Genomic DNA, 111926 nt, shown 5'->3' with positions numbered 1-111926 from the left:
ACTCCGGCATCGGCCGCGAGATGCACGTCATCGTCGGGCAGGGCCAGCTCTCGGCGATCCTCGAGTCCAAGCCCGAAGAGCGCCGCGCCTTCATCGAAGAGGCCGCCGGCGTCCTCAAGCACCGCAAGCGCAAGGAACAGACCCTGCGCAAGCTGGCCAACATGCAGGGCAACCTCGACCGCCTCGGCGACCTCACCACCGAGCTGCGCCGCCAGCTCAAGCCCCTGGGCAAGCAGGCCGAGATCGCCCGCAAGGCCCAGTCGGTGCAGTCCGAGCTGCGCGACGCCCGCCTGCGCCTGCTCGCCGACGACCTGGTCACCCAGCGGGACACGATCGCGCGCGACGAAGCCGACGAGCGCACCGCCCGCCAGCGCCGCGCCGAGGTCGAGCAGCACCTCGAGATCGTCTCCGCCGAAGAAGCCGAGCTGGAGGCCTCGCTCGCCGAGGACGCGCCGCTGCTGCAGACCGCGCAGGAGACCTGGTACAAGCTGTCCGCGCTGGCCGAGCGCCTCCGCGGCACCGTCCGCCTCGCGGTCGAGCGCCAGCGCCACCTCTCCGCCGACGTCTCGACGTCGACCGGCGGCCGCGACCCCGAAGAGCTCCTCGAAGAGGCCGAGCGCGTCGCCGAGCAGGAAGAAGAGCTCAACGAGGCCGTCATGGAGGCCCGGGAGCTGCTCGCCCAGACCGTGCTGCGCCGCGAGGACCTCGAACAGCGCGTCCAGGCGGCCGAGCGCGCGCACTGGGCCGCCGTCCGCGCCATCGCCGACCGCCGCGAGGGCATGGCCAAGCTGACCGGCCAGGTCGAGGCGCTGCGCAGCAAGAACGGCGCCACCTCCGACGAGATCGACCGCCTCAGCGTCTCCCTGGAAGAGGCCGCCGAGCGCGCCGAGCTCGCCGTCGAAGAACTCGAGATGGCCAAGGCCGAGGGCGGCGTGGAGGAGTCCGACGACGCCGGCCTGATGGATCGCCACGACCGCGCGGTCGAGGCCAACAACGCGGCCAAGGCGCGCGTCGAAGAGCTGGTGAAGGCCGAACGAGCGGCCGAGCGCGAGATCGCGTCGGAGAAGGCGCGCGTCGAGGCGCTGTCCATGGGCCTCAAGCGCAAGGACGGCGCGGGCGCGCTGCTCGGCGCGTCCCACGAGCTGCCGGGCCTGCTCGGCTCGGTCGCCGCGCTGCTCACCGTCGAGCCGGGGTACGAGGTCGCGCTGGCCGCGGCGCTCGGCCCGGTGGCCGACGCGGTCGCCGTCACCGGCGGCGAAGACGCCCTGCGTGCCCTGAAGTACCTGAAGGACACCGACTCCGGCCGCGCCGGCATCCTGCTCGGCGGTCCGGAGTCCACTGTGGACACCTCGTCGTGGCCGTCGCTGCCGGAAGGCGCGCGCTGGGCGCGTGAGGTCGTCACGGCGCCGGCGCAGCTGCGGCCCGCCGTCGAGCAGGCCCTCGACAAGCTGGCCCTGGTCCGCGACCTCGACGCGGCCCGCCATCTCGTGGCGGTGCACCCCGACGTCCGCGCGGTCACCGCCGAAGGCGACGTCTTCGGCGCCCGCTGGGCGATCGGCGGCTCGGGCAAGCGCGAGAGCGTCATCGAAGTCCAGGCCGCCGTCGACGAGGCGGCGGAGCGGTTGCGCACGGCCGAGCGCTCGCTGGAGCGCTACGCCGCCGAGCTGGAAGGCGCCCGCGCCGAGCAGCAGGCGCGGCGCGAAGAGGTGTCGCAGGCCAAGGACGCCCTCGGCGAGGCAAAGGTCCGGCGCGCCCGGTCCTCGGAGCGGCTCAACCGGCTGCAGCAGGCGGCCCGCCAGGCGCAGGCCGAGGTCGAACGCTTCACCGGCCAGCGCGCGAAGGTCGAGCAGAGCCGCGAGCAGGCCCTCGCTCAGCTCGCCGAGCTGGAGGAACGCCTCGCCGCCGTCGCGGAACAGCCCGTCGAGGACGACCCGGACACCGCCGAGCGCGACGCCGCCGTCGAGGAGTTGGCCGTCGTCCGGCAGGAGGAGATGGAAGCGCGGCTCGCGCAGCGCACGGCCGAAGAGCGGGCGCGCAGCATCGCCGGCAAGGCCGAAGGGCTCCGCCGCGCCGCGCACGCCGAGCAGCAGGCCCGGGAACGCGCCGAGCGCGCCGCCGCGGCCCGCAAGCGCGGCGCCGAGATCGCCACCGCGGTCGTCGACGCCGGCGAGCTGGCACTGGAGCGGATCGAGCACTCCGTCCAGCGCGCGGCCACCGAGCGCGACCAGGTCCAGGCCCGCCGCCAGAGCCGCGAGCAGGCGCTGACCGGGGTCCGCGCGAAGGTCCGCGAGCTCACCGGTGAGCTGGAGAAGCTGACCGACGCCGTCCACCGCGACGAGGTCCTGCGCGCCGAGCAGCGGCTGCGGCTGGAGACCCTGGAAGCGAAGATCGCCGAGGACTTCGGCATCGGCCTCACCGACCTGGTGCAGGAGTACGGCCCGGACGTCCCGGTCCCGCCGAGCGCGGGCGAGATGGCCGAGTACGAGGCGGCCAAGGAGCGCGGTGAGGACGTCACCCCGCCGCCGCCGATGCCGTACGACCGCGACACCCAGGCCCGCCGTGCCAAGCGCGCCGAGAAGGACCTTTCCCTGCTGGGCAAGGTGAACCCCCTCGCGCTGGAGGAGTTCGCCGCGCTGGAGGAGCGGTACAAGTTCCTCTCGACGCAGCTGGAAGACCTCAAGGACACCCGCAAGGACCTCGAAGCGGTCATCAAGCAGGTCGACGAGAAGATCCTCGAGGTCTTCGCCGGCGCCTACGCCGACGTCGCCCGCGAGTTCGAGACGGTCTTCGGCGTGCTCTTCCCCGGCGGCGAGGGCCGGATGGTCCTCACCGAGCCGGACGACCTGCTCAGCACCGGCGTCGACGTCGAAGCGCGCCCGCCGGGCAAGAAGGTCAAGCGGCTGTCGCTGCTGTCCGGTGGCGAGAAGTCGCTGGTCGCGGTGGGCATGCTGGTCGCGATCTTCCGCGCCCGGCCGTCACCCTTCTACGTCATGGACGAGGTGGAGGCCGCGTTGGACGACACCAACATGCGCCGGCTGATCGGGCTGCTGGAGCAGCTGCGCGACTCGTCGCAGCTGATCATCATCACCCACCAGAAGCCGACCATGGAGATCGCCGACGCGCTCTACGGCGTGAGCATGCAGGGCGACGGCATCACGAAGGTGATCTCGCAGCGCCTGCGCACGGCCGAGGAAGAGCCGGTTCCGGTCAGCTGACCGGGCTCACATCTCGTCCTCGCGCGGCGCGCGCCGGTCTTCGCCCCGCACGCGCGGCTCGTACGTGCCGAGATCGTTGCCGATGTGGGTGGCGTCGTCGATCCGCGGCCGGCGTCCGCGCGGCGCCAGCATGCCCCGCTTGACACCGCGCTTGCGGTCGGCGCGGTCCATGACCAGCGCGATGACGAGCACCACGAGCAGGACGGCGCCGATCCCGATGAAGAACCCCATGTGAGACCCCCTCTCCCGCTCCCAGGCTACGGGAGCGGGAGAGGGGGCACATCCACTTATTCGGCGACCCAGAACGCGTAGTCCGCCGAGTAGCGCACCGCGGTCTGCGCGCCGTCCGTGCAGGTCCCCGCCGGGGCGACGCCGCCGCGGGTGTTCAGGCGCTGGACGTAGGTCACCTTGCCGAAGATCCCGTCGCCGGTGTTGAGGTTCGCCTTGAGCAGCAGCTCGGGGATCGCGCCCTCGCGCGGGGAGTTGGCCACCGCCGCCGCGCCGACCGTGCTGCCGTCCACCACGGACGTCCACACCGGACCCTTGCTGTGCAGGGCCACCGGCTTGCCGTGCCTGGTCAGCACCGCGGCGGGCTGGATCAGCGTCCACGCGCCGTTCGTGCAGCCGTAGATCTGTACGCCCTCGGCCGGGAAGCTCGCCAGCGCGACGTTGCCCGCCGGGACCTTGATCGCGTCCGGCACCTTCGGGGCCGCCGGGGTGGCCGAGGCCGTCGCCGCGCCGCCCACCAGCAGGGCACCGACCGCGAGCGCCACCGTCATCCGCTTCATGAAGTCCACCTTCGAAGTCCTCCCGCCGCTTCTCGGCGGGCTCCCGCAGATCGACACGGGCGCCCGCCGGAAACGGTTCAGAAGGATCAGGCGGCGGGGACTTCCGCTTCCGCTTCGCCGGCGGCTTCCGCCTCGGCCGCCTTCGGGTCCGGCGTGCGGTGCCGCAGCGCGAGCAGCCCGCCGACGACCAGCGTGATCACCACGCCCAGCAGCGTGTACCAGGGGTAGGCCAGCGCGACCTTGTCCCCGGCGGCCTTGCTGAAGTCGACGCCGATCAGCCCGCCCGTCTTCGCGCTGAACTTCACCCCGAGGATGACGAACGCCATCACCACGACCGTGGCGACGAACGCGATGACCGCGTCGGCCTGCCGCGCCTTCTTGATCAGCAGGCCGAGCAGGAACGACCCGAGCAGCGCGCCGTAGGTGTAGCCGGTGATGGCGAGCCCCAGCTCGATCACCGAGTTCTTCGTGGTGGAGAACAGCGACGCGAACACCGCGAACACCACCGCCCAGATGAGTGTCCACATGCGACCGTGCCGCAGCAGCTTCGAATCCTCGGGCGAGCGCTTGGTGAAGCGCTGGTAGAGGTCGGCCACTGTGGACGTCGAGAGGGCGTTGAGCGCCGAGGCCAGCGCACCCATGGTCGAGGCCAGCACGCCCGCGATGAGCAGGCCCGACACACCGACCGGCAGGTCGTCGATGATGAACCGCGAGAACACGTCGTCCGGGCTCTGCAGGCCCAGCTGCGCGACCGACTTGCGGCCGTTGAACACCCACAGCATCGCGCCGACCAGCAGGAACAGCGCGAACTGGATGGTGACGATGATGCCGCTGCCGATCAGCGCCTTCTGGCCGTCGCGCAGGCTGCGCGTGGCCATCAGCCGCTGCGCGATCAGCTGGTCGGCGCCGTGCGAGGCCATCGACAGGGCAGCGCCGCCGAGCACCGCCGTGACGAACGCGTACGGGCTGGTCAGCAGGTTCTTCGTGAAGTCGACGAGCATGAACTTGCCGTCCGCCGACGCCTGCGAAGCCCAGTCGCCGGGCAGCTTGTTCAGCAGCACGATCGCGGCCACCGCCGCGCCGCCCAGGTAGAGCGAAAGCTGGATGACGTCGACCCAGACGACCGCCTTGATCCCGCCGATGTAGGCGTAGATCAGCGTCAGCGCGGTCAGGATCACCACGATCACCCAGTAGTCGAGGTGGATGTTGTAGTGCCCGAGGATCACCTTGATCGGAATCGCGCCGGCGAACAGGCGCACGCCCTCGGCGAGCAGCCGCGTGATCACGAACGTCACCGACGCCGTGCCCTGCAGGCCCGAACCGAACCGCTTGCCCAGGAACGCGTACGCGCTGACGAGGTTGCCGCGGAAGTACCGCGGCAGCAGCACGAACGCGGCGACCGTCCGGCCGATGATGTAGCCGAACGCCAGCTGCAGGAACAGGAACGCGTTGCCGAAGACGAGGCCCGGCGTGCTGATCACGGTCAGCGTCGAGGTCTCCGTGGCCACCACGGACAGCATCACCGCGCCCCACGGGAGGCTGCGCTCGCCGACGAAGTAGTCGGCCGCCGACCGTTGCTTCCGGCCGACGAGCACGCCTATCAGCGGCATCGCCGCCAGGTAGACCACGATGATCGCGAGGTCAACACCGCGCATGGATTACTCCTACATTCATCCGGCCTTCTCCGCGACTCGCAACCGCGTCACGGTGCCCCCCAGCGGGGCGGGAAGGATCAGGGGCTCGGCGCCCGGGACGAGCGCGCCGAGCAGGCGCGGCCCGCGCGCACCGGTCGCCGACGGGACGCTACCGGGTACACCGCACCACGTGAGCCAGCCCAGCAGCGCCGTCAGGTACGCCTCCTTGCCGCCGCCGGGCAGGCCGAGGTCGTCGCTGGTCTTGAGCACCGCGTCGGGCAGGTTCCGCGCCAGCGCCGTCATCAGCGCCGGGTTCGCGACCCCGCCGCCGGAGGCGACGACCGTCGTGACGCCGTGGCGCAGGCACTCGCCGGCGACGGTCACCGCGGTGAACTCCGTCAGCGTCGCCAGCAGGTCGCCGGGGTCCACCGGCGGCAGCCCGGCGAGGGCGGCGTCGAGGTAGGGCGCGTTGAAGTGCTCCTTGCCGGTGGACTTCGGCGGCGCGGCGGCGAAGTACGGGTCGGCGAGCAGCCGGACGAGCAGGTCGGAGCGCACCGAGCCGCCGAACGCCAGCCGCCCGTCGACGTCGCTGCGCTGCCCGGCGACGCGGTACGCGGCGATGTCGAGCAGGGCGTTGGCGGGCCCGGTGTCGTAGGCGATCGCCGGCTCGGCCCCGGCGACGACGGTGATGTTCGCGATCCCGCCGAGGTTGAGCGCGGCGACCGCGTGGCCGGTGTCCTGGGCCAGGCCGCGCAGCCAGAGCTGGTCGAGCGTGCTCGCCAGGGGAGCGCCGTGGCCGCCCGCCGCGACGTCGCGGACCCGCAGGTCGGCGACCACCGGCAGCCCGGTGCGCTCGGCGATCCAGGCGGGCTGGCCCAGCTGCAGCGTGCCGCGGACGTGGCCGTCCTCGACCCAGTGGAAGACCGTCTGGCCGAGCGACGCGACGAGGTCGGCGCCGCCGCCGGCCAGCTCCTCGACGCCGCGGGCGGCCGCGTCGGCGAACGCCTGCCCCACGCCGGTGTCGAGCCGCGTCAGCTCGCCGGCGGTGCAGGGGTTCGGCGGCAGCGCGGCCAGCAGGGCTTCGCGCAGCGGTTCCGGGTAGGGGAGGTCGAGTTCGCCCAGCGGCGTCAGGACGACGGTGTCGTCCTCGGCGTGCAGATCGGCCGCGGCCACGTCGATGCCGTCGACGGATGTGCCCGAAAGCAGGCCGATGATCCGGAAGCCGTGGGTCCCCATCCGGAGGGGTTTAATGCAGGCCCGCCGTGTGACGCAACCCACGTGGTGAAGTCTTGGCCCAATCGGGATCAACGTCGTTACGAATTGCCTGTGCGGACGGGGTGTCCGGCACCTCGCGGTGCGGATGAAAGGATGGGCGGGTGTCGAGCACCTGGTTCCTGTTCGTAGTCGTCGCCGTCGTCGTGCTGGTCGCCATCCTGGTGACCGGCCTGCTGGTCGCGCGCAAGCGCCGGATCAGCCTGGACGCCAAGCGCGAGGTCGAGGAGAAGCCGAAGGGCGGCTCCTACGCGGCCAGCGGGGGCATCGCGCTCGCGCCGGGCGGTGAAGCTCACCCGGTCGAGGACCGGCCCGAGGTCGACGGCCAGCCCGCGGTCGGCGACGACGCCGCCGTGCCGCGCGATTCGGCGCAGCGCACGGTCCGCGACGTCAAGCTGCCCGAAGCGCCCGCGGAGGCCGCTCCGGCCGCTCCCGCTGTCGAGGAGATCGAGCCGGCGACCGGCCGCATGGAGCGGCTGCGCGGCCGGCTGTCGAAGTCGCGTTCGGTGTTCGGCACGAGCCTGCTGGGCCTGCTCGGCGCGGGCGACCTCGACGAGGACTCCTGGCAGGACGTCGAAGACACGCTGCTGATGGCCGACCTGGGCGCGGCCACGACGACCCAGATCGTCGAGCGCCTGCGCGACGAGTTGTCCCGGCGCGCGATCCGTTCGTCGGCCGAGGCGCGCGAGGTGCTGCACGAGGTCCTGACGGCGCAGCTGTCCACCGACGGCGAACGCGCGGTGCGGGCGCTGCCGCACACCGTCGACGGCAAGAAGCAGCCGGCGGTGGTCCTGGTGGCGGGCGTGAACGGCACGGGCAAGACGACGACCACGGGCAAGCTGGCCCGCGTCCTGGTGGCCCAGGACAAGACGGTGGTGCTGGGCGCGGCGGACACGTTCCGCGCGGCGGCGGCCGACCAGCTCCAGACGTGGGCCGAGCGCGTGGGCGCGGAGGTCGTCCGGGGCAAGGAGGGCGCGGACCCGGCGGCGGTGGCGTTCGACGCGGTCAAGCGCGGCGTGGACACGGGGGTGGACGCGGTCCTGGTCGACACGGCGGGCCGCCTGCACACGAAGACGGGCCTGATGGACGAGCTGGGCAAGGTCAAGCGCGTCGTGGAGAAGCAGGCGAAGGTCGACGAGGTCCTGCTGGTCCTGGACGCGACGACGGGCCAGAACGGGCTGATGCAGGCCCGGGTGTTCGCCGAGGTCATCGACGTGACGGGGATCGTGCTGACGAAACTGGACGGCACGGCCAAGGGCGGCATCGTGTTCCAGGTGCAGAAGGAGCTGGGGGTCCCGGTGAAGCTCGTGGGCCTGGGCGAGGGTCCGGACGACCTGGCGCCGTTCGAGCCGGGCGCGTTCGTGGACGCCCTGCTGGGTTAGGGGATCGGCTTCCCGGTCGACCAGTCGCGGACGGTTTCGCGGAAGCTTTCGAAACGCGCCTTGAAAGCCGGTCGCCGGGGGAGCTGCGTCGGCGATCGGTCTGGCGACGACATCGGCCGCCTTCTGATCGACCCCGGCTCAGAGCCGGAACAAGGGTCTCCCGTCGGGGCGCCGGAGGCCCAGCTGCAGGATCACCGGCGCCGACGGGCGGCCGACCGGGATGAGGCACGGGGACGTCCGGCGGGCCGCCACCGTGAGGCGGGACCAGCCGATGCCCTGCAGGGTGCGGCGGGCCGGGTCGACGACCATCGCCGCCCCGAAGTAGCGGCCGCCCGGGACCGTGATGCGGGCGGTGTGCCCCAGGACCACCGAAAACGCCGCTCCGGTGCGGCTGCCCTCCTCCTGCAGCGTGAGGATCACCGGCGTGCGGACCTTCGCCGCCAGGTGGTGCCGGACGGTGATCTCGACCGTCCCGGCGGGCGTTCGCGGCGGGCGTGGCCACGAGGGCGAGGACGGCAACCCGTCGAGCGCGCGGTCGACGAGCCGGTCGACCAGGTTCGGTGCGGCGAGCCAGGTGAGGTGCGGGTCCATCGGCGGGTCCCTCCGGCGGAAATCCAGGTGACGGGCCACGCGCGCCGGCGCAGAATCCCGGGTATGCCCGGTTGACGCACGGCCGCTCGTGCCCCTCCTCGTGTCAGACGCCCGCGAACCGTCGTCCGCTACACGAGAGAGGAACCATCATGACCGTCATCCCCGGCGATCGGGTAGTCCTGCGCCCCATCGCCGCCGAAGACCGCGCCCGCTTGCGCGAGATCCTCGGTACCCCGGAGGTCGCCCGCTGGTGGGGCGACCCGGACCACGAAACCGAAGGCCTGTACGAGGTCGAAGAGGGCTACACCGTCTACGTGGTCGAACTGGAGGGGACCGTCGTCGGCCTGATCCAGAGCTGCGAGGAACTCGACCCGCAGTACCGCCACGCGGGCATCGACATCTCGGTGCACCCGGACTTCCACGGCCGCGGCGTCGGCACGGACGCGCTCCGGACCCTGGCCCGCCACCTGTTCGAGCAGGGCCACCACCGCTTGACGATCGACCCGGCGGCGGCCAACGAGACGGCGATCCGGGTGTACACGAAGGTGGGCTTCCGCCCGGTGGGCGTGCTGCGCAACTACGAGCGAGCGGCGGACGGCACCTGGCACGACGGGCTGCTGATGGACTTGCTGGAGGGAGAGCTGAAGTGAGGGGGCAGGCCTTGTCCGGCCGCGAGACCGCCGAGTTCCGGCCCGGAGCCGGTGCATCGGTTCCGTGATCGGCCGTCACTCAGCGCTAGACCGTGACCGCCTGGGACAGGCTCGCGCCCAGGGCGTCGGCCACCCGCTGCACCGCCGGGGCGATGTGCGCCACCGCCTCGGCGGTCAGCCGGCCCGACGGCCCGGACACCGAAACGGCCGCCGGCACCGGTGCGCCCGGCACCGCCACCGCGACGCACCGGACTCCCAGCTCCTGCTCGGCTTCGTCCAGCGCGTACCCCTGCGAAGCGATCCGCGAAAGCTCGACCGCCAGCGCGTCCGGGTCCGTGAACGTGTGCTCGGTGTACGCGGGCATGCCCGTCCGCGAAAGCAGCGCCCGCACCTCCGATTCCGGCAGGTGGGCCAGCATCGCCTTGCCGACGCCCGTTCCGTGCGGCAGCAGCCGCCGTCCGACCTCGGTGAACATTCGCATCGAGTGCTTCGAGGGCACCTGGGACACGTACACGACTTCGTCGCGCTCCAGGACCGCGAGGTTCGCCGTCTCGCCGACCTCCTCGACCAGCTCCGCCAGCAGCGGCCGCGCCCACGCGCCGAACTGCATGCTCGCGTTCTCGCCCAACCTGATGAGCCGTGCGCCGAGCGCGTAGCGGCGGTTGGTGTTCTGGCGGACGTACCCGAGGTCGACCAGGGTGCGGATGAGCCGGTGGATCGTCGGCATCGGCAGCCCGGACAAGGTCGCCAGCTCGGACAGGCTGGCTTCGCCGCCGGTGTCGGCGAGGTGTTCCAGCAGCTCGAAGGCGCGCTGCAGGGACTGGACGCCGCCGTCGCGCCCGTTCTTCTCCGCTGCCACCGGTGGCCCTCCTTACGTCGGCGTTGAGGTTCCGCTATGCAGAAACTATAGTCCGGCTGGTAGAAAACCGTAGGGCCGTTATCCAAGATTCCGAACCTTCGAGGTGTTTCCCCATGTCTTCTGAAGTCCAGGTGCTGGGCGAGCCGGTCGAGCGCGGCGACGAGATCCTCACCACGGAGGCGCTCGACTTCCTCGCCGGCCTGCACGACGCCTTCGCCGCCCGCCGCGACGAGCTGCTCCAGGCGCGGAGCAAGCGGCGCGAGGAGGCCCGGACCACCGGCAGGCTCGACTTCCTGCCGGAGACCAAGGAGATCCGCGAGGGCGACTGGCAGGTCGCCGGCGCCCCGCCGGCGCTGCGGGACCGCCGCGTCGAGATCACCGGGCCGACCGAGCGCAAGATGACCATCAACGCGCTCAACTCCGGCGCCAAGGTCTGGCTCGCCGACCTCGAGGACGCCAACACGCCGCACTGGGCCAACGTCGTGTCCGGCCAGGTCAACCTGTACGACGCCGTCCGCGAGACGATCACCCTCGAGCGTGGCGGCAAGAGCTACGCGCTGAAGGACGACGTCGAGCACGCGACGATCGTGGTCCGCCCGCGCGGCTGGCACCTGCCCGAACGCGGCCTGTCCTTCGGCGGCCGCGAGGCCGTCGGCGCGCTCGTCGACTTCGGCCTGCACTTCTTCCACAACGCGGCCGAGCTGCTCAAGCGCGGCAAGGGCCCGTACTACTACCTGCCGAAGATGGAGAGCCACCTCGAAGCGCGGCTCTGGAACGACGTCTTCACCCACGCCGAGAAGACGCTCGGCATCGAACACGGCACCATCCGCGCGACCGTGCTGATCGAGACCATCCCGGCCGCGTTCGAGATGGAGGAGATCCTCTACGAGCTGCGCGAGCACGCCTCCGGCCTCAACGCCGGCCGCTGGGACTACCTGTTCAGCGTCATCAAGTACTTCCGCGACGCGGGCGAGAAGTTCGTGCTGCCGGACCGCAACTCCGTCACGATGACCGCGCCGTTCATGCGCGCCTACACCGAGCTGCTCGTGCGCACCTGCCACAAGCGCGGCGCGTTCGCGATCGGCGGCATGGCCGCGTTCATCCCGAGCAAGGACCCCGAGGTCAACAAGGGCGCCTTCGAGAAGGTGCACGCGGACAAGGCGCGCGAGGCCGGTGACGGCTTCGACGGCTCGTGGGTCGCCCACCCCGGCATGGTCGAGCTGTGCAAGGAGGAGTTCGACAAGGTCCTCGGCGACAAGCCGAACCAGCTCGACCGCACCCGTGACGAGGTCAGTGTCACCGCCGACCAGCTGCTGGACGTCGCTTCGACGCCGGGCGGCGCGACGGCGGCCGGCCTGCGCGCCGCGGTCGACGTCGGCGTCCGCTACATCGCGTCCTGGCTCGGCGGCAACGGCGCGGCGGCGATCCACAACCTGATGGAGGACGCGGCGACGGCGGAGATCTCGCGGTCGCAGGTCTGGCAGTGGGTCAAGAACGGGACCGCCCTGGACACCGGCGACGTCGTGACGGCGGAGCTGGTGCGCGGCGTCCTGGCCGACGTCCGCGGCGAGCTGGCCCGTGAGATCGCCGCGGACCTGCTGGTGCCGGCGATCGAGCTGTTCGAGCAGGTCGCGCTGGCCGACGAGTTCCCGGACTTCCTGACGCTGCCCGCGTACGAGCGGATCAAGTAGTGCGCCTGCCCGAGGACGTCTACGACGCCGCCGACGCGCGGTTGGCCGAGGCCGACGCGCGCGTCGCGGCGTCGTACCCGGGGGAGCGCCCGGGGCGGCAGCCGGTGCACACGGTGTACGTCCCGGCGTCGGTGTACAAGACGCGCCTGGTGGCCGACTGGGGCAAGCAGGCGATGCGCGTGTTCATCGAGCACGGCGACCTCCTCGGCGTCGACGCGGACGTGTACGAGCGCGTCCGCGCGAAGCTGCTGACCGAGCCGATCGAGGACCTGCGGATCGACTTCGAGGACGGCTACGGCCGCGTCCCCGACGACGTCGAGGACGCGGCGGCGCTCGCGGCGGGCCGGACGCTGGCGACGACCGGCGGGACGCCCTTCTCGGGCATCCGGTTCAAGAGTTTCGAAGCGGCGACGCGTCGCCGGGGGATCCGCACGCTGGACCTGTTCCTCACGGGACTCGTGGAGAACGGCTCGCTGCCACCGGGATTCGTCGTCACGCTGCCGAAGGTGACGGCGATCGAGCAGGTCGCGGTGGCCGCGGAAGTGTTGTCGCGGCTGGAATCCGCGTACGGGCTCGCCGAGGGGACGCTGCGGTTCGAGGTCCAGATCGAGACGTCCCAGTCCATTGTGGACCTCGATGGAACGCTGTCGGTGCCGCGGATCGTGCAGGCGGCGGCGGGCCGGTGTTCAGGGCTGCACTACGGGACGTACGACTACAGCGCGGGCCTGGGCATCGCGGCGGCGTACCAGAGCATGGAGCACCCGGCGGCGGACCTGGCCAAGGGCCTGATGCAGGTGTCGGCGGCGGGCACGGGCGTCCGGCTGTCGGACGGCTCGACGAACCGCCTCCCGATCGGCGACGCGCTGCCCTCGGCGTGGGCGGAGCACCTGCGGCTGGTCCGCCGGTCCCTGGAGCGCGGGTTCTACCAGGGCTGGGACCTGCACCCGCACCAGCTGCCCACGCGGTTCGCGGCGACGTACACGTTTTACCGGTCGGGTTTCCCGGCGGCGGCGGAGCGGTTGCGGGCGTACGCGGAGAAGCAGGCGGGGGGAGTGCTCGACGAGCCGGCGACCGCGCAGGCCTTGGCGGTGTACCTGCTGCGCGGACTGGACTGCGGCGCGCTGGACGAGGGCGAGTTGTCCTTCGGGCGGCCGGAGCTGGAGAAGTACGCCCGCCGGGAGAGCTGAGGGAGCACTCCGCCGGAGTGCTCCCTCGCGCTACTCACGAGCCGGCCGGCGGAAGACCACGAAGGTCAGCAGGATGAGCTGACCCGCGATCGCCCCGCCCGCCGCCCACGCCGGCAGCCCCGCCGGAGCCGCCGTCAACGTCAACGCCGGGCCCAGCGCGGCTCCGAGGACGACCCCCACCTCCCGGATGGTGCCGAGCAGCCGACGGGTCTGGCCGGGTGGCACCGCCACCTCGGCGGTCACCGCCGTGGTCTCGATCCGAAGGTGGGCGAACCGGCTGGGGACGTCGTCCCGCGCCGGCTCGGTTCGGTGAGGTGCGGGCACGCCCGCGCGCTCGATTTCGGCACTCATGCTGTGCCCGTTCCTTTCCGGCCTGCTCCGGCGAACCGGACCAGGACCACCTCGGGCCGCGGCCGGTGCCGCGACCGGCCACCGGTTGGCAGCGATCCCCCAACCCACCGCCACCGGTCGCCGACCCGTCCGCATGAAGACGGGTCCGCTGGGTGCCTTCGACTGTAGAGCGCGGCCCGGCCGGGCGCAATACCGATTCACTGCTGAAAAAGTGGGTTTTCGGTGGCAAATCTGCCATGATGAGGTGGTGAGTGAAGACAACCCGGTCGGCCGGGTGAACGTCGCGCTGGTCGCCGAGGCGGTCGACGCGCTGGCGAAACTGCAGGACCGCACCGGCCTGAAGAAGGTCGACCTCGTCAACCGGGCCCTGCAGGTCTACGAGTTCATCGACGCCGAACTCAAGGCGGGCAAGCAAGTCCTGCTCCGCGACGAAGACGGCCGCGACCAGCTGGTGAAGATCTTCCTGTAGGTCACCTTCCCGGCGCCCCGCCCGTCGGGAAGGCATGCACACCGCACTGACCCTGATCACGATCGTCCTCAACGCCGCGATCGGCCTCGCCGACCTGGCCAAGGCCAAGTTCGTCCTCGCCACATCGCAAGCCGTCGACGTCCCGCCGAGCTGGCTCCCCGTGCTGGGCACCCTCAAGCTCGCCGGCGCGGCCGGCCTCGTCCTGGGCCTGGCCGGAATCGAGCCGATCGGGACCGCCGCGGCGATCGGCCTGATCCTCTTCTACCTCGGCGCGATCGTCGCCCACGTCCGGGCCCGCCAGTTCGCCACCACCGTCGCCCCGCTGCTGTTCCTCGGGCTCGCCGTCGCGGCGCTCTAACGCAGCCGCGGCAGGGCGTCGCGCGCGAAGTGGCTCAAGATCCGCAGATCCTCCGCGAACCGCTCGCGGTGCTCCGGCGGCAGCGGCTTGAAGAAGAACTGCTCGATGTTCTCCACGTGCACCCGGCTGGCCCGCACCGTCGTCTCCTCGCCCAGCTCGGTCAGCCGCACCAGCTGGACGCGGCCGTCGTCCGGCGACACCGTGCGCGTCACCAAGCCCAGTGCGGACATCCGGTCGACCAGCCGGGTCGCCCCGCCGGTCGTCAGGACCTGCTCCTGGGCGATCGAGCGCATCGTCAGCCCGTCCCGCCCGGTGCGGCCGACGATCAGCAGCACCTCGTACATCAGGTGCGTGATCCCGCACTCGCGCTCCAGCGCCCGCCCGAGCAGGTACTCGAGCCGGTTCGCCGCGCCCTGCAGCCGCCCGAACGCGAGCACCCGCGGGTCGTACCCGGCCTGCTGTGCCGACGTGATCTCCACTTCACTCCTCCGTGCGCAACGCGAGGTAGACGTCGAGCTGGTCGGTGAACTCCGTCAGGTCCGCCCCCAACAGCTCGCCGGCCCGGCCGATGCGGTAGCGCAACGTGTTGACGTGGACGTGCAGCGCCTTCGCCGCCCGCGTCGGCGAGCCCGAGCACTCCAGGAACACCCGCACCGTGTGCACCAGGTCCGTGTGCTGCTCGGCGTCGTAGTCCAGCAGCGGCCCGAGCACCCGGCGCCGCAACGCCGCGCGCAGCCCCTCCGGCGCCCCGGCCAGCAGCAGCCGGTGCGGGTCGACCTCGCCGGCCTGGACGACCACGACGCGTCCCGTGCGCCCGGCCGCCACCTCCAGCGCGTACCGCGCCGTCGCGGCAGCCTCGGCCCGCGGGGCGGAATCGCCCACCCCGCACAGGATCCGGGACGCCCGCAGCAGTGGCTCCACAGTGGACAGCCCGGCCGAGCCCGGCCACCGCCGGACCGCCGCGTACGAAGTGTCCCCAGTGGACTCGAGCAGCAGGCCGTCGGGCAGCAGCTCCCGCAGGACGTCCCGGCTCTCGTCGCTGCCTTCGGTCCGCAACGCGACCACGTGCGCCTCATCGGGCACCTCGACGTCGGGCGGGACCGACCGCGCCCGCGTGACGCCGACGAGCCCGGCCAGCTCTTCGGCCAGCTCCGCCTGCGCGGTGGTCAGAGGGCCGCCGACGGCGACCAGCCACGGCACGGCGTGCCGCCCCTCGACCGGCACCACCGTCAGCGACCCGGCCTCCTTCGCCGCGTACCGCCGGACGACGTCGGGCGCCGGCACCGGCAGCGGGGACGTCCCCGCGACGACCCGGCCGAGCCCCGACAGCACCCAGCAGGGCAGCCCGAGCTCCGCGGACGCGCGCTCCAGCAGCGTCTCGACCGGGGCGTCCGCGGCGGCCTGCAAACGTTTGCGCGCGCTCTCCGAGGCGGCCGCCAGCGCCAGCACCACCTGCTCGGTGATCACCGAGAACGACAGGTCGGCCGGCACCTCCAGCAGCGGGATCCGGTGCCGCTCGCAGGCCTCGACGACGTCGCCGGGGATGCCGCCGGAGTCGGCGCCGGACGCCGCCAGCGCCGCCGCCCCCGAGCGCGCCAGCGCGGCCACGAACGGCTCGGCGTCACCCGGGCGCCGCCACCACAGCAGGCCGGAAAGCACCAGCTCACCGGCCGAGAGGTACCGTCCGGGGTCGGGCAGCTCCGTGACGTAGATGCGCGTCACCGGCCGGTCGAGCAGCTCGGCCCCGGCTCGCGGCCGCAGCCGCAGACCGGGGAGGCCCAGCAGAGTTTTCACGGTCGTCATCAGGCTTGTAGGAAAGCACAACCGCACCGGGTTTCGCTCCTGTGCGTTTCATGCGCCGTGCCGTTGCCGCCCCGGGGCCGTTCGGCGTCTACTGGTCTATCGCCCTCACGAAGGAGACGGAGTGGACTTCCTGCGTCCCACGACGCTCGCCGAGGCCCTGGCCCTCAAGGCCGAGCGGCCGGACGCCGTGCCGATCGCCGGCGGCACCGACGTCATGGTCGAGCTGAACTTCGACCACCGGCGTCCCGAAGCGCTGCTGGACCTGACGACGGTCCCCGAGCTGGCGGACTGGTCCACATCGGACGGCACCGTCCGGCTCGGCGCCGGCGTCTCGTACACGCGCGTGCTCGCCGAACTGGGTGAATCCGTTCCGGCGCTGGCCATGGCCTCGCGCACGGTCGGGTCGCCGCAGATCCGCAACCGCGGCACGGTCGGCGGCAACCTCGGCGCCGCGTCGCCCGCCGGGGACACCCACCCGGTGCTGCTCGCCCTCGACGCCCGGATCGAGGTGGCCTCCGTCCGGGGGAGCCGACTCCTCCGCGCGGAGGAGTTCTACGTCGGAGTGAAACGCCACGCCCTCGAGCCGGACGAGCTGATCACCGCCGTCCACCTGCCCGCGCACGCGGGGCCGCAGCAGTTCGCCAAGGTCGGGACGCGCAACGCGATGGTCATCGCGGTCTGCTCGTTCGGGCTCGCCCTGCGCGACGGCCGCGTCGGGGCCGCGATCGGCTCCGCCGCGCCGACCCCGCGCCGGGCCCGCGAAGCCGAGGAGTTCCTGGCCGCCGAGCTGCCGTGGGGCTCGTCCGAGGCGTTGCCCGACTCCCTGAAGCGGCGCTTCGGCGAGCTGGTGGCCGAAGCGACCTCGCCGATCGACGACGTCCGGGGCAGCGCCGCGTATCGGAAGCACGCGTTGGGGGTACTAGCGCGGCGTACGTTGACTTGGGCCTGGGACGAACACCGGACGGGAGAGCGCGCATGCGCCTGAATGTCACGATCAACGGCGAGAAACGCGAGGCGGACGACGTCTGGGAGGGCGAAAGCCTGCTCTACGTCCTGCGCGAGCGGCTCGGCCTGCCGGGCTCGAAGAACGCCTGCGAACAGGGCGAATGCGGCTCCTGCACGGTCTACCTCGACGACGTCCCGGTGTGCGCCTGCCTGGTCGCGGCCGGGCAGGCCGAGGGCCGGGTGGTCCGGACGGTCGAGGGACTGGCCGACGGCGACACGCTCGACCCGGTTCAGCAGTCCTTTGTGGACGCGGGCGCGGTGCAGTGCGGCTTCTGCACCCCCGGCCTGGTCGTCGCCGCGCACGACCTGCTGAACCGCGTTCCCGACCCGTCCGACGAGGAGATCCGCGAGGCGCTGGCCGGCAACCTGTGCCGCTGCACCGGCTACGAGAAGATCCTCGACGCGGTGCGTGCCGTCGCCAAGGGAGGTGTCGCGTGAGGACGCTCATCGCGAACGCGGCGATCGCCACGGTCACCGGCGAGGAGTACGCGAGCGGGCACGTCGTCGTCGAGAACGACCGGATCGCCGAAGTCGGCGAAGGCGTCTACACCGGCGAGTTCGACGAACGCGTCGAGGCCGAAGGGTGCCTGATCACGCCGGGCCTGATCAACACCCACCACCACCTCTACCAGTGGGCGACCCGCGGGCTGGCCGCCGACCACACGCTCTTCGAGTGGCTGGTCGCGCTCTACCCGGTCTGGGGCCGCCTCGACGACGAGATCACGCACGCCGCGGGCACGGCCGGGATGGCGCGGCTCGCGCTGACCGGCTGCACGACCGTCGCCGACCACCACTACGTCTTCCCGCGCGACGGCGGCGACCAGGTCGCGGCGCTGGCCGCGGCCCGCCAGCGGATCGGCGTCCGGCTGCACGTCGTGCGCGGGTCGATGGACCGTGGCGAGTCCGACGGCGGCCTGCCGCCGGACAACCTCGTCGAATCGACCGAGGACGCGCTGACCGGCACCGAAGCGGCGATCGACCGCTTCCACGACGACTCGCCCGGCGCCCACCTGCAGATCGCCGCGGGCCCGTGCTCGCCGTTCTCGGTCACCGAGCGGCTGATGTCCGGCGCGGCCGAGCTGGCCCGGCGCAAGGGCGTCCGCCTGCACACGCATCTCGCCGAGACCCTCGACGAGGAGAAGCAGTGCCTCGCCGAGGTCGGCTGCACGCCCGCCGAGTACGCCGACAAGCTCGGCTGGCTCGCCGACGACGTCTGGCTCGCGCACACCATCCACCTCGCCCCGGACGCGATCCGCCGGTTCGGCGCGACCGGCACGGGCTCGGCGCACTGCCCGACGTCCAACGGCCGGATCGGCGCCGGCATCGCCCCGGTCCGCGACCTGCTCGACGCCGGGGTCCCGGTCGGGCTCGGCGCCGACGGGGCCGCGTCCAACGAGTCCGGCGGCCTCGGCGAAGAGCTGCACCAGGCGTTGCTGCAGGCCCGCCAGCGCGGTGGCCCGCGCGGCCTGACCACGCGGGAAGCGCTGTGGATGGGCACGATGGGCGGCGCCCGCTGCCTGGGCCGGGCCGGCGACCTGGGCTCGATCGAACCCGGGAAGCTCGCCGACCTCGCCGTCTGGGACCTGACCGGCCTGAACTACGCCGGGATCACCGATCCGGTCGCGGCGCTGGTGCTGGGCACGACCCCGCCGCTGCGCCGGCTGTTCGTCGGCGGCAAGGCCGTCGTCGAGGACGGCACCCTGCGCGAAGCCGACGAGTCCGAGATCGCCCGCGAGCTGGCGGCCGCGAGCGCCCGGCTGAGGGAGGGCAGATGACCACCACTTCCGTCACCACGCAAACCGCGAACGGCGTCGGTGCGTCCCCCCGCCGGCCCGACGGCACGGTGAAGGTGCGCGGCGAGTTCGCCTACTCCTCGGACCTGTGGCACGAGGACATGGTGTGGGGCGTGACGCTGCGCAGCCCGCACCCGTACGCGCGGATCACCGGCATCGACATCGCCGAAGCCCTGGCGGTGCCCGGCGTTTACGCGGTGCTGACGCACGAGGACGTCCCCGGCGTCAACCGGTACGGCCTGGAGCACGCCGACCAGCCGGTGCTCGCCTCCGACGTCGTGCGGTACCAGGGGGAGCCGGTCGCACTGGTCGCCGCCGACCACCCCGAGACCGCGCGCCGGGCGATGAAGCGGATCGTCGTTTCCTACGAAGAGCTTTCGCCGGTGACGGACTCCGAAGCGGCCGTCGCGGGCGAAGGGCCTTCACTGCACGAGGGCGGCAACGTCGTCCGGCACGTGAAGATCCGCCGCGGTCCTCAGGACGTCTCGGCCGACGTCGTCGTCTCGGGTGTCTACGAGGTCGGCATGCAGGACCAGGCGTTCCTCGGCCCCGAGTCCGGGCTCGCCGTGCCGGACACCGAAGGCGGCGTCGACCTGTACGTCGCGACGCAGTGGCTGCACGTCGACCAGCAGCAGATCGTCGCCGCGCTGGGTCTGCCGGTCGAGAAGGTGCGGTTGACGCTCGGCGGCGTCGGCGGCGCGTTCGGGGGTCGCGAGGACCTGTCGATGCAGGTGCACGCGTGTCTGCTGGCGTTGCACACCGGCAAGCCGGTGAAGATGGTCTACAACCGCGAAGAGTCCTTCTACGGCCACGTCCACCGCCACCCGGCGAAGATGTACTACGAGCACGGCGCCACTCGTGACGGTCGGCTCGTTTACGTGCGTACGCGGTTGTTCTTGGACGGCGGCGCGTACGCGTCCTCGACGGGCGCGGTGGTCGCGAACGCCGCCACGCTCGGCGTCGGACCGTACAAAGTGGACAGTGTCTCGGTGGATTGCTGGGGCACGTACACGAACAACCCACCGTGCGGCGCGATGCGCGGCTTCGGCGCGGTGCAGGCGGCCTTCGGCTACGAGTCGCAGATGGACAAGCTCGCTCTCGAGTGTGGCTTGGACCCGGTGGAGATCCGCGTCCGCAACGCCATGAGCGAAGGCGATCTCATGCCGACCGGCCAGGTCGTCGACGCGGAAGCGCCGGTCGCCGAGCTGCTGTCCCGGGTGCGGGACATGCCGATGCCGCCGGAGCGGCCGTTCGACCTGCGGCACATGCCCGGTGGCGTCTCCAACACGACACACGGCGAAGGCGTCGTCCGCGGCGTCGGGTACGCGGTCGGGATCAAGAACGTCTGCTTCTCCGAGGGCTTCGACGACTACTCGACGGCCCGGGTGCGCCTGCAGCTGGTCGGCGGCGAACCGGCGGCGACCGTGCACACCGCGGCGTGCGAAGTCGGCCAGGGCCTGGTGACGATCATGCAGCAGATCGTCCGGACCGAGCTGGGCGTCGACCAGGTCACGGTCCTGCCGATGGACACCTCGATCGGCAACGGCGGCTCGACGTCGGCGTCGCGCCAGACCTACGTCACCGGCGGCGCGGTCCAGGCCGCCTGCGCGGCGGTGCGGGCGCGGCTGCTGTCCCGGTTCGACCAGCGGGTGCGGGTCGTCGGCGGCAAGCTCGTCGCGGCCGACGGCCAGGTGCTCGCCGACCTGGTGGACGTCCTCGGCGACGACGTCTACGACGAAACCGTGGAGTGGCGGCACCGGCCGACGTCGGCGCTGGACCCGGAGACGGGGCAGGGCACCGCGCACGTGCAGTACGCGTTCGCCGCGCACCGGGCGGTCGTCGACGTCGACACGGAACTGGGCCTGGTCAAGGTGGTCGCGCTGGACTGCGCGCAGGACGTCGGCAAGGCGCTGAACCCGCAAGCCGTGCTGGGCCAGATCCAGGGTGGTTCGGCGCAGGGGCTCGGGCTCGCGGTGATGGAGGAGATCCAGACCTCCGGCGGGAAGATCCGGAACCCCTCCTTCACCGACTACCTGATCCCGACGGTCCTGGACATGCCGCCGATGAGCATCGACGTCCTGGAGCGCCCGGACCCGCACGCGCCGTACGGCCTGCGCGGGGTCGGCGAGCCGCCGACGATCTCGTCGACCCCGGCGATCGTGGCCGCGATCCGGGCCGCGACCGGGCTCGCGCTCACGCGCGTCCCGGTCCGGCCGGAGCACCTGACCGCTACTTGAGCTGCCAGTTCTGGTTGGCGTCGTCGTTGCAGCCCCACAGTTCGAGCTGGACGCCGTTGACGTTGCCGGCGGGCTTGTCGCCGCCGGTGACGTCGACGCAGAGGCCGGTCTGGGTGCCGGTGACCGAGCCGTCGGGGTTGAGCTTGAACTTCTGGTTCGCGCCGCCGTGGCAGGTCCAGGCGATCAGCTTGGTCCCGGCGGTCGTGCCGCCTTCGTTGGCGTCGAGGCAGAGCCCGCTGGCGGACTTCAGTTCGCCGGCGCCGGTGAACGTCCAGGTCTGGTTCGGTCCGCCGTCGCAGTCCCAGATGTCGACCTTGGTGCCGGGCGTGGTGACGTTGCCGTTGATGTCGATGCAGCGCGACGACGACGCGCCCTGCAGCGGCCGGGCGGTGCTGCTGCCGCTCGCGCCGGCTTTGACGCGGTAGACGACGGCGCCGTGCGACGGGACGTCCGCGCTGATCGTGCCGGTGCTGGTGGTCTGCTCCTTCGACCACAGGTTGGTGAGCCGGTAGCTCGACGCGGCGGGCAGCCCGGCCGCGGCGGTCGTCGTCGAGACGGTCTTCGTGGTGCCGTTTTCGTTGAACAGCACGACGGCGACGTCCCCGCCCTGGAGCGGCTTCGCCAGGACGTCCAGGCCGTTGCCGGTGGCGATGCGGGTGGCCTGCTTGCCGAGCGGGTCCTGGTCGATGGCGATGACGTCGGCGTTGAGGTAGGTCGAGAAGGTGGCGACGCTGGCGGAGCGCAGGTCGGCGCCGGCGATCAGCGGCGCGGCCATCGCGGCCCAGAGCGTGAAGTGGGCGCGGTCCTCCTGGAAGTCCATGCCGTCGCCGACTTCGAGCATGTCGGGGTCGTTCCAGGCGCCGGGTTTCGCGGCCGACGCGAGGCCGACGTTCTGGCGGTAGATCGAGTCGATGCTGCCCCAGTTGTTGGTGATGTCGCCGGTGGTGCGCCACAGGTTGCCGACGTCCGGCGCCCACGTCGAGGGGCTGAAGTTGCCCCATTCGCAGATGCTGTAGGCGATCGGGCGGCCGGTGGCCTTGAGCGCGTCGCGCATCGCGGAGTAGCGGCGGACGTAGTCCTGCTGCGTCTCACCGGCGGGGCTGCCGCAGTTGTCGTACTTGAGGTAGTCGACGCCCCAGCTCGCGAACAGGTTCGCGTCGGCCTGCTCGTGGCCGAGGCTGCCGGGGTAGTGCTGGCAGGTCTCGGTACCCGCGCTCTCGTAGATGCCGAACTTCATCCCGCGGGCGTGGATGTAGTCGCCGAGGGCCTTGAGACCGCTGGGGAACTTCGCGGAGTCGGCGACGAGGTTGCCGTTGCCATCGCGCGACTTGGTCATCCAGCAGTCGTCGAGGTTGACGTAGGTGTAGCCGCGGTCGCGCATCCCGGAGCTGACCATGAGGTCGGTGGTCTGCTTGACGAGCGTCTCGTTGATGTTGCACTCGAACGTGTTCCAGGTGTTCCACCCCATCGGGGGTGTGCGGGCGAGGCCGTTTTCGAGGGCCTGGGCGGGCGGGCTGCTGAGTGCGGCGCCCGCCAGGACGGCGGCAAGGACGGCGAAGACTCGGCGCATGGCGGCTCCCAACCGGACGGCGGTGTGAGGCAGGAGGACTAGACCACTGGGCAGCATCCGTGTCGGGTGCTGCGCGGTCAAGCGCCATCTTGAGTATTCGTGTTGGATTCCCGACTAAAGTTGTGCGTTCTCGTCGAGTAGGCGCCGGGCGACGTCCACGGTGGCGGCGCCGGCGACGGCCATGGCCTCGGTGTCCCGCAGCGAGCGGCAGAGCACGAAGGCGCCTTCGAGGTTGTTGACGGCGGTGATGGTCAGGGTGCGGGCGGCTTCCCGGCTGAGCCCGAACTTGCCGAACTTCTCGGTCCCGGCGTCGATCCAGGCGGTGAAGACGTCGGCGGTGGCCTGCCGCAGCGGTTCGTTCGTGGAGGCGACCTCCAACGCGACGGTCGCGATCGGGCAGCCCTCGACGTAGTCGGTGGCTTCGAGGGTGGCGATCCCGGCGGCGAAGAACGCTTCGATCCCGCTGATCAGGTCGGGAGCGGGCGCGATGAAGAGGTCGAAGAGCTGGATGTAGGCGAGCCCGGAGGTCCGGATGACCTCCTGCCCGAGCTGCTCCTTGCCGCCGGGGAAGAAGTGGTAGAGCGACCCGAAGGGAGCGTTCGCTTCCGAGACGATCTGTTTGAGCCCGGTGCCGGTGTAGCCGTTGCGCCGGAAGAGTTCCGCGCCGGCGGCCATGATGCGTTCCTTGGTCCCTGCCACCACGTCACGATACGCCCGGATTGATAGAGCGTTCTATCAATCCGGGCGTGGTGGCTAGTGGATGTCCCAGGCCGGGCCCGGGTCCTCGGCGTCGTCGCGCAGGATCGTCCCCTCGATCAGCCCGTACGGCCGGTCCGCCGCGTAGAACACCTCGTTGTCGTTCTTCAGCCCGAACGGGCTCAGGTCCACCAGGAAGTGGTGCTTGTTCGGCAGCGACAGCCGCACCTCGGCGACCTCGGGTCGCTGTTCGAGCACCGCTTCGCCCATCGCGTACAGCGTCTGCTGCAGCGAAAGGCTGTGCTTCGTCGCGAACGTCTCCAGCATCAGCCGCCGGATCTCGCGGTGGCTCTCCGCCCAGTCGACGTCCTCGCCCTGGTAACGCCAGCGCGCCGTCACGGCGGTCGCCAGGATGCGGTCGTCGGTCTCGGCGAGGGTCGTGTACTGGTCGCGCGGGAAGCCGTGGAACTCCGAACCCGTCGACTTCAGCAGGGTCAGGCCGTCGATGCCGGACACGATCCACGCGCGCCCGTCCCGGACCGTCACGGCCGTCGTGCGCCGTTCGTCGCCCGAGCGGCTGAACGCGTGGTCGTGCGGCTCGCCGCCGACGGCGATCCGGTCCCAGCCGTGCTCGTCGATCTTGATCCGCGCGCCGGTGATGTTCCCCTGCGTGCTGGTGAAGTGCCGCGCCAGGCGCAGGCCGAAGTCCTCGATCTCGCCGACCGGCGCCTCCTTCGCGAAGGCGTACACGGTGTTCTTCTGCGTGTCGGTCGCGAGCACGCCGGCGTTGTCGCCGGTGAGGTGCGTCGCGGCGAGCTCGCCCCGCAGCGACGTCGACACGGTGAGGTCCTTGAGGTGGTGCACGGGGCCGTCGCGGCGCACCGTCACCAGGCGGACCTCCGCCTTGCCGTACTGGTTGGGGCCCAGGGTGATGGCCACGGTTCAGCTCCCTCGGTAGGTCGAATAGGCGAACGGGCTGAGCAGGAGCGGCACGTGGTGGTGCGCGGTGCCGTCGGCGATCCGGAAGGTCAGCGCGACCTCCGGGAAGAACGCGTCCGGGCCCAGGTAGGCGCCGGTGTCGAAGACCAGGCGGTACGCGCCGGGCTCGAGGGTTTCCGGGCCGAGGTCGCGGATGCGGCCGTCGTCGTCGGTGCGCCCGTCGGCGATCGGCTTCCCCTCGGCGGTCTCGAACCGGACGGCGATCCCCTGCGCGGGGCGCCCGGTCGCCGTGTCGAGGACGTGGGTGGTCACGAGGCTCACGCGGTCACCGCTTTCGCGAGTCGGAGTTCGGCGATCTTGATCAGTTCCCGCCCGGCGACGGCCAGTTCGGTCGCGGGGTCGTTGGCCAGCCGCTCGCGCAGGATCTTCAGCAGCTCTTCGCCGCTGCGGCCACTGGCGCAGACGAGGTAGACGTGACCGAACTTGGCTTCGTACTCCGCGTTCGCGGCGGCGAAGGCATCGGCGTTGTCCACACCGGACTGTTCGGAGCGCGCCCAGCCGCTCGCCGGCTTCTCGCCGATCCGCGGGTGCGCGGCCATCGCCTGCCGGATTTCGTCGCTGCTCAGCGGCAGGTCGGCGGCGGCTTTCAGTGCGTCGACATCGGCGTACGGGCGCCCGGCCAGCACGGCATCGACCCACCGGGGCACGGCGAGGCATTCGGTCAGCAGCGAGCGGACGTCGGCGGTGTTGAACTCGGAGAGCAGCACGGCCTGACCGTACGTCGGCGCCGGAGTTCCGTCAACATTTTGTTGAAAGCGCTGGTCAGTCGGCTTCCCGGTTGAGGTAGTTGTAGACGGTGAACCGCGTGACCCCCAGCGCGTCGGCCACCGAGGAGACGGATTTCCGCAGGCCGAAGGCTCCGCGTTCGCGCAGCAGCCGCACCGCGCGCTGCTTGCCCGCGCGGTCGAGCTCGCCCAGCTTGGCGCCCAGTTCGCGTTCGACGTCGGCGATGAGCCGGGCCAGCGCGTCGTTCAGCTCGACGGCGGGTGGGCTCCCGGGGTCGTCGGCCCGGCGCAGCTGCAGCGTGACGCGGGTGGCGCCGCCGTCCAGGGCCGCCTTCGCGATCGACGGAAGGGCTTCGAGCAGCTCCTTCGCCTCGCCACGGGCGAGTGTCCCGAGCGGCCCGAAGTCGGTGTCCAGCCCGGCTTCCGCCGCGGCGTCGCGCGCGGCGACGGCGTGCTCGGGCGGCGAACCCTCGCCGTGGAACGGTTCGCTGGTGAACTCCGCCTCAAGCCGCACGAGGATGACCGTAACGCGCCGCGCCCGTCGTTGACGAGCGGCGCGCGCCGTGGTTACTGTCGTTGTGCGAAACCGCCTTTCCGTACTGTGAAATCGGCGGTGGTCAATCCTCCCGGAGAAGGGTTTTCGGATGGATCTTGTGGTGCGCGCGGCCCGGGCCGTCACGGCCGAGGGCGAGGTGCCGGCGACCGTCGGCGTCGACGGCGGCCGGATTGTCGCGGTCGAACCCGGCGGGGCCGCCCTGTCCGGCGACCGCGAGCTGGACCTCGGCGACGACGTCGTGCTGCTGCCGGGGCTCGTCGACACGCACGTCCACGTCAACGATCCCGGCCGCGCCGAGTGGGAGGGCTTCGAGACGGCGACCCGCGCGGCCGCCGCGGGGGGCGTGACCACGATCGTGGACATGCCGCTCAACAGCCTGCCCCCGACCGTCGACGTGGCCGCGCTGGAGGTCAAGCGCAAGGCGGCGACCGGCCGGGTGCACGTCGACGTCGGCTTCTGGGGCGGCGCGATCCCCGGCAACGTCGGCGACCTGCGCCCCCTGCACGAAGCCGGCGTGTTCGGCTTCAAGTGCTTCCTGCTGCACTCCGGCGTCGACGAGTTCCCGCCGCTCGACTCGGCGGGGCTGGATGAAGCGTTGCGGGAGCTGAGTTCCTTCGACGCGCTGATGATCGTCCACGCGGAAGACGCGCACGAGATCGACGAAGCGCCGGAGCCGCACGGCGGTCGCTATGTCGACTTCCTGCGGTCCCGGCCGCCGGTGGCGGAGAACCTCGCGATTTCGCACGTCATCGAGGCAGCTCGCCGTAACCATGCGCGTGCGCACATCCTGCACCTTTCGTCGGCCGAGGCGCTGCCGTTGGTCGCTTCGGCACGCCGTGACGGCGTCGCGCTGACGGCCGAAACCTGCCCCCACTACCTCAGCTTCATCGCCGAGGAGATCCGTGACGGCGCGACGCAGTTCAAGTGCTGCCCGCCGATCCGGGAAGCGGCCAACCGCGAGAAGCTGTGGCAGGGGCTGGCGGACGGCGTGATCGACACCGTCGTCAGCGACCATTCGCCGTGCACGCCGGAGCTGAAACGCTTCGACAGCGGCGACTTCGGGCTCGCCTGGGGCGGGATTTCCAGCCTGCAGCTGGGATTGCCGGCGATCTGGACCCAGGCGCGGCAGCGCGGGTTCGCGCTCACCGACGTCGTCCGCTGGATGGCCGAGCGGCCGGCGGCGCAGGCCGGGATGCGCCGCAAGGGGCACCTGGCGGTGGGCTACGACGCCGACTTCTGCCTGTTCGCGCCGGACGAGGCGTTCGTCGTCGACGTCGCGAAACTGAAGCACCGCAACCCGGTCAGCGCCTACGACCGGCGTCCGCTGGCCGGCGTCGTGCGCTCGACCTGGTTGCGGGGCACCGAAATCACCGGCGACGAGCCACGCGGTGTGTTGCTGACCCGGGGGAACTGCTGAAATGGAGGCTGCCTTGTCCGACCGTCCTGAGTGGACCGAGCTACCCGACCTCGCGTCACGCCGCTTCGGCGGGACGGTGATGTGGGCGACCGACGAGCTGTTCGCCGAGAAGGAGAACCTGGTCAACCCGTGGAAGCCGGCGCACCGCGCCGAGACGTTCGGCCCGAAGGGCCAGGTCTACGACGGCTGGGAGACCCGCCGCCACCGCGAGCCGGGCGACGACCAGGCGCTGGTCCGGCTCGGCTTGGCGGGCACGGTCACCGGCGTCGTCGTCGACACCGCGTTCTTCAAGGGCAACTACCCGCCGTTCGTCTCGGTCGAGGCGGCGTCGGTGCCGGGCTACCCGTCGGCGGCGGAGCTGCAGACGGCGGACTGGGACGTCCTGGTCGACCACGCCCCGGCGGCCGGCCACACGGAGAACTTCTACGCGGTCAACGGTTCGCGCCGCTACACGCACGTACGGCTGACGCAGCACCCGGACGGCGGAGTGGCGCGGCTGCGCGTCCACGGCACGCCGATCCCCGACCCCGACCTCCTCGACCTGGACGCGCTGGACCTGGCGGCGCTGGAGAACGGCGCCGTGGTCACGGGCTGCAGCAACAAGTTCTACTCATCGCCGAACAACCTGCTCTCGCCCGGACTGGCCGCCCACCAGGCGGAGGGCTGGGAGACGGCCCGCCGCCGCGACGACGGAAACGACTGGGTGACGCTCCGCCTCGCGGGCGCGGGGATCGTCCGGTTCGCCGAGCTGGACACGAGCAACCTCAAGGGCAACGCCCCGGGCTGGGCGTCGGTGAGCGGCCGTGACACCTACGGCGAGTGGGTCGCCCTGCTGCCGAAGACCCGCCTGCAGCCGGACACCCGCCACCGCTTCGCCTTGAAGGACGGGCCGGAGGTGACGGAGGCCCGGTTGGACATCTACCCGGACGGCGGGCTGGCGCGGTTGCGCCTGTTCGGCCGGCTCACCGAGGCGGGCCGGACGAACCTGAAGGCCCGCTACGCCAAGACGCGCTAGCCGTTCGCGCCGGGACGGTTGAGGTAGGCGGAGGCCAGCGAGAGCACGCAGGCGCAGCCGATGATGGCGCTGACCCACCACTGGAGCCCGGCCACGACGCTCCAGACGAAGCCCGCCGCCGCCAGCGCGGCGACAAGGATGTTCCGGAACTGCAGCGGGGTGGGTTTGGCCATGCCACCAGCCTCTCACGGGCGGGTCCGGGGTGGCCGCGCGCCCGGGGGTCGCGTGCCCGGGCTCGCAGCGGGGCGCCGCCGGAGTGGCTGGTTCTCAGACCTCCGCGCGCTGCCCCGGTTCGAGCAGCACCAGCCGCTCGGTCAACCCCGCCGCCTCGAACTCCGCGCGCAGCGCGTCCGGCCCTTCGCTGAAGTGCTGCCAGCCGCGGAAGTGCAGCGGCACCACCTTCGGCGCGCCGAGCACCTTGGCCGCCTCGACCGCGTTCGCGCTGGTCAGCGTCAGGGGCGCGCCATCGAACAACTTCGTCCGCGCCGCGCCGGCGAACAGCACCGCGATGTCCACACGGAACCGCGACGCGATCTCCCGCACCAGTTCGACCGACGCGTTGTCCCCGCTCACGTAGACCGTCGGCAGGTCGCGGCCACTCAGCACGAAGCCGGTGACCTCGCCGGTCGTCGGCTCGGCGCCTTCCGGTCCGTGCAGCGCCGGGACGGCGGTGACTGTCAGCGGCCCGACCTGCGTCTCGTCCCACGGCTTCAAGCCCCTGGCCGTCCCGCCCAGCCGTTCGGCCCCGCTGGGCGTCACGAGGGTCAGCGGCACCGTCGCGAGGTAGGCGCGGCCGCGGTCGTCCAGGTTGTCGGGGTGCTGGTCGTGGGACAGCAGGACCGCGTCCACCACGCCGACCGTGTCTTCGGTCAGCACGGAGTCCTCGGTCTTGACCAGCACGCGGTCGCCGACGGGGTGGTCGCCGGGCGCGTCGAAGGTCGGGTCGGTGAGCAGCCGCACGCCGCCCAGCTCCAGGAGGGCGGTCGGGCCGCCGGACAACGTGATCCCCAGGTTCTCGCTCATACCCGGGCCAACAGCGGGAACGTGCGTTCTCTTCCCTAGGGTGCCGACTGCCTGCGCGAGCTGATCACCCCGGTGTTGAACCCGGCCAGGTGCAGCCCGCCCGCGAAGCGCGCGTGTTCGATCTTCACGCACCGGTTCATCACGACGTCCAGCCCGGCTTCCCGGGCCCGGTCGGCCACCGGCTCGTGCCACAGGCCGAGCTGCAGCCACAGCGTCCGCGCGCCGGCGTCGATCACCTCTTCGGCCACCTGGGGCAGGTCGTCGTGCTTCCGGAAGACGCTGACCAGGTCCGGTTCACCCGGTACGTCCTTGAGCGAGGCGTACACCGGCTTGCCGAACAGCGTGTCCAGCCGCGGGTTGACGAAGTTGACCTCGTAGCGCGTCGACGAGAGCAGGTAGGTCGCGACGAAGTAGCTCGGCCGCGCCGGATTGGCGGACGCGCCCACCAGCGTCACCGACTTCGTCCGGTTGAGGATCGCCCGCCGTTCGACGGCGCCCACCGCGTACGTCATCCGGCCACCGCCTTGCCCAGCGCCTGGTCGAGGTCCCAGAGGAGGTCGTCGACGTCCTCCAGCCCGATCGACAGCCGGATCAGGTCGGGGCCGACGCCCGCGGCCGCGAGCTGGTCCTCCGACAGCTGCGCGTGCGTGGTCGACGCCGGGTGGATCACCAGTGTCCGCGCGTCCCCGACGTTCGCCAGGTGCGACAGCAGCTCCACCGATTCGACGAACTTCTCGCCCGCCGCGCGGCCGCCGTCGATGCCGAACGAGAACACCGCGCCCGGCCCGGCCGGCAGGTACTTCTTCGCCAGGTCGTGGTGCGGGTGGGCGGGCAGCCCGGCGTAGGACACCCACGCCACCCGGGGATCCGCTTCGAGGTACTCGGCGACCGCCTGGGCGTTGGCGACGTGCGCGTCCATCCGCTGTGGGAGCGTCTCGACCCCTTGCAGCAGCAGGAAAGCCGAGTGCGGCGACAGGACCGCGCCGATGTCCCGCAGCTGCTCGGCGCGCAGTCGCGTGCAAAACGCGTACTCGCCGAAGTTCTCCCAGTACCTCAGGCCGCCGTAGCTTTCGACCGTCTCGGTCATCCGCGGGAACTTCCCGTTGCCCCAGTCGAACTTCCCGGACTCGACCACGATCCCGCCGAGCGTCGTCCCGTGCCCGCCGAGGAACTTCGTCGCCGAGTGCAGCACGATGTCGGCGCCGTGCTCGATCGGGCGGCACAGGTACGGCGTCGCGAGCGTCGCGTCCACCACGAGCGGGATGTCGTGGGAGTGCGCGAGGTCCGCCAGTGCCGCGAGGTCGGCGATGCCGCCGCCGGGGTTGCCGATCACCTCGGTGTAGAGCAGCCGGGTCCGGTCGGTGATCGCGGCCGCGTAGTCGTCGATGCCGCCGCTGACGAACGTCGTCCCGACGCCGAACCGCCGCAGCGTGCCGGTGAGCTGGGTGACCGTGCCGCCGTAGAGGCCGCTCGCCGACACGATGTGGTCGCCCGCTTCGGTCAGCGCGCTGAAGGTGAGGAACTCCGCGGCCTGGCCGCTCGCGGTCGCCACGCCGCCGATGGCGCCTTCGAGGCTGGCGATCCGCTCCTCGAACGCCGCCACGGTCGGGTTCCCGATGCGGCTGTAGATGTTGCCGTACTTCTGCAGCGCGAAGAGGTTCGCGGCGTCGGCGGCGTCTTCGAAGACGAAGCTCGTGGTCTGGTAGATCGGCACGGCCCGCGCGCCGGTCGCCGGATCGGGGGTGCCGCCCGCGTGCAGCGCGCGGGTCCGGAAGCCCCAGGTGCGTTCAGTCATCGGTGCTCACGGTACCCACGGGGTCGGGGCGTCGCTATCCGTCCCAACGGGTGGCTCGGCCGGTGCGCCGGATCTACGCTTCGTCCGTGACGGTGCGGTGGAGCCTGACGATCGACTGCGCGAAACCACGAGCGCTGGCAAGGTTCTGGGCGGTGGCCCTCGGCTACATCGAGCGGCCCCCGCCGCCGGGGTTCGCGACCTGGGAAGACTGGTTCTCCCACCAGGGTGTGCCCGAGGCGGAGTGGGACGACGGCGCCTACCTGAGCGATCCGGAAGGCGTGCTGCCGAACCTGAGCTTCCTCAAGGTGCCCGAGGCGAAGACCGCGAAGAACCGCGTGCACCTGGACGTCCAGGCCGGCGGCGGCCGGGACGTCCCGTGGGAGACGCGGTGGGAGCGGGTCGTCGAAGCGGTCGCCCGCCTCACCGCGGCCGGGGCGACCGTGCTGCGCGAAGACGTGCTGGACGGCCGTCCGGACCACGTCGTGATGGCCGATCCGGAAGGCAACGAGTTCTGCGTGCTCTGAGCTCGCCGGCCGGCCGGGCCGGATGAGCCAGATCACCCACGGCGTCTCCCCGTTCCCGTCACATCGCCCGCCGCCGCGGGGTCTACTGCTACGACCGCGGCGGAAGGAACGGGACACAGTGGACACGCTGACCGAACGGTTCGAACGGGAACGGCCGCGGCTGCGCGCGATCGCCTACCGGATGCTCGGCTCGGCGAGCGAGGCCGACGACGCCCTCCAGGAGGCCTGGCTGCGGTTCGACCGCACCGATCTCGGCGAGGTCGAGAACGTCGGCGCGTGGCTGACGACCGTCGTCGCGCGGGTGTGCCTGTCGATGCTGCGGACGCGGCGCAACCACCGCGAGGAGCCCCTCGACGACCGGCCCGAGCAGGGGGAGGACCGCCGGGACCCCGAGCAGGAGGCCGAGCTGGCCGACACGGTCGGACTGGCGCTGCTCGTGGTGCTCGACGCCCTGGCGCCCGCCGAACGGGTCGCGTTCGTGCTGCACGACATGTTCGCCGTGCCGTTCGACGAGATCGCGCCGATGATCGGCAAGACGCCGGCGGCGGCCCGGCAGCTGGCGAGCCGCGCGCGGCGGCGGGTCAAGGGCGGCTCCGCGGTGGACGCGGACCTGCCGCGGCGGCGGAAGGTCGTCGAGGCGTTCCTGGCGGCGTCCCGGGGCGGCGACTTCGAAGCGCTGCTCGCGCTCCTCGCCCCGGACGTCGTGCTGCACGCGGACCGGTTCGTCGGCCCGAGCCCGGCGCCCGTCGTGCTGCGCGGCGTCGAGAACGTGCGCAAGGGCGCCGTGCTGGCCTCCGAACGGGCGCGCACCAGCGAGCTCGCCCTCGTGGACGGCTCGCCGGGCCTGCTCTGGCTGCCCGGTGGACGGCTGTCGGTCGTGCTGGCGTTCCGGGTCGACGGCGACCGGATCACCGGCATCGACGTCATCGCCGACCCGGAGCGGCTGCGCGGGCTCGAGCTGGCCGTTCTCGACTAACCGAGAGCAGCGCGAAGCCGCGCGTCGCGCTCGGCGGGCGTCTGACGCGGGCAGCTCACGCACTTCGGGTTGCCGACCTCGTAGATCAGGCAGCACGAGGCCCGGCGGACGGCGGGCGTCCGGCCGACGCGCACGAACCGGGGCTTCGGCAGGCCCAGGCCGATCGCGGCGACGAGCGGCTCGGCCAGTGCCATCGCGCGCTCGGGATCGGACGTCCACAGCAGCCGGTTGCCGATCGAGTCGGTGGCGATGGCGCCCAGGGCCCGCGTGCGGGCTCCGGTGACGCCGGCGATCGTCGCGATGGCGGTCCCGAGCGCCGCGCCGAACGCGGCACCCAGCTCGGGCAGCCCGCCGGCGAGGGGCCGGGTCGACCGGGCGCCGAGGAACCGGCCGTCGGCGAGGAGGTCGATCTCCACGGCGTCGAGCGAGGGGTCGGCCGGGGCGCCGGCGACCAGGCCGTCGAGCGCGGGAGCCACGAGCACCGACGAGAGCGAGTACCACCAGATCGTGCCGAGCACCTCCGGCGGCGCGCAGCCGTAGAGCTTGGCCGCGCCGCCGATGCGGGCGCGGACCCACTCGGCGTCCGCGAGCAGGGTCGCGGGCGCGGTCCAGTCGGGCTTCACGGCACCCAGCCTTCCAGAACGGCCGTCACAGCCGCCGGTAGGTGGAGACCGTGAAGGACACCGTCACGGCCTGGGGCTCGCTCAGCGCGTCGAGGCGGGAACGCCGGTCACCACGATCGAGGTGGAAGGCCGTCGGGCCCATCTCGACCGCCTGGCGGATCTGCCGGGGGCTCAGCTCCGTCGTCCGGCGGACCTCCGTGCGCCCGGTGCGGGCGAAGTACTCGCCGAGGGTGCCGTCCAGGCGCTCCTGCTTGCGCTCGTCCACCGACAGCACCAGGTCGCCCAGCTCGCGGAGGTGGTCCGGGGCCGGGGCGGCGACCGTCAGCAGGCCGCCGGGCCGCAGGACGCGGTGGAACTCCGGCCCGTTGCGGGGCGCGAAGACGTTCAGCACCGCCGACGCGACCTCGTCGCCCACCGGCCACGGCTCCCACAGGTTCCACACCGCCGCGCCGAGCCGCGGGTGAGCGCGGGCCGCGCGGCGCAACGCCACCGCGGAGACGTCCAACGCGAGACCGAACGCGGCCGGAGCCGCCTCCAGGACGTGCGCCAGGTAGTAGCCGGTGCCGGCGCCCGCGTCGATCACCAGGTCGCCGGCCTCCGCGCACACGCGGGCCAGCTCGTCCGCCAGCGGGCGGTAGGCACCGGAGGCGAGGAAGTCCGCGCGGGCCGCGACCATCGGGGAGGTGTCCGCCGTGCCGGCCGGGATTCGCGCGTGCAACAGGTTCACGTACCCCTGGCGGGCTAGATCGAAAGAGTGGCCCGATGCGCAACGCAGCGTGCGCTCGACACCCTCCAGCGGCGAAGCGCACACCGAACAGCGCAACGCCTCGACGACCCGGGGTGGCAGTGGGTCATTCCCGTGGTCGGCTGGGGTCATGGGGATATTCGACCACGACGTAAAGCAACCGGACACTCCAGCACACCTCCCGGGAAACCTGGCCGTAACAACCGGGCGCGGACAGTTCACGTGGGCGAAACCTCTCGCGCCGCCCCGTGAAACACCGCGCGCCAAAACTGCCATCGCACAGACCCAGGGCACGGGAGGACGATGTGCTGAACGCAGGAGACACCGCATGGGTATTGGCCAGCGCCGCGCTGGTCATGCTCATGACACCGGGATTGGCCTTCTTCTACGGCGGTATGGTCCGCGCGAAGAGCGTCTTGAACATGCTGATGATGAACTTCATCGCGCTGGCCGTGGTGGGGGTGCTGTGGGCGCTGTACGGCTTCTCGATGTCGTTCGGCGACGACGCCTTCGGTGGCCTGCTCGGTAACTTCCACTTCGCCGGCTTGGAGAACACCTTCGGGAAGCTCGCCGGCTTCGCGGTCGCCGCCACCGACTCGGCGCCCGCCGTGGCCTGGCCCGGTACGGACGCCCTGCCGGTGCTCGCGTTCGTCATGTTCCAGCTGATGTTCGCGATCATCACGCCCGCGCTGATCTCCGGCGCCATCGCCGACCGCGCGAAGTTCTGGGGCTGGACGCTGTTCGTCGTCATCTGGGTGACGGTCGTGTACTTCCCGGTCGCGCACTGGGTGTTCTCCTTCAACGGCTTCGTCGGCGAGAACGCGGTCGGCGGCTGGATCGCCAACAACCTCAAGGCACTCGACTTCGCCGGTGGTACCGCGGTCCACATCAACGCCGGTGCCGCGGGTCTCGCGCTGGCGATCGTGCTCGGCAAGCGCAAGGGCTGGCCGAAGGACACCGGCCGGCCGCACAACGTCCCGTTCGTGCTGCTCGGCGCTTCCCTGCTGTGGTTCGGCTGGTACGGCTTCAACGCCGGTTCGGCGCTGGCCGCCAACGACCTCGCCGCCGTCGCGTTCACCAACACCACCGTCGCCACCGCCGCGGCCGTCCTCGGCTGGCTGCTGGTCGAGCAGCTCAAGTTCGGCAAGCCGACCACCCTGGGCGCGGCCTCCGGCGCGGTCGCCGGCCTCGTCGCCATCACCCCGGCGTGTGGTTTCGTGAGCCCGCTCGGCGCCATCGCGATCGGCCTCGTCGCCGGTGTGCTCTGCGCGCTGGCCATCTCGCTCAAGTTCAAGTTCGGCTTCGACGACTCGCTCGACGTCGTGGGCGTCCACCTGGTCGGCGGCATCGTCGGCACGCTGCTGATCGGCTTCTTCGGCACCACCAGCGTCAACTCGCTCGGCGCGGACGGCCTGTTCTACGGCGGCGGGTTCACCCAGCTGGGTCGCCAGGCCGCGGCCGCCGGTGCGGTGCTCGCGTACTCCTTCGTGCTGTCCTTCATCATCGGCTTCGTGATCAAGAAGGCGGGCGGCTTCCGCGTCAGCACCGAGGACGAGGTCAGCGGCATCGACGAGGCCCAGCACGCGGAGAGCGCGTACGACTTCACCGGGACGGGCGGTGGCCTCGGCCACCCGAACACCATCCCGGTCAAGTCCACCCCCGCCGCGAAACTCGAGGAGAGCAAGGCATGAAGCTCATCACGGCGATTGTCAAGCCGTTCACGCTCGACGACGTCCGCTCCGCGCTGGAGCAGCTGGGCGTGCTGGGCATGACGGTCAGCGAGGTCCAGGGCTACGGCCGGCAGAAGGGCCACACCGAGGTCTACCGCGGCGCGGAGTACTCGGTGGACTTCGTGGCCAAGCTGAAGATCGAGGTCGTCACCGACGACACCAACGTGGAGAAGGTCCTCGAGGCCATCACCACGGCCGCGCACACCGGCAAGATCGGGGACGGCAAGGTGTGGGTGACCCCGGTCGAGACGGTGATCCGGGTACGGACCGGCGAGCGCGGCACGGACGCTCTATAAGGCGTCTGGGATGGCCGACGGGGGCGAACTGGTCAAGGCCACCGAGCGTTTGCTCGAGGGCAGGCACGGGAGGCTGGGGGCGTCCGCTCTGCGGGCGGCCCTGGTCGACCTCTACGAGTTCTGGCTGGGCAGGGGAGCCTCGGCGGCCGGCGTCGACACCGCGGAACCGGGTGTCGCGCTGGTCGCCGTGGGCGGGCTCGGCCGCCGGGAGCTGGTGCCGTTCTCCGATCTCGACCTGCTGCTGGTGCACAACGGCAACAGCGGCGTCGGCGAGATCGCGGACGCGCTCTGGTATCCCTTGTGGGACGCGAAAGTCGGGTTGGACCACTCGGTCCGCACACCCGGTGAAGCACTGAAGGTCGCTTCGGAGGACCTGCGGGTGGCCATGGGCCTGCTCGACGCCCGGCACCTCGCCGGCGACGCCGAGCTGGCCGGCCGCCTGGTTTCCGCGGCGCGCGACCAGTGGCGCCGCACCGCGCGCAAGCAGATCCCGGACATGACGGCGTCGGTCCGGCAGCGCTGGGCCCGCAGCGGCGAGATCGCGCAGTCCGCCGAACCCGATCTCAAGCACGGGCGGGGCGGGCTGCGGGACTTCGCCGTCCTGGAAGCACTGGCCGCGGCGCAGCTCACCGCCCGGCCCGGCGAGGAACTCCTGGAAGCCAAGGAACTCCTGCTCGACGTGCGCACCGAGCTGCGGCGGGAGATCCGGCGCGAACGGGACGTCCTGTCGGCGCCGGAAGCCGAGCTGGTCGCCGCCGAGCTCGGCTTCGGCGACCGGTTCACGTTGGCGCGCAAGCTTTCCGGGGCGGGGCGCACGATCGCGTACGCACTCGACGTCGCCCTACGGTCCACTGTGGAGCCGCCGAAGGCGCGGTTCGGGCGACGCCCGTCGCGCACGCCGCTCGCCGAAGGCGTTGTCCTGCACGGGAACGAGGTCTCGCTGGCGCGGGACGCCGTCCCGGCGAAGGACCCCGCGCTGCTGCTGCGGGTCGCCGCCGCGTCCGCGCGCACGGGCAAGCCGATCGCGCTCGGCACGCTCAAGGCGCTCGCGGAGTCGGCGCCCGAGCTGCGGGCGCCGTGGCCACCGGACGCGCTGAACGCGCTGGTCGAACTGCTCGGCGCGGGGGAGGGCCTGGTCGACGCGGTCGAGTCGCTCGACCGGACCGGCCTGTGGGCTCGGCTGTTCCCCGAATGGGGCGCGGTCCGCGACCTCCCGCCGCGGTCGCCGGTGCACCAGTGGACGGTCGACCGGCACCTCGTCCGCACCTGCGTCGAGGCGGCCAAGCTGACCACCACGGTGCCGCGGCCGGACCTGCTGCTGATCGGCGCGCTGCTGCACGACATCGGCAAGGGCCGCGACGCCGACCACTCCGAGCTCGGCGCCAAGATCTCCGCCCAGGTCGCGACCCGGCTCGGGCTTTCGCCAGCCGACGCTGCCACGGTGTCGGCGATGGTCCGCCACCACCTCCTGCTGCCGCACACCGCGACGCGCCGCGACATCAGCGAGCCGGAGACGGTCGCGCGGGTGGTGAAGACCCTCGACGGCGACATCGTCCTGGTCGAGCTGCTGCACGCGCTGACCCAGGCCGACTCGCTGGCCACCGGCCCCGGCGTCTGGACGGACTGGAAGGCACGGCTGCTCGCCGAACTCGTCACCGGCTGCGAAGAAGTGTTGCGCGGCAAGGGGTTCACCGCGCCCGAACCGATGGACGACGAACAACGCGAGCTCGTCAAGCAAGCCGTCGCGTCGGGCAACGGCGAGATCCGGATCAGCGCGCACGGCAAGGTGGTCACGGTGCTGCTGGCGGTGCCGGCCCGCGCGGAGCTGCTGGCCCCGGCGGCCGGCGTGCTGGCGTTGAACTCGATGGAGGTGCACTCGGCGGTCCTGCGCGGGCACGACGGCGGCCGCGCCGGGGTGTTCACGGCATCGCCGAAGTTCGGGTCCCTGCCGGACGCGACGCTGCTGCGGGAGCAGTTCGCCCGCGCGGTCGCCGGCACGCTCCCGCTCACCCAGCGCCTGGCGGCGAAGGAACGCGACTACGGTTCCCCGGCCCCGGTCGCGCCGAAGGTCCTGTGGTTCGACGACGAGACGAGCGGCCCCGACACGGTGGTCCTTGAGCTGCGCGCCGCCGACCGGATCGGCTTGCTGTTCCGCGTCGCGGGGGCGTTGCGCCGCTGCGACGCGGAGGTGCGGTGGGCGAAGGTTTCGACGCTGGGCGGCGCGGTGGTGGACTCGTTCGCGGTGACCCCGAGGAGCGGCCGCATCGAGCCGGGCTGGCGACGCGAGGTGGAGCAGGCGATCCTGGCCGCGGCTTCCTGACCGGCGCGGTCAGCGTTCCCGGCCGGGTGCGCCGAGCCAGCGGTGCAGGGCCTCGTCCAGGCCCGGCCCGCCGTCCCACGCCACGTACCCGTCCGGCCGGACGAGCCGAGGTGCCGCCCCCTCTCGGCCCTCGACCCGTCCGGCCCAGCCCGCCGGCACCGCCGCGCCCACCAGCACGGCGCGGCCGTCGGGGCTCGCCGGGACGTCCCTGGCCCGACCGGTGATGCCCGGATACGTCACCCCGATGCCCGACAGCTCCGCCGCGACCGCGCGCCGCGCCTCGGGGACGGCCAGCAGCTCCGTGACCACCTGCCGGACCGCCGCCGCGTCCGGGTCCGGCACGCCGAGGACCGCCTGGGCCCTCGTGCTGACCAGCACGCGCGCCGCGACCGGGTGGCGCTCGTCGTGGTAGCTGTCGAGCAGCCCCGCCGGCGCCGTGCCGCGGACCGTCGCGGCCAGCTTCCAGCCCAGGTTGACCGCGTCCTGCAGCCCCAGGTTGAGGCCCTGGCCGCCGACCGGGAGGTGGACGTGCGCGGCGTCGCCCGCGAACAGCACCCGGCCGTGGCGGTAGCGCTCCAGCTGCCGGGACGCGTCGCCGAACCGTGACGCCCACAGAACTTCGCCCACGCGGATCTCCGGCCCGTGCGCCGCGGTGAGCGCGCGCTGTACCTCGTCGGGCGTGACCGGGGCGTCGCGGCCGAGCCGTTGCTGCTCCTCGCCGTACACGATCGTGCGGTACCGGCCGCCGGACAGCGGCAGCAGGTAGCCCGACCCCGACGACGGCAGCGTCCAGCCGTCGGCCAGGCCGGCGGGCTTGGCGGCCAGGGTGAGGTCCGCGACGACCAGCGAGCTGCGCGCCTCGCGGCCGGGGAAGGCGGCGCCCAGCAGCGTCCGGACCGTGCTGTGCCCGCCGTCGGCGGCGACGAGCCAGCCGGCCTGGTGCCGTCGGCCGCCCGCGGTGACCGTGACACCCTCGTCGTCCTGCGCCACGGCCGTGACGGCCGCGTCGCGCAGCACCGGCGTGCGCAGCCGCGCCTCGATCGCCGAAGCGACGTGGACCTGTTCGACGCCGAGCTGGTACGGGAAGGACGTCGGCAGGTCCGAGTAATCGATCGGGACGCCGGAGAAGTGCCCGGCGGGCAGTTTCGCCCGCACGTGCGGCTCGATCGCGGCGAGCAGGCCGCGGTCGGCCAGCAGCTCGACCGACCGGGGCTGCAGGCCGAGCGCCTTGGACTGCGTCGTGGGCTCGGCGTCGCGCTCCAGGACCAGGACGTCGACCCCCGCGCGTTCCAGCTCGAACGCCGTCAGCAGGCCGGTCGGGCCCGCGCCCGCGACCAGGACGTCAGGCATCGAGGTTCTCCTTGCGGAGGTACCAGACGTGCCAGGCGATCAGCAGGGCCAGCGCGCCGAACCACGCCACGTTGGTGACCAGCGCGATGAGGTCGATCGGCAGCGTGTAGACGAGCACGATGTGCACCACCGCGCTGCCCAGCAGCACCGCGCCCCACGCGGCCGTGTTGATCCGCAGACCGCGCCGGAACCGGGCGTCGGTGTCCCAGCGGGCCGCCCACGCGTCCGCCCCTTCGGCGCCGCGCTTGACCTCGGCGATCGTGCGCCCGAGCGTGAGCTGCGCGGGGCGGCCGATGAAGACCGTCACCAGCATCCACGCGCCGAACAGGCCACCCAGCGCGGCGGTCCAGCCCTCGCGGATCACCAGCGTGCGCGGGTCGTCGGAGAGCAGGCCCAGCACGACGGACAGCACCAGGACGCTCAGCGTGACCAGGGCGACGAGGTCGACCTTGCGGGTGCGGGCGACGGTCCACAGCACGTACGGCGCGGCCACGAGGACGCCGGCCATCAGCGCCCACCACTGGCTCACCCCCGCGGCACGCAGGCCGTAGAACAGCGCCATCGGCACGACCACTTCGAACACGACGTTCCGGACGTTGGCGCGCACGACCCGGCGCAGGCCGGCGTCGGGTTCGGTCTTCTGCTCGATCATCAGGTGGATCCCCCAGCGGATTCGGGTGCGGTGGCCCGCACGTACAGGTCGGCGAGTTCGCGGCCGATGCGCGTGAGTTCGGCGGGCTCGGGCACGTTCGCCGCCGCGGTGGCGACGACGGCGTCGAGCCCGGCGGTCAGGGCGAGCGCCGTGGTCCGGGCGTCGAACGACCCGAACGCGCCCGCCGCCTGCCCGGTGCGGAAGTGCTCCTCGAACAGGGCGAGCCGCCCGTTGACGCCGGCGCTCTGCGAGCCGGCGTTCTTCACCAGGTCGATCAGCGCGCGGATTTCGTCCGGGTGCTCACCGACGAGCTCGACGTTCGCCTCGACGAAGGCGCGCAGCTGCGCGACGTGCCCGACGGCGGCGTCGATGCGCGGCTGCATGAACGCCCCGGTGACCTCTTCGATCTCGGTGACGCACGCCTTGAGCAGGTCGTCCTTGCCCGCGAAGTGGTAGCTGATCATCCCGGTGCTCGAGAGGCCGGCGTGCTTCGCGATCCGGCTGAACGACGCCTTGAGGTAACCGGCTTCGGCGATCACTTCGATCGCCGCCCGCACGATCTGGGCCCGCCTGCCGGACTCGGTGAACGTTCTTGCTCGCATGAGCAAAATTTAGCTCAGTCGAGCAAATCTGACAAGTCGCCAGGTCAAGGTCGGTTTTCGGAAGGGATCAGGCGGGTGCGGTGCCGTCGACGACCTGGTTGCGGCCCGCGTCCTTGGCCCGGTACAGGGCCTTGTCCGCGGCCTGCAGCAGCCGGTCGACGGCCGTGCCGCCGTCCGGGTAGGTCGCGACGCCGATCGACGCGGACAGGCCGCCGATCGCGCGGATGCGGTTGCCGTCCTCGTACTCGACCCGCAGGGACTCGATGGCCGACCGGATGCGCTCGGCCACCGCGAGCACCGCCGCCGGCCCGATGTCCGGCAGCAGGACGACGAACTCCTCGCCGCCGAAGCGGCCCACCGAGTCGTAGTCGCGGACCGCGCTCTTGATCGTCGCCGCGACCGCGCGCAGCACGGTGTCGCCCGCGAGGTGCCCGTGCTCGTCGTTGATCAGCTTGAAGTAGTCCAGGTCGATCATCAGCACGCCGAACGTGCTGCGCGTGCTGCGCTGGGCGCGGGCGAGTTCGCGGGAAGCGAGCAAGTGCCACCCGGTCGTGTTGAACAGGCCGGTCTTCTCGTCGGTCGTCGCGGCGATCTCCAGCTGCTTGATCAGCACCGCCCGGTGCAGCACCAGCAGCGGCGGCACGATCGCGACGGCGAGCGCGGGCAGCGTGGCCAGCGTCAGCGCCGTGAGCAGGCCCAGGCAGAGCGTCGCGACCTCGAGGAGGTTGTCCCCGAGGCCACCGAAGAACGCCTTGACCGAGCGCTTGGTGATCGTCAGCGCCGGGAGGATCGTGATCGCCGCGACCAGGAAGTACGTCACCGCGGCCAGCGTGATGGCGGTGACGCCGCGCCAGCCCGCCGTCAGCGCCGTGTACATGTCCGGGACGCCGAGGCGGCCCAGGACGAGCTCGGCCGAGTAGCAGGTGATGACGACCAGCGTCGCGTTCAGCGTGGTCCGGAACGGCGGGACGCGCTTGATCCTCGCGAGGCTGCGCGTCGCGAGGTGCGTGTAGAGGACGGCGATCAGCGCCGTGACGAGCGCGGGCGGCAGGAGGAGCACGCCGGCGAACGTCCAGACCGACGTCAGGTTGATGTGCGGGGTGTCGGACACCAGGCGGCGGACGCGCTCGATCTTGCGGCCGAGCTCGGCCTGCAGCACGCCGAGGCTCGCGAGGACGGCGAAGACGACCAGATCCCACCCGTGCACGGGCACGGCGACGGCCGTCCAGACGGTGGCCACGAGCGCCACGGACTCGACGAGGAAGCAGTAGGAGATCAGCGACCCGCGCTGCCGCCAGAGGGTCCAGTGAGCAGGGTTCAGCGCCCCTCGGATCCGGCCCGCTCGGGGTTCGGCCGGACGGGCGCCGTCCATACTCAAGGCGGTGCAACTCCCCTGGGTGATTCGACGATCCGCGTCCACCCCATCACACCGGGCGGCCGCGATCGATGATTGCCACACGATCGGAGCAGCGAAGGGAGGCGGCCGCCATGCGCAACCGCGAGTCCTGACGCCCCGGCCGATGTCCGCGCGACGCCGGAAGGAGGCAGTCATGCGCAATCGCGAGTCCTGAGCCGCCGCCCCTCGTCCCCGTCGCCCGAGAGGAGAGCTGTCGTGCGCAATCGCGAGTCCTGAACCCCGACGTCCTGCCGCTACGCGCGAGAGGAGAGCGCTGTGCGCAATCGCGAGTCCTGAGCCGTCGCCCCCGTCCCGCCGCTCGAGAGGAGAGCTGTCGTGCGCAATCGCGAGTCCTGAACCCCCACGCCCCGTCGCTACGCGCGAGAGGAGAGCCCCGTGCGCAACCGCGAGTCCTGAGCCCTCCGCCCGTCAGTCCGTCCCGCACGAGAGGGGATCGTCACCATGCGCAACCGTGAATCCTGAAGGAACCGCGGGCCCGGGTGGGGCCGCTCAGGCGGTCGCTCCGCCGTCGACCACCAGGTCGTGCCCCACGGTGAAGGCCGCTTCGTCCGAAGCCAGCCACAGCACCGCGGCGGCCACTTCGGCGGTCGCTCCCACCCGGCCCAGCGGGATCGCGCCCTTGAGCCGTTCCGCTCTATCGGCGTCCGTCTCGCCGGGGCGCCGCGACATGTCCGTGTCGGTCGCGCCCGGGCTGACCGCGTTGATGCGGACGCGATCGGCGATGTGGTCGCGCGCCGCCGTGCGGGTCAGCGCGCTCACCGCGGCCTTCGACGCCGCGTAGGCCGCCATGTTCGGCAGCCTGCCGTGCGCGCCGATGTTCGACGCGATGTTGACGATCGCGCCGCCGCCGTGCGCCCGCATGTACGCGACCTCGTGCTTCAGGCACAGCCACGTCCCCGTGACGTTCGTGGCCAGCACCGCGCCGAAGCCGTCCTCGTCGAGGTCCGCGGCCGGGGCCGGCGAACCGAGGATGCCGGCGTTGTTGACCGCGATGTGCAGCCCGCCGTGCCGCGCGACGACCGTGTCGACCATCCGCGCCACGTCCCCCGAGTCGGTGACGTCCACCGTCACCGCGCTCGCGTCGCCGCCGATCTCCTTCACCGCGGCGGCGAGCCGCTGCTCGTCCCGGCCCGCGACGACCACCGTCGCGTCCTCCGCCGCGAACGCCCGCGCGGTGTCCCGCCCGATGCCCGAGCTGCCGCCGGTCACCAGGACGACCTTGCCCGCGAACCGTGCCCCCATCGTGTACCTGCTTTCTGGTCTGATCAGTCTTGAATAAGCCGTAAAGCCTGCGAAATGGCCGCGTCCAGCCGGCTCGCCGCGTCCGCGCTCTTGCCCAGGACGCGCAGTCCCTGGAGCACGGTGAGCAGGAACCGCGCCAGCGTCCCCGGGTCGCTGCCCTCGGGCAGTTCGCCCTGGGAGCGAGCGCGTTCCAGTGCCATGGTGAGCGCGACCTCGAGGGTGTCCCAGCTGCGTTCCACCAGCCGCGCGACCTCGGGGTCGTGGGGGAGCAGCTCGATCGCCGCGTTGACGACGAAGCAGCCCATCCTCGTGTCGTCGCCGAGGATTTCGGCTTGGTAGCCCTCGAAAAGCCGGCGCACCGCGGCCACTCCCGAGCCTGGCCCCGACAGCTCGGCCACGACCCGGGCGTCGGTCCGCTCGGCGTACCGCTTCAGCGCCGTGACGTAGAAGTCGTGCTTCGTGCCGAAGGTGGCGTACAGGCTCGCCTTGGCGACGCCGAGGTGCGTGACGAGATCGCTGACCGACGTCGCCTCGTAGCCCTGACGCCGGAAGAGCGCGAGCGCGGCGTCGCAGGCTTCGTCGACGTCGAACTCCTTGACCCGGGACATGATCGAAACCCTACTCCTTTCGAGAACGTACGGTCAAATAAGCGGCCTGCGGTGTGTCGCCGTAACCGGCAGCGGGTGCGGTGGCACCATGGCTGCTCTGACCGGCCCGAGGGGGTGAGTGATGCACGACGTGACGCTGCCGCCGACGGTCGTCGCCACCCACCTGCGCTCCTGCGCCGAGGAGCTCGCCGCGAGCCTGCGTTGCGGCGGGCCGGGCGCCACGACCGCCGAGCTCACCGACGTCCTCGCCCACCTGATCGCCGGTCAGGAGGCCATCTCCCACGCGCTCGCCGGCCTCGCCGCCCGCGTCGAAGGCGGGGCGAACGCGCTCGCCGCGGCCCCGCCGCCGGACGTCGAGGTCGTCACCGAGGTGCTCCGCGCGGCGGCCATCGCGGCCCGCTGTTCGGCCGAAGCGCTCGACGAGGTCACGCCGTCGTTCGAATGCGTGAGCGAATCCGTCGCGCCTGACACCCGTTTGTAGCTGTCGGCGCGCGCGGGCGGCTGTTTAGCTTGGGAGCTGCGGAGGTGGCTCGCATGCGCGCGATCTGGACGGGCACGATCGGGTTCGGCGGCTACGCCGTTCCGGTGAAGGCGTACAGCGCGACGGAGGACCGTGAGCTTCCGCTGCACCAGGTCCACGAGGCCGACGGCGGCCGCGTCCGGGTGAAGCGGGTGTGCGAGGTCGACGGCGCCGAAGTGCCACCCGAAGAGATGGTCCGCGGGTACGCCGTCCCCGGCGGTGACGTCGTGCTGCTGTCGGACCACGAGCTGGCGTCGCTGCCGATGCCTGGCCGCACGATCGCGATCCGCGGGTTCGCGCCGCTCGCCGACGTCGACCCGATCTGGTTCGCGAAGAGCTACTACCTGGAGCCCGAGCCGGCGGGCACGAAGCCGTACGTGCTGTTCAGCGAGGCTCTGCAGCAGTCCGGGAGGGTCGCGCTGGTCACCGTCGCGCTGCGCCGCCGCGAGACCCTCGGCGCGCTGCGCGTGCGCGACCAGGTGATCGTCCTGGAGACGATGCACCGGCCGGACGAGGTCCGCGCGCCCGACTTCCCGTTCCGCCACGCCGACGTCGACATCCGGCCGGGTGAGCTCCGGCGCGCCGTGAACCTCGTCGAGGAGCTGACCGGCGAGTTCGACCCCGCCCGCTACCCCGACCGTTACCGCGAAGCCTTCGAGGCGTTGGTCCAGGCGAAGATCGACGGCGCGGAGGTCGTCCAGCCGACCGCGGCCGAACAAGCCGAGGGCGTCACGCGGCTGCTGGCGGCCTTGCAGGAGACGGCGTCCGAAGCCGAGGACGCGCGCAACGCGGCCGTGGCGAAGGCGAAAGCTGCCGCGTCGAGAGCCGCGAAGGCGGGTACGACGGCGAAGCGAGCGGCGACGCGCAACCGCACGCAGACGCCTTGAGTATTACTACCCACGGGTAATTGAGGGTTCTCCCACTGCTGGCCGGGTACCCGGCCGCGGCAGACTTCGTCCTGCCAGCGGGTACCGGACCGCAGGCAGGGGGGAGAACCGGACGGCCCCTGGGGAGGTGAGCCGTCCGGGGACCCAGGGTTCCGGGGCGGGCCGACGGAGGAGCGGCCCGTTCCCGGAACCCGCGCCACGCACCGCGGGGAGGCGGTGTGAACGCCGGATCGCCGCCGTGGAGGGATCGAGGGGTCTCCGCGGCGGCTATCCGGCGTCCGCCACCCGCAGCATCAGTTCCGAGGCCAGGCTCAGCAGCTGCCGTTCGGTTGGCGAGAGCGTCGCCTCGATCGCGCCGGCCAGCCAGCGCTCGCGGCGGACGCTGTACTCGCGCAGCACCGCCAGCCCGGCCGGGGTGATGCTGACCAGCGACCGGCGCCCGTCCGCCGGATCCGGGGAGCGCGTCACCAGCCCGCGTTCGGTCACCCAGGCGAGGATCCGCGTCAGCGACTGCGGCTGCAGCCGTTCGGCCTCGGCCAGCTCGGTCGGCGTGTGCGTGCCCGCCCGGTAGAGCCTGCTCAGCACCGCCAGCACCGCCGGGCCCGGACCGCTGGGGTCCCGCTCCGCGCGCATCCGCCAGTTCAGCCGCCCGACGCCCTCGCGGACCCGGCGGGCCAGGTCGGCCAGCTCGGGGTCCGCGCTGACCGGTGCTGCGACGTCGGGTTCGGGCTGCATGGCCCCAGCTTAGGCGGTTCCCCGGACCAGCCGGGCATAACGCCCGTCGCGCGCCAGCAGCTCCTCGTGCGTCCCGCGTTCCACGATCCGGCCTTCGTGCAGCACCACGATCTGGTCGGCGTGCTCCACAGTGGACAGCCGGTGGGCGATCGTCAGCGTCGTGCGGCCCGCGGCGAGCCGGTCGAGCTCGGCCTGCACCGAGCGTTCCGTGCGCGTGTCGAGCGCGCTGGTCGCCTCGTCGAGGATGAGCACCGGCGGGTTGCGCAGCAGGATCCGCGCGATCGCCATCCGCTGCTTCTCGCCGCCCGAAAACCGGTAGCCGCGCTGGCCGACGACGGTGTCGTAGCCCTCGGGCAGCGCGGCCAGGGTGTCGTGGATGTGCGCGGCCTTCGCGGCGGCCTCGATCTCCTCGTCGGTCGCGTCCGGCTTCGCGAAGCGCAGGTTCTCCCGGACGGTGTCGTGGAACAGGTACGTCTCCTGCGACACCATTCCGACGCCGGCCGCGAGCGAGGCCAGGGTGACGTCGCGGACGTCGGTGCCGTCGATCGTCACGGACCCCTCGCTCACCTCGTACAGCCGCGCCACCAGGTAGGCGAGGGTCGTCTTGCCGGAACCGGTCGAGCCGACGAGCGCCGTGGTCGTCCCGGCCGGGACGTCGAGGTCGATGTCCTTCAGCGTCAGCGGGCCGTCTTCGTCGTAGCGGAACGACACCCCGCGCATGGCCACGTCGCCGCGGCGCACCTCCAGGGTGCCCGCGCCGGGCTTGTCGCCGATCTCCACCGGCAGGTCGAGGACCTCGAAGATGCGCCCGAACAGCGCCTTCGACGTCGCCACGTTCTGCCCGATGGTCTGCATCGCGCTGGCCGGCGCGACCAACCGGTTGAGCATGCTGGTGAACGCCACGACCGTGCCGAGCGAGATGGGGGACGCCCCGCCGGCCAGCGCCAGCCCGGCGATCCAGTAGACCAGCGCCGGGATGACGGTCAGGCTCATCGCCCGCGACGCGATCTGCCAGCGTCCGGCCAGCGCCGCCGCGCGTTCGAGCGACGCGATCTCGCGCGACTCGGCGCCGAACCGCTCGCGCATCGCCCGCTCGTTGCCCATCGTCTTGGCGAGCAGCACGCCGGTGACCGAGAGGGACTCCTCGACCATCGTCGTCAGCCGGGCCATCCGCCGCGTGCGGCCGCGGGCCAGCGTCCGCCGCTTCTTGCCGAGCCGCAGCGTGAACAGCAGGAACAGCGGGACGACGATCAGCGAGAGCGCCGCGAGCTGCCAGTCGAGCAGGATCAACGCGACCGTGATGGCGGTCGTCGTGGTCAGGTTCTGCACCATCGACCCGGCGGTCGTGGTGACGACGTTGTCGACGCCGCCGATGTCGTTGAACACCCGCGAGAGCACTTCGCCGCTCTTCGTCCGGGTGAAGAAGCCCAGCGACATCCGCTGCAGGTGGCCGTAGACCGACACGCGCAGCTCGTTCATCACGCGCTGCCCGATCGTGTTGGACAGCCCGGTGGTGGCCACGCCCAGCGACGCGCTGCCGACCGCGCAGGCGATCATCCCGCCCGCCAGGAGGCTCAGCAGCAGCGTGTCGCGGTGCGGGAGGGCGTCGTCGAGGATTTCGCGCAGCAGGAACGGCGACGTCACGCCGAGCCCGGCCTGCACGACGATCAGCGCGAACAGCGCGGCGAGGGAGCCGCGGTGCGCGCGGAACAGGCCGGCGATCCGCCGGAGGGGGACCGGCTCGTCGGTGTCGGCGGCCGGTTCGGCGAGCGACGGCCGGGGTCTGGTCGCAGAGGTCATACGCCTATGTTTACCGAATGGCGGACCGCTTTCCAGTCATTTTCCAGAAGCAGGTGTTGAGGTAGTACACGTGTGCGTACTACGTGCGCGTACCCGTGAGGCCGAGGACCCGGAGCGACTACCCTCGACAGAGCCGGCCGAGTCCGGCGCGCCACCATCGACCCAGCTGGAGCGTGCACACCCGTGTTCGACACCCTCTCCGATCGGCTCACCGCCGCCCTGCAGACGCTCACGCGCAAGGGCAGGCTGTCCGACGCCGACATCGACGCCACCGCGCGCGAGATCCGCATCGCGCTGCTGGAGGCCGACGTCGCCCTCGGCGTGGTCAAGACCTTCATCGCGAGGATCAAGGACCGGGCGAAGGGTGCCGAGGTCTCCCAGGCGCTCAACCCCGCCCAGCAGGTCGTCAAGATCGTCAACGAGGAGCTCGTCGGGATCCTCGGCGGCGAGACGCGCCGGCTGAACCTGGCGAAGAACCCGCCGACCGTGATCATGCTGGCCGGTCTGCAGGGTGCCGGTAAGACGACGCTCGCGGGCAAGCTCGCGCTGTGGCTGAAGAAGCAGGGCCACGCGCCGATGCTGGTCGCCTGCGACCTCCAGCGCCCGAACGCCGTCACGCAGCTGCAGGTCGTCGGCGAGCGCGCGGGCGTCGTCACGTTCGCCCCCGAGCCGGGCAACGGCGTCGGCGACCCGGTCGACGTCGCCCGCCGCGCCATCGCCGAGGCCAAGCACGCGCAGCACGACGTCGTCGTCGTCGACACCGCGGGCCGCCTGGGTGTCGACGAAGAGCTGATGAAGCAGGCCGCCGACATCCGCGACGCGGTCGAGCCGGACGAGGTCCTGTTCGTCGTCGACGCGATGATCGGCCAGGACGCCGTCACCACGGCCCAGGCGTTCCAGGACGGCGTCGGCTTCAGCGGTGTCGTGCTCACCAAGCTCGACGGCGACGCCCGCGGTGGTGCCGCGCTGAGCGTCCGCGAGATCACCGGCCAGCCGATCCTCTTCGCCTCCAACGGCGAGAAGCTCGAGGACTTCGACACCTTCCACCCCGACCGGATGGCGTCGCGGATCCTCGGCATGGGTGACGTGCTCACCCTGATCGAGCAGGCCGAGCAGGCCTTCGACCAGAAACAGGCCGAGAAGGCCGCGGAGAAGCTCTCCAGCGGCCAGCTCACCCTGGAGGACTTCCTCGAGCAGATGCTCGCGGTCCGCAAGATGGGCCCGATCGGCAACCTGCTCGGCATGCTCCCGGGCGCCGGCCAGATGAAGGACCAGCTGGCCCAGGTCGACGACAAGCACCTCGACCGGCTGCAGGCGATCATCCGCGGCATGACCCCGGCCGAGCGGGCGGACCCGAAGCTGATCAACGGGTCGCGCCGGCTGCGCATCGCCAACGGCTCCGGCGTCACCGTCCGCGAGGTCAACGACCTGGTCAACCGGTTCTTCGAGGCCCGCAAGATGATGGCCCAGATGGCCGGCCGGTTCGGCTTCGGCGGCGGGGGCGGCTCGAAGTCCCGCAAGGGCAAGAAGGGCAAGAAGGGCCGCGGCCCGACGCAGCCCAAGGTCCGCGGCGGCTTCCCCGGGGGTATGCCGATGCTGCCCCCGGGCGGGCAGATGCCGGGCGGGATGCCCGACCTTTCGCAGCTGGGCGGCATGAACGACGTCCCGGGCTTCGACCCGTCGAAGTTCAAGCTGCCGAAGAACCCGAAGGACAATTGAGCACGGCGTTGCACGCCGCCGGGGTGGTCCTGCCCGGCGGCGAGTCCCGGGACCTCTGGATCAGCGGCGGCCGGATCTCCTTCGAGCCGGTACCGGACGCGGAGACGCTGGGCCGGGACGTCTTCCTCGTGCCGGGGCTGGTCGACGCGCACTGCCACCCCGGCATCGGCGTCGGCGGGCCGGTCTCGCTCGAAGAGGCGACGGCGCAGGCGATCGTGGACCGGAACGCGGGGACGCTGCTGATCCGCGACTGCGGGCTGCCCATCGACGTCCGGCCGCTGCAGCGGCGCGCCGACCTGCCCACGATCATCCGCGCCGGGCGGCACCTCGCGCTGGCCAAGCGCTACATCCCCGGGCTCGGCATCGAGCTGGAAGACGCGGCGCAGCTGCCGGACGCCGTGGCCGGGCAGGCGCGGGACGGCGACGGCTGGGTCAAGCTCGTCGGCGACTGGATCGACCGCGGCGCGGGCGACCTCGCACCGCTCTGGCCGGACGACGTCCTGGCCGAGGCCGTCAAGGTCGCGCACGACCACGGCGCCCGCGTCACCGCGCACGTCTTCGGCGAAGCCGCGCTGCCCGGCCTGATCGCGGCGGGCATCGACTGCCTCGAACACGGCACCGGCCTGAGCGGCGACCAGCTCGCGGAGCTCGCGCGCAACGACGTCGCGCTGGTCCCGACCCTGATCAACATCGAGAACTTCCCGGGCATCGCGGACAAGGCCGGCAAGTACCCGGTGTACGCCGATCACATGCGGGCGCTGCACGCCGGCGTCGGCGAGATGGTCGCCACGGCGATCGAAGCGGGCGTACGCGTCTTCGCGGGCAGCGACGCCGGCGGCATGGTCGAGCACGGCAGGCTCGTCGACGAGATCGAGGCGCTGCACCGCGCGGGCATGACCCGCGAGGAGGCCCTCGCGAGCGCGTCGTGGGGGGCCCGCGACTGGCTCGGCCACCCCGGCATCGCCGACGGCGCGCCCGCCGACCTGCTCGTCTACCGCAGCGATCCGCGCGACGACCTGGCAGTCCTGCGGCACCCTTCGCACATCGTGCTCGGCGGCGTCGTGTACGCGTGACCCCCGCCGTTTTCCTTGGGGGGTCGGCACTTTAGCGTTGGGTGCGTGACGGACGACGACGGCGCACGGCGCGTGCTGGGTGCGCACTGGTGTTTCGTGGCGTTCATCGCGGGCATCGCCGGCTACTACCTGGTCAACCTGACCATCGCCGCGGCGGTCAACCGCAACGTCGGCGAGTTCGACCCCCTCGAACTGCACGACATCGGCCCGCTGCTGCTCCTGGCGTTCGTGCCCAACCTGCTGCTCGGCCTCGGCCCGGCGGTGGGCTCGTGGCGCTGGGGTGAAGGCCTGCGCGCCGACTTCGGGCTGAAGCCGACCTGGCGCGACGTCCGGATCGGCCTCGCCTGCGGCGCGCTCGCGCTGGTCGTCGGCTACGGGCTCAACCTGGTGCTGATCGCCGTCTACGGCGCCGACGACGTCTCCGACAGCCCGCTCACCGACCTCGCCGACACCTTCGACGGCGACACCGTCTGGCTGGTGCTCGCCGCGGTGATCGTCATCGCCGGCGCGCCGATCACCGAAGAGCTGCTGGTCCGCGGCACGCTGTGGAACGCGCTGGCGTTCCACCGGGTCCCGCCGTGGGTGGTGTTGCTGCTCACATCGGTGGTGTTCGCCCAGCTGCACGGCGAGCCGACGCGCACGATCGCGCTCATCGGCCAGGGCATCGCGATCGGGCTGGCCCGCCACCTGTCCGGCCGGGTGAGCGCCGGGGTGATCGCGCACGCGGCCAACAACCTGCCGCCCGCGGTGCTGCTGTTCGTCGCGCACTGAGGGTGTTGCGAGAATCGTGCACAGTAGTCGGACGGATACTGTGCGATCACTTTGCGGCCGCTAGGCTCGACGCAGGAGCCGAGCGACGCGGAGGGCCAGGCGTGACCACTTCCCAGCCCCGGGATCCGGCTTCCGACGCGCCGCCGGACCCCGAGGAGCCGGCCGCGTTCCTCCCGCCCTCGCGGCCGCACCGCTGGGGCTTCGGGGCCTTCCTGCTCGTCGAGGCCGTGCTGCTGGCGTCGGCGGCGTTCGTGTCGGTGCTGGTCGGCGACACCGGCCCGGGCCCGTTGCCGATCCGCGTCGTGCTGCTCGGCACGATGCTGCCGACGATGATCGCGGCCGGCGTCGCGGTGCTGATCACGTACCTGCGCGGCAACGGCCCCTTCGCCGACCTGCGGCTGGAGTGGCGCTGGGCCGACGTCCGCACCGGGTTCCGCTACGGCTGCATCGGGCTCGTCTTCACCACCCTCGGCGCCTACCTGTGGACGCGGCTCGTAGGCAACGCGAACGCGACGTCGGCGATCAGCGCGCTGGTCGAGGACCGGAAGATGTCGATCTCGGCGGCCGTGGTGATGTTCGTCTACCTCTGGCTGCTCGGCCCGATCTGCGAGGAGATCATCTACCGCGGCCTGCTCTGGGGCGCCGCCGAGCAGTTGCAGTGGCGCAGCGAGCGCTGGGGCCGCGTGGCGGCGTTCCTGCTGTCGACGGCGGTGTTCGCGGCCAGTCACCTCGAGCCGCTGCGGACGACGTTGCTGCTGGTCATCGCGGTGCCGATCGGCCTGGCCCGGCTGGTCACCGGGCGGCTGCCGGCCAGTATCGTCGCCCACCAGGTGAACAACTTCCTCCCGGCGCTGACCATCCTGCTCGGGGCGCTCGGGGTGGCCTCTTTCTAGGTGCGCGGGCGCCGTCTGGCAGAATGGGTCACTGCCTGCTTCCGCCGGACCCTCTCACCGCGCGAAAGCTCCTGACCTTCGGGTGCCCGCGTCCGTGTCCCCACTCGGCTCGCGTGCGCCCAGCCCAGCACCAGAGAGACTCGAGGAGAACCCACACCCGTGGCCGTCAAGATCAAGCTGCAGCGCCTCGGCAAGATCCGTGCGCCGTACTACCGCATCATCGTCGCCGACGCGCGCACCCGCCGGGACGGCAAGGCCATCGAGACGATCGGCAAGTACCACCCGAAGGAAGAGCCGAGCCTGATCGAGGTCGTCTCCGAGCGCGCCCAGTACTGGCTGGGTGTCGGCGCGCAGCCGACCGAGCCGGTCCAGCGCCTGCTGGAGATCACCGGTGACTGGCAGAAGTTCAAGGGCCTGCCGGGCGCCGAGGGCACCCTGAAGGTGGCCGAGCCGAAGCCGTCCAAGCAGGACCTGTTCAACGCGGCGCTGGCCGCGGCCGGCGAGGAGCCCTCCACCGAGGCCACCACGCCGAAGAAGAAGTCGACCCCGAAGAAGGCCGACGCGGAGAAGGCCGAAGCCGAGGGTGAGAAGGCCGAGTGAGCTTTCTGGCTGACTCCCTCGAGCACCTGGTGCGCGGGATCGTCGACAACCCGGACGAGGTCCGGGTCGAGCTGCTGACCACGCGCCGTGGCCGCACGCTCGAGGTGCACGTGCACCCCGACGACCTCGGCAAGGTGATCGGCCGGGGTGGTCGCACGGCGACCGCCCTGCGCACCGTCATGGGTGGCATCGGTGGCCGCGGCGTCCGCGTGGACGTCGTCGACACCGACCGCTGAGCCTTTCGGAAAACGGTCAGGATGGACGTCGTAGTCGGTCGCATCGCCAAGGCGCACGGCATCCGCGGGGAACTCGCGGTGGACGTGCGCACGGACTCGCCGGACGAGCGGTTCAAGGTCGGCGCGGCCGTGACGACGAAGCTGCGTGACGGCAGCAAGAGGGAACTCACCATCGCAGCCGCCCGCGAACACAGCGGGCGGCTGCTGGTGCGTTTCGAGGAGGTCCTCACCCGCGACGTCGCCGAGACGCTGCGGGGGGCGCTTTTGCTCGCCGACACGGACACGCTGCCGCCGACTTCGGACCCCGACGAGTTCTACGACCACGAGCTGGCCGGCCTGCGGGCCGAGCTGACCGACGGCACGGTCGTCGGCAAGGTCGTCGAGGTCGTCCACTCACCCGCGGGCGAGCTGCTGGAGCTGGACGTCGAAGGCCGGTCGGCGCTGGTGCCGTTCGTCCGCGCGATCGTCCCCACGGTGGACGTCGCGGGCGGCCGGGTCGTGCTCGACCCGCCGGAAGGGCTCCTGGACGCCTGACATGCGGATCGACGTCGTCACGATCTTCCCCGAGTACCTCGACCCGCTGCGCGCCGCGCTGCTGGGCCGGGCGATCGACCGCGGCCTCATCGAGGTCGGTGTGCACGACCTGCGCGACTGGACCCACGACGTGCACCGCGCGGTCGACGACGCCCCGTACGGCGGCGGCCCGGGCATGGTCATGAAGCCGCAGATCTGGGGCCCGGCGCTGGACGACGTCTGCACGTCCGAGACCCGGCTCGTCGTGCCGACGCCGGCCGGACGCCCCTTCACCCAGGAGCTGGCGCACGAGTACGCGGCGGAGAAGCACCTGGTGTTCGCCTGCGGCCGGTACGAGGGCATCGACCAGCGGGTCGTCGACGACGCCGCGCGCCGGATGCCGGTCGACGAGGTGTCGATCGGCGACTACGTGCTGGTCGGCGGCGAGGCGGCGGTGCTGGTCGTCGTCGAGGCCGTCGTCCGGCTGCTGCCCGGCGTGCTCGGCAACGCCCGCTCGGCCGCGGAGGACTCCTTCTCCGACGGCCTGCTCGAAGGGCCGAGCTACACCCGCCCGGAGGTGTGGCGGGACCTGGCGGTGCCGGAGGTCCTGCGCTCCGGCAACCACGCGCTGATCGACCGCTGGCGGCGTGACCAGGCCCTGGAACGGACGGCCCGCCGCCGCCCCGATCTCCTGGCCCGGCTGCCGGAAGGTAGTCTCGACAAGCACGATCGCGGGGTCCTCGAGGGCTTGGACCCCGAGCAGGCCGAGGGCCGGTTCTCCCGGTCCGATCCCGGTCTGTAATACTTGACAGGTTGGCGTGAGTGGACCTCCTCGTCCACGAGCCCGCCAGCAGCCCCCTGGGTCGCTCGCAGCGGCACCGTTGCGCGCCCGGGATCTGTACGCAAGCCATACCGAAGACGAGGACGGACCACCGATGAACACCCTGGACGCGCTGGACAAGCAGTCGCTGCGTTCCGACATCCCGGACTTCCGCCCGGGCGACACGCTCAAGGTGAGTGTCCGCGTCATCGAGGGCAACCGCGAGCGCAACCAGGTCTTCCAGGGCGTGGTCATCCGCCGTCAGGGCGGTGGCATCCGGGAGACCTTCACCGTGCGCAAGGTTTCGTTCGGCGTCGGCGTCGAGCGCACCTTCCCGGTGCACTCGCCGAACATCGCCTCGATCGAGGTCTTCAAGCGCGGTGACGTCCGCCGGGCGAAGCTGTACTACCTGCGCGACCTCCGCGGCAAGGCCGCCAAGATCAAGGAGCGCCGCGAGAACCGCGAGACGGCCTCGGCTAACTGAGTCACAACCCGGTTACCGGTAGCCTGACGACGTGGCCGAACCCGTGTCCCAGAACGCTCCTGAGGATGACCCCGACCGCTCCGAAGAGGACAAGCCAAGGCTGTCCCGCTCCGAGGAGCGCGGGGGATCCCGCCGGCGGCGAGCCAAGCCCGCCAAGAAACGGTCGTTCTGGAAGGAACTGCCGATCCTGCTCGTGATCGCCCTGGTGCTCACGATCCTGATCCAGACATTCCTCGCGAAGGTCTTCATGATCCCCTCGGGGTCGATGGAGGCCACACTGCACGGGTGCCCCGGCTGCACCGGTGACCGGATCCTGGTCGACCGGGTCACCTACGACTTCACCGAGCCCTCGCCGGGCGACGTGATCGTGTTCAAGGGCCCGCCGGCGTGGGTCAACAACGAGATCGCGCCGCAGGAGTCGAGCAACATCGTCGTCCAGGGCCTGCGCGGCCTGGGTTCGCTGGTCGGGTTCGCCCCGCCGGACGAGCGCGACTTCGTCAAGCGCGTGATCGCGGTCGGCGGCCAGACCGTCCAGTGCTGCGACACGCAGGGCCGGGTCGTCGTGGACGGCAAGGCGCTCGACGAGCCGTACGTCTACTGGGAAAACGCCGACAACCAGGCGGAGCGCCCCTTCGAGCCGGTCAAGGTCCCGGCCGGGACGGTGTGGGTCATGGGCGACAACCGGAACAACTCCGACGACTCCCGGTTCCAGGGCGGCGGCGGCGTGAACGGCGCGGTCCCCGTGGACAACATCATCGGCAAGGCGCGGATCATCGTCCTGCCGCCGAGCCGGTGGGGCGGGATCACCGACCACAACCCGCAGGCAGCGGCCCAGCCGGTGGCGCTCGGCGCGCCGGCCTGGCAGAGCGGCATCCCGCTCGGGGCCGGGGTCGCGGCGGCGTGGCCGGTGCTCTTCCTGGGGCGCAAGCTCAAATCCGGACTGCGCCGGAAACGCTAGCCACCCCGATCCGTGTCGGCAGACGGGTGATCCAGCCTTGACTCTTCCCGTTCCCCTCACCGCGGCCGAGCCGATCCGGCCGCCGCGGGCCGTGGTGCGCGGCGACCTCTTCTGGGGCCTGCAGGGCGCGCTCGACCGCCGTGGTCTCGGCCCGGTCGCCGGTGTGGACGAAGCAGGCGCCGGGGCGTGCGCGGGGCCGCTGGTGGTCGCGGCCTGCGTGCTCAAGCAGGGGGACGCGAAGCTCACCGAGCTGACGGACTCGAAGCTGATGACGGCGAAGGCGCGCGACCGGGTCTACGACCTGATCCTCAAGCGCGCCGTCGACTACTCGGTGATCGTCATCCCCACGGCCGAGGTCGACCTCTACGGCATCCGGGTGATGAACCTGGAGGGCATGCGACGCGCCGCGGCGGCGCTGCGCGTCTCGCCGGGTTACATCCTCACCGACGGGTTCCGGGTCCCGGGCCTGACGGCGCCGAACGCGGCGGTGATCAAGGGCGACCGTTCGGTGGCGTGCATCGCGGCCGCATCGGTGCTGGCGAAGGTGACGCGCGACCGCATCATGGCGGGCTACCACGACGACCTCCCGCACTACGGTTTCGACGTGCACAAGGGTTACAGCACGTCCGACCACCTGGCGGCGCTGCGCGAGCACGGCCCCAGCGACGTCCACCGGTGGTCGTACACGAACGTCGCGACGGTGGCCGTCAAGCACGGCCTGCGGCCGACGCGGCCGGTCGTGCTGACCTACGCGGCGCTGGAGAAGGCCATGGAATCCGGGACCGCGGCGAGCCTGACCGCGGTCCTCGACGAGGCACTCGAGCCACAACTCAGCCTGCCGCTGCATGCCCCGGGCGCGGGTGTGGGTCACAATGAACGCTCCGCCGGAGCAGAACGAGCCCGAGGAGGGGCGCGGATTTCATGAGCGCAGAGGATCTCGAGAAGTACGAGACCGAGATGGAGCTCTCGCTGTACCGCGAGTACCGCGACATCGTCGGCCAGTTCTCGTACGTGGTGGAGACCGAGCGGCGGTTCTACCTGGCGAACGCGGTCGACGTCCAGGTCCGCGACGGCGGCGGCGAGGTGTACTTCGAGGTCCGCATGTCCGACGCGTGGGTCTGGGACATGTACCGCCCGGCCCGGTTCGTCAAGCACGTCCGGGTCATCACGTTCAAGGACGTCAACGTGGAAGAGCTCGACAAGCCGGACCTGAGGCTGCCCGAGGACGGCCCGTTCTCGGGCTGAGCCCCGCTTCACCGCCCGCGCCGGTTCGTCCAGTCCTGGACGAACCGGCGCGGTCTTTTCCGCCCCTTAGCACAGCGGTCCGACAGATCCGGCCGTCCCGCGGCGATCCTTGGACGAGTTGTCCACATACCCCCGGTTGTCCACAACCCGGCGATTCCGGCCTGGTTTCGCCGCCCCGCCCCCTGGCATCGTCGAACGCACACGCACCGTGATCGCCGGGACCGCCCCGGTGACCGGCGCACCGACGAGGGGGCGACACGATGACGGGCACCGACCAGCTCGCAAAACACCGCCGCGACCTGGGCACGTGGGGCGAAGACCTGGCGGCCCGGCACCTGCAGGAGCGCGGCCTGGTCCTGCTGGGCCGCAACTGGCGCTGCCGCGAGGGCGAGATCGACTTGATCTTGACCGATCGCACCCGAGTCGTGTTCTGCGAGGTCAAGACCCGCACGGGCACCGAGTTCGGCCTGCCGTCGGAGACGGTCACGGAGGAGAAAGCGGGCCGGGTACGCCGAGCGGCGGAACGCTGGCTGCGCGAGTACCGCATCGGCTGGTGCCCGGTCCGCTACGACGTGGTGACGATCCTCGCGGAGCCAGGCCGGAGCCCCCGCGTCCAGCACATCGAGGCGGCGTTCTGATGCCCATCGCGAAGGCCTGGTCCGCCGCCCTGCTGGGGATCGACGGCCGGATCATCGAAATCGAGGCCGACCTGGGCGGCGGGCTCAGCAGGGTCACGCTCGTCGGGCTGCCCGACGCGGGGCTGCGCGAAGCCAAGGACCGCGTCCGGTCGGCGATCCGCAACTCGGGCCAGCCCTGGCCTGACGGCAAGGTCACGCTCGGCCTCTCGCCGGCGAACCTGCCGAAGGTCGGCTCGGCCTACGACCTCGGCATCGCGGCCGCGATCCTCGCGGCGCAGGGCGCAGTGCCCGCCACGCGGCTTCTGGGCACGGTGCTGCTGGGCGAACTCGCCCTGGACGGGCGGATCCGCCCGGTCCGCGGCATCCTGCCCGGCCTGCTGGCGGCGCGTGCCGCGGGGTACGGACGTGCCGTCGTACCGCAGGACTCGCTGGTCGAGGCGGCCCTGGTGGACGGCATCGAGGTCACGGGAGCACCGCGCCTGCGGGACCTGGTGGCCTGGCTGCAGGGCGAGCTGGACCTCCCGGCGCCAAACCCGCCCACTCCGGCGCCGGCGCCGGAGGTCCCCGACCTGGCGGACGTTGTCGGCCAGCCGGAGGCCCGCTGGGCACTGGAGGTGGCGGCGGCGGGCGGTCACCACGTCCTGCTCACCGGGCCGCCCGGCGTCGGGAAGACGATGCTGGCAAAGAGGCTGCCGGGCCTGTTGCCGCCGTTGTCGTCCGACGAGTCGCTGGAGGTGACGGCGGTGCATTCGGTCGACGGCTCGCTGTCGAAGAGCTCGCCGCTCGTCACGGTGCCGCCGTTCGTCGCGCCCCACCATTCGATCTCCATCGCCGCCCTGATCGGCGGCGGCAGCGGGATCGCGATGCCCGGCGCGATCAGCCGCGCCCACCGCGGCGTGCTGTTCCTGGACGAGGTCTGCGAGTTCGGCGGCCAATGCCTCGAGTCCCTGCGAACGGTGCTGGAGGAGGGCGAGGTGCGCATCGCCCGGGTGAAGGGCGCGATCACCTACCCGGCGCGCTTCCAGCTGGTGCTGGCGGCGAATCCGTGCGCGTGCGCACCACCGAAGGACGCAGACTGCGTGTGCTCGCCGACAGCCAAGCGGCGCTACCTGGGCCGGCTGTCCGGCCCGCTGCTGGACCGGGTGGACCTGCGGGTCCGCTTGCGCCCGCTGAGCGCGATCAGCGCACACGACACGGGCCCGGCGGAGTCTTCGGAAACGGTCCGAGCCCGGGTACTGCAGGCCCGCGAGCGAGCGGCGCACCGCTGGAGCGACCACGGCTGGCGGTCGAACTCGGAGGTGCCCGGCCCGGCGTTGCGCCGCAAGTTCACCCTGGCACCCGATGCCACACAGCTACTGGACCGGGCAATGGACCGAGGAGCATTGAGCGGCCGTGGCGCAGACAGATGCCTACGCATCGCATGGACCCTGGCCGACCTGGACGGCGAGCACCGCCCGGGAGCCGACCAGGTCAGCTCGGCTCTCGCCTTCCGCGAGCGGGTGGCGGCATGACCCCGGAGAGAGCGCCTCTGGCTTGCGGGTGGGCAGTTGGCCCTCGGCATGCCGCCGGTCGGTCAGGTTGTGAGTCGGTGACGAGTGTGGCTGTGGGGAGATCGCACCTTGCTTGCCTGCGGGCAGTTCGATCTCGGCTCTTTGCTGGTCGGTTGGGTTGTCTGTGGGTGGCGAGCGTGCCTGCGGGGAAGGCGCACCTGGCTTGGGCGTGGGTGGCTCGGCCTCGGCCTGTCGCCGATCGGTCCGGTCGTGGGCGGGTGGCGGCATGAGCGCCGACGAACTGCGCCAAGCTCGCGCCTACCTCCTGCGGGTTGCGGAACCCCCGGCCGCCGCGTTGGTTGCCTTTGTGGCCGAGCGCGGCCCGGTGGACGCGGCCGCCCGGGTTCGGCGAGGCGATTGCCCACCCGAGGTGCTCAAAGCGAGCGAGGCGCGTCGCGAGTACGACCTCGTTGGCCAGGACTTCTCGCGGGCCGCCGCGGCTGGGGCTCGGCTTGTCGTCCCTGAAGACGACGAGTGGCCCGCCTGGCCGCTGCTCGCCCTTGACCAAGCCGCTCGGCGGGGTGTTTCCGAAGCCGTCCCTCCGCTCGCGCTCTGGGTCACCGGCGATGTTGCTCTCGGTACCGCCGCCGACCGCGCTGTCGCCGTGGTTGGTGCCCGGGCCGCGACCGAGTACGGCGAGCACCACGCCGCCGAGCTTTCCTACGGCCTGGCCGCCCGGGGTGTTCCGGTGTTCTCGGGTGCGGCCTACGGCATCGACGGCGCCGCCCACCGTGGTGCGCTCGCCGCCTCGGGTGTCACCGTTGCGGTGCTCGGCTGCGCCGTCGATGGCGGCTATCCGGCCGGTCACGTCGGGCTGCTGAACCGGATCGTCCGCAACGGCGGCGCTGTCGTCAGCGAATACCCGCCGGGCACCCCGCCCGCCCGGCACCGGTTCCTGGTCCGCAACCGGCTGATCGCGGCCCTCACCGAGGGCACCTTGGTCGTCGAAGCCGGGAAGCGCAGCGGCGCGCGCAACACCGCTAGCACCGCCGGCGCCCTCGGGAAGGTCGTCATGGCCGTGCCCGGGCCCATCTCGTCGGCGATGTCCGTCGGCTGTCACGAGCTGATCCGGGACTCTCGCGCGACGCTCGTCTCGTCCGTCGACGAGATCCTCGAGACCGTCGGCCGCTTCGGCATCGCCGAGGACCCGGCCGCCCGGCCGAGGCGTCCAACCGACCGGCTTGGCCCCGAGGCGTTGCGCGCCTACGAGGCACTTGCCGTACGCGCCGACCGGTCGGACTCCGAAATCGCGGCCGAATCCGGGCTGCCGCTGCGGAAAGTGCGTGCCCTGCTGCCGGCCTTGGAGATCGACGGATTCGCCGTCCGCGGGGACGCCGGCTGGCGACGACGGAAGGAAAGCGCGTGAACGCCACGAAATCCGGGCGAAATCGTCGACGGCGTTCGGCCGGTCCGGTGTGCCCGCGTGGCGATCCTTGACCGGAGGCGGTTGTTCGCGCAGCGTGACATCCATGCCGCCGCCATCACACCCCGGCCGGGGCCGCCGCCGTCCGGACCTGCGTGCGCTCCGGGCCGCGCTGCCCGAGCCGGTCCGGGCCGTCGTCACCGGGTACGAACGGCACCTCGGACTCGAACGCGGCCTGTCCGTGCACACCGTCCGGGCGTACGTCGGCGATGCGGTGTCGCTGCTGGGGTTCGTCGTGGACGGCGGCGACGCGCTCGCCGAGCTGGACCTCGCGCGGCTGCGGGCGTGGCTCGCCGCCCAGCAGACCGGCGGGGCGAGCCGGACGACGCTCGCGCGGCGGGCCGCGTCGGCGCGGACGTTCACCGCCTGGGCGCACCGGACCGGCGTCCTCGCGACCGACCCCGGGGGCCGGCTCGCGGCGCCGCGGGCGCACCGCACCCTGCCCGGGGTGCTGCGCGCCGGGCAGGCGGGGGAGGTCATGCAGGCGTCGGCGGCCGGTGCGGCCGAACGCGATCCCGTCGCACTGCGTGATCGCGCGATCGTCGAGCTGCTCTACGCCACCGGCATCCGCGTGTCCGAGTTGTGCGGGTTGGACGTCGGTGGAGCCGACTTCTCCCGTCGTGTCGTGACGGTGCTCGGCAAGGGCGGGAAGGAGCGCGTGGTGCCGTTCGGTGTGCCGGCGGCAGAAGCGCTCGACGACTGGATCACCGAGGGACGGCCGAAGATCGTCGCGGAAACCGCCGGTGACGGCGTCGAGCCCGCGCTTTTCCTCGGTGTCCGGGGGAAACGCGTCGACCCGCGCGCGGTGCGGCGGGTGGTGCACGACGCCGTCTCGGCGGTGCCCGGAGCGCTCGACATGGGGCCGCACGGCCTGCGGCATTCGGCGGCGACACATCTGCTCGAAGGGGGTGCCGATCTCAGGAGCGTTCAGGAACTGCTCGGTCACGCTACGCTTGCCACGACGCAGCTCTACACTCATGTGACCGTCGACCGGTTGAAAGCGATCCATGACCGAGCGCACCCCAGGGCCTGAGGCGGCCCGGGGAGTCTCGCCGGGGTCGTCACCAGCAGGCCCGGCGGCGCACGCGCATCCGCACGAGCACGGAGACGATACTGAGCCGCATGCCGAGAACGACTGTGCAATGACCGCAGGACCGCACGTGACCGAAGCCGCCGGAGTGACCACTCACGGTGAGGCCGCCGCGCCCGCGGAATCGCGCGCCGGCTACGACGTCGACGCCGGGATCGCGGCGCTGTGGCGGCAGTTCGCCGACAGCCCCGACCAGGCGTCGCGCGATCGGCTCGTGCTGCACTACGCCCCGCTGGTCAAGTACGTCGCGGGCCGGGTCGGCACCGGCCTGCCGACCCACGTCGACGTCGGTGACCTCGTGCAGTCCGGCATCTTCGGCCTCGTCGACGCGATCGAGAAGTTCGACCCCGAGCGCGGCCTGCGCTTCGAGACGTACGCGATGCAGCGCATCCGCGGCGCGATCCTCGACGACCTCCGTTCGCAGGACTGGGTGCCGCGCGCGGTGCGCAGCAAGGCCAAGGAGGCCGAGCGCGCGATGGAGCGGCTCGGCGCCCGCCTGAACCGCACCCCGACCGACGCCGAGCTCGCCGCCGAGCTGGGCATCGGCCTCGACGACCTGCGCGACTTCTACGGCCAGCTGCAGCTGACCAGCGTCGTCGCGCTGGAGGACCTGGTGGCCGCGGGCAAGGACAGCGGCTCGCTGGTCGACACGCTGCCCGACGACGACGCCGTCGACCCGGTCGCGGTGCTCGTCGACCAGGACAACCGGCGCCAGCTCGCGCAGGCCATCGCGCAGCTGACCGAGCGCGACAAGATCGTGGTCAGCCTCTACTACTTCGAGAGCCTGACCCTCGCCGAGATCGGCAAGGTCCTCGGCGTCACCGAGTCGCGGGTCAGCCAGCTGCACACGCGGGCGGTCATGCGGCTGCGCGCCAAGCTGGTCGAGCAGACCGGCTCCTGATCACGGACCACCTCCCCACGGCTTGAGGCGGAACTCGCCGAGCTCGCCGGTCAGGGCGAGGGGATCGACGTACTCGTCGCCGCGCCGCACGCCCCAGTGCAGGCAGGCGGCGATCGCGCAGCCGGGGTGCCCGGCGAGGACCGTCCCGAGCACCTGCCCTCGGTAGACCTGGTCGCCGACGGCCACTTTCGGCTCGACAGGCTCGTAAGTGGTGCGCAGGCCACCGTCGTGGTCGACCGACAGCACGGGCCGCCCGCCGACGAGCCCGGCGAAGACGACGACGCCGGCGTCGGCCGCGAGCACCTCCTGGCCGGGGACGGCGGCCAGGTCGACGCCCCGGTGCCCGGCGCCGTAGGGGGTTTCGGGGGCGTCGAAGTACTTCGTGACCACCGGAACGGGTGAGAGTGGCCAGGAAAGCCGCCCTTGGGGCACGGCCGGCGGGAAGCCCGGCGAGGCCACGGCCGGCGGGAAGCCCGGCGAGGCCCAGGTGACCGTCCAGGTGACCGAGGCCGGCCGGGACGGTTCCGCCACGAGCGCCGTCCACGGGTCGGCCGGTTCGGGAGCTGCTCTCGGTTCGGACGAGAGCCGGCCGGTGAATGCGGTCGGAGTCGAGCCGAGGGCGGTTGCCGGTTCGGTCGCGGCGCTCGGGTCGGCTCGCGCGCGCCCGGCAAGCCCTTGACCGGCGACCGCCGGCGGGGGCTCACCCGTCCGTGGCTGTGGTGCCGGTGGGGGTCTGTACCCGCCAGGCATCCCCAGGCCGGCCGCGGCCGTCGGGCCGGGCTCCCACACCGCCGCGAACGCCGGGCCGGCTGCCCACACCGCGGCCTCCGACAGCGAGGCGACCAGTGCGCCGGCGATCACGAAACCCATCGTGACCAGGGCGGCAACGCCCCACGCCCGACCCGCTGCCCACCGCGAAACCGTGTTGATCGACTCCATGGCTCCAGCCTGCGGCACCGGACACCCGCGTGGGGGTCCGGTCGCGAATCTGTGGACAACTCGGGCCGTTGCGGAGCCGGTGTGGACAACTCGGCCGCCGGTGGGGGAGGGGCTGGTGGCAGGGGGTAGAATCTTTTGCGCGGTCCGCGTGAGCGGGCTGACTTCGCGTGCACGTGCGCGTTCCCTCGATATTTCCTACCGCGGGAGACGCACGGGGTCCGGCGGTCCCTGGGGTTCCACACAACCCCCGGGTCCGGGCTCCGGCACGGGCACCAGGGCGAACGGCCACCCGGCCGCGAGCGACAAAACCGAGCAGCGCGTCCAGCGGGCGCGCGCGACACAGAAGAGGTGTGATTCCGGCAATGGCCGTCGTCACCATGAAGCAGCTGCTCGACAGCGGCGTGCACTTCGGGCACCAGACCCGCCGGTGGAACCCGAAGATGAAGCGCTACATCTTCACCGAGCGCAACGGCATCTACATCATCGACCTGCAGCAGACGCTGACCTACATCGACCGTGCGTACGAGTTCATCAAGGAGACCGTCGCGCACGGCGGCACCATCATGTTCGTCGGCACCAAGAAGCAGGCCCAGGAAGCCATCGCCAACGAGGCCGCGCGCGTGGGCATGCCCTACGTCAACCAGCGCTGGCTCGGCGGCATGCTGACCAACTTCCAGACCGTGCACAAGCGCCTCCTCCGCCTCAAGGAGCTCGAGGCCCAGGAGCAGACCGGTGGCTTCACCGGCCTCACCAAGCGCGAGATCCTGACGCTGACCCGCGAGAAGGAAAAGCTGGAGAAGACCCTCGGCGGTATCCGCGACATGGCCAAGGTGCCGAGCGCGGTGTGGATCGTCGACACGAAGAAGGAGCACATCGCCGTCGGCGAGGCTCGGAAGCTGAACATCCCGGTCGTCGCGATCCTGGACACCAACTGCGACCCGGACGAGGTCGACTACCCGATCCCGGGCAACGACGACGCGATCCGGTCGGCCGCGCTGCTGACCAAGGTCGTCGCGGAAGCCGCGGCCGCCGGCCTGATGGCCCGCTCCAGCCGCAACGGTGCCTCCGCCGACGCGAAGCCGGAGCCGGGCGTCGCCTCCGACGAGCCGCTGGCCGAGTGGGAGAAGGAGCTGCTCGCCGGCTCCGAGACCGCCGCCGCCGACGCGACCGAGGCCGCTGCCGCGACCGAGGCCGCCACCGAGCAGGCGACCGCCTCCTCCTGATGTCCCACCGCCCGTGCGGCCGGCCCGCGAAGGGCCGGCCGCACCGGCGTAGCAACCCACAGATTTCCTGCAAAGGACGGATTTACCAGAATGGCGAACTACACCGCCGCTGACGTGAAGCGCCTGCGCGAGATGACCGGCGCGGGCATGATGGACTGCAAGAAGGCGCTGGAGGAGAACGACGGCGACTTCGAGAAGGCCGTCGAGTTCCTCCGCATCAAGGGCGCCAAGGACGTCGGCAAGCGCGCCGAGCGCGCCACCGCCGAGGGCCTGGTCACCGGCGACGGCGGCGTGCTCATCGAGCTCGACTCCGAGACCGACTTCGTCGCGAAGAACGCCGACTTCCAGGCGCTCGCCGCGAAGATCGTCGAGGTCGCGAAGACCCTCAAGACCTCCGACGTCGAGGCGCTCAAGGGTGCCGAGCTCGACGGCAAGACCGTCAACGAGGTCGTCCAGGAGCTGTCGGCCCGCATCGGCGAGAAGCTCGAGCTGCGCCGCGTCGTGGCCTTCGAGGGCCAGACCGCGACCTACCTGCACCGCCGCGGCTCCGACCTGCCGCCGGCCGTCGGTGTGCTCGTCGAGTTCACCGGTGACGACGCCGAGGCCGCCCGCGGTGCCGCCATGCAGGTCGCCGCGCTGCGCGCGAAGTACCTGACCCGCGAAGAGGTCCCGGCCGAGATCGTCGAGAACGAGCGCCGCATCGCCGAGCAGACCGCCCGCGAGGAAGGCAAGCCGGAGCAGGCCCTGCCGAAGATCATCGAGGGCAAGGTCAACGCGTACTACAAGGACAACGTCCTGCTCGAGCAGCCGTCGGTCAAGGACAACAAGAAGACCGTCAAGGCCCTGCTCGACGCGGCCGGCGTGACGCTGACCAAGTTCGCGCGGTTCGAGGTCGGCCAGGCCTGAGGTCAGGCCAGGGCGTAGGTTTCACACCCACAGTGCCCCGTCTCCGTCCATCGGGGACGGGGCACTGTCGGGTCCAGAGGAATGAACAGCGGTCGAGGGGTCTAGGAGGCGACATAGATGGGTGACCGGGTCGAAGGTGGCTACCGGCGGGTGCTGCTGAAGCTGGGCGGCGAAATGTTCGGCGGTGGTTCGATCGGTGTCGATCCGGATGTCGTCCACTCGGTCGCGCAGCAGATCGCCGACGTCGCCCGCACCGGCGTCCAGGTCGCGGTCGTGATCGGCGGCGGCAACTACTTCCGCGGCGCGGAGCTGTCGCAGCGCGGCATGGACCGCGACCGCGCCGACTACATGGCGATGCTGGGCACCGTGATGAACTGCCTGGCGCTGCAGGACTTCCTGGAGAAGGAAGGCCTGCCCACCCGCGTGCAGACCGCCATCACGATGGGCCAGGTCGCCGAGCCCTACATCCCGCGCCGCGCCGAGCGGCACCTGGAGAAGGGGCGCGTCGTGATCTTCGGCGCCGGGGTCGGCATGCCGTACTTCTCCACCGATACCGCTGCGGCGCAGCGGGCGCTCGAGCTGGGTTGCGAGGCCGTGCTGATGGCCAAGGCCGTCGACGGCGTCTACACCGCGGACCCCAAGAGCGACCCCACCGCCGAGATGTTCCGCGAGATCACCCACCGCGAGGTGCTGGAGCGGGACCTCAAGGTCGCCGACGCGACGGCGTTCAGCCTGTGCATGGACAACAACATGCCGATCATCGTGTTCAACCTGCTCACCGAGGGGAACATCGCCCGCGCGGTGAGTGGTGAAAGAATCGGCACGTTGGTCTGCACCCCCGCCGACGGGGTGCCGGCCTAGACCTGCTGGGATCAGCAAGCGCCACCCATCACAACTACGGGAGTGACCGTGATCGACGAGACCCTCCTCGATGCCGAGGAGAAGATGGAAAAAGCGGTGTCCGTCGCCAAGGACGAGCTGACGTCGGTACGCACCGGCCGCGCTTCCTCGACGATGTTCGCGCGGATCGTCGTCGAGTACTACGGCTCGCCGACCCCGCTGAACCAGCTGGCCAGCGTGAACGTGCCGGAAGCCCGGATGGCGCTCATCAAGCCCTACGACCAGTCGCAGCTCGGCGCGATCGAGAAGGCGATCCGGGAGTCGGACCTCGGCGTGAACCCGAGCAACGACGGCCAGGTTATCCGCATCGTCATCCCGCAGCTCACCGAGGAGCGGCGCAAGGAGATGGTGAAGGTCGCCAAGGGCAAGGGCGAGGACGCCCGGGTGTCGATCCGCAGCATCCGCCGCAAGGCCAAGGACGAGCTGGACCGCATCGCCAAGGACGGCGAGGCCGGCGAGGACGACGTCGCGCGCGCGGAGAAGGAACTGCAGAACCTGACCGACACCTACGTGCACAAGGTCGACGAGCTGGTCAAGCACAAGGAAGCCGAGCTGCTCGAGGTCTGATGGCACAGGTGAGCGAGGAACGCGAGGACCGGGTGGACGCGACCGGAGACGAACCGGCCGGACCGGCGACCTCGGAAAGCGGTGAGGCGAGCCGGTTGTCGGCCGCCGGGACCGCCGGTGCCGAGGTGCCGGCGACCCCGGTTGCCGAGCCCGCGCCGGAGGTCGTCAAGAAGGCCTCCAAGGCCGGCCGGAACCTGCCCGCGGCCATCGGGGTCGGGCTGCTGCTCGGCGCCGCGATCATCGTTTCCCTGCTCACCGTGCGCTTCCTGTTCATCGGGATCATCGCGATCGCGATCGCGGTCGGCACCTTCGAGTTCGCCGGGGTGCTGCGCCGGGTCGCGGACATCAAGGTCGCGGTGATCCCGGTGCTCGTGGGCGGGCAGGCGATGATCTGGCTCGCCTGGCCGTTCGGCCGGGAAGGCGCGCTCACCGCCTTCGTCCTCACCGTGCTCGCCTGCCTGCTGTGGCGCCTGCCCGGCGGCGCGAAGGGCTACCTGCGCGACATCAGCGCGTCGACGTTCGCCGCCGCCTACCTGCCGCTCTTCGGCGCCTTCGCGGCCATGCTCGTGCCGCCGTCCGACGGCGTCGGGCGGGTGCTCACCTTCCTGATCGGCGTCGTCGCTTCCGACACCGGGGGCTACATCGCCGGCGTGCTCGGCGGGAAGCACCCGATGGCTCCCACCATCAGCCCGAAGAAGACTTGGGAAGGCTTCGGCGGCTCGCTGGTCGGCGGGGTCGTGGCCGGCGCCCTCACCCTGAGCCTGCTGCTGGACGGCCACGTCTGGCAGGGCATCATCTTCGGCGTCGCGATCGTGCTCACCGCGACCCTCGGCGACCTCGTCGAGTCGCTGATCAAGCGCGACCTCGGCGTCAAGGACATGGGCACGCTGCTGCCCGGGCACGGCGGGATCATGGACCGCCTCGACTCGCTGCTGCCCTCAGCCGTCGTGTCCTGGCTGCTGCTCTCGGCCTTCGTGCCGCTCGGCTGAGCCGGCGTCCCAGCGCATCGTCGCCCGCAGGCCGAGCACCCGCTCGACGACCAGGGCGACCTCCGGCCGGTCGTCGTCGCGCCGGTGCACCAGGAACCACGGCCAGCGTGCCGCAGCGGTGACCGGGCGGCGCACCAGGCTCGGCGGGAACGGTGCCGTGTGCCGCTTCGGCGACTGCAGCACCGGCACCCGCAGCCGCGTCACGTGGTCGAAGAACGCCTGGCCGGTGATGCCGCCGTCGTCGATCCGGACGACGTGCGCGCCGCTGTCCGCCGCGTAGCCGAGCGCGAACTCGTTCCACGCCTGCCACGACGACTGGTCGGAATCCACCAGCACGGACACCGCGGCCGCCGGCACCGCCTCGGCGCGCGCGAAACGGTGCTCACCCGGCAGGACCGCGGGCAACGTCTCGACGCGCACCAGGTGCGCCGCCAGGTCCAGCTCCGCCGGCCGCCGCTCGTCCACCCAGGCCAGCGCCAGGTCGAGGGTTCCGTCGGCAACGCGGACGACCTGCGTGTGCGACGGCAGCACCCACTCGTCGAGCCGGACGACGTCGCCGAGCAGTCCCGTGAGTTCGCCGGGCAGCCAGCTGACGTGCCCCAGCCGCAGTTTCGTCCGCGCGGTGCCGCGGACGCGCCGGGCGGCCGCGTCGGCCAGCTCCAGGATCTGCCGCGCGTCGCCGACGAGCGCCGCTCCCGCGCGCGTCAGCTCGACGTGCCGCCGGTCGCGGACGAACAGCGCCGCGCCCAGCTCGCGTTCGAGCTTCTTGATCTGCTGCGACAGCGACGGGCTCGCGATGCGCAGTCGCTCAGCGGCTCGCGTGAAGTGCAGTTCCTCCGCCACCGCGAGGAAGTACCGCAGCTGCCGCAGCTCCATGGAAACACCGTAGACCTGCGGTGCGAGGTTCTGCCTAACAGAGGTAGACGATGCTTCGTGGACCACCGAAGCTTCCGCGGGTTTGACTCGGGAGCATGACCACCGAAACCCGTGCTCCGGCGAAACTGGCTCTGTCCGCCGTCTGCCTGGGCTTCCTGATGATCACGCTCGACGCGACCATCGTGAACCTCGCGCTGCCCGCGATCGGCGCCGAGTTCGGCGAGCCGTCGGTCGCCGCGCTGCAGTGGGTCGTCGACGCCTACACCGTCACGCTCGCCGCGTTCCTGCTCACCTGGGGCGCCGCCGGCGACCGGTGGGGTTCGCGACGCGTGTTCGAAGCGGGTGTCGCCGTCTTCGTCGTCGCGTCCGTCGGCTGTGCGCTCGCCGGGGACGCGACCTGGCTCATCGCGGCCCGCGCGGTCCAGGGTGCCGGGGCCGCCGCGCTGCTGCCGTCGTCGCTCGCCTTGATCGTCCACCAGTTCCCGGACGCGCGGGAGCGGGCCCGCGCCCTCGGCGTGTGGGGCGGCATGAGCGGCGTCGGGCTGGCCGCCGGGCCGGTGCTCGGCGGGCTCGCCGTCGGCCTCGCCGACTGGCGGCTCGTCTTCGCCGTCAACGTGCCGGTCGGGATCGTCGCCATCGTCCTGACGCGCCGGGCGGTCGCGGAACCGCCGCGTCAGGACACCCACCTCGACTTGGCCGGACAGCTCTTCGGTACGGCGTCGCTGGCCGCTTTCGTCGCCGGCTTCATCGAAGCCGGGCACGCGGGCTGGCTCGCCCCGGCGACCGTCGCGTTGCTCGCCGGGGGAGTGGTGGCGGGCGCGGTGTTCGTGGCGGTCGAGAAGCGCGTCCGCGAACCCGTGCTGCCGCTCGATACGCTCAAGATCCGGAACTTCGCGGTGGCGTCCGGGATCGGCGGCCTGTTCAACTTCTGCCTCTACGGCACGCTCTTCTGCCTCGCGTTGTCCCTGCAACGCGCCTGGTCGCTCGGCGCGCTCGCCGCCGGGCTCGCGCTGGTGCCGCTGACGATGGCGGTCGGGCTCAACGCGTTCTTCAGCGGACGGCTGACCGGGCGGTTCGGCGCGCGCGTCCCGATGGTCGCGGGTGCGCTCGCCGGGCTCGCCGGTGCGATCGGCTTCGCCCTGCTGCCGGCCGGGCGCGCCCTCGTGCCGTTCGTCGTCGTCTCGGTCGTCTTCGGCTGCTGCTCGCTGGCCATGCCCGCGATGACGTCGCTGGCGATGAACTCCTTGCCGGGCAAGGCCGGGCTGGCCGCCGGCGTGCTCAACGCGTCCCGCCAGACCGGCGGCGCGATCGGGGTCGCGCTCGTCGGCGCGCTGCCGCCCGCCACCGGGATGTGGTTGGTAGCGGGCGGGTACGCGCTGGTCGTGGGCTTGGCGTTCGCCGAACGTCAGTCGTCGTAGGGGTCGTCGACCTCGGCGCGGCCCCAGTCCTCCGAGACGCGCGAGTGGTCGATCACCGCGAAGACGGCGCCTTCCGGGTCGGCGAGGATCGACATCCGGCCGAACGGCGTGTCGTAGGGCTGGATCACGACGGTGCCGCCGTGCATGAGCGACTCGCCCGCGACCGCGTCGACGCCGCGCGCCGGGTCGATGTCGAAGTAGACGAGCCAGTGCGGCGGGGTGTCGAGGCTGTACTCCGAGCCCATGACGTACCGGTAGAGCACGGGCTCGTGCTCGATGAGCCATTCGACGTAGTCCAGGGACTCGCCGTCGCCGATCTGGTGGCTGCCGTAGGTGAAGAGCTTGGTGTAGAAGTGATCCGCCGCGACGCCGTCGTGCGTGTTGAGGTCCGCGCCGCTGAAGGTGTTGGGGATCCCGGTGACGAACTCCCAGTCCGGCGGCACCTCCCAGAACACCACCGGCGCGCCGCACGCGTCGACGGCGTGCAGGATCGTGCCGCGCTGCGGGATCGGCGCCGGGCCGAGCGTGATCCGCCCGCCGAGGTGCTCCACCCACTCGGCCGCGCTCGCGGTGTGCGGCACGGACAGGTGCGGCATCCAGCCCAGCGGCGCGCCCGGCGCGGCGCGGTACAGGCCGCCGACGGGGAGGTTGTTCATCGTCGCGATGGCGTACCGGCCGTCGAACGTCGCGGGATCCCGTTGAGTGGTGTACTCCCAGCCGAAGAGGGCACCGTAGAATCGTTCCGCCACGGCCTGCTCGCGGCAGGCCAGCTCGATCCAGCACGGGATTCCGGCCGGAACCGGGGACGGGGGACTGGACGGGCCGATCGTCATGAAGTGCTCCTCCCGGGACCCACCGAATTCTAGGCGTGAACCGTGTGGTTTCCGCCAAGATTCGGCCGCCGGAAAATCACTACCGGCGCAGGAGGGCCCGAAAGGAGCAGCGGTGCGGTGGTCGTCCCGGCGCGCGGAGGTCGTGCCGAGCCCGAACATCTGGTACTACCCGGCCGACTACGAGCTGGAGAACCGGGCGCAGGACAGCGCCGGCGAGATCTGGCGCGTGCTGCGCGAAGAGGCCGATTGGGCCGGGCGGGACGTACTGGACGTCGGCTGCGGGGACGGGTTCCACTTGCCGCGCTTCGCCCGCGACGCCCGCTCGGTGCTCGGGGTCGAGCCGCACGAGCCGTTGGTGCGAAGCGCGCTGAAGCGCGTGGCGGGACTGTCGAACGTGGACGTCCGGCTGGGCCGGGCCCAGCGGCTGCCGGTCCGCAGCGCGAGCGTCGACGTCGTCCACGCGCGCACGGCGTACTTCTTCGGACCCGGCTGCGAGCCGGGACTCGCGGAGGCCGAGCGGGTGCTGCGGCCGGGCGGGACGATCGTGATCGTCGACCTCGACGTGACCAGCGAGCCCTACGGCGGCTGGATGCGCGCCGACCTGCCGCACTACGACCCGGTGGCGGTGGAGCGGTTCTTCGCCCGCGCCGGGTTCGGCCTACGCCGGGTCGCCACCCAGTGGCGTTTCACGACCGCCGCCGACCTGGAAGCGGTGCTGAAGATCGAGTTCAGCAAGCGGGTCGCCGAACAGGCGATCGCGGAGTCCTTGCAGCGTAACGGGAATCGCGCGCAGGACCTGACGCTGCCGGTGGGTTACCGCGTGCACACGCGGGTCAAGCCCACCGGCCTCGTCCTGCCAGGTCACTCGGCTGCCGTCTCGCCCGAAGCGGACTCCTCGTCGTCTTCGCCGAGGATGCCGTAGAGCGAGCGCCGGGCGTCGTTGAGCACCTCGGCCGCGCGGGCCTGCTGGCTCTCGGTGCCCGCGCGCATGATCTGCACGACGGCGGCGGCCAGGTTCTTGCCCGCCTTGGCGAGCCCGACCTCGACCGGGTCGACGTCCTGGGCGATCTGCTCCCACGGCGGGGTGCTGTCCTGCTCCGCCGCGGCGGTGCGGCCGGCCTCGGTCAGCTCGAACAGCTTCTTGCCGTGCTCGTCCTTGCTGATGACCAGGCCTTCGTCGGCCAGCAGCTGCAGCGTCGGGTAGACCGAGCCGGGGCTCGGCCGCCAGAAGCCGCCGGAGCGCTCGCCGATTTCGCGGATGATCTCGTAGCCGTGCCGGGGCTGCTCGGCGAGCAGCGCCAGGATCGCGGCGCGGACGTCACCGCGGCGGCTGCGCCGTCCGCCGTGACCCCGCCGGCCCGGTCCGTGTCCCCGGCCGCGTCCGCCGCGTGGACCGAAACCCGGCCCGAAGCCCGGGCCGAAGTCGCCGAAGCCACCGAAGGGGGCTCGCCCACGTTCCTGGGCGAAGGGGTGCTCTTGCATGAAGGGGTGTCGTTGCCTACGCATGTCGGTTGTTCCTTTCTCGAACGGTTGCGACACGTTCACGATATATCGGAAACGGTCGGCTGGCAACCTCGTGCCGGTGATGCCGCTCACGGAACTTGAGCCCTCAAGTTCTGGCCCATAGGGTAGGCAAGCCTAAACACCTGTTAGCAGAGGTAACGACCAGTGCGGACCCGATCGCTCCCGCTCACGGCCGGGCTGGTGATCCTCACCGCGGCCGTGGCCGCCGCCGTGCTGCTCAGCATCGCCGTCGGCACCCGCGGCCTGAGCCCGGTCACCGTGCTGGACGCGCTCTTCCACTTCGACCCGGGCAACCCCGACCACCTCGTCGTCCGCGAACTCCGGCTCCCGCGCACGCTCGCCGGGGTGCTCGCCGGCGTCGCGCTGGGCCTGTCCGGCGCCGTCATCCAAGGCGCGACGCGCAACCCCCTGGCCGACCCGGGTCTGCTCGGTGTCAACGCGGGTGCCGCCCTCTTCGTCGTCCTGGGCATCGGCACCTTCGGCATCACCAGCGTCGGCGGGTACGTCTGGTTCGGCTTCGCGGGCGCCGCGGCGGCGGGCGCCGTCGTCTACGGCGTCAGCTCGCTCGGCCGCGCCGGGGCGACGCCGGTGAAGCTCGCCCTCGCCGGGGCCGCGGTGACGGCGGCGCTGGCGTCGGTGACCAGCGCGCTCCTGCTGACCGACCAGACGACTTTCGACCAGTACCGCTTCTGGCAGGTCGGCTCGCTGACCGGCCGCGACGCGGCGACGATCACCCAGGCCGTGCCGTTCGTGGTGGCGGGCGTGGTCCTCGCGCTGGTCTCCGCGCGGCTGCTCAACGCGCTGTCCCTCGGCGAGGACGTCGCCCGCTCGCTCGGCCAGAACGTCCCGGTCGCCCGGCTGGTGTGCGCGCTGGCCGTCGTCGTGCTCTGCGGGGCGGCGACGGCGATCGCGGGGCCGATCGCGTTCGTCGGGCTGACCGTGCCGCACGCGGCACGCCTCATCACCGGCCCGGACCACCGCTGGCTGCTGCCGTACTCCGCGCTCCTGGCCCCGTTGCTCCTGCTCGTCTCCGACGTCGTCGGCCGCGTGGTCGCGCGCCCGGCCGAGGTCCAGGTCGGCATCGTCACGGCACTCATCGGCGCGCCCGTGTTCGTCTTCCTGGTGCGCCGCCGGAAGGTCGTGGCGGTGTGAGCGCCGTCGAGGCGGTCGCCGCCGCACGTCGCCGGGGTGCGGTCCGGGCCCGCTCGGTGACGTTCGTCCTGCTGCTGGCGATCGTCGTCGTCTTCGCGCTTTCCCTGGCGGTGGGCGACTTCCCGGTGCCGCTCGGCGACCTCCCCGGCCTCCTCTTCGGCCAGGGCGCCGGCCGGGCGGCTTACGTCGTCACCGAACTCAGGCTGCCGAGAGCGGTCACCGGCGTCCTCGTCGGGATCGCCTTCGGGACGTCCGGCGCGCTCTTCCAGCGGCTGCTGCGCAATCCGCTCGCCAGCCCGGACGTCATCGGCGTGACGCAGGGCGCGAGCGCGGCGGCGGTCGTCGCGATCGTGCTCTTCGGCGCCGGCGGCGCGGTCGTCTCGGCCGCGGCACTGGCCGGCGCGCTGCTCACCGGCGCGACGATCTACCTGCTCGCCCGCCGCGGCGGCGTGCACGGCTACCGCCTGGTTCTGGTCGGCGTCGGGGTCGGCGCGGTGCTGACGAGCGTCGTGTCGTACCTGATGACCTGGGCCGACGTCACCCTCGCCCAGCAGGCCCTGGTCTGGCTGACGGGCAACCTCAACGGCCGCGGCTGGGACCACGCGGGCCCGCTGGCCGCCGCGCTCGTCGTCCTGCTGCCCGCGGCGCTGCTGCTGGGCCGGGCGCTCACCGGCCTGCAGCTCGGCGACGACACCGCCGCCGGGCTCGGGGTCGACGTCGAACGCCGCCGCGTGGTCCTGCTGCTGGTCGCCGTCGCGCTCACCGCGTTCGCCACCGCGGCCGCGGGGCCGGTCGCGTTCGTCGCCTTCGTGGCCAACCCGATCGCCACCCGGCTCGTCGGCGGCGCCCGCGCGGGTCTCGTGCCCGCCGCGCTCACCGGCGCGCTCGTGGTGCTGCTGGGCGACTTCGCCGCTCAGCACCTGCTCGGCGCGCAGCTGCCGGTCGGCGTCGTGACCGGCGCGGTGGGCGCGCCCTACCTGCTGTGGCTGCTCGCGAGCGCCAACCGCGCCGGGCGGATGTGAGGGGAACGCCGTGACACTGCACACCGAGAACCTCGAGCTGGGCTACGGCCCGCTGCGCGTGGTCAAGGACCTGTCCGTGCGGATCCCGCCCGGCAAGGTCACCATGATCGTCGGGACCAACGCCTGCGGGAAGTCGACGCTGCTGCGCGGCCTCGCGCGGCTGCTGACCCCCACCAAAGGCGCGGTCTACCTCGACGGCACGGGCATCACGACGTTGCGCAGCAAGGACGTCGCCACGAGGCTGGGCCTGCTGCCGCAGTCGCCGACCGCGCCCGAAGGCATCACCGTCGCCGACCTCGTCGGCCGTGGCCGCTATCCCCACCAGGGCATGTTCCGCCGCTGGAGCGCCGAAGACGACGACGCCGTCGCGAAGGCGATGGTCGCCACCGACACCGTCGAGCTGGCCGGCCGGCCGGTCGACGAACTGTCCGGCGGGCAGCGCCAGCGCGTCTGGATCGCCATGGCCCTGGCGCAGCGGACGCCGCTGCTGCTGCTCGACGAGCCCACGACGTTCCTCGACATCGCCCACCAGGTCGAAGTCCTGGACCTGCTGGCCGAGCTGAACGCCGAGGACGGCCGGACGATCGTCATCGTCCTGCACGACCTCAACCTGGCCGCCCGCTACGGCGACCACCTCATCGCGATGAAGGACGGCCGGATCGCCGCCGAGGGCGCGCCCGCCGACATCCTCACCGCGGACCTCGTCGCCGACGTCTTCGGCATGCCCTGCCGGGTCATCGAAGACCCGGTGTCCGCCACGCCCCTCGTCGTCCCGATCGGCAGGCGGCGGGCCAACCCTCCAGGAGAAGGAACCCCCGATGCGTCCTAAGTGGACAAAGCCGGCCGCCGCGCTCGCGGCCGTCACCCTGCTTGCCGCGTGCGGGCAGCCGTCGAAGCCCAGCAGCTCGGGCGTCGGCGACCAGGACGTCGCCACCGGCGGCCGGCTGTTCTCGACTGCGGACAGCGAAACGGCCAAGCTCGGCGCCGACGTCGGTCCCGGCGTCTTCCCGCGCACGGTGACCCACGCGCTCGGCAGGACGAAGCTGGACAAGAAGCCCACGCGGGTCGTCGTGCTGGACAGCGGCGAGCTCGACGACGTCCTCGCGCTCGGCGTCACCCCCGTCGGCATGGCGACGACGGCCGGGCAGAGCGGCGTGCCGTCCTACCTCGCCGACCGCGTCCAGGGCATCCCGGCGGTCGGGGACATCAACAACCTCAACCTCGAAGCGATCGCGGCGCTGACCCCGGACCTGATCGTGGGCAGCAAGCTGCGCGCCAACGACCTCTACCCGCAGCTGTCGAAGATCGCGCCGACGGTGTTCAGCATCCGGCCCGGGTTCCCGTGGAAGGAGAACCTGCTGCTGATCGGCGCCTCGCTCGGCGACGAGACCAAGGCCGTCGGGCTGCTGAACGACTACCAGAAGCGCGCGAACGAGGTGAAGGCTTCGGTGAAGGGCACGCCGAAGATCTCGCTGCTGCGGTTCCTGTCCGGCAACATCCGGCTCTACGGCAACCTGTCCTTCATCGGCGTCATCCTCAAGGACGTCGGTCTCGAGCGGCCGGCGAACCAGAACATCGACGAGCTGGCCGCGCAGATCTCCAAGGAGCGCATCGACGAGGCCGACGCCGACTGGATCTTCTACTCCAGCTACGGCGCCGGCCCGAGCGCGGACGAGAAGGCCGTCACGAGCAGCGGGCTGTGGGCCGGGCTGGGCGCGGTCAAGGCCAAGCACGCGATCCCGGTCGCTGACGAAGTGTGGTTCCTCGGGCTCGGCCCGATCGGGGCGATGAAGGTCCTTGACGACCTGCAGAAGTACTTGGGCTGAGAAGATCGGCGCGTGCCGGAAACCATCGACGAGATCGACGCGCGCCTGCTCCAGGCCCTGGGGGAGGACCCCCGGTCCACGGCGGTCGCGCTGGCCGAGCGGCTGGGCCTGTCCCGCAACACGGTGCAGGCCCGGCTCGTGCGGCTCGAGCAGCGCGGCGCCCTCCGCTCGTTCGAACGCCGCATCGACCCCGCCCGGCTGGGCTACCCGCTGCGGGCCTTCGTCAACGCGATGGTCGACCAGCGGCGCCTCGCCGAGATCGCCGACGCCCTTGCCACGATCCCCGAGGTCACCGAGGTGTGCGGGCTGACCGGGGCGAGCGACCTGATGGTGCAGGTGGTGGCCGTCGACGCCGACGACCTCTACCGCATCGCCGGGCGCATCCTCGCCTCCCCGGGCGTCGAGCGGACGAACATCTCCCTCGTCATGCGGGAACTCGTCCCGTACCGTCTGACGCCCCTGCTGGAGCGCGTGCATTCTGCGCACCCGGAGACCTGAGCCACCCGCTCCCGGTGTGCATTCTGCGCACTCGCGGCCGCATCAGTTGTGCGAAGCGTCCACCAGTGCTGTCCTGGTGTGCGCTTCCTGCACGAAAGGTGTCGACGATGACTCAGGCCCCGGCGACCGCCCCGGCGCTCACCGCGATCGAGCAGCGGGTCCTGTGGCTCGCCACCGCGATCGTGCACCAGGCCAACCGGGTCCGGCCCAACCCGTCCGGGCTGAAGGTCGGTGGGCACCAGGCGTCGTGCGCGTCGCTCGTGTCGATCATGACGTCGCTGTGGTTCCGGCACCTGCGTCCCGAGGACCGCGTCTCGGTGAAGCCGCACGCGTCGCCGGTGCTCCACGCGATCAACTACCTGCTCGGCGAGCTGGACGAGGCCTACCTGCCGACGTTGCGCGAGTTCGGCGGCCTGCAGAGCTACCCGAGCCGTGCCAAGGATCCCGACCCCGTCGACTATTCGACCGGCTCGGTCGGCATCGGCGCGACGGCCCCGATCTGGGGTGCGCTGGCGCGCCGCTACCTGACCACCCGCGGTTCTTCGGCGGGCACCGGACGGCAGTACTCGCTGGTCGGCGACGCCGAACTGGACGAGGGGGCCATCTGGGAGGCCATCCTCGACCCGGCCGTGGCCGAGCTGGGCGAGATCGTCTGGATCGTCGACCTCAACCGCCAATCCCTCGACCGCGTCGTCCCCAACATCGCGGCCGGGCGGCTGCAGGGCATGTTCGACGCCGCCGGCTGGCAGGTGCTGACGCTGAAGTACGGCCGCCTGCTGGAGGAGCTGTTCACCCGGCCCGGCGGCGCCGAGCTGCGCGCCCGCATCGACGGGATGTCCAACCCCGAGTACCAGCGGCTGCTGCGCTGCGACGCCGCCCAGGTGCGCGACCGGCTGCCCGCGGGGAACGCGGCGCTGGCGGCGCTGGTGGCGTCGCTGGACGACGAGACGCTGCTGGCCGCCGTCCGCAACCTGGGCGGTCACGACCTCGGCTCGCTCGACGAGGCCTTCGCGTCCATTTCGGACGACCGGCCGACGGTCATCTTCTGCTACACGGTCAAGGGGCGCGGCCTGCCCACGCAGGGGCACCCGCAGAACCACTCTTCGCTGCTGACCGCTGCGCAGATGGAAGAACTGGCTTCCTCTCTGGGGACGGACCTTGCTTCGCCGTGGGAGGGCTTCGCTGCCGGGTCGCCCGAAGCCGCGTTGTGCGCTGAAGTTGCTTCGCGCCTTCGCCGTCCGGACGTTCCTTCGGCGCCTTCGCTGGAGCTGCCGGCCGACATCGGACGCACGCCGTCCGGGACGGCGACGACGCAGGCGGCGCTGGGCCGCGTGTTGCTCGACCTGACGCGCGAAGCGCCCGAAGCGGCGAAGCGCGTCGTGACGGTCAGCCCCGACGTCAGCTCGACGACCAACCTCGGCGGCTGGGTCAACAAGGTCGGCGTCTGGTCGGCCACCGAGCGCTGCGACTGGTTCGAGGACGACCCCGAGACGATCATGCACTGGCGGGAGAAGCCGACCGGCCAGCACGTCGAGCTGGGCATCGCCGAGACGAACCTGGTCGGCCTGCTGGGGGAGCTGGGCGCGACGTGGAGCCGCTGGGGCGAGCCGCTGCTGCCCATCGGCGTCATGTACGACCCGTTCGTCGAGCGCGCGCTGGAGCCGTGGTCGTTCGGCATCTACGCGGGCGGGCAGTCGATCCTGATCGGCACGCCGTCGGGTGTCACGCTCGCCCCGGAAGGCGGCGCCCACCAGTCGATCACCACGCCGTCGATCGGCATCGAGCAGCCCGGCTGCGTCAGCTACGAACCGGCGTTCGCGATCGACACCGAGTGGACGCTGCTGGCCGCGCTCGGCCGGCTCGGCAAGCCGGGCGGGACGTCGTCGTACTTCCGGCTCTCGACGCGTCCGGTCGACCAGACGCTGGCCGCGGTGCCCACCGACCCGGCGGCGCGCGAACGCCGTCGCCGCCAGGTCGTGGCGGGTGCCTACCTGCTGCGGCGAGCTTCGGAGCCGGCGGTCACGCTCGCGGCGATGGGTGCGCTGGTGCCGGACACGCTGGCGGCGGCCGAGCGGCTGGCCCAGGTGGGCGTCGAGGCGGACGTCGTGTGCGTGACCAGCCCGGGGCTGCTGTTCGAAGCGGTCCAGGCGCGCTCGGGCCGGGGCGACGGCTCGTCGTGGATCCTCGACCAGGTGTTCCCGGCTTCGCGGGCCCGCCCGCTGGTGACGGTCCTCGACGGGCACCCGCACACGCTGGCGTTCCTGGCCGGGGTCAACCGGGTGCCGTCGGTCGCGCTGGGCGTCACGAAGTTCGGGCAGTCGGGGTCGCTGGAGGACGTCTACCGGTACCACGGCATCGACACGGACGCGATCATCCGGGCCGCGCTCGACGCCGTCAGCTGAAGGTCGCGCCGGCGAGCAGGGCGTCCATCTTCTCGTTCCAGCCTTCGAACGCTCCGTACTGGACGACGAGGATCTTGCTCGTCGGCAGCCACCACATCCGGACCTGGTTGTTCTGCGTCTCGTCCTTGCAGGTGACCTCCCAGCGGCCGTACTCGGCCGTCTTCGGGCCGATCGGCTTGAAGCCGGACTCGACGAGGTTGCTGCCGGTCGCCTCCGCGGCCTGCCCGGGCGGCGAGGCGGGGGTGATGCACGTCGGCACGTCCGTGCCCGTGTACCAGCCGAAGGGCCGCTTCGCGCTCGGGAGGTTGATGGGCGCGTTGGGGTCCGCGGTCGCTTCGTGCAGGTCGAGGAGCCGGGCTTCGCAGACGACGGTGCCTTCGGCGACGCAGCCGTCGAGCAGGCCGTCTTCGCTCGCCTGGGTGTACTTCGCGCCCGGGGGCAGCGTGACGTGCATGGTCCCGACGACGACCTGCGGCCCGGCGGCCTTCGTCACCGTCGGCACGGGCTGCGCCTGCCCGCCGGTCGCCGTGCTGCAGGCGGCGGCGCTCAGGACCGCCGCGAGGGCCAGGACGTTGTGCCGGAAGGACACGGGCTCACCTCTTTCGTCCGCGGTTGGACTCCCGGACGGCCTCCCCGGTTTCGCCGGTGACCTGGCGTACATTCGGCCAGGGCGGTTCGGGCGGTGCTGGTGGGCGCGTGGGACACTGGTCAGGTTATGACTGCCCTCCCGCTCGTCTTCGACGCCCCCAAGCGCGGCCTGCCGCCGCGCCACCTCGCCGACCTGTCCGTGGCCGAGCGCGCCGCCGCGGTGGCGGAGCTGGGGGAGAAGCCGTTCCGGGCGAAGCAGCTGTCGAACCACTACTTCTCGCGCCTGACGGTGGACCCGGCGGAGATGACGGACATCCCGGCGGCTTCGCGTTCCAAGCTGGTCTCGGATTTGATGCCGACGCTGCTGACGGAGGTCCGCGCACTGGCGGCCGACAACGGCGCGACCCGCAAGACGCTGTGGCGCGCGCACGACGGCACGCTCCTGGAGAGCGTCCTGATGCGTTACCCGGACCGTGCGACGCTGTGCATTTCGAGCCAGGCCGGGTGTGGCATGGCGTGCCCGTTCTGCGCGACGGGCCAGGGCGGACTCGACCGGAACCTGTCGACGGCGGAGATCGTGGACCAGGTCCGCTCGGCGGCGGCGGTCATGCGCGACGGCACGATGCCGGGTGGGCCCGGCCGGCTGTCGAACATCGTCTTCATGGGGATGGGTGAACCTCTCGCGAACTACAAGCGGGTCGTCGCGGCGGTTCGTCGGATCACCGACCCCGCTCCGGGTGGTTTGGGGATCGGTCAGCGGTCGGTGACGGTGTCGACGGTGGGGCTGGCGCCGGCGATCCGGAAGCTGGCGGACGAGAAGATGCAGGTACGGCTGGCGGTGTCGCTGCACACGCCGGACGACGAGCTGCGGGACACGCTGGTGCCGGTGAACAACCGGTGGTCGGTGGACGAGGTGCTCTCGGCTGCGCGCTACTACGCGGACACGTCGGGGCGGCGGGTGTCGATCGAGTACGCGTTGATCCGGGACATCAACGACCAGCCGTGGCGGGCGGAGCTGCTGGCTCGCCGGTTGCGGCAGCACCTTGGTCAGCTGGTGCACGTCAACGTCATTCCGCTGAACCCGACGCCGGGTTCGAAGTGGGACGCGTCGCCGAAGCCGGTGGAGCGGGAGTTCGTGCGGCTGGTGAATGCGGGCGGAGTAGCGTGCACGGTGCGTGACACGCGCGGCCAGGAGATCGCCGCGGCGTGTGGGCAGCTGGCCGCTGAAGGCTGATTTCGGTTCAGTGATGGAGAAATTGTCGTGATGTATGCCCCCAGCCTGCTCGACCCGGCTGCGGAATCGTTGAAGCTCTCGGATTTCACCGGCGCGACGGAGGTCGCCCGCGAGGCACGCACGTTGCTCGGCGAGCGGTTCAGCTCGGTGACGTTCATGTACGTGCTGATGCGCGCGTACGAGGTGGAGTACACGGCAGCGTGCGACGCGGCCCGCTGGCACGAGTTCCACGGCGGCCCCCGGGCGCTGTCGGACGCCGACCTGGAGAAGCTGCTCGCTCCCTGGCTCGACCGCTGACCTTTCGATCACCGCCGGGGCGTAACCTGCGGCCTTTGGGGCGACGTGAACCACGTGGCGTGAATGGGGGTGCGAGTGTCGCCCTCAATCAGATGCCCGTTTTGACGCCCCCTCAACGACGAGTGCGTGGTGTTGCCACCGTCATGATCGGCAGTAGCGCCCGCAGGAGTGGCGAGTCGTTCGGTCTGCACGCTGGACCCGCAGGGCCCGGGTCGCGCGCAAAGCCGCCATCCCGACGGCGGGATGTTGTTCCTCGCCTACGGGCTGCAGGCGGGTGCGAGCCAGACGCTCTTCGTCACCTAAGCGCCCGCGACCGCGGATGCCGCGCGGCACTTCGGCGCTTCCGTCGCCGCGATCGGCTGTCTCTCGCAGGTCTTCCCGCTCATCTTGGCGCTTCTCACGATCCCGGCTGGTCTCGCCCTCGACCGGGTTCTCCGGCCCGCTCCCGTCGCGGGTGCGTCCGCACTGCCGTCGGGGCGTTCCTCAGGCTGGTCTCCGACGACCTCACCTGGGCCTTCGTCGGACAGGTCGTCGTCGCCGCCGGACCAGTCAACGGGGCTGGACCTCCCGATCGGCGGAGATGTCGGCACCGAGAGCAACGTGATCGCTGCGGTGGGGAGCACACAACAGCTGGTCACCCCACGGCGGGGTGATCTGTCCGGTCCGGCCGTCGATGGCCGGCATCGAGCACAGCTTGGGCTGAGACCAGTGGGCGTGCGTTGTGGCTTTGCGTCAACGCCAGGCGTCAGGTTGCTCGACGACAGCGGATGCGCCGATATTCTGCCGATCCGGCTCTCTGCCGGCCGCGCGTCTCCGCCCCGCCTCGTTCGCCGCATGCTTGACTCCTGCCCAGACCTTCGGGGGTCGACTCAAGCGGGAGGTTGGTGTGAAGCGCTCTGGCGGGGTCTGGTTCGCGGTGGGAGTCATCATGCTGGGCACCATCCTGCTGATCGCCCGGGCCAGGCCGGACATCGATCTGTGGCAGCAAGTCCGGCGGTGGTGGCCGGTCGGGCTCATCCTCCTTGGCGGCGCCGGCTTGGTCAGCCTGCTTCCAGCAGCGAGTGCGAAGCGCGGTCCTCTGGTGCTGATCGTGCTCGGGGCCGGTTCCCTCGTGGTGACATCAGGCGGGTTTCCTGAATGGTTGCGCGGGTACATCTGGCCCCTATCGCTGATCGTCCTCGGCGTCGTCGTCTTGGTGCGTCGGTCGGGTGGGGAGCAGCCGATCTCCCAGCCGACTGCTCGGATGTGGCTCGTCGCACAGAGTCGTACGTTTCCCTGGCCCACCACTGGGCCATCCGTGCTCATCATGCGTGCGGTAGCCAGTGGGTGTGTCATCCGGCTCGATGGTTCCGAAAATCGTCAGGTTCGGCTGGAGATCACGGCAGTGCTGACCGGAGTCGACATCTGGGTGCCCAAAGGCTGGACCGTGCACTCGGGCCCGCCAGGGCCAGGTGGACGGGTGCGGAACTTGGCGACGGAAGCAGGGGCTCCGGAAAGTGCCAACCTTCAAGTAATTGCGTTGTCCGTGCTGTCGGGAATCGAAGTCAAAGAGTCCTGATTCCCCGTCAGGATGGAGTGACGCGTCCTGGTTCGGCCGGGGCGTAAGTCAGGTCGGCTGCCGGGTCTCCACGCCATACTCGGCTCAACGCCTCGTTGATTACCTGTTCTTCGCCGAGGTTAGCCGGCATCTTAAGCTGCATGGCTTGCAGCAGCTTCAAGCGGTATACGTCGATCACGGCCCGTACGGCGACGCAATAGTTTCCAGCGGCTGCGAGGGCGGCGCGGTAGGCCAACCAGGAGCTGAGAACCAGTACTGCAGGCAAGGTGAGCCACCAGCCGTGGGCGAACAGCAAACCGGCGGCGATCAAAGCACTCGTGAGCAACGACAGGGACAGGCGGCTGGCCACGTCGAGTTGTGTCCGGTATCCGTTGACCGTGCCCAGCGCGGACTCGGGCAGCGCGTAATAGAGCCGTGGCCACAGTTCTATCGTGTCAAGCTGGTAGGCCGAGCCGGCCTGCTCTTCGAACGCTCTGAGGCGGTTACCGAGCGCGGTCGGGAGGAGCGGCCAAGCCTGCGGCCAACGGGTCTGTATCTCATCGTCGATCCCTTCTTCCACGAGTTCGGGGTGCATCTTCGCCAGGAACTGCAGGCGCGACCTGCGCCGCTCGTGTAGCCAACGACCGAAACGCGCCAATCGACCCAACGGGCCCGCGGTCGACCAGTATCCTTCGAGCACCCGGATTGAGTTCAGCTCAAATGGTTCGAGCAGCAACGCTCCGATTGCAAGCAACGCAATTGCGCCGACGGCGCCGAACCAGTTCGCCGCCTGAGCCCGCGCCACCAGAACATCGAAGCTGGGTGGCCGTTGCGGTGCACCACCGAGGATGAGTGCGCCAGCAGTCGTGACCACGAGTGCGGCCGGGACGGCATTAACGAGTTTGAATCGCAGGGGCAGCTCGCTGATGCCGGACTCGGATGCCATCATTGATTTCCTCGATGTTTGATGCACCGAAAATCGAGCCAGGTGTGCTCCGCGAGCTTGTACTTCACCATGGGAGTCGGCTCCCTGCAGTGAGTTCTCCCCGGTTGCAGGCATAAAATGGAGATCTTCTCACCTGGCATCGCGAACCTGACCGGGGAGTGGACGCACATCGGACAGGTACTTCCCGCGGGAATCGCAGTCATGAATGCTCCCCACGGGCATCCGCCCGCGCACACGGCCAGCCGCGGATTTCTCCCTGATCTGCCTGGCAATCTGATGCAAACCATCAACAGCCGCGCGAGCACGAGCGTGAACATCGCCACCCCTCGTAGGCAGCCGACAGTGGCCTCCACGCTACGCCGCGGATCCGGGCCGGTCCAGGTACCGAAGCGGCAGGGCGGGACACATCCGCGGTCAACTTCTCGACCAGAGTCGGGGACGATGTGGCTCACTGCTGACAATGGTGATGACGAGAGCCCCGTGAGACCCGGACGTTGCTGGTTCCCGGAGCCCGGCGACGCACCTAGCGAGCCGAGGTGACAGCTCGCCACACGAGGCGGCCCAGTTCTGGGTGGCAGATGTCACTGTGGGCTCCGGCAATGCCACTGCCAGTGGCGACGACCGATCGCGCGTCGACGTTGTGCACCCGCCCGGGTGTGAGTTCGTCGACGTACCGGACGTCGGAGTGAGATAGCTCGTCGACGTCCGGTCCGTGTAGTCCGTGTACCCCGATACCGCCGTACCTCGGCAGCTCCTCGGCGTCGAAGGCCAGTTGCCGCCCCGACCAAGCTCCGAGCGGGTAGAACGTTCCGACCGCGCGGTCGTGTACGGACGTGGTCACGACTATCGGCCCGGTGACCTTGCGATTGTCGATAACCGGCCGGAAGTGGCCCGCGCTGTCCGGTCTCGCCGGAATGCTCGAGCAGTACGACCAGAGCGACATCGCACCTTGGAACAGCGACAGCGACGCCACCGGCCGGGACGCTCCCGCCGCGGCGGCGGACGCGACGATGCAGCCAAAACTATGCCCCATCAAGTGAATCCGGGATCCTGGCGAGCAGCGCTGCAGCTCGCGCACGAACACGGCGGCCCCACTCTCCCCGAACGTCATCGCCCGCTTCTTCATCTTCCAGAACGTCAGCACCTGCAGGGGAGCGAGAATTCCGCCGAGGGACGATCCGCCGAACGAGACCGGATCGTCCTCGAGCCGGCAGCCCTGGTACAGCAGCTCCGCGTCGAAGGGACTCCGGTCCCCCTCGACCGAATTGTCGTCGTCGAACCGATCGATCGCCTCGTAGGCTGCGACCACATCCCGAGGCAGCGTTTCCGGCTCCGGGTCCTCGAGCGCGGAGTTGACGATCGTCCCCACCGCGGCTCGGACCTCGGGCGTGTCCCCGAGCCGACCGGCCATGCGGCTTGCCAGCTCGTCCGGCCCGACCCCCGGCTCGACGGCGAACGACGTCGAGCCGATCTCTTCATCACCCCACGCTTTGCTGGGCCAGTGCAGCCCGATGCACAGCGACCGGAACCCGCCCGGCAGTGCGCGTGCCCGTTCGCGTTCGGCAGTGGACGAAGCCATCGTGGCGATCCACGCGCCGTACTGCGCCCGCGCAGCCGGGACATCCCCGTTCCAGCCGTGGCTGAACACGAATACGTCAGTCGGGCGGTCGGCTGACGCCTGCGCCAGCGCCGCGAGGCTGTCGGTGTTGCACGCGGCGCCGGTCCTGTCGTAGCTGAGCAAGTGGTAGTGCACCTCGTGGCCGGGCACGGACTCCAGGGACATGGGCTGTCTCCGTTCAGCATGCGCGTACGGCGGGATCGCCGAGGAGAACGTAATTCCGGGCATCATTGCTCGCGGTCCACGACCACGCGAGTTCGCGGTCGCCGACTATGCCCCGGTCCTGCAGTCGGTCTAGCGCGATGGTCAGCTCGGCCGCGATCTCCGACCAGCGCAGGTTCACGTCCTCCAGCGCACGGCCGATCCGGTGTCCTTTATGGATTGACAACAGGGTGCTCACCATCGCGGTGATGTGGTTGTCCGCACCGGTCCACAGGAACGAGTAGCCCCATGCGCGGTCGATGTGCCCGACGAACGCCAGCGTCCCACGGGTGAGCAGCCGTTGCGGCAGCCGCGCCGTGAAGGGATCGGCGGGAAAACCGCCGCTGTAGCAAGCGAAGGAAAATACGACGCGCGGTGCGACCGGCCCCGTGATGTCCGCCGCCGACAGGTACTGATCCGGCGTGATCGGGGCCGCCGCCAGCGGCCCCGGCCAGTCTTGGCACACGAGGGCACCCTGGATCTCCCGATCGGCTCCTTTCGGACGGCCGAGCCCGTGTGTCGCGGTGAACAATACCGCGGGGCCCGTGGCCAGCAGCTCGGTCAGGCGTTGCTTGCCGGCCCGGGCTCCGACGTCGGTGGTCACCCTGATGCCGGGTGCGAGCGCGGAAAGCTCCTGTGCCAACGGCTCGATCAGCTTGGTGGCACTTTGCTTCGTCGGCCGGTCCCCGGGGTTGCGGGTGCCGAACAGGTGCATTGGCAGCGATGCAGGCGTTCGCTCCTCGGCCTCCTTCGCCACGCGTGCGTAGGCGGCGTACTCCTCGACGGTGTCGAAGTCGATCCTGCCCACCGCGTACTGCACGTCCAGCAGGTACTGGAAGGCGAACGGGATCGCCGTCGGTGGGCCGACGATGAGCAGGTAGTAGGGCACGCGACGCGGGTCGGCCGGTCCCGGTCCCATCTTGTGGCGCCGTAGGAACGCACTCTTGTCCTCACCCGGCCGCACCACCATTTCCCGGTAGAACTCACCAGCCTGGTCCCGGCGCAGGTTTAGCAACGGCCGCAGCGCATCGATGATCCGCGGATCGACGTCCTCGGGCATGACCACACCCCAACCGGTCTGCGCGAGGTCGTCGAGATCCTCCACGAACGAGGCGGCACCGAGCGTCGCCTCGCCAAGCTCGGACCGGCGTTGCATCGCCCGCAGGAACGGCGAGTCCGGGTCCTCTCGCCGCGCGACCTCCGCGATGTCGCCGGGTGACAGCGCCGGGAACAGGTATCTTCCGGTGTCCGGGTCGAGCCCGTTGAACTCGATCGGAGAGTCCTCGGTGTCGCTGCTCGCCGGTACGGAGGTAACGGGTGCTGTCACCTCGTCCTTCACCTCACTGCGGGCGGCCGCGTAGGACAGCTCGAGAAACCTCCTTTCGTGCTCGGGGAGGTCGTTGAAGGTCAGCGGCGCGTACGCCAGTTTGTTCTTCGGAAGCAGGAAGCTCGGATGTCGATCGCGGCGATCCCACTCGTACGCGGCCACCTGCCAGGTCGGCAAGTTGCGCAGCTGCCAGCCTTGGTTGTCCTCGAGGACCGCGCCGACCAGCCGGTCGTGCGCCAGTTCGTACCACCTGGTCCCGCCACGTGTGTCGCTCCGGATGAGGTACATGTCTTCGAGGCGCTTGAGCACGTCCCGCTCGACGTCTCCGACGTCGGGCCCTCGCATCGTCTGCGTCCGCCACTTGGTGTCCTTGATCAGCTCCCGTTCGAACCAGTCCCGCACGACCCGCTCGGAGACCCCTGTCCGTTTGACGAGTTCGCCCATCGAGCGCGAATAGTACTTCGCCAGCGCCCTGCTGATGTCGTCGTCTTTGAACTCTTGCAGGTCGACGGGCCCGTCGCGGTCCCAGTCTTGCCACACCTGGCGGCACACCACTTGCAGCTGGAACGGTTCGATCCAGCCGTTCACCGTGAGCTTGTCGGCCAGCGCATTCGCCGCCCGGCTAGTGAACACGTCTGCGGTGGGCTTGGGGTTCTTGATCGCAGCCAACGCGTCTGGCCTGCGGAGGAAGTCGAGGCCGTACGCGACGCGGATGTGGGTGGGCAGGAACCGCAGGTATCGGTCGAGGCCGCCGAGGTGGTCTTCGCGAATCGCGAGCAACGTCCACAGAGCACACTTCTCGATCGCTTCGCCGAGCTGCCGGAAGAAGTCCGTCTTGACGTCGACGTCGGTCGGGTCGAGGGTGAGAATCTCCTCGAGCTGGTCGATGACGAGCACTCGCCTGCCCTGGGTTCCGGTCGCGTGAGCCAGCACCTCGGGTAGCTTCATCCGCGCGAGCTGCGCCGGCGCGAACCTCTTGCCGCCAAGCAGGTTCAGCGCGAGTGAGAAGACGTATCGGTTGGGGACGGAGACCGTGTCCGGGCGGGGACACTCGACCCGCAGGGCTTCCGTCGGGGCGAACCCTTCCTCCCGCAGTTTCTTCGTCACCGACGTCTGGATCAAGGAGGTCTTTCCCGCGCCGGAGGGCGCATGTAGCAGCACGATCCGCTCCGCCATCACGAGGTTCGCGAGTTCTTTGGCTTCCCGTTCGCGGTTCGGAAGTCGTTCGCCGACCCGGAACGCTCGCGGGCCGATGTAGGGGTTTTCGGTCATGACTACGTTCCGATCCGGTCTTGCAGTTCCTTCATGAACGTCTTGGTGTCGCTCCAGAAGATGTTGACCTGCTTGAGCGCGGATTCCAGATAACGTTGCGCCGCTTCCGGTTCGATCACGTCCACCTCGGGCATCAGCTGGACCCCCACGTTCAACGTGTCGTCGAGCACGCCCTGCCCGCCGAACGACTGGATGCCCTGGAACAACACCTGGAAGTCCCACTCCCGGAGTTGGTACCCGACGAAGAGCAACGAGCGCACACTCAGCGCCTTCGACAGTTCGCCCAGCGACTCCGGCAGGAGGTTGCGCTTGCCGATCCAGGCGGTCAGCCAGGCGAAGTAGTCGTCTTCTGTCAGCACTAGCGAGTCCGGGTCCTCCAGCCGACCGAACAGATGGCACACCCAGGGTTTGTCCACGTCCGGATCCGGCCAATCGTCGAGGCGCTGTCCCGCGATGTCTTCCCACGTCGAACTGCGGTACCACGGGTAGCACATGGTCCGCGCTTCTTTTCCTTGCTCCTCCAGGGCGTCTTGGAGGAGATCGGTCCAGCCGGTGGTGACGAAGATCGGAGCGTTCAGGGATGCGGCGACCGTGTAGGGATCGGCGGGATTGCGGGCGCGCATCCGCCGCCCGACCTCCCTGATGGCCGGCGACGGATCGCTGCCGGTGAGCAGACGTTGTGGCAGCCCGACGAACGGATCGTCGCCTGCCGCGGTCTCGACTCGCTCCACCAGTTCGGACATGAGGAACTCGCTAAGGTAGATCGGCACCATGTTAGGCTTCTTGGTCACCCGGAGGTATTGCGCGACCTGCGCGAGGTTGGTGCGTCCGTGCCAGGCGATCGGCATTTGCCTGCGCAGTGCCCATCGCCGGGCGATCTCGGACCGGGAGCCGAGGATCCCGTCGGCGAGTCCGGGGCCGAGCACCGGCGTGACCCGGCCTCGGGCCAGTAGCCGTGAAAGGTCGTCCCACGTGTCGTCGGCCTTCGTGGTGAACGCCGGCAGGTGGTAGGCGCGTCCCGACCGGAGGCGGGAAAACAGCACCGGCGCCCACCAGTCCCGCCGCTGTCGCACCGCGGCCCGCGCCTTGGCCATCGCCCAGTCGACGACGGGCTCAGTCCTGAAAGCATCAAAGAACACCGACACGAACGTCTGCGCCGTGACCATCGTGATGTCGCCCTGCATGGCGACGACCGCGGGAACGCCCGCTTCGGCGAGCCTCGGTCCGAGCCCTGCCAGCGCCCCCGAGTCGGAGGTCACTCCGTTGCCTTCGCTCGCTGCCGCGGATTGGCACGAGGCGAGCATCGCGAGTGTCGGTTTGTTCCCGACGGCTTGGACACGCTCGGCCAGCCGCCGCGCGTCGACCACATCACCTGTGCCGTCGGCCTTTTCGAGCAGCAGCCGAGGAACGTCCTCGGTGAGCCAGCCGTGCGCCACGACGTAAAGCACCTCGTAGTAGTCCTTGTCGAGGTATTTAGCGATTTCTGCAAGGCTCGCGCGCTCGAGTACGTCGACCCGGTAGTAGTCGGTCAGGGCGGTACGAGCACGAGCGATCTCGGCGTCGTGCTCGACCTCGGCCAAGCCTTCGAACTCGTCGAGGTTCGACGGCGCCGCGACGATCACCAGGGCGCGCCGCTCACGGTATTGACGGCTGGGGATCAGCGGCCAGTTCTCGCCGCTGAGATAACGGGAAAACATGACGTTGCCGGTGACGGCGATCGGCATGTCCGGCTTGCCGGGCGTGCGCAGTGACTCCCAGCGCAATTCGTGAAACCGGGCGGGCCCGTTGAGGTGAAGGCGGAAATGCACCGAATCCGTGCCCGCGGAGTCCACGGCCTTGCGGTAGTACCGCTCGATCAAGGGCTCCGCGAAGACCATTTCACTGAGCCGCGCCGCGTACTCCTGCTCGTCGCCGGTCAGTGTGCGCAGCTCATCGACGTCGATCGTGATGGCATGCCGGGGAAAGTCCATCTGGTCGAGGCCGTCGGGGCCGCTCAACCGCAGGTTGATCTCGAAGTTCTTCTGGTCGCTGTCCCAGACCAGACCCAGTTCCAGGTCGATTGCCATTGCTTACCACCCCGCACCGCACTTGTGCCTGACAAGTCCCGATCGATCTGCCGTTTGTGACAGCTGCAAGCAGAGAAGGACCCGAATGGAGTAATGTTGTCGCCGGCATTGTTGTCGGCGGCCGGTTCGCTTGCGGACGCGAAGCTCCAGATCGGCGAGCAACGCATCCTCGCGTGGTGCGCCGACCCGGCGTCTCGGCGCGCGCAACCGGCTCGCTGCCGGAGAGGCAGCGCCGGCCACGGACCTGTTGTCCGCAGGCGGTGTGGCCTTCGCGTTGCATACGGCGAGACAGCGTCCGATGCGATAGTCCATGGTCGTCACGAAGGGGATCCGGGCTCTCCTCGTGCGGCGGCGGACCTCAAGAGGCGTTCGAGCCAGCAATCGCGCCTTCGCCGTCCACGGATGCCGAGAGCTGACGCAGGAAGGTGCGGCCTGCTTCCCGTGCGTCGTGGATCATCTTTCCGGCGTGCGTGAAATCGAAGCCTTTGACGTGACTGGTGGATTGGCCGGGGAGGCACACGACCGGCACAGCGGATCGTGCGTATTCGATGTCGGCGTCGTACTGACGGTTCAGGTTGGCGGCGATCGCCGCCGTGATCGTATCCCGGACGTCCCTCGGTTCGCCGCGTGCAGGAATGCGGGGTCGCCCATCGAACACGATCAAAGAGCCCGCACCCAGATCGATCGCTTGCCGGACCGGGGCATTGGCCACGTACCCGCCGTCGGCGAGCAGCTTGCCGTCCCGTCGGATCACTGGGAACACACCGGGGATGGCGCACGTGGCCAGCAGGGCGTCCAGCAAGTCGCCCTGGTCCAGGACGGCGGCTTCGCCGCTTCGGAGGTCCGTCGCGACGCAAGCGAACGGAACGACAAGATCGGCGAAGAACCGCGAGGTCACCTCTGCTGCGAACAGCGCCGCGAGCCGGTTGTTGCGGAACATGTAGTGACCGCCCAGCAAGTTGCGCAGCTGTCTGATACGGGAGTCACCGATCACGCGGGATCGATCACACGTGGTCCACACCCGGGTGAGGCGTTCGACTGCGCCGTGCGGGTCGTCGGCCAAGACGACGCCATTGAGGGCACCGGCCGACGTCCCCACGATGAGGTCGGGCCGGATGCCCGCCTCCAGGACCGCAGCCAGCATGCCGACTTGTGAGGCGGTCGAGGCGGCTCCGCCGCCGAAGACGAATGCGGTCGGCCGCGCTGGCCTAAGGACCTCAGCTGCGCCGGTCATGCGGCGTCGGCCTCGTCGGTGCTGGTCACCGGAGTGACGCCGGTCTCCAGCGCCCGGACCGCGTCCCGGATGCGTTCGTTGAGCTCCCCGCAGGTATGACCAGCCGGGTCGATCGGCGAACCGATCCTGATGGTCACCTGTGGCCGACGCCGCCGGAACAAGGGCCAGGGCTTTGATCCGGACCAGACTTCGTGCGTGCCGACGGCCCCGATCGGGACAACGGGCACGCCCGTCGCCAAGGCGATCGCGGCGGCACCACGACCGTACTCGGCCGCCTCTGCGTCGTCGGGTGCGGTGATCTTGCCCTCCGGCATGATCGCGACGGACTCGCCTGCCTGGATCGCGGCCACTCCCGCGTTCACAGTGGCGTCGGAACCGCGCAATGCGGGCAAGGCCCCCGTCGCGTGCAGCATTTTGCCGAACGCGCCCTTGTGGAAGAACTTCTGCGCGATGACCAGCCGCGGTGACACCCGGAGATGCCGGAACGCCAGCAGTCCCGCAGGCACGTCGAAGATCGACCGGTGATTGGCCACATAGACCGCTGGTCCGGGCCAAGGCCAGGAACACCCGCTGTTGTCGTCGAAGACAACGTCGGCAACCAACGGGGCCAGACCGACCGCCGTCGCTGTCGCAGCCTTCCGCAACACCTGGTCGACGCCGGGGTGGGCGGGCGCGTTCGGGTGGGTACGTGCCGCCTCGCGTGGCAGCCGTGCCGCCGCGGGCAATCCCAGAGCCGACCGCGGTACGACTTCCGGATGTGCTCGCGCCAGCCGGCCGACAGCGCCGAACGCAGACCGGCAGGCACCCTCGCCGGAGTCGAGAGGGTAACTGTTCTCCGTGTAGCTGCCGGCGAAAAACACCCTGTCGTCGAACGGCTGCTCGAGCCGGCGGGGGTCGACGTACTCGCCGACGAACACTGCCTCCGCAGGTGAGAGATTCGTCCTGGTCCGTACCTGCAGCGGCGCGTGTTTCAGGCCCAGTTGCGCGCCGATACGACCGAGGATGTACTGATCCTCGGTCGAAGGGGGAAACGCCGCCAGCGTGACGCAGCGCCGTTCGGCGGGCTGCACGACGGTGGTGACCCCAGCACCGGCGTAGATGCGGACGTCACCGGACCGGATGACCTCCTCCCGCGGGTCGAGATCGATCGTGAACGCCTTGCAGTGGGTGTGACGGCGGCAATCCATCGGGCGCGGAACCCCCGACCTGTCGAGCACCGCGTACGCATCGTGCACGAACCCGGTGAATATGACGGCGTCGAATCGTTCCTCTCCGGTCCTCGTGGCCAGCCGAACTCCGCGGGAACAACGCGTGATCCGTTCTACGCGGCTGTTCGTCTGAAATTCGACTCCTCTGCCGCGCAGGAATTCTACCCATGGCTCGATGAGCCAGTGATTCGTCGAACCCGGCAAGGCGTAGGAGATCGCCTCGCTGCGCGAACTGGCCATTGCCCGCACCAAGGATCTCGCCGACCAGTTCCAGATCGAGCCGAAGATGTTCGACGATTGCAAGCTCCGTCGAGCCACCAAGATGGCCTGCAGATTCGAGCGGGAGATGGCTAACTTGTCTCGCGTCGACAGGCCGGATGTTCGGGCAAGGAAAGCATAAATGTGATCGATTTCCACCCAGCTCCCGTCGTTGCGGCTGGCGAACCTCCGGCACTTTTGCAGCGAGTCGAGGACGCTGCGGCCGGCTGGTCCGGGGATCTCCCGGAATAGCCCGAGGAGGTACTGATAGTCCGGCAGGAAAAGGCGGGTGCAGTGTTCGCCCGACTCGGTGACGTCGGCTCGACCGCCGAATTGACGACCGGCTTCCAGTACGGTTACCGAAACGCCAGGCCAATCCGTGAGGTAGTGCGCGGAAGAAAGCCCGGAAATGCCCGAGCCGACAACGCAGATTCTCACAGGTATCCTCCTTTGGTTGCCTGCGAACCGGCATGGCGATCCCGGCGTTGGTGTTCGTTGCGTGACAAATGTGATCTGGAGGCAAGATCCGTTGTCGATCAATTTGTCTTCGATGCAGACACAGTCGGCAAGCGCATTGTCGTTGTTACTACGACTCTTGGCGGTCACCCGAATGCCTGATCTTGCCAACTTCCTTCAAACGAGCGGCGGTGACTGGAAATAACTATTGGTAGACGGTGCGCGCTTCGCAGGTGTCGGGCCTGCTGGCTCATTCTTGGAGGAACGGCAGTACAGCGGCGCGGAATTCGGCCGCGCGAGTGCTGTGCACTCGGTGGCCGGCTTCGATGGTGACCAGCCGGCAGTTCGGGATCAACGATGCAGCTCGCCGGAGCCGGGCCAGCGGTACGTAGCTGCCGGCGCCGCCGTGCACCGCCAAAGTCGGTGTCGTCATGGCCGGTAGCGCAGACCACCAAACGGGGTCCGGGGTGCCGAACTGTCGGACGAGCGGTCTGACCATCGAACGGTCGAACGACCAAAGCCTGGCGGTCAGCCCCAGGTCTCGCGGCAGACGCACTGCCGTGGTCAGGAGGTTGGTCAGCGTGAGAGTGGTCGCGTCCGGCAGCGGCGGTCGCATCTCTTCGAGGACCAGTCTGCGGATGCGCAGACCTCGGTGCTGGGCGATGATCGTGGCGATGCGCCCGCCGAGCGAGTGCCCCACCAGGTCGATCTCGGTGACCCCGAGCCGATCGAGCAGGGCCTCGATGTCGAGCCGGAAGTCGTCAAACGCGTAGGAATCCCGGTGGGAACTCATACCGTGGCCGCGCAAGTCCGGTGTGATGACCTGCCGCCCCGATGCTACGAGTGCGAGGGCGAACGAGCGCCAGGTGGCGCCACTGCTGGCGAGACCGTGGAGCAGGACGACCGGCGGTCGAGATCGTGGACCGATGAGCCGGTAGGCGAGTCTGGTGCCGTTGGCGTCTACGAAGTCGGGAAGCGGCCACTCGAGGCTCATGCCCAGCCCACCGGATCGGGCAACGGAGGCAGCCTAATGTCCTTGCCGGCCACACGGTTCACCACGTCGCTCCGAACGCCGCGGCGGCACGAACTCCGGACACACACCCGTCTTCGTGGAATCCCCATCCGTGGTAGGCGCCTGCGTAGGCGGTCCGCGGACCGCCCAAGTGGCGTAGCCGTGGCTGCGCCGCTACTGCGGACGGCGTGTACAGGGGGTGTTCGTACCTCATCTTTGCGATCACCGTGGCCTCGTCGACAGTGGCGGCGCCGTTCAGGGTCACGATGTGATCCACCGCTGTGCCGAGCCCCATGAGCCGATTGATGTCGTAACTGACGAGTCCGGCGCTCCCCGCCATACAACTCGACCGCACATAGTTCCATGCGGCCCGTGTCCGTCTCCGGCTGGGCAGGACCGTCGCGTCCCGGTGCAACCAGGTCTCGTTGCGCGTGTACCGGAAAGCACCGAGTACGCGTTTCTCCTCGGGCATCGGATCGGCCAGCATCCTGAGCGCCTGGTCGGCGTGCGTGGCGACGACGACCCGGTCGGCTCGGTACATGGCCCCGTCTGCGGTGACGACGTCGATACCGTCGAAGTGCCTTCGGACCGTACGGACCGGCGCACCGGCGAGTACTTCGGGCAATGCGGCGACGATCCGTTCGACGTACGTGCGTGCGCCACCGACGACAGTCCGCCAGCGCAGCGAGCCGGTCGGACTGAGCATGCCGTGGTTCTTCAGGAACGTGAACAAGTGAGCCGCCGGATAGCGCAATGTATCGGTTGCTCCGGCCGACCATACGGTCGACACCAAAGGTATGGCAAAGTGCTCGACGAAATAAGGTGAATACCGCCCCGACACAAGTACGTCGTGTAGTGTCCGTCGTTCGTCCGGCGCATGCAGCAATGCCCGGGCAGAGCGGTAGAACCGCCCTATTTCCCCCAACATTCCGAGGTAGGGGCGGAGTACGGCGTGCCCTCCGCCCGGGATCATCCCCTTCCGCCGTTTTCCGCCGGCGTACTCGAGGCCGCATCCTGTGCAGCGGACACTCAGGGACATTTCCGTGTCGTTGGTCCGGACGGACAGCTCTCGGAACAGCCTCACGAGCGTGGGGTAGGTGGTTTCGTTGTGGACGAGGAATCCCGTGTCGATCGCGAGTGTGCGACCGTCGGGAGTGCGCACGTCGTGTGTGTCGGCATGCCCACCCGGCTTGGCGGCGGCCTCGAACATGCGCACGTGGTACCGATTGCGCAGGAGGTAGGCAGCTGTCAACCCGGACACGCCTGCGCCGATGACAGCGACTCGTTCTCCGGTCATCCTTTGGCTCTTCCTGCTCGGCGAACTCGCACGACCCGCGCTCCCGCGTCGAAGCTGCACGGCTGGCAAACGCTTCGCCGACGTAGCCTGGACAGAGGAGCAAGTCGCGAGTGCGGCGTGGCGCATTACGCCATCCGCCGACCTTCACCCGTCTGCGCGAGAAAGGCCCGTGTCGGCCGGTGTCCTGGTTCGCCGATGGACCAGATCCGAGTGATCCACCGATGCGCGGGCGCCACTCGTGGCGCGATGATCACCGAGTGTTCAAGATCGGCACCGCATTCACCCGGGAAACGACAGATGCCGGTACTAAGATCTTCGCACATGGCATTGGTACCCATCGGTCCCCGGGATCTGACGCGGGCCGAACGCGAAGTCCTCGAGTTCGCGTTGTCGGCGGACTTCGACGGTGCCGACGTCCTGCGCGCGCAGGTCCCCCCTTGCCGGGCCGTGGCGGCGTGGGCGGCCGGGGAGCCGAGCATCGACGTCGCCGTGTCGGGAAGCGTTGCCCCGGCTCGGGTTCCGGACGGCGAGATGCCCTCCGGCTCCGAAGTCCGCGACCAAGCCGGGCAGTACCTCGGCTAGGTGCTCGTCTGGGTCGAAGGCGGTTATCTTTCCGCTATCGAGTACGCGTGGGTCACCGACGACGCGCCCGGTCGGCTGCGTGATGTCTCGACGATGAAACTCGTCTGACTTCCGTAACGCGTTCAGCGGGAGGGCGGCGGCCCACCCGGTAGAACGTCACCGCCGAAAGGCTGTGTCGTCGTGTCCAGTCCGACGTTCAGTGTCATCGTGTACCCGCTCGTCACCTCTCCTGTCACCGTCGACAGCTGCGACGCCCCGCTGCCGTCGCCGAACACGTTGTCGCTGCTCAAACTCATCTTCGCCAGGTTCGGGGCCGGCTGCTCGTAGCCCGCCTGTGCGTACACCTGCTCGCACACGTTCTGCGGAAACGCGACCTGCGAAGTGGCGATCGCCTTGCCGGTGTCGGTGATCGCCGCCTGGTCCCGGGTACACGTCGAAGTGGATGTGCGGCCGGCGGCCGTCGTAGCAAGCCGGAAAGACACTCTTGTAGGTGACCCGGCCGTCGGCGTCGGCGAGCTGTACCCTGCGCAGGTAGTTCTCGTTCTCGATCTCTCGCGAATACAGCGAGTACTGCCGGCGTCGTTGCAGTGCCGCGCCTACATGGCCACCCCGGCGAACGGCGACCCGCTGATGGCCAGGTCCGCGATCACCAGCTCCAGCGTCATCGGCACGCCTTCCGCCGTTGCGCTGCCGGTGCCGAAAGTCGACCGGATGTCGGCACGGACGATACCGCTCTACTCGAGCACGTCCGGCCCGTTCGAATCGTCGCCGGGGTACGGGCCCGCCGTCTCGTCCGGGATCTCCGAGGAGGACATCGAGGTCGACGCCGTGGAAGCCGTGGAACCGCAGCGCCCGGCGACGGTCGAGCAGCGTCTCAACGTCGAAACCGAGACCCTGGTCGACGACCTCGTTCTTCGTGCGGGGGAGGGGGCGGCCCTGGTAGGCGGGCTGTGGTTTGTCCATGCCCTGACTTGCCGCCGGAAGGTAGGACGCCTGTGCGGACGCTGTGAGCCGGCTTGGGAACGGAACACTGCGGACGAACCGCGGTGCCTGGCGAGCCGCTGACCCGCCAGGCACCGGCCGTCACGGGTTGTCCAGGGTCAGCGCCGTGCAGCGGATTCCGCCGCCGCCCTTGCGCAGCTCCGTCGTGTCCAGCTCTGTCACCGTCATCCCCATCGATCTCAGGTCCGCCGCCAGGCGTGGGGCGCCCGACGTCATCGTCACCGTGTGGCCGTCGCTGATCAGGTTCAACGCGAACGCCGCCGCCTCCGCCGGGGCCACCTCGATCAGCTCCACGCCCAGCCCGCGCAGCGTGCGCAGGCTCGGTGCGTCCAGCGCCTCCGGGTTGTAGGCCAGGACACCGGAACTGATCACCGCCACCGCCAGATCCAGGTCGTACCACCGGGAACTGGTCGTGCGCAGTGGGACGACGTCGTAGTCCAGGTGCCGCGCCAGCGTGCGCAGCGCCCGGTTGTCCGTGCGCTGCCCGTGCGCCGCCAGCAGCAGCGAGCCGCACGCCAGCGCGTCGCCCTGGCCGCTGAACGCGTAGCGCGTCGAGGCCACCTCGAACCCGTGGGACTCCAGCCAGGCCCGGTGGTGCGGGGTTTCCGCGGCCCGTTCGGCCGGGAGCGTGGCCAGCACCGCGCGGGTGCCCTGGACCACCGCCGCGTTGGCGGTGTAGGTCATGTCGGGGCAGGCCGGGTCCGCGTCGACGAACTCGACCTTGCGGCCGGCGGCCAGGTGCGCCTCCACGATGTTCTCGTGCTCGGTGAGGGCGGCGTCGACGTCCGGCTGGATCGCGACGTGCATGTACGGGTTGATCTCGTAGTCGACGCGGAAGTACCGCGCGGAACACATCAGAAGCCGTTGGTGGGTCATGGGTTCACTCGATTCGTCGAGGCGGGCGGGCGGTCGGGCTGGGAGGTGACCCAGCCCGGGCGGCGCCCGGCCGGCGAACCGAGCGAGCCGGGTCAGCCCAGGCCGCGCAGGCGGAACAGCTCGATCGTCATGAGGTAGCCCGGCTGCGAGCGCGCCGCGTCGATGCGCTGCGCCACCGTCGTGGCCGACGGCGTCGGACGCATCGCCGCGCTCACCGCGCGGACCAGTTTGGCGATCATTCTTTCTTCCTTTCTCCGAGGACTCCGGGGACTCCGGGGGAAATCCAGGGTGCCGGGCGGCGGGCCCGCCGGTCTGGCCGGATCCGGACACGTTCACCGCGTCGCGTTCAGGAAGCCGATGACGACCGCGCCCCACCAGCACAGCTGCGAAACCGCCGTGGTGAGGCCGCCGCGGACGAGCAGGCGCGGCGGGACCGGGCCGTCGACCAGCGCCATCCGGCCGCCCAGCACCGTCGCGTGCACGCCGTTGACGGCCAGCACGCCGACGAGGCAGAGCTTCACGACCGTGGCCGCGGAACCGAGGTCGGGCGAGAGCAGCGCGCCGCTGGCGACCAGGCCCGTCACCCCGGCCCAGACCAGCAGGTGCAGCCGTGACGCGCTGCGGACGGCCTCGGCGAACGACACGCGCCCGAGCGCCCACAGGGCGAAGAGGTAGTCCGCCACCAAAACGGCGCCCAAGCCGACCACGAGCGACGTGAGGTGCGCGAAGAGCGCGACGTCGTGCCACGCCGTGTTCGGCTTCACGCGCGTCGACAGCCAGATCGCCGCGGCGAGCAGCATGATCGAAGCAGACATGGCGCCATAGGCCGCGTAGCGTCGATGAACACCGGGCCCCGGCGGACGCGGGGCGGGCGGGATCCGTACCGGGATGCCGTTGTCGAGCATGACCTGTCCTTCCGGGGAAATCCGTGGGAACGGGTTCCGCCGGAACGACCGGTGCGTCCGACCTGCCTGCGTCAGCGCCGAACCCGTGTGCTGATTACAGGCCATCGCGGACTTGGCTGGGAGCATTGTCCGCAAAGGACAATCAATCGCCGGTTTTCCAGGAGAAGACAGGGACGGCGGCGTCGTTGCCGGGCCGTCCCGGGGCTAGGCGGACACGGGCGCGGAGAGGTCGTGCCCGCCGCGTTCGGCGGTGCCGAGCACGAAATCCCGCACCGGCGGCGGCATTCCGCACCCGTCGAGGTACGGGTCGGCGTGCGCGAGCAGGCCGGCGTCGGCGATCTCCTCGGCCAGCTCGTCCAGCGCGGGCGGCCACGCATCCGGTGCGCCCGGCGAAGTCCGCGCCAGCTGCTCCAGCAGTTCCCGCGCGGGCGGGCTGAGCGTGCGGTACGCGGACTCCAGGGAATCCCGCAGGGACAGGTCCCCGACGCTGAGCCAGTCCACGGAGGTGCCGTTCAGGCGCCATTCTTCGACGACCCGCCGCAGCGTCAGCCGCGGCCTCGACGCGATCTTGCGCACCGCGAGGTCGAGCGCGAGCGGCAGGTCGCCGCACAGCTCGGCGAGGCGGTCGCAGTCGGGTCCGGCGGAGACGGCGACGTGCGGCAGCGCCGCGGTGATCATCGCGATCGAGTCGCCGCGCGGCAACGGCGGCAGCTGCAGGCGCTGGACGTCCCGCAGGCCCAGCAGCCGTTTGCGGCTGACCAGCAGCGTCGTGCTCGTGGTCGTCTCGGCCAGCAGCGGGCGCACCTGCTGCTCGTCCTGGACGTTGTCCAGCACGACCACGAGCCGTCGTTCGGCCAGCAGCGTCCGGTACAGCCCGGCGCGGTGGTCGAACGTGCCGGCGAGCTGGTCGTCGTCGACGCCGAGCGCGCGCAGGAACCCGTCGAGGACGTCGGCGGTCGCCGGTGCCGGTGGCGCGCCGCCGCCGTGGCGCAGGCCGCCGAGGTCGGCGTAGAGCTGCCCGTCGTTCTCCTCCGCCGCGATCGCGTGCGCGTGGTGCAGGGCCAGGTCGCTCTTGCCGACGCCGGCGGGCCCGCTGATCACCATCGGGGTGTCGCGCGGGGACCGCAGCCAGGCCAGCTCGGCCGCGCGCCCGGTGAACCCCCGCGGTCTCGGGGGTAGCTGCGCCGGGTGCGGCGGGGTGCCGCGGCGCTGGAACAACGCCGGTCTCCGCTTGCGGGCCCCGAACGGGGCCTGCGTATAGCCGCTCGTCGCGGCGTGCCAGTGCCGGCGCCACGCCTCGTCGTCGCCGCCGCACGCGGCCACGAACGCCAGCGTCACCTGCAGGGAGGGCATCCGGTTGCCGCTCGCCGCGCTGGAGAGCACCGACGACGAGAACATCGCCGACCGGGCCATTTCCCGGTAGGTCGGGTTGCCGGCCCGCGCGCGCAGTTCGCGCAATTCCCGGGCGAACTGGGTGGCGATGCCACCGGACGTGTTGACGGGTTTTTCTGGTCTGCCCATGTGAATGCCTTCCCCTTCGTTCACTCAGCGTCGCCGCTGGCGGTCGTCGTCTCTTCCGCTCTTTGGCGGCCTTGCTAGCCCGTTCGGGTATTTCCGCCACACTGCGTGGATCATTTCGCGGTGCTTTTTTACGTCTTTCCGGCGATTTACGGCACCACTCGACGGCCGCCCGCGCGCAGCGGACGGCCGTCGGGAGGCGGGGTTCAGGCGGCCGCGGGGCGGGCCGCCTTCATGCCGAGCAGCGCGCACAGCGCCGCGACCAGGCCGAGCGCCCCGCACAGCCACCAGACGCCGTTGCCCAGCGCGACCCACGCGGCGACGCCGAACAGCGGGCCGAGCGCCATGCCGAGCCCGAAGGTCGCCTGGTGGGCGCTGATGTAGCGGGCTTTGACGGCGGCCGGGAACGTCGACGGGTAGGCGAACATCGTCGGCCCGTTGACCATGATCCCGAAGACGAACACGACCGTGCAGACGACCAGCGCGACCGCCGAACCGCCGCTGAGCCCGAACCCGGCGACGCCGAGGCCCATCAGGACGGTGCCCGCGGTGGCGGCGACGTGGCCCGGCCAGCGCGTGACGTACGAGGTGATCTTCAGCTCGCACAGGATCAGCACGGCCGACGCGGTCACGAGCACGACGCTGTAGAGCCCGGCGGAGTGGCCCTCGGCGGTGATCTTCAGCGGCAGCGAAACGGTGTACTGGACGTAGATGACCGACCCGATGAGCACCGAGGCCAGGAAGAACCAGAACCGCCCGTCGCGCAGCAGGATCCCGTACGCCGCACGGGTTCCGCGCTCCTTCGGGGACGCGGGCTCGCGCTCGACGCGGCGGTCGGGCAGCAGCTGCACCGCCACGACCGCGTAGAGCAGGGCGGTGGCCGCGTCGAACCACAGCAGCAGGTTCCAGTCGAGGAGGATGAGCCCGGCCGCGATCAGCGGGCTGAGCGCCGCGCCGAGGTTGAGCGCGATCCGCATCATCGAGAAGCCCATCACGCGGTCGTCGCCGGGCATCAGCTCGCTGAGCAGGACGGCGGCCGCGGGCCGGTAGCTCTGCGTCGCGAGGCCCGCGAGCAGCAACGCCGCCATCAGCGGGACGTAAAGGCCGGGACGGCCGAACACCGGGATGACGGCGAGGACCGTGGCCGAACCCGCCATCGCGGCGGCGATCGTCGCGCGCGGGCCGATGCGGTGGACCAGCTCGCCGCCGGCGAGCCCGCCGAGGACCGAACCGACGCTGTAGGCGGCGATGGCGACGCCGGCCTGTCCCGCGGAGAAGCCGCGGAAGACCAGGTACAGCACCATGAACGTCTGGACGAACGCGCCGAGCTGGTTGACGAGCACGCCACCGAGCAGGTAGCGGACGGGCGTGGGCGTCCGGCGCAGGACGGCCAGTACGCCGGCGGGTTTTTCGGTGGTGGTCACGGCCGAGCCTCCAGGTGGCGTGCGAAGGGTGTGCCGCACCTCGGTCGGGTGCCGGCTTCTTCATTGCAGCGGCCTGGCGGGTTGACCGGCAGAGTTGGTTCCGCCGGAAAATCAATTCTCACGTGACGTGGACTACGTCGGTAATCGGAGCGTAACGCGGTTGTCGCGGAATTCGCATTACCCGCGCCCGGCCGGACGCAGTCGTTGCTGCATCCGGCCGGTGAACGCGGAATTCAGAGCCCGACGATCAGTTCGTGGTCGATTTCCACGAACTCGGTGATCAGGTCGGCGAACCTGCCGGCGATCAGTTCCTTGTAGGCGGCGGAACCGGTGTGGGCGTCGTAGGCGGCCTGGTCGGCGAAGTGCTCCACGAACAGCAGGAAGTCCGGCTTGGCGGGGTCGCGGTACACGCGGAAGGACAGGGTGCCGTCCTCCTGCCCGGGGCCGAGCGGCGCGAACTCGTGGACGAGCGCTTCGGCCTCGGCCTGCTTGCCCGGCTTGAGGGGGATGGGGAACACCTTCGCCAGCATGGGAAACCTCTCGTAGTGCGGTGGTTGATCCGCCGACCACTGTGCCGGGCAGTGGCGGGCGCGTCCGGCCAGATCCGGACACGTCTTCTCCCGGGATGCGCACCTGCCCCGCTCGTGTCCGGATCTGGCTAGCGCCGGACGGACCCGATCCCCTACACCTGGGACATGACGACTTTTTCGGCCGTGGTCACCACCGGCATCTACTGCCGGCCCGGGTGCGGGGCGAAGCCGCTCGCGGAGAACGTGAAGACGTTCGAGCTGGCCGCCGAAGCGGAGGCCGCCGGGTTCCGGGCGTGCCTGCGCTGCCGGCCCTACCGCGTCGCCGGCCCGGTCGGCGCGGACGCGCCCGAACTCGTCTGCCGCGCGGTGCAGCTGATCATCGCCGGCGCGCTGGACACCGGCACCGAAGCCGCGCTCGGCCAGCGGCTCGCCGTGTCCCCGCGGCACCTGCGGCGCCTGTTCCACGACCACCTCGGCGTGACGCCGGACCAGCTCGCCCGCTCGCGGCGCGCCCACTTCGCGCGCCGCCTGCTCGACGACTCCGACCTGACGGTCGCGGACGTGGCGTTCGCCTCCGGCTTCGGCAGCCTGCGCCAGTTCAACCGGGACATGAAGCTGGTCTTCCGCGCCTCGCCGGTCGAACTGCGCAGCCGGCGCCGCAAGGCCGACCGGATCGCCGCGGACGGCGGCCTGCGGATGCGGCTGCCGTTCGTGGCGCCGCTGCACTGGGAGGCACTCGCCGCGTTCCTCGCCGAGCGGGCGGTGCCCGGCGTCGAGTCGGTGCGCGACGGCGTCTACCGGCGCACGATCAGCCTCGACGGCGAGGCCGGCGTCATCGAGGTCGAGCGCGGTGGCGACGACCACCTGCTGCTCACCGCGCACATGCCGTTCTGGGAAGGGCTCATCCACGTCGTCGACCGCGTCGGGCGGATGTTCGGCGTCGACGCCGACACCGCACCCGCCGAAGCCGCCCTCGCCGGCGACCCGGTACTGGGCCCGCTCCTGCGCGAACGGCCCGGCCTGCGCGTACCCGGCGCCTGGGGCTTCTTCGAGATCGCGGTGGAAGCCGTGCTGAGCCAGTACAGCGTCCGGACGCGGGTGCGGCGGCAGCTGGCCGCGCTCGTCGAAGCGGCGGGACAGCCGGTGCCCGGCCTCGAGCACGGCCTGACCCACCTGTTCCCGTCGGCCGAAACCCTCGCCCGAGCGGACCTGGACGGGGTCCGCCTGTCCGCGGCGGCCGAGCGGACGCTGCGCGCGTTCGCCACCGCCGTGGCCGCCGACGAGACCCTGCTCGACCCCGGCGCGAGCCTGGCCGACTGCACCGCGGCGCTGACCGCGCTGCCCGGCATCGAGCAGAGCACCGCCCAGGAGATCGCCCTGCGGCTGGGGCACGCCGACGCCTTCCCCGCCGCCGAGCGCACGGTCGAGACGCAGCTGCTCGAGCACGACGTCTTCGCCGTCGCCGGCCGCACGGCCGCCGCCTGGCACCCGTGGCGCGCCTTCGCCGCCACCCACCTGATCGCCGCCGGCACACCGACGCCGGCCGCTTGACCACCCAAAAGGAGAACCGATGCCTGCCAAGCAGCTCGCCGAACGGCTGCGCGCCCTGCACACCGACCGCACGCTGGTGCTGCCGAACGCCTGGGACGCCGCCAGCGCGGCCCTCATCGCGCGGGCGGGCGCCCCGGCGATCGCCACCACCAGCGGTGGCGTCGCCTGGTCCGCGGGACAGCCCGACGGCCACGGCCTCACGCGCGAAGAGATGGCCGAGCTGGTCGCGCGGATCGTGCGCGTCGTCGACGTGCCGGTGACCGCCGACATCGAGGGGGGCTACGGCCCGTCCGCCGACGACGTCGCCGCGACCGTCCGCCTGATCGTCGAGGCCGGCGCGGTCGGCATCAACCTGGAGGACTCGACCGCCCCGGGCGGCCCGCTGTTCGACGTGCCCGAGCAGGTCGGGCGGGTCCGCGCGGCCCGCGACGCGGCGACCGCGGCCGGCCTGCCCGAGCTGTGGATCAACATCCGCACCGACGTGTACCTCTTCGGCATCGGCGAACCCGAGGGCAGGCTGGACGACGTCCTGACCCGTGCGGGCGCCTACGCCGCGGCCGGCGCGGACAGCCTGTTCGTGCCGGGGCTGATCGACCTGGAGACGCTCACCGTGCTCGTCAAGGAGAGCCCGCTGCCGGTGAACGTCATGGTGTGGCCGGGCGCGCCGACCGTCGCGGAGCTGGAAGCGGCCGGCGTCCGCCGGATCAGCGTCGGCACGGCGATCGCCCAGTCCGCCTACGCCGTCGCCCAGCGCGCGGCGGCCGAGCTGCTGGAGCACGGGACGTACACCGCGCTGGAGGGTGGCCTGGACTTCGGGACCGTCAACAGCGCCGTGACCGGCTGAGTCGTCCCGTGGGCACCGGCCGCGGCGGATTCCCGTCGCGGCCGGTGTCTACTCCGTTTTTGCACCCCGTTGATTTTCCTTGGCGGACAACCGTTTCCATCAATTAAAGCCCTGGCTTCAATCACTTCCACGACCGAGAAGAAGACCTCGAGGGAAGTGATGTGATGACCGTAGTCGAGCCGCTGGCCGTCCGGCCGCCCGAGACCGCCGCGGAGATCCTGGCCCGGGCGCGGGCCCTCGCCCCGGTGTTGCGGGACCGCGCCGAAGAGATCGAGCGGGCCCGGCGGCTGCCCGCGGACGTCGTGGAGCTCCTGCGCGGCACCGGCGCGTTCCGGATGGGGTTCTCCCGTTCCCACGGGGGTCCCGAGCTGACCTCCGCCGAGCAGACCGAGGTGATCGAGGCCCTCGCCTACGGGGACGCCGGCGCCGGGTGGTGCGCGATGATCGGGTCCGACACCGGTCTCTACGCGTCGTTCCTCGACCACGCCGTCGCCGAAGAGATGTTCCCCAGCCTGGACATGGCGACCGCGGGGCTGCTCTTCCCCAACGGCCACGCGGAAATCGTCCCCGGCGGCTACCGCCTGACCGGCCGCTGGCAGTTCGGCAGCGGGGTCACCCACGCCGACTGGGTCGTCTCCGGGGCGTTCCTCTACCGCGACGGCAAGCCCGAGCCCGGCGCCGACGGGTCGCCGCACGATTCGATCCTGCTCATGGTGCCCAGGGCCGACGTCGAGGTGCTCGACACCTGGTACACCACCGGCCTGGCGGGCAGCGGCAGCTGCGACTACACGATCACCGACGTGTTCGTGCCCGCCGAGCACACCCTGACCTTCGCGGAAGTCCGCGGCGGCACCGGCCCGCTGGCCCAGCCCGAGGTCCACATGCGGAACATGCCGGGCGTCGCGCTCGGCGTCGCCCGCGCCGCGCTCGACCACGCCACGGACACCGCCGTCGCGGCCGGGCGCGAGGACGACTTCCGCACGCAGACCACGATCGCCGGCTGCGAAGGCGACTTCGCGGCGGCTCGTGAGGGCGTCTACGGCGCTTTGCGGCGCCAGCACGAAGTCCTCACCGCGGGCGGCACCCTCGACGACCTCACCCCGCGCGAGCGGGCCGCCCTCCCGCTGTCGCGACGGCACGCGTTCCGCACCGCGCGGTCGATCGTCACCCGCCTCTACGACCTCGTGCAGACGTCCGCGATCTACCGGCCTTCGCCGCTGGACCGCTGGCTGCGCGACACCACCACGATGTGCCAGCACATCGTGGCGCAGGACCGGATCCTGCAGACCGCCGGCGCCCACCTCCTGGGCGGCCGGCCCGCGTTCCCGCTGGCCCTCGGCATCACCGCCGGCCGGCGCTGACTCCACCCCACCCCACCGAAGAAGGAAGACACCCATGCGAAAGCTCCGGGCCGCCGTGTGCGCGGCCGCCGTGCTGGCCGTGACGCTCAGCGCGTGCAGCACCCCCGGCGGCACCACCGCCGCTCCGTCGCCGGACGGTGCCGCCGCGCCCGCCGCGGCGAACATCGACCGCGATGCGGTCATCAGCTACAGCGAGACCGAGCCGTCGAACCCGCTGGTGCCGGGCAACACGACCGAGGTCGGCGGGATCAGCGTGCTGGGCACGCTCTTCCGCGGCCTGATCGAGTACGACGCCAAGACGGCGGCCCCGCACAACGCCGTCGCGGACTCGGTCACCACGACCGACTCCAAGGTGTGGACGATCAAGCTCAAGGACGGCTGGACGTTCCACGACGGCACCCCCGTCACGGCCAAGAGCTTCGTGGACGCGTGGAACTACACCGCGTACTCCCCGAACCTGATGGCCGGCGCCAGCTACTTCACCCACGTCGTCGGCTTCGCGCAGGTCAACAACGCGACCGCGGACGGCAAGCAGCCGGCGACCCGGCCGGCCGCCAAGGAGCTGTCGGGCCTGAAGGTCGTCGACGACAAGACGTTCACCGTCACCCTCGACGCGCCCTTCTCGGAGTTCGGCGTCCAGCTCGGCTACGCGGCGTTCTTCCCCATGCCGGCGAGCTTCTTCGCCGACCGCAAGGCGTTCGAGGCGCACCCCGTCGGCAACGGGCCGTTCAAGTTCGAGTCCTACGCGCCGGGCAAGGACCTCGTCGTCAAGCGGTTCGACGGCTTCGCCGGCGCGCAGAAGCCGAACATCGGCGGCATCGACTTCCGCTTCTACACCGACCTGGACAAGGCGTACGCCGACGTCCTCGCGAACAAGCTCGACTTCCTGTCGTTCACGCCGTGGACGTCGACCCAGGGCGGCAAGATCAAGAAGGACCTGCCCGACGACCGGCGCAAGACCTACACCTACCTCGGTTACCAGGCGATCGCGTTCCCGCTGTTCGACAAGCGCTACGACAGCCCGCAGTTCCGCCAGGCGATCTCCATGGCCATCGACCGCAAGACGCTGATCCAGAAGGTGTTCAACGGCGGCCGCACCCCGGCCGACGGCCTGGTCGCCCCGAACGTCCAGGGCCACCTGGACAACCAGTGCGGCGAGCTGTGCACCTACTCCCCGCAGAAGGCCAAGCAGCTGTTCGACGCCTCGGGTTTCCAGGGGGACATCGAGCTGACCTCGAACATCGACTCCGGCAACCAGGAGTGGATGGAGGTCATCTGCCGCCAGATCCAGGACTCGCTGGGCCGCACCTGCAAGTTCACCCCGCAGACGACCCTCGGTGACTTCCGCAAGCAGCTGAACAACCGGACCGTCACCGGCATCTACCGCTCGGCGTGGGTCGCGGACTACCCGTCGATCGAGAACTTCCTCAACCCGCTGTTCCGCACGGGCGCGGCCTCGAACGTCGGCCAGTACTCGAACCCGAAGGTCGACGCGCTGCTCCAGCAGGCCGACGCCGCGCCTTCGCAGCAGCAGGGCCAGGCGCTCTACCAGCAGGCCGAGAAGCTCGTCCTGCAGGACATGCCGACCATCCCGATCTGGTGGCAGTCCGGCACCGCCGCCTGGGCGTCCCGGCTGCACAACGTCCAGCCCACCCAGTTCCGCGAGCTCGACCTCTTCAGCGTCACCGTCAGCAAGTAGCTCCCCGCGGCGCGCCGCGACCCGGCGCGCCGCGGGTCGACCGGAAAGAAGACAGACATGACTGTCCATGAAGTGGATGTCCTGATGATCGGGGCCGGCCCGGCGAACCTCGCGCTGGCCGTCGCCCTCGAGGAGTGCGGCCGGTCCGGCGTCGCCGGCGGCGCCATGGTCCTGGAGCAGTACGAGGACGTGAAGTGGCAGCGGAACCTGATGCTGCCGTGGGCGCGCAGCCAGGTGTCCTATGTGAAGGACCTGGTGACCCTGCGCAACCCGCGCAGCCGCTTCTCCTTCCTCAACTTCATGCACGAGCGCGGCGAGCTCGACGAGTTCGTCAACCTCGGCACCTTCAACCCGTTCCGCTGGCAGATCTCGGCGTACCTGCAGTGGGTGGCCGATTCGCTGGAGCAGGTGCGGGTGCGCTACAACGCCCGCGCCGAGCGGGTCCTGCCGATCCACTCGGAGTCGGGCCAGGTGCTCGGGTTCACCGTCCCGCTGTCGGACGGCGACACGATCCTCTGCCGCGACCTGGTCGTCGGCGGCGGCCGCGACGCCCACGTGCCCGAGGTGTTCCGCGGGCTGCCGGCCGAGCGGGTCGTGCACAGCACCGAGTTCAGCACCCGCGTCGCGGCCACGGCCGGGCTGGCCCGCCCGGGCAAGCCGCTGCGGCCGGTGGTCGTCGGCGGGGCGCAGAGCGCGGCCGAGATGTTCATGGCGCTGCACCAGGAGGCGCCGGGCTCGTCGCCGACGCTGCTGCTGCGCGCGATCGCGCTCAAGGACTACCAGACCAGCAAGTTCGTCAACGAGCTGTTCTTCCCGTCCTTTGTGGACGAGTTCTTCACGATGTCCGAAGAGGCGCGGGCGAAGGTGCTCGAAGAGATGCACCTGACCAACTACGGCGGTCTCGCCGCGCCGTTCCTCGAAGAGCTCTACACCATGCTCTACAAGCAGAAGATGCTCGGTCAGCCCGTTTCGACGATCCGCGGCTCCGCCGACGTCGTCGGCGCCCGGGCCGAGGGTGCCGAGCTCGTCCTCGACGTCCGCGACCTCAAGCACGACACGGTCGAGCAGCTGCGCTGCGACGCGGTGTTCCTCGGCACCGGCTTCGACCAGCGGATGCCGTCGATGGTCCGCGGCCTGGCCGACGCGATCGGCCTCGACGCGATCTCCGTCAACCGGCAGTACCGCGCCGACCTCGGCGCCGGCGCCCACGGCGCGCTGTACCTGCAGGGCGTCAACGAGGCGACGCACGGCATCTCGGACTCGCTGATCAGCGTGCTGGCCCAGCGGTCGGCCGAGATCGCCGGCGACATCGTCGAACGGCGCGGCACCGGTCCCGACGAGGACCGTCGCCGTTCCGGCGAGTCCGTGGTGGTGGCGGTATGATCGACCTCCGCCGCCTCGACCGCGCCCACCTCGAACGCGCGTACGGGCTCGACTCCCAGCGGCTGCTGCCGTGGCCGGAGCTCAACGCGCCGTTCGAAGGCGCCTGGTGCGTCCTGCGCCCGCACACCACGTCGACCGCGCACTCCCACCACGAGTACGAGATCTTCATCGCGCTGTCCGGCGTCGCCACGCTGGTCGTCGACGGCGTGCGGCACCCGTTCGCCGCCGGCGACATCGTCCGGCTGCCGCCCGGCTCGACGCACTGCGTCACCAACGAAGGCGACGAGGACTTCGAGTACTACGGCGTCTGGTGGGACGCCGAGATGTCCGCGCAGTTCACGGCCCGCCACGAAGCAGGTGTGTCATGAGCGCCCGGACGGTCGTCATCTCGCCCGCCCCGACGGCGAACGGCGACCTGCACCTCGGGCACATCGCCGGCCCGTTCCTGGCCGCCGACGTGCACACCCGCTACGCGCGGTCGCAGGGCCGGGAAGTGCTGCTGGGCACGGGGTTCCAGGACACGTCGACGTTCGTGGTGACGACCGCCGTTCGCCGGGGCGTCACCCCGGAGGAGCTGGTGGCCACGTCGGCGGCCCAGATCGCCGCCAGCCTGGAGGCGATGGGCATCGGCGTCGACGGCTACACCGGCGACGACGACCGGTTCACCAAGTGGGTCGTCGACTTCGTCGCCCGGCTGCACTCGGCGGGGAAGCTGGAACTGCGCACGATGAAGTTCCCGTACTCGCCGAAGTCGGGGCGGTTCCTCGTGGACGGCTTCGCGTCCGGCAGCTGCCCGGAGTGCCTGGCCGACTGCTGTGCGGGGCTCTGCGAAAGCTGCGGTCAGCTCGTGGCCGCGGGAGACCTGCTCGACGTCCGGTCCACTTTGGACCCGACGGATCCCGTGGAGCTGCGCGAAGCCGACGTGCTCGTGCTGCCGGTCGAGAAGTACCGGGCCCGGTTGCAGGAGCACTTCTCGGCGCACGTGGCGGGGATGCGGCCGCACATGGCGCAGGCGATGGCGTCGATGCTGGCACGGCCGTTGCCGGACTTCCCGGTGACGTACCCGACGTCGTGGGGCATCGAGGTGCCGTTCCCCGAGGTCTCCGGGCAGCGGGTCAACCCGAACGCCGAGCCGATGGCGTGGAGCATGCACGCCACGGCACTGGCGGCGGGCTCGGCGGCGGGGTCTTCGGAAGACGAGCTGTGGCTGGCCGGCGCGGGTTCGGAGGTCGTGTACTTCCTCGGGTTCGACAACATCTACCCGTTCGCGATCGCGGGGCCGGCGATGCTGCTGGCCCTGGACGGCCGGTACGACCTGCCGGCGCGGTACCTGACCAACGAGTTCTACGAGCTGGACCACCGCAAGTTCTCGACCAGCCGCGGGCACGTGGTGTGGAGCCGCGAGCTGGCGGCGGAGGTGCCGCGGGACCTGATCCGCTTCCACCTGGCGGCGACGAGTCCCGAGCACCAGCGCACGAGCTTCAGCCGGGACGCGCTGGCGCGGGTGACCTCCGCGCGGCTCGTCGAGCCGTGGAACCGGGTGGCGGACAAGGTGAACCGGTTCGCCGGGCTGGGCCCGCTGCCGGTGTCGCCGCGGTCGCGG

The 111926-nt window shown here is 71.0% G+C and carries 112 protein-coding genes (2 of these 112 only partly in view); 63 read left to right on the top strand and 49 right to left on the bottom strand.

What is annotated here, in order from left to right; genetic code table 11:
- Positions 1-3215 carry the 3' portion of a chromosome segregation protein SMC gene (gene smc / locus AB0J40_RS10930; protein ID WP_364450611.1) on the top strand. It extends 388 nt beyond the left edge of the window, so 3215 of the gene's 3603 nt are visible here — the last part of the coding sequence; the start codon falls outside the window, past its left edge; its stop codon occupies positions 3213-3215.
- A gap of 6 nt (positions 3216-3221) precedes the next feature.
- Here the strand turns inward: smc and AB0J40_RS10925 are convergent, their stop codons facing one another.
- The 4 genes from AB0J40_RS10925 to AB0J40_RS10910 form a co-directional block, all read right to left on the bottom strand.
- Positions 3222-3446 carry a hypothetical protein gene (locus tag AB0J40_RS10925; RefSeq protein WP_364450609.1) on the bottom strand — a complete coding sequence of 75 codons (225 nt, stop codon included), beginning with the start codon at positions 3444-3446 and terminating at the stop codon, positions 3222-3224.
- 56 nt (positions 3447-3502) lie between these two features.
- Positions 3503-4003, bottom strand: coding sequence for a DUF3455 domain-containing protein (locus tag AB0J40_RS10920; RefSeq protein WP_364450608.1), 501 nt, complete (start codon positions 4001-4003; stop codon positions 3503-3505).
- An 86-nt stretch (positions 4004-4089) separates the two neighbouring features.
- Positions 4090-5658 (bottom strand): sodium:solute symporter, encoded by a 1569-nt coding sequence (locus AB0J40_RS10915; RefSeq protein ID WP_364450606.1) that lies wholly within the window; start codon positions 5656-5658, stop codon positions 4090-4092.
- A 15-nt stretch (positions 5659-5673) separates the two neighbouring features.
- A complete protein-coding gene (locus tag AB0J40_RS10910) occupies positions 5674-6873 on the bottom strand; it encodes an anhydro-N-acetylmuramic acid kinase (RefSeq protein ID WP_364450604.1) in 1200 nt (399 codons plus the stop codon).
- A gap of 140 nt (positions 6874-7013) precedes the next feature.
- Here AB0J40_RS10910 and ftsY point away from each other — a divergent pair, with 140 nt between their 5' ends.
- Positions 7014-8291 carry a signal recognition particle-docking protein FtsY gene (gene ftsY / locus AB0J40_RS10905; protein ID WP_364450602.1) on the top strand — a complete coding sequence of 426 codons (1278 nt, stop codon included), beginning with the start codon at positions 7014-7016 and terminating at the stop codon, positions 8289-8291.
- A gap of 138 nt (positions 8292-8429) precedes the next feature.
- Here the strand turns inward: ftsY and AB0J40_RS10900 are convergent, their stop codons facing one another.
- Positions 8430-8882, bottom strand: a complete 453-nt coding sequence (locus AB0J40_RS10900; protein ID WP_364450599.1) for a hypothetical protein — start codon at positions 8880-8882, stop codon at positions 8430-8432.
- 149 nt (positions 8883-9031) lie between these two features.
- On the opposite strand from AB0J40_RS10900, the gene AB0J40_RS10895 reads away from it, so the two are divergent.
- On the top strand, positions 9032-9532 hold the full coding sequence (locus AB0J40_RS10895; protein ID WP_364450597.1) for a GNAT family protein: 501 nt from the start codon (positions 9032-9034) through the stop codon (positions 9530-9532).
- Between the two features lie 85 nt (positions 9533-9617).
- Here AB0J40_RS10895 and AB0J40_RS10890 read toward each other — a convergent pair whose 3' ends face one another.
- Positions 9618-10391, bottom strand: a complete 774-nt coding sequence (locus AB0J40_RS10890; RefSeq protein ID WP_364450594.1) for an IclR family transcriptional regulator — start codon at positions 10389-10391, stop codon at positions 9618-9620.
- A 113-nt stretch (positions 10392-10504) separates the two neighbouring features.
- Here AB0J40_RS10890 and aceB point away from each other — a divergent pair, with 113 nt between their 5' ends.
- Both aceB and AB0J40_RS10880 read left to right on the top strand, forming a co-directional pair.
- Positions 10505-12082: a malate synthase A gene (aceB, locus tag AB0J40_RS10885; RefSeq protein WP_364450591.1), complete on the top strand. Its 1578-nt coding sequence runs from the start codon at positions 10505-10507 to the stop codon at positions 12080-12082.
- The gene (locus AB0J40_RS10880; RefSeq protein WP_364450588.1) at positions 12082-13269 is read left to right on the top strand and encodes an aldolase; all 1188 of its coding nucleotides are present in this window, start codon (positions 12082-12084) and stop codon (positions 13267-13269) included. The genes aceB and AB0J40_RS10880 overlap by 1 nt, the downstream gene beginning before the upstream one ends.
- Positions 13270-13299: 30 nt before the next feature.
- Here the strand turns inward: AB0J40_RS10880 and AB0J40_RS10875 are convergent, their stop codons facing one another.
- Positions 13300-13620 carry a hypothetical protein gene (locus AB0J40_RS10875; protein ID WP_364450585.1) on the bottom strand — a complete coding sequence of 107 codons (321 nt, stop codon included), beginning with the start codon at positions 13618-13620 and terminating at the stop codon, positions 13300-13302.
- Between the two features lie 247 nt (positions 13621-13867).
- On the opposite strand from AB0J40_RS10875, the gene AB0J40_RS10870 reads away from it, so the two are divergent.
- Positions 13868-14089 (top strand): hypothetical protein, encoded by a 222-nt coding sequence (locus tag AB0J40_RS10870; RefSeq protein WP_364450582.1) that lies wholly within the window; start codon positions 13868-13870, stop codon positions 14087-14089.
- A gap of 34 nt (positions 14090-14123) precedes the next feature.
- Positions 14124-14447 carry a DoxX family protein gene (locus tag AB0J40_RS10865; RefSeq protein WP_364450580.1) on the top strand — a complete coding sequence of 108 codons (324 nt, stop codon included), beginning with the start codon at positions 14124-14126 and terminating at the stop codon, positions 14445-14447.
- On the opposite strand, the gene AB0J40_RS10860 is transcribed toward AB0J40_RS10865, so the two are convergent.
- Both AB0J40_RS10860 and AB0J40_RS10855 read right to left on the bottom strand, forming a co-directional pair.
- Positions 14444-14926, bottom strand: a complete 483-nt coding sequence (locus AB0J40_RS10860) for a MarR family winged helix-turn-helix transcriptional regulator (RefSeq protein WP_364450578.1) — start codon at positions 14924-14926, stop codon at positions 14444-14446. The two genes, AB0J40_RS10865 and AB0J40_RS10860, sit on opposite strands and share 4 nt — an antisense overlap.
- A 1-nt stretch (position 14927) precedes the next feature.
- The gene (locus tag AB0J40_RS10855; protein ID WP_364450576.1) at positions 14928-16250 is read right to left on the bottom strand and encodes a PucR family transcriptional regulator ligand-binding domain-containing protein; all 1323 of its coding nucleotides are present in this window, start codon (positions 16248-16250) and stop codon (positions 14928-14930) included.
- Between the two features lie 121 nt (positions 16251-16371).
- On the opposite strand from AB0J40_RS10855, the gene AB0J40_RS10850 reads away from it, so the two are divergent.
- From AB0J40_RS10850 to pucD, 4 genes are read left to right on the top strand one after another with little or no spacing between them, the layout of a single operon-like run.
- A complete protein-coding gene (locus AB0J40_RS10850; protein ID WP_364450573.1) occupies positions 16372-17235 on the top strand; it encodes a xanthine dehydrogenase family protein subunit M in 864 nt (287 codons plus the stop codon).
- On the top strand, positions 17226-17693 hold the full coding sequence (locus tag AB0J40_RS10845; RefSeq protein ID WP_086679939.1) for a (2Fe-2S)-binding protein: 468 nt from the start codon (positions 17226-17228) through the stop codon (positions 17691-17693). Before AB0J40_RS10850 ends, AB0J40_RS10845 begins: the two co-directional genes overlap by 10 nt.
- Positions 17690-19030, top strand: a complete 1341-nt coding sequence (locus AB0J40_RS10840) for an 8-oxoguanine deaminase (RefSeq protein WP_364450570.1) — start codon at positions 17690-17692, stop codon at positions 19028-19030. The genes AB0J40_RS10845 and AB0J40_RS10840 overlap by 4 nt, the downstream gene beginning before the upstream one ends.
- Positions 19027-21285 (top strand): xanthine dehydrogenase subunit D, encoded by a 2259-nt coding sequence (pucD, locus tag AB0J40_RS10835; protein WP_364450567.1) that lies wholly within the window; start codon positions 19027-19029, stop codon positions 21283-21285. The genes AB0J40_RS10840 and pucD overlap by 4 nt, the downstream gene beginning before the upstream one ends.
- Here the strand turns inward: pucD and AB0J40_RS10830 are convergent.
- From AB0J40_RS10830 to AB0J40_RS10805, 6 genes are all read right to left on the bottom strand, one after another.
- A complete protein-coding gene (locus tag AB0J40_RS10830) occupies positions 21278-22855 on the bottom strand; it encodes a ricin-type beta-trefoil lectin domain protein (protein WP_364450565.1) in 1578 nt (525 codons plus the stop codon). The two genes, pucD and AB0J40_RS10830, sit on opposite strands and share 8 nt — an antisense overlap.
- 114 nt (positions 22856-22969) lie before the next feature.
- On the bottom strand, positions 22970-23530 hold the full coding sequence (locus tag AB0J40_RS10825) for a TetR/AcrR family transcriptional regulator (RefSeq protein ID WP_364451352.1): 561 nt from the start codon (positions 23528-23530) through the stop codon (positions 22970-22972).
- Positions 23531-23608: 78 nt separating this feature from the next.
- The gene (pucL, locus tag AB0J40_RS10820; protein ID WP_364450563.1) at positions 23609-24490 is read right to left on the bottom strand and encodes a factor-independent urate hydroxylase; all 882 of its coding nucleotides are present in this window, start codon (positions 24488-24490) and stop codon (positions 23609-23611) included.
- Positions 24491-24493: 3 nt separating this feature from the next.
- Positions 24494-24811: a hydroxyisourate hydrolase gene (uraH, locus tag AB0J40_RS10815; RefSeq protein WP_364450560.1), complete on the bottom strand. Its 318-nt coding sequence runs from the start codon at positions 24809-24811 to the stop codon at positions 24494-24496.
- The gene (uraD, locus tag AB0J40_RS10810; protein ID WP_364450558.1) at positions 24808-25257 is read right to left on the bottom strand and encodes a 2-oxo-4-hydroxy-4-carboxy-5-ureidoimidazoline decarboxylase; all 450 of its coding nucleotides are present in this window, start codon (positions 25255-25257) and stop codon (positions 24808-24810) included. The genes uraH and uraD overlap by 4 nt, the downstream gene beginning before the upstream one ends.
- Before the next feature lie 55 nt (positions 25258-25312).
- Positions 25313-25789 (bottom strand): helix-turn-helix domain-containing protein, encoded by a 477-nt coding sequence (locus tag AB0J40_RS10805; RefSeq protein WP_364450555.1) that lies wholly within the window; start codon positions 25787-25789, stop codon positions 25313-25315.
- Between the two features lie 130 nt (positions 25790-25919).
- On the opposite strand from AB0J40_RS10805, the gene allB reads away from it, so the two are divergent.
- Together allB and alc are read left to right on the top strand one after the other, a co-directional pair.
- Positions 25920-27248, top strand: coding sequence for an allantoinase AllB (allB, locus tag AB0J40_RS10800; RefSeq protein WP_364450552.1), 1329 nt, complete (start codon positions 25920-25922; stop codon positions 27246-27248).
- A gap of 1 nt (position 27249) precedes the next feature.
- Positions 27250-28263 (top strand): allantoicase, encoded by a 1014-nt coding sequence (gene alc / locus AB0J40_RS10795; protein WP_364450550.1) that lies wholly within the window; start codon positions 27250-27252, stop codon positions 28261-28263.
- Here the strand turns inward: alc and AB0J40_RS10790 are convergent.
- From AB0J40_RS10790 to AB0J40_RS10775, 4 genes are all read right to left on the bottom strand, one after another.
- Positions 28260-28436: a hypothetical protein gene (locus tag AB0J40_RS10790; RefSeq protein ID WP_364450547.1), complete on the bottom strand. Its 177-nt coding sequence runs from the start codon at positions 28434-28436 to the stop codon at positions 28260-28262. The genes alc and AB0J40_RS10790 overlap by 4 nt on opposite strands.
- Before the next feature lie 94 nt (positions 28437-28530).
- On the bottom strand, positions 28531-29286 hold the full coding sequence (locus AB0J40_RS10785) for an MBL fold metallo-hydrolase (protein WP_364450544.1): 756 nt from the start codon (positions 29284-29286) through the stop codon (positions 28531-28533).
- Between the two features lie 35 nt (positions 29287-29321).
- The gene (locus tag AB0J40_RS10780) at positions 29322-29798 is read right to left on the bottom strand and encodes a CoA-binding protein (RefSeq protein ID WP_364450542.1); all 477 of its coding nucleotides are present in this window, start codon (positions 29796-29798) and stop codon (positions 29322-29324) included.
- Positions 29795-31081, bottom strand: a complete 1287-nt coding sequence (locus tag AB0J40_RS10775) for an O-acetylhomoserine aminocarboxypropyltransferase/cysteine synthase family protein (RefSeq protein WP_364450539.1) — start codon at positions 31079-31081, stop codon at positions 29795-29797. Before AB0J40_RS10775 ends, AB0J40_RS10780 begins: the two co-directional genes overlap by 4 nt.
- Positions 31082-31167: 86 nt before the next feature.
- Here AB0J40_RS10775 and AB0J40_RS10770 point away from each other — a divergent pair, with 86 nt between their 5' ends.
- Together AB0J40_RS10770 and AB0J40_RS10765 are read left to right on the top strand one after the other, a co-directional pair.
- Complete coding sequence (locus AB0J40_RS10770) at positions 31168-31605, top strand: VOC family protein (RefSeq protein ID WP_364450537.1); 438 nt, start codon at positions 31168-31170, stop codon at positions 31603-31605.
- 118 nt (positions 31606-31723) lie between these two features.
- Complete coding sequence (locus AB0J40_RS10765) at positions 31724-32581, top strand: sigma-70 family RNA polymerase sigma factor (RefSeq protein ID WP_364450534.1); 858 nt, start codon at positions 31724-31726, stop codon at positions 32579-32581.
- On the opposite strand, the gene AB0J40_RS10760 is transcribed toward AB0J40_RS10765, so the two are convergent.
- Together AB0J40_RS10760 and AB0J40_RS10755 are read right to left on the bottom strand one after the other, a co-directional pair.
- A complete protein-coding gene (locus tag AB0J40_RS10760) occupies positions 32578-33204 on the bottom strand; it encodes a (2Fe-2S)-binding protein (RefSeq protein ID WP_364450531.1) in 627 nt (208 codons plus the stop codon). The two genes, AB0J40_RS10765 and AB0J40_RS10760, sit on opposite strands and share 4 nt — an antisense overlap.
- 25 nt (positions 33205-33229) lie before the next feature.
- On the bottom strand, positions 33230-34081 hold the full coding sequence (locus AB0J40_RS10755; protein WP_364450528.1) for a putative RNA methyltransferase: 852 nt from the start codon (positions 34079-34081) through the stop codon (positions 33230-33232).
- A gap of 173 nt (positions 34082-34254) precedes the next feature.
- On the opposite strand from AB0J40_RS10755, the gene AB0J40_RS10750 reads away from it, so the two are divergent.
- From AB0J40_RS10750 to AB0J40_RS10740, 3 genes are read left to right on the top strand one after another with little or no spacing between them, the layout of a single operon-like run.
- Positions 34255-35640, top strand: coding sequence for an ammonium transporter (locus AB0J40_RS10750; RefSeq protein ID WP_364450526.1), 1386 nt, complete (start codon positions 34255-34257; stop codon positions 35638-35640).
- A complete protein-coding gene (locus tag AB0J40_RS10745; protein ID WP_086677886.1) occupies positions 35637-35975 on the top strand; it encodes a P-II family nitrogen regulator in 339 nt (112 codons plus the stop codon). Before AB0J40_RS10750 ends, AB0J40_RS10745 begins: the two co-directional genes overlap by 4 nt.
- Positions 35976-35985: 10 nt before the next feature.
- Positions 35986-38295 carry a [protein-PII] uridylyltransferase gene (locus tag AB0J40_RS10740; protein WP_364450523.1) on the top strand — a complete coding sequence of 770 codons (2310 nt, stop codon included), beginning with the start codon at positions 35986-35988 and terminating at the stop codon, positions 38293-38295.
- 9 nt (positions 38296-38304) lie between these two features.
- On the opposite strand, the gene AB0J40_RS10735 is transcribed toward AB0J40_RS10740, so the two are convergent.
- The 6 genes from AB0J40_RS10735 to AB0J40_RS10710 form a co-directional block, all read right to left on the bottom strand.
- Entirely contained in the window at positions 38305-39645 is a 1341-nt protein-coding gene (locus AB0J40_RS10735; protein WP_364450520.1) for an FAD-dependent oxidoreductase, read from the bottom strand.
- Positions 39638-40297: a VC0807 family protein gene (locus AB0J40_RS10730; protein WP_364450518.1), complete on the bottom strand. Its 660-nt coding sequence runs from the start codon at positions 40295-40297 to the stop codon at positions 39638-39640. The genes AB0J40_RS10735 and AB0J40_RS10730 overlap by 8 nt, the downstream gene beginning before the upstream one ends.
- A complete protein-coding gene (locus AB0J40_RS10725) occupies positions 40297-40899 on the bottom strand; it encodes a TetR/AcrR family transcriptional regulator (protein ID WP_364450515.1) in 603 nt (200 codons plus the stop codon). Before AB0J40_RS10725 ends, AB0J40_RS10730 begins: the two co-directional genes overlap by 1 nt.
- A 67-nt stretch (positions 40900-40966) precedes the next feature.
- Entirely contained in the window at positions 40967-42271 is a 1305-nt protein-coding gene (locus AB0J40_RS10720; protein WP_364450512.1) for a GGDEF domain-containing protein, read from the bottom strand.
- Positions 42272-42805: 534 nt separating this feature from the next.
- Positions 42806-43558 (bottom strand): glucose 1-dehydrogenase, encoded by a 753-nt coding sequence (locus AB0J40_RS10715; RefSeq protein WP_364450510.1) that lies wholly within the window; start codon positions 43556-43558, stop codon positions 42806-42808.
- A gap of 23 nt (positions 43559-43581) precedes the next feature.
- Positions 43582-44166 carry a TetR/AcrR family transcriptional regulator gene (locus tag AB0J40_RS10710; RefSeq protein ID WP_364450508.1) on the bottom strand — a complete coding sequence of 195 codons (585 nt, stop codon included), beginning with the start codon at positions 44164-44166 and terminating at the stop codon, positions 43582-43584.
- Between the two features lie 121 nt (positions 44167-44287).
- Between AB0J40_RS10710 and AB0J40_RS10705 the strand changes: the two genes are divergently transcribed.
- Positions 44288-44647 (top strand): hypothetical protein, encoded by a 360-nt coding sequence (locus AB0J40_RS10705; protein ID WP_364450505.1) that lies wholly within the window; start codon positions 44288-44290, stop codon positions 44645-44647.
- A 53-nt stretch (positions 44648-44700) separates the two neighbouring features.
- A complete protein-coding gene (locus tag AB0J40_RS10700; protein ID WP_364450502.1) occupies positions 44701-45573 on the top strand; it encodes a Ku protein in 873 nt (290 codons plus the stop codon).
- A gap of 267 nt (positions 45574-45840) precedes the next feature.
- Here the strand turns inward: AB0J40_RS10700 and AB0J40_RS10695 are convergent, their stop codons facing one another.
- A complete protein-coding gene (locus AB0J40_RS10695; RefSeq protein ID WP_364450499.1) occupies positions 45841-46308 on the bottom strand; it encodes a MarR family transcriptional regulator in 468 nt (155 codons plus the stop codon).
- Positions 46309-46317: 9 nt separating this feature from the next.
- Positions 46318-48108 carry an ABC transporter ATP-binding protein gene (locus AB0J40_RS10690; protein WP_364450497.1) on the bottom strand — a complete coding sequence of 597 codons (1791 nt, stop codon included), beginning with the start codon at positions 48106-48108 and terminating at the stop codon, positions 46318-46320.
- A 183-nt stretch (positions 48109-48291) separates the two neighbouring features.
- Here AB0J40_RS10690 and ffh point away from each other — a divergent pair, with 183 nt between their 5' ends.
- From ffh to AB0J40_RS10605, 17 genes are all read left to right on the top strand, one after another.
- A complete protein-coding gene (gene ffh / locus AB0J40_RS10685) occupies positions 48292-49827 on the top strand; it encodes a signal recognition particle protein (RefSeq protein ID WP_364450494.1) in 1536 nt (511 codons plus the stop codon).
- Positions 49824-50900: an amidohydrolase family protein gene (locus AB0J40_RS10680; RefSeq protein WP_364450491.1), complete on the top strand. Its 1077-nt coding sequence runs from the start codon at positions 49824-49826 to the stop codon at positions 50898-50900. The genes ffh and AB0J40_RS10680 overlap by 4 nt, the downstream gene beginning before the upstream one ends.
- 45 nt (positions 50901-50945) lie before the next feature.
- Positions 50946-51671: a type II CAAX endopeptidase family protein gene (locus AB0J40_RS10675; RefSeq protein ID WP_364450489.1), complete on the top strand. Its 726-nt coding sequence runs from the start codon at positions 50946-50948 to the stop codon at positions 51669-51671.
- Between the two features lie 101 nt (positions 51672-51772).
- Positions 51773-52564, top strand: coding sequence for a type II CAAX endopeptidase family protein (locus tag AB0J40_RS10670; protein ID WP_364450486.1), 792 nt, complete (start codon positions 51773-51775; stop codon positions 52562-52564).
- Between the two features lie 159 nt (positions 52565-52723).
- Positions 52724-53164 (top strand): 30S ribosomal protein S16, encoded by a 441-nt coding sequence (gene rpsP, locus AB0J40_RS10665; RefSeq protein ID WP_364450485.1) that lies wholly within the window; start codon positions 52724-52726, stop codon positions 53162-53164.
- A complete protein-coding gene (locus AB0J40_RS10660; protein WP_003103110.1) occupies positions 53161-53400 on the top strand; it encodes an RNA-binding protein in 240 nt (79 codons plus the stop codon). Before rpsP ends, AB0J40_RS10660 begins: the two co-directional genes overlap by 4 nt.
- A gap of 21 nt (positions 53401-53421) precedes the next feature.
- On the top strand, positions 53422-53934 hold the full coding sequence (rimM, locus tag AB0J40_RS10655; protein ID WP_364450482.1) for a ribosome maturation factor RimM: 513 nt from the start codon (positions 53422-53424) through the stop codon (positions 53932-53934).
- A 1-nt stretch (position 53935) separates the two neighbouring features.
- A complete protein-coding gene (gene trmD, locus AB0J40_RS10650) occupies positions 53936-54715 on the top strand; it encodes a tRNA (guanosine(37)-N1)-methyltransferase TrmD (protein ID WP_364450480.1) in 780 nt (259 codons plus the stop codon).
- A 133-nt stretch (positions 54716-54848) separates the two neighbouring features.
- Positions 54849-55217, top strand: a complete 369-nt coding sequence (rplS, locus tag AB0J40_RS10645) for a 50S ribosomal protein L19 (protein WP_072480952.1) — start codon at positions 54849-54851, stop codon at positions 55215-55217.
- A 31-nt stretch (positions 55218-55248) separates the two neighbouring features.
- Positions 55249-56175 (top strand): signal peptidase I, encoded by a 927-nt coding sequence (gene lepB, locus AB0J40_RS10640; protein ID WP_364450478.1) that lies wholly within the window; start codon positions 55249-55251, stop codon positions 56173-56175.
- Between the two features lie 91 nt (positions 56176-56266).
- On the top strand, positions 56267-57100 hold the full coding sequence (locus AB0J40_RS10635; protein ID WP_364451350.1) for a ribonuclease HII: 834 nt from the start codon (positions 56267-56269) through the stop codon (positions 57098-57100).
- Positions 57097-57420, top strand: coding sequence for a DUF2469 domain-containing protein (locus AB0J40_RS10630; protein WP_003096226.1), 324 nt, complete (start codon positions 57097-57099; stop codon positions 57418-57420). Before AB0J40_RS10635 ends, AB0J40_RS10630 begins: the two co-directional genes overlap by 4 nt.
- Before the next feature lie 260 nt (positions 57421-57680).
- Positions 57681-58058 (top strand): YraN family protein, encoded by a 378-nt coding sequence (locus AB0J40_RS10625; protein ID WP_364450475.1) that lies wholly within the window; start codon positions 57681-57683, stop codon positions 58056-58058.
- Positions 58058-59569: a YifB family Mg chelatase-like AAA ATPase gene (locus tag AB0J40_RS10620; RefSeq protein WP_364450472.1), complete on the top strand. Its 1512-nt coding sequence runs from the start codon at positions 58058-58060 to the stop codon at positions 59567-59569. Before AB0J40_RS10625 ends, AB0J40_RS10620 begins: the two co-directional genes overlap by 1 nt.
- Positions 59570-59834: 265 nt before the next feature.
- Complete coding sequence (gene dprA, locus AB0J40_RS10615; protein WP_364450470.1) at positions 59835-60974, top strand: DNA-processing protein DprA; 1140 nt, start codon at positions 59835-59837, stop codon at positions 60972-60974.
- 103 nt (positions 60975-61077) lie between these two features.
- Positions 61078-62064, top strand: a complete 987-nt coding sequence (locus AB0J40_RS10610) for a tyrosine recombinase XerC (protein WP_364450467.1) — start codon at positions 61078-61080, stop codon at positions 62062-62064.
- Positions 62065-62173: 109 nt separating this feature from the next.
- A complete protein-coding gene (locus tag AB0J40_RS10605) occupies positions 62174-63022 on the top strand; it encodes a FliA/WhiG family RNA polymerase sigma factor (protein WP_364450464.1) in 849 nt (282 codons plus the stop codon).
- Here AB0J40_RS10605 and AB0J40_RS10600 read toward each other — a convergent pair whose 3' ends face one another.
- Complete coding sequence (locus tag AB0J40_RS10600; protein WP_364451347.1) at positions 63023-63481, bottom strand: M23 family metallopeptidase; 459 nt, start codon at positions 63479-63481, stop codon at positions 63023-63025.
- Positions 63482-64323: 842 nt separating this feature from the next.
- Between AB0J40_RS10600 and rpsB the strand changes: the two genes are divergently transcribed.
- The 5 genes from rpsB to AB0J40_RS10575 all read left to right on the top strand — a co-directional run bounded on the left by rpsB (position 64324) and on the right by AB0J40_RS10575 (position 68546).
- Entirely contained in the window at positions 64324-65184 is an 861-nt protein-coding gene (gene rpsB, locus AB0J40_RS10595) for a 30S ribosomal protein S2 (RefSeq protein ID WP_310974434.1), read from the top strand.
- 90 nt (positions 65185-65274) lie between these two features.
- On the top strand, positions 65275-66090 hold the full coding sequence (tsf, locus tag AB0J40_RS10590; RefSeq protein WP_364450461.1) for a translation elongation factor Ts: 816 nt from the start codon (positions 65275-65277) through the stop codon (positions 66088-66090).
- 117 nt (positions 66091-66207) lie between these two features.
- Positions 66208-66951 carry a UMP kinase gene (gene pyrH, locus AB0J40_RS10585; protein ID WP_247062389.1) on the top strand — a complete coding sequence of 248 codons (744 nt, stop codon included), beginning with the start codon at positions 66208-66210 and terminating at the stop codon, positions 66949-66951.
- Positions 66952-66999: 48 nt separating this feature from the next.
- Positions 67000-67557 (top strand): ribosome recycling factor, encoded by a 558-nt coding sequence (frr, locus tag AB0J40_RS10580; protein WP_125306583.1) that lies wholly within the window; start codon positions 67000-67002, stop codon positions 67555-67557.
- Complete coding sequence (locus AB0J40_RS10575) at positions 67557-68546, top strand: phosphatidate cytidylyltransferase (protein WP_364450458.1); 990 nt, start codon at positions 67557-67559, stop codon at positions 68544-68546. Before frr ends, AB0J40_RS10575 begins: the two co-directional genes overlap by 1 nt.
- Here the strand turns inward: AB0J40_RS10575 and AB0J40_RS10570 are convergent.
- Positions 68496-69422: a LysR family transcriptional regulator gene (locus AB0J40_RS10570; RefSeq protein ID WP_364450455.1), complete on the bottom strand. Its 927-nt coding sequence runs from the start codon at positions 69420-69422 to the stop codon at positions 68496-68498. The two genes, AB0J40_RS10575 and AB0J40_RS10570, sit on opposite strands and share 51 nt — an antisense overlap.
- 95 nt (positions 69423-69517) lie before the next feature.
- On the opposite strand from AB0J40_RS10570, the gene AB0J40_RS10565 reads away from it, so the two are divergent.
- A complete protein-coding gene (locus AB0J40_RS10565; protein WP_364450452.1) occupies positions 69518-70840 on the top strand; it encodes an MFS transporter in 1323 nt (440 codons plus the stop codon).
- Here AB0J40_RS10565 and AB0J40_RS10560 read toward each other — a convergent pair.
- Positions 70828-71673, bottom strand: coding sequence for a VOC family protein (locus AB0J40_RS10560; protein ID WP_364450449.1), 846 nt, complete (start codon positions 71671-71673; stop codon positions 70828-70830). The two genes, AB0J40_RS10565 and AB0J40_RS10560, sit on opposite strands and share 13 nt — an antisense overlap.
- Before the next feature lie 112 nt (positions 71674-71785).
- On the opposite strand from AB0J40_RS10560, the gene AB0J40_RS10555 reads away from it, so the two are divergent.
- Complete coding sequence (locus AB0J40_RS10555; protein WP_364450448.1) at positions 71786-72595, top strand: class I SAM-dependent methyltransferase; 810 nt, start codon at positions 71786-71788, stop codon at positions 72593-72595.
- On the opposite strand, the gene AB0J40_RS10550 is transcribed toward AB0J40_RS10555, so the two are convergent.
- Complete coding sequence (locus tag AB0J40_RS10550) at positions 72535-73155, bottom strand: PadR family transcriptional regulator (RefSeq protein ID WP_364450445.1); 621 nt, start codon at positions 73153-73155, stop codon at positions 72535-72537. The two genes, AB0J40_RS10555 and AB0J40_RS10550, sit on opposite strands and share 61 nt — an antisense overlap.
- Before the next feature lie 186 nt (positions 73156-73341).
- On the opposite strand from AB0J40_RS10550, the gene AB0J40_RS10545 reads away from it, so the two are divergent.
- The 6 genes from AB0J40_RS10545 to AB0J40_RS10520 all read left to right on the top strand — a co-directional run bounded on the left by AB0J40_RS10545 (position 73342) and on the right by AB0J40_RS10520 (position 80097).
- Positions 73342-74349, top strand: a complete 1008-nt coding sequence (locus tag AB0J40_RS10545) for an iron chelate uptake ABC transporter family permease subunit (RefSeq protein WP_364450443.1) — start codon at positions 73342-73344, stop codon at positions 74347-74349.
- Entirely contained in the window at positions 74346-75371 is a 1026-nt protein-coding gene (locus tag AB0J40_RS10540) for an iron chelate uptake ABC transporter family permease subunit (protein WP_364450440.1), read from the top strand. The genes AB0J40_RS10545 and AB0J40_RS10540 overlap by 4 nt, the downstream gene beginning before the upstream one ends.
- 10 nt (positions 75372-75381) lie before the next feature.
- Positions 75382-76200 (top strand): ABC transporter ATP-binding protein, encoded by an 819-nt coding sequence (locus tag AB0J40_RS10535; protein WP_364450439.1) that lies wholly within the window; start codon positions 75382-75384, stop codon positions 76198-76200.
- On the top strand, positions 76190-77197 hold the full coding sequence (locus tag AB0J40_RS10530; protein WP_364450437.1) for an iron-siderophore ABC transporter substrate-binding protein: 1008 nt from the start codon (positions 76190-76192) through the stop codon (positions 77195-77197). The genes AB0J40_RS10535 and AB0J40_RS10530 overlap by 11 nt, the downstream gene beginning before the upstream one ends.
- A 12-nt stretch (positions 77198-77209) precedes the next feature.
- Entirely contained in the window at positions 77210-77695 is a 486-nt protein-coding gene (locus AB0J40_RS10525) for an Lrp/AsnC family transcriptional regulator (protein WP_364450434.1), read from the top strand.
- Between the two features lie 107 nt (positions 77696-77802).
- Entirely contained in the window at positions 77803-80097 is a 2295-nt protein-coding gene (locus AB0J40_RS10520) for a pyruvate dehydrogenase (RefSeq protein WP_364450431.1), read from the top strand.
- Here the strand turns inward: AB0J40_RS10520 and AB0J40_RS10515 are convergent.
- Positions 80090-80686 (bottom strand): hypothetical protein, encoded by a 597-nt coding sequence (locus tag AB0J40_RS10515; RefSeq protein ID WP_364450428.1) that lies wholly within the window; start codon positions 80684-80686, stop codon positions 80090-80092. The genes AB0J40_RS10520 and AB0J40_RS10515 overlap by 8 nt on opposite strands.
- A gap of 126 nt (positions 80687-80812) precedes the next feature.
- Here AB0J40_RS10515 and rlmN point away from each other — a divergent pair, with 126 nt between their 5' ends.
- The 4 genes from rlmN to AB0J40_RS10495 all read left to right on the top strand — a co-directional run bounded on the left by rlmN (position 80813) and on the right by AB0J40_RS10495 (position 83774).
- Positions 80813-81919: a 23S rRNA (adenine(2503)-C(2))-methyltransferase RlmN gene (gene rlmN, locus AB0J40_RS10510; RefSeq protein WP_364450425.1), complete on the top strand. Its 1107-nt coding sequence runs from the start codon at positions 80813-80815 to the stop codon at positions 81917-81919.
- 30 nt (positions 81920-81949) lie between these two features.
- Entirely contained in the window at positions 81950-82216 is a 267-nt protein-coding gene (locus AB0J40_RS10505) for a hypothetical protein (RefSeq protein ID WP_364450423.1), read from the top strand.
- Between the two features lie 168 nt (positions 82217-82384).
- A complete protein-coding gene (locus tag AB0J40_RS10500; protein ID WP_364450421.1) occupies positions 82385-82519 on the top strand; it encodes a hypothetical protein in 135 nt (44 codons plus the stop codon).
- 625 nt (positions 82520-83144) lie between these two features.
- Positions 83145-83774 carry a hypothetical protein gene (locus AB0J40_RS10495; protein WP_364450419.1) on the top strand — a complete coding sequence of 210 codons (630 nt, stop codon included), beginning with the start codon at positions 83145-83147 and terminating at the stop codon, positions 83772-83774.
- A 7-nt stretch (positions 83775-83781) separates the two neighbouring features.
- Here the strand turns inward: AB0J40_RS10495 and AB0J40_RS10490 are convergent, their stop codons facing one another.
- From AB0J40_RS10490 to AB0J40_RS10455, 8 genes are all read right to left on the bottom strand, one after another.
- Complete coding sequence (locus AB0J40_RS10490; RefSeq protein WP_364450417.1) at positions 83782-84699, bottom strand: hypothetical protein; 918 nt, start codon at positions 84697-84699, stop codon at positions 83782-83784.
- A 523-nt stretch (positions 84700-85222) separates the two neighbouring features.
- Positions 85223-86482, bottom strand: a complete 1260-nt coding sequence (locus AB0J40_RS10485; RefSeq protein ID WP_364450415.1) for an alpha/beta hydrolase — start codon at positions 86480-86482, stop codon at positions 85223-85225.
- Between the two features lie 13 nt (positions 86483-86495).
- Entirely contained in the window at positions 86496-89117 is a 2622-nt protein-coding gene (locus AB0J40_RS10480) for an ATP-binding protein (RefSeq protein ID WP_364450412.1), read from the bottom strand.
- Positions 89118-89119: 2 nt separating this feature from the next.
- Positions 89120-91183: a CHAT domain-containing protein gene (locus tag AB0J40_RS10475; RefSeq protein WP_364450409.1), complete on the bottom strand. Its 2064-nt coding sequence runs from the start codon at positions 91181-91183 to the stop codon at positions 89120-89122.
- Positions 91184-91541: 358 nt separating this feature from the next.
- The gene (locus AB0J40_RS10470) at positions 91542-92417 is read right to left on the bottom strand and encodes a patatin-like phospholipase family protein (RefSeq protein WP_364450406.1); all 876 of its coding nucleotides are present in this window, start codon (positions 92415-92417) and stop codon (positions 91542-91544) included.
- Positions 92414-94321 carry an FAD-dependent oxidoreductase gene (locus AB0J40_RS10465; RefSeq protein WP_364450404.1) on the bottom strand — a complete coding sequence of 636 codons (1908 nt, stop codon included), beginning with the start codon at positions 94319-94321 and terminating at the stop codon, positions 92414-92416. Before AB0J40_RS10465 ends, AB0J40_RS10470 begins: the two co-directional genes overlap by 4 nt.
- Positions 94322-94589: 268 nt before the next feature.
- Positions 94590-95333, bottom strand: coding sequence for an alpha/beta hydrolase (locus AB0J40_RS10460; RefSeq protein ID WP_364450401.1), 744 nt, complete (start codon positions 95331-95333; stop codon positions 94590-94592).
- A gap of 58 nt (positions 95334-95391) precedes the next feature.
- The gene (locus tag AB0J40_RS10455) at positions 95392-96648 is read right to left on the bottom strand and encodes an FAD-dependent oxidoreductase (RefSeq protein WP_364450398.1); all 1257 of its coding nucleotides are present in this window, start codon (positions 96646-96648) and stop codon (positions 95392-95394) included.
- A 321-nt stretch (positions 96649-96969) separates the two neighbouring features.
- Here AB0J40_RS10455 and AB0J40_RS10450 point away from each other — a divergent pair, with 321 nt between their 5' ends.
- Positions 96970-97230 carry a hypothetical protein gene (locus tag AB0J40_RS10450; protein WP_364450395.1) on the top strand — a complete coding sequence of 87 codons (261 nt, stop codon included), beginning with the start codon at positions 96970-96972 and terminating at the stop codon, positions 97228-97230.
- Between the two features lie 122 nt (positions 97231-97352).
- Here the strand turns inward: AB0J40_RS10450 and AB0J40_RS10445 are convergent, their stop codons facing one another.
- Positions 97353-97526 carry a hypothetical protein gene (locus AB0J40_RS10445; RefSeq protein ID WP_364450393.1) on the bottom strand — a complete coding sequence of 58 codons (174 nt, stop codon included), beginning with the start codon at positions 97524-97526 and terminating at the stop codon, positions 97353-97355.
- 85 nt (positions 97527-97611) lie between these two features.
- On the opposite strand from AB0J40_RS10445, the gene AB0J40_RS10440 reads away from it, so the two are divergent.
- Positions 97612-98295, top strand: coding sequence for a hypothetical protein (locus AB0J40_RS10440; protein WP_364450391.1), 684 nt, complete (start codon positions 97612-97614; stop codon positions 98293-98295).
- A gap of 18 nt (positions 98296-98313) precedes the next feature.
- Here AB0J40_RS10440 and AB0J40_RS10435 read toward each other — a convergent pair whose 3' ends face one another.
- The 6 genes from AB0J40_RS10435 to AB0J40_RS10410 form a co-directional block, all read right to left on the bottom strand.
- Entirely contained in the window at positions 98314-99108 is a 795-nt protein-coding gene (locus AB0J40_RS10435) for an arginine deiminase-related protein (RefSeq protein ID WP_364450389.1), read from the bottom strand.
- Between the two features lie 92 nt (positions 99109-99200).
- On the bottom strand, positions 99201-99347 hold the full coding sequence (locus AB0J40_RS10430; RefSeq protein ID WP_364450386.1) for a hypothetical protein: 147 nt from the start codon (positions 99345-99347) through the stop codon (positions 99201-99203).
- A gap of 93 nt (positions 99348-99440) precedes the next feature.
- Complete coding sequence (locus AB0J40_RS10425; protein WP_364450383.1) at positions 99441-99923, bottom strand: hypothetical protein; 483 nt, start codon at positions 99921-99923, stop codon at positions 99441-99443.
- 294 nt (positions 99924-100217) lie between these two features.
- Entirely contained in the window at positions 100218-101534 is a 1317-nt protein-coding gene (locus tag AB0J40_RS10420) for a helix-turn-helix domain-containing protein (protein WP_364450381.1), read from the bottom strand.
- Positions 101535-101737: 203 nt separating this feature from the next.
- Complete coding sequence (locus AB0J40_RS10415) at positions 101738-102955, bottom strand: MFS transporter (protein ID WP_364450379.1); 1218 nt, start codon at positions 102953-102955, stop codon at positions 101738-101740.
- Between the two features lie 233 nt (positions 102956-103188).
- Positions 103189-103485 (bottom strand): antibiotic biosynthesis monooxygenase, encoded by a 297-nt coding sequence (locus AB0J40_RS10410; protein WP_364450377.1) that lies wholly within the window; start codon positions 103483-103485, stop codon positions 103189-103191.
- Positions 103486-103650: 165 nt separating this feature from the next.
- On the opposite strand from AB0J40_RS10410, the gene AB0J40_RS10405 reads away from it, so the two are divergent.
- From AB0J40_RS10405 to AB0J40_RS10375, 7 genes are all read left to right on the top strand, one after another.
- Positions 103651-105036 (top strand): AlkA N-terminal domain-containing protein, encoded by a 1386-nt coding sequence (locus AB0J40_RS10405; protein WP_364450374.1) that lies wholly within the window; start codon positions 103651-103653, stop codon positions 105034-105036.
- Positions 105037-105055: 19 nt separating this feature from the next.
- On the top strand, positions 105056-105880 hold the full coding sequence (locus AB0J40_RS10400; RefSeq protein WP_364450371.1) for an isocitrate lyase/phosphoenolpyruvate mutase family protein: 825 nt from the start codon (positions 105056-105058) through the stop codon (positions 105878-105880).
- A gap of 164 nt (positions 105881-106044) precedes the next feature.
- Positions 106045-107241 (top strand): acyl-CoA dehydrogenase family protein, encoded by a 1197-nt coding sequence (locus AB0J40_RS10395; RefSeq protein WP_364450368.1) that lies wholly within the window; start codon positions 106045-106047, stop codon positions 107239-107241.
- A 34-nt stretch (positions 107242-107275) separates the two neighbouring features.
- Entirely contained in the window at positions 107276-108940 is a 1665-nt protein-coding gene (locus AB0J40_RS10390) for an ABC transporter substrate-binding protein (RefSeq protein WP_364450366.1), read from the top strand.
- A 57-nt stretch (positions 108941-108997) separates the two neighbouring features.
- Positions 108998-110323, top strand: coding sequence for a SidA/IucD/PvdA family monooxygenase (locus tag AB0J40_RS10385; protein WP_364450363.1), 1326 nt, complete (start codon positions 108998-109000; stop codon positions 110321-110323).
- A complete protein-coding gene (locus AB0J40_RS10380) occupies positions 110320-110691 on the top strand; it encodes a cupin domain-containing protein (RefSeq protein WP_364450361.1) in 372 nt (123 codons plus the stop codon). The genes AB0J40_RS10385 and AB0J40_RS10380 overlap by 4 nt, the downstream gene beginning before the upstream one ends.
- On the top strand, positions 110688-111926 hold the 5' portion of the coding sequence (locus tag AB0J40_RS10375; RefSeq protein WP_364450358.1) for a class I tRNA ligase family protein. Its footprint extends 294 nt past the window's final position; the window shows 1239 of its 1533 coding nt (coding positions 1-1239); its start codon is at positions 110688-110690; its stop codon lies off the right edge, out of view. The genes AB0J40_RS10380 and AB0J40_RS10375 overlap by 4 nt, the downstream gene beginning before the upstream one ends.

Source organism: Amycolatopsis sp. NPDC049691, from assembly GCF_040675005.1.
Classification (GTDB): Bacteria; Actinomycetota; Actinomycetes; order Mycobacteriales; family Pseudonocardiaceae; genus Amycolatopsis.
The sequence above is the reverse complement of the archived record's forward strand: the minus strand, read 5'-3'. Positions and strand labels throughout refer to the sequence as shown.

Coding starts and splice junctions, on each gene's coding strand:
- AB0J40_RS10925 (WP_364450609.1), bottom strand. CDS start 3,446: ATGGGGTTCTTCATCGGGATCGGCGCCGTCCTGCTCGTGGTGCTCGTC.
- AB0J40_RS10920 (WP_364450608.1), bottom strand. CDS start 4,003: ATGAAGCGGATGACGGTGGCGCTCGCGGTCGGTGCCCTGCTGGTGGGC.
- AB0J40_RS10915 (WP_364450606.1), bottom strand. CDS start 5,658: ATGCGCGGTGTTGACCTCGCGATCATCGTGGTCTACCTGGCGGCGATG.
- AB0J40_RS10910 (WP_364450604.1), bottom strand. CDS start 6,873: ATGGGGACCCACGGCTTCCGGATCATCGGCCTGCTTTCGGGCACATCC.
- AB0J40_RS10900 (WP_364450599.1), bottom strand. CDS start 8,882: ATGGACCCGCACCTCACCTGGCTCGCCGCACCGAACCTGGTCGACCGG.
- AB0J40_RS10895 (WP_364450597.1), top strand. CDS start 9,032: ATGACCGTCATCCCCGGCGATCGGGTAGTCCTGCGCCCCATCGCCGCC.
- aceB (WP_364450591.1), top strand. CDS start 10,505: ATGTCTTCTGAAGTCCAGGTGCTGGGCGAGCCGGTCGAGCGCGGCGAC.
- AB0J40_RS10875 (WP_364450585.1), bottom strand. CDS start 13,620: ATGAGTGCCGAAATCGAGCGCGCGGGCGTGCCCGCACCTCACCGAACC.
- AB0J40_RS10865 (WP_364450580.1), top strand. CDS start 14,124: ATGCACACCGCACTGACCCTGATCACGATCGTCCTCAACGCCGCGATC.
- AB0J40_RS10855 (WP_364450576.1), bottom strand. CDS start 16,250: ATGACGACCGTGAAAACTCTGCTGGGCCTCCCCGGTCTGCGGCTGCGG.
- AB0J40_RS10845 (WP_086679939.1), top strand. CDS start 17,226: ATGCGCCTGAATGTCACGATCAACGGCGAGAAACGCGAGGCGGACGAC.
- pucD (WP_364450567.1), top strand. CDS start 19,027: ATGACCACCACTTCCGTCACCACGCAAACCGCGAACGGCGTCGGTGCG.
- AB0J40_RS10830 (WP_364450565.1), bottom strand. CDS start 22,855: ATGCGCCGAGTCTTCGCCGTCCTTGCCGCCGTCCTGGCGGGCGCCGCA.
- AB0J40_RS10825 (WP_364451352.1), bottom strand. CDS start 23,530: ATGGCCGCCGGCGCGGAACTCTTCCGGCGCAACGGCTACACCGGCACC.
- allB (WP_364450552.1), top strand. CDS start 25,920: ATGGATCTTGTGGTGCGCGCGGCCCGGGCCGTCACGGCCGAGGGCGAG.
- alc (WP_364450550.1), top strand. CDS start 27,250: ATGGAGGCTGCCTTGTCCGACCGTCCTGAGTGGACCGAGCTACCCGAC.
- AB0J40_RS10790 (WP_364450547.1), bottom strand. CDS start 28,436: ATGGCCAAACCCACCCCGCTGCAGTTCCGGAACATCCTTGTCGCCGCG.
- AB0J40_RS10785 (WP_364450544.1), bottom strand. CDS start 29,286: ATGAGCGAGAACCTGGGGATCACGTTGTCCGGCGGCCCGACCGCCCTC.
- AB0J40_RS10780 (WP_364450542.1), bottom strand. CDS start 29,798: ATGACGTACGCGGTGGGCGCCGTCGAACGGCGGGCGATCCTCAACCGG.
- AB0J40_RS10775 (WP_364450539.1), bottom strand. CDS start 31,081: ATGACTGAACGCACCTGGGGCTTCCGGACCCGCGCGCTGCACGCGGGC.
- AB0J40_RS10755 (WP_364450528.1), bottom strand. CDS start 34,081: ATGACCCCAGCCGACCACGGGAATGACCCACTGCCACCCCGGGTCGTC.
- AB0J40_RS10745 (WP_086677886.1), top strand. CDS start 35,637: ATGAAGCTCATCACGGCGATTGTCAAGCCGTTCACGCTCGACGACGTC.
- AB0J40_RS10740 (WP_364450523.1), top strand. CDS start 35,986: ATGGCCGACGGGGGCGAACTGGTCAAGGCCACCGAGCGTTTGCTCGAG.
- AB0J40_RS10735 (WP_364450520.1), bottom strand. CDS start 39,645: ATGCCTGACGTCCTGGTCGCGGGCGCGGGCCCGACCGGCCTGCTGACG.
- AB0J40_RS10730 (WP_364450518.1), bottom strand. CDS start 40,297: ATGATCGAGCAGAAGACCGAACCCGACGCCGGCCTGCGCCGGGTCGTG.
- AB0J40_RS10725 (WP_364450515.1), bottom strand. CDS start 40,899: ATGCGAGCAAGAACGTTCACCGAGTCCGGCAGGCGGGCCCAGATCGTG.
- AB0J40_RS10720 (WP_364450512.1), bottom strand. CDS start 42,271: ATGGACGGCGCCCGTCCGGCCGAACCCCGAGCGGGCCGGATCCGAGGG.
- AB0J40_RS10715 (WP_364450510.1), bottom strand. CDS start 43,558: ATGGGGGCACGGTTCGCGGGCAAGGTCGTCCTGGTGACCGGCGGCAGC.
- AB0J40_RS10710 (WP_364450508.1), bottom strand. CDS start 44,166: ATGTCCCGGGTCAAGGAGTTCGACGTCGACGAAGCCTGCGACGCCGCG.
- AB0J40_RS10705 (WP_364450505.1), top strand. CDS start 44,288: ATGCACGACGTGACGCTGCCGCCGACGGTCGTCGCCACCCACCTGCGC.
- AB0J40_RS10700 (WP_364450502.1), top strand. CDS start 44,701: ATGCGCGCGATCTGGACGGGCACGATCGGGTTCGGCGGCTACGCCGTT.
- AB0J40_RS10695 (WP_364450499.1), bottom strand. CDS start 46,308: ATGCAGCCCGAACCCGACGTCGCAGCACCGGTCAGCGCGGACCCCGAG.
- AB0J40_RS10690 (WP_364450497.1), bottom strand. CDS start 48,108: ATGACCTCTGCGACCAGACCCCGGCCGTCGCTCGCCGAACCGGCCGCC.
- rimM (WP_364450482.1), top strand. CDS start 53,422: ATGGACGTCGTAGTCGGTCGCATCGCCAAGGCGCACGGCATCCGCGGG.
- trmD (WP_364450480.1), top strand. CDS start 53,936: ATGCGGATCGACGTCGTCACGATCTTCCCCGAGTACCTCGACCCGCTG.
- rplS (WP_072480952.1), top strand. CDS start 54,849: ATGAACACCCTGGACGCGCTGGACAAGCAGTCGCTGCGTTCCGACATC.
- AB0J40_RS10630 (WP_003096226.1), top strand. CDS start 57,097: ATGAGCGCAGAGGATCTCGAGAAGTACGAGACCGAGATGGAGCTCTCG.
- AB0J40_RS10625 (WP_364450475.1), top strand. CDS start 57,681: ATGACGGGCACCGACCAGCTCGCAAAACACCGCCGCGACCTGGGCACG.
- AB0J40_RS10620 (WP_364450472.1), top strand. CDS start 58,058: ATGCCCATCGCGAAGGCCTGGTCCGCCGCCCTGCTGGGGATCGACGGC.
- dprA (WP_364450470.1), top strand. CDS start 59,835: ATGAGCGCCGACGAACTGCGCCAAGCTCGCGCCTACCTCCTGCGGGTT.
- AB0J40_RS10610 (WP_364450467.1), top strand. CDS start 61,078: ATGCCGCCGCCATCACACCCCGGCCGGGGCCGCCGCCGTCCGGACCTG.
- AB0J40_RS10605 (WP_364450464.1), top strand. CDS start 62,174: ATGACCGCAGGACCGCACGTGACCGAAGCCGCCGGAGTGACCACTCAC.
- rpsB (WP_310974434.1), top strand. CDS start 64,324: ATGGCCGTCGTCACCATGAAGCAGCTGCTCGACAGCGGCGTGCACTTC.
- tsf (WP_364450461.1), top strand. CDS start 65,275: ATGGCGAACTACACCGCCGCTGACGTGAAGCGCCTGCGCGAGATGACC.
- pyrH (WP_247062389.1), top strand. CDS start 66,208: ATGGGTGACCGGGTCGAAGGTGGCTACCGGCGGGTGCTGCTGAAGCTG.
- AB0J40_RS10575 (WP_364450458.1), top strand. CDS start 67,557: ATGGCACAGGTGAGCGAGGAACGCGAGGACCGGGTGGACGCGACCGGA.
- AB0J40_RS10570 (WP_364450455.1), bottom strand. CDS start 69,422: ATGGAGCTGCGGCAGCTGCGGTACTTCCTCGCGGTGGCGGAGGAACTG.
- AB0J40_RS10565 (WP_364450452.1), top strand. CDS start 69,518: ATGACCACCGAAACCCGTGCTCCGGCGAAACTGGCTCTGTCCGCCGTC.
- AB0J40_RS10560 (WP_364450449.1), bottom strand. CDS start 71,673: ATGACGATCGGCCCGTCCAGTCCCCCGTCCCCGGTTCCGGCCGGAATC.
- AB0J40_RS10550 (WP_364450445.1), bottom strand. CDS start 73,155: ATGCAAGAGCACCCCTTCGCCCAGGAACGTGGGCGAGCCCCCTTCGGT.
- AB0J40_RS10530 (WP_364450437.1), top strand. CDS start 76,190: ATGCGTCCTAAGTGGACAAAGCCGGCCGCCGCGCTCGCGGCCGTCACC.
- AB0J40_RS10520 (WP_364450431.1), top strand. CDS start 77,803: ATGACTCAGGCCCCGGCGACCGCCCCGGCGCTCACCGCGATCGAGCAG.
- rlmN (WP_364450425.1), top strand. CDS start 80,813: ATGACTGCCCTCCCGCTCGTCTTCGACGCCCCCAAGCGCGGCCTGCCG.
- AB0J40_RS10505 (WP_364450423.1), top strand. CDS start 81,950: ATGTATGCCCCCAGCCTGCTCGACCCGGCTGCGGAATCGTTGAAGCTC.
- AB0J40_RS10495 (WP_364450419.1), top strand. CDS start 83,145: ATGCTGGGCACCATCCTGCTGATCGCCCGGGCCAGGCCGGACATCGAT.
- AB0J40_RS10490 (WP_364450417.1), bottom strand. CDS start 84,699: ATGGCATCCGAGTCCGGCATCAGCGAGCTGCCCCTGCGATTCAAACTC.
- AB0J40_RS10485 (WP_364450415.1), bottom strand. CDS start 86,482: ATGTCCCTGGAGTCCGTGCCCGGCCACGAGGTGCACTACCACTTGCTC.
- AB0J40_RS10480 (WP_364450412.1), bottom strand. CDS start 89,117: ATGACCGAAAACCCCTACATCGGCCCGCGAGCGTTCCGGGTCGGCGAA.
- AB0J40_RS10475 (WP_364450409.1), bottom strand. CDS start 91,183: ATGGCAATCGACCTGGAACTGGGTCTGGTCTGGGACAGCGACCAGAAG.
- AB0J40_RS10470 (WP_364450406.1), bottom strand. CDS start 92,417: ATGACCGGCGCAGCTGAGGTCCTTAGGCCAGCGCGGCCGACCGCATTC.
- AB0J40_RS10460 (WP_364450401.1), bottom strand. CDS start 95,333: ATGAGCCTCGAGTGGCCGCTTCCCGACTTCGTAGACGCCAACGGCACC.
- AB0J40_RS10455 (WP_364450398.1), bottom strand. CDS start 96,648: ATGACCGGAGAACGAGTCGCTGTCATCGGCGCAGGCGTGTCCGGGTTG.
- AB0J40_RS10450 (WP_364450395.1), top strand. CDS start 96,970: ATGGCATTGGTACCCATCGGTCCCCGGGATCTGACGCGGGCCGAACGC.
- AB0J40_RS10445 (WP_364450393.1), bottom strand. CDS start 97,526: ATGAGTTTGAGCAGCGACAACGTGTTCGGCGACGGCAGCGGGGCGTCG.
- AB0J40_RS10435 (WP_364450389.1), bottom strand. CDS start 99,108: ATGACCCACCAACGGCTTCTGATGTGTTCCGCGCGGTACTTCCGCGTC.
- AB0J40_RS10430 (WP_364450386.1), bottom strand. CDS start 99,347: ATGATCGCCAAACTGGTCCGCGCGGTGAGCGCGGCGATGCGTCCGACG.
- AB0J40_RS10425 (WP_364450383.1), bottom strand. CDS start 99,923: ATGTCTGCTTCGATCATGCTGCTCGCCGCGGCGATCTGGCTGTCGACG.
- AB0J40_RS10420 (WP_364450381.1), bottom strand. CDS start 101,534: ATGGGCAGACCAGAAAAACCCGTCAACACGTCCGGTGGCATCGCCACC.
- AB0J40_RS10410 (WP_364450377.1), bottom strand. CDS start 103,485: ATGCTGGCGAAGGTGTTCCCCATCCCCCTCAAGCCGGGCAAGCAGGCC.
- AB0J40_RS10405 (WP_364450374.1), top strand. CDS start 103,651: ATGACGACTTTTTCGGCCGTGGTCACCACCGGCATCTACTGCCGGCCC.
- AB0J40_RS10400 (WP_364450371.1), top strand. CDS start 105,056: ATGCCTGCCAAGCAGCTCGCCGAACGGCTGCGCGCCCTGCACACCGAC.
- AB0J40_RS10395 (WP_364450368.1), top strand. CDS start 106,045: ATGACCGTAGTCGAGCCGCTGGCCGTCCGGCCGCCCGAGACCGCCGCG.
- AB0J40_RS10390 (WP_364450366.1), top strand. CDS start 107,276: ATGCGAAAGCTCCGGGCCGCCGTGTGCGCGGCCGCCGTGCTGGCCGTG.
- AB0J40_RS10385 (WP_364450363.1), top strand. CDS start 108,998: ATGACTGTCCATGAAGTGGATGTCCTGATGATCGGGGCCGGCCCGGCG.
- AB0J40_RS10380 (WP_364450361.1), top strand. CDS start 110,320: ATGATCGACCTCCGCCGCCTCGACCGCGCCCACCTCGAACGCGCGTAC.